The 84,934-nt window shown below is 65.9% G+C and carries 86 protein-coding genes, 3 tRNA genes and 1 pseudogene; 39 read left to right on the top strand and 51 right to left on the bottom strand.

Annotated elements, in window-relative coordinates:
- The 5 genes from BFF94_RS32415 to hemN all read right to left on the bottom strand — a co-directional run.
- The coding region (locus tag BFF94_RS32415; protein ID WP_219140256.1) for a transporter substrate-binding protein at positions 1 to 581 on the bottom strand (581 nt) is incomplete at its 3' end.
- 369 nt (positions 582 to 950) lie between these two features.
- Entirely contained in the window at positions 951 to 1,274 is a 324-nt protein-coding gene (locus BFF94_RS32410) for a rhodanese-like domain-containing protein (RefSeq protein ID WP_128849057.1), read from the bottom strand.
- A gap of 14 nt (positions 1,275 to 1,288) precedes the next feature.
- A complete protein-coding gene (locus BFF94_RS32405) occupies positions 1,289 to 1,945 on the bottom strand; it encodes a protein-L-isoaspartate O-methyltransferase family protein (RefSeq protein ID WP_128849060.1) in 657 nt (218 codons plus the stop codon).
- Positions 1,946 to 2,053: 108 nt separating this feature from the next.
- Entirely contained in the window at positions 2,054 to 2,311 is a 258-nt protein-coding gene (locus tag BFF94_RS32400; RefSeq protein ID WP_128849062.1) for a hypothetical protein, read from the bottom strand.
- 81 nt (positions 2,312 to 2,392) lie between these two features.
- The gene (gene hemN, locus BFF94_RS32395; RefSeq protein ID WP_128849065.1) at positions 2,393 to 3,784 is read right to left on the bottom strand and encodes an oxygen-independent coproporphyrinogen III oxidase; all 1,392 of its coding nucleotides are present in this window, start codon (positions 3,782 to 3,784) and stop codon (positions 2,393 to 2,395) included.
- 173 nt (positions 3,785 to 3,957) lie between these two features.
- Between hemN and BFF94_RS32390 the strand changes: the two genes are divergently transcribed.
- The 3 genes from BFF94_RS32390 to BFF94_RS32380 all read left to right on the top strand — a co-directional run bounded on the left by BFF94_RS32390 (position 3,958) and on the right by BFF94_RS32380 (position 5,765).
- Positions 3,958 to 4,275, top strand: coding sequence for a YkgJ family cysteine cluster protein (locus BFF94_RS32390; protein WP_128849126.1), 318 nt, complete (start codon positions 3,958 to 3,960; stop codon positions 4,273 to 4,275).
- Positions 4,272 to 4,853, top strand: coding sequence for a DUF1439 domain-containing protein (locus BFF94_RS32385; RefSeq protein WP_128849068.1), 582 nt, complete (start codon positions 4,272 to 4,274; stop codon positions 4,851 to 4,853). Before BFF94_RS32390 ends, BFF94_RS32385 begins: the two co-directional genes overlap by 4 nt.
- Positions 4,854 to 4,934: 81 nt before the next feature.
- Positions 4,935 to 5,765, top strand: a complete 831-nt coding sequence (locus tag BFF94_RS32380) for an undecaprenyl-diphosphate phosphatase (protein WP_128849070.1) — start codon at positions 4,935 to 4,937, stop codon at positions 5,763 to 5,765.
- A 115-nt stretch (positions 5,766 to 5,880) separates the two neighbouring features.
- On the opposite strand, the gene trmB is transcribed toward BFF94_RS32380, so the two are convergent.
- From trmB to BFF94_RS32355, 5 genes are all read right to left on the bottom strand, one after another.
- Positions 5,881 to 6,648 (bottom strand): tRNA (guanosine(46)-N7)-methyltransferase TrmB, encoded by a 768-nt coding sequence (gene trmB / locus BFF94_RS32375; RefSeq protein ID WP_128849072.1) that lies wholly within the window; start codon positions 6,646 to 6,648, stop codon positions 5,881 to 5,883.
- Between the two features lie 131 nt (positions 6,649 to 6,779).
- Positions 6,780 to 6,854: transfer RNA gene (locus BFF94_RS32370), tRNA-Gly, on the bottom strand.
- A gap of 152 nt (positions 6,855 to 7,006) precedes the next feature.
- Positions 7,007 to 8,869, bottom strand: a complete 1,863-nt coding sequence (locus BFF94_RS32365; protein ID WP_201260452.1) for a P-loop ATPase, Sll1717 family — start codon at positions 8,867 to 8,869, stop codon at positions 7,007 to 7,009.
- A gap of 628 nt (positions 8,870 to 9,497) precedes the next feature.
- Positions 9,498 to 11,159: an ATP-binding protein gene (locus BFF94_RS32360; protein ID WP_128849075.1), complete on the bottom strand. Its 1,662-nt coding sequence runs from the start codon at positions 11,157 to 11,159 to the stop codon at positions 9,498 to 9,500.
- 8 nt (positions 11,160 to 11,167) lie between these two features.
- Positions 11,168 to 11,680, bottom strand: a complete 513-nt coding sequence (locus BFF94_RS32355; protein ID WP_128849077.1) for a HEPN domain-containing protein — start codon at positions 11,678 to 11,680, stop codon at positions 11,168 to 11,170.
- Between the two features lie 713 nt (positions 11,681 to 12,393).
- On the opposite strand from BFF94_RS32355, the gene BFF94_RS32350 reads away from it, so the two are divergent.
- The gene (locus tag BFF94_RS32350; RefSeq protein WP_128849080.1) at positions 12,394 to 12,738 is read left to right on the top strand and encodes a cupin domain-containing protein; all 345 of its coding nucleotides are present in this window, start codon (positions 12,394 to 12,396) and stop codon (positions 12,736 to 12,738) included.
- 88 nt (positions 12,739 to 12,826) lie between these two features.
- On the opposite strand, the gene BFF94_RS32345 is transcribed toward BFF94_RS32350, so the two are convergent.
- On the bottom strand, positions 12,827 to 13,111 hold the full coding sequence (locus BFF94_RS32345; RefSeq protein WP_219140255.1) for a hypothetical protein: 285 nt from the start codon (positions 13,109 to 13,111) through the stop codon (positions 12,827 to 12,829).
- Positions 13,112 to 13,581: 470 nt separating this feature from the next.
- Here BFF94_RS32345 and BFF94_RS32340 point away from each other — a divergent pair, with 470 nt between their 5' ends.
- The 3 genes from BFF94_RS32340 to BFF94_RS32330 all read left to right on the top strand — a co-directional run bounded on the left by BFF94_RS32340 (position 13,582) and on the right by BFF94_RS32330 (position 16,570).
- Positions 13,582 to 14,655, top strand: coding sequence for an Imm71 family immunity protein (locus BFF94_RS32340; protein ID WP_246637464.1), 1,074 nt, complete (start codon positions 13,582 to 13,584; stop codon positions 14,653 to 14,655).
- A 169-nt stretch (positions 14,656 to 14,824) separates the two neighbouring features.
- A complete protein-coding gene (locus tag BFF94_RS32335) occupies positions 14,825 to 15,289 on the top strand; it encodes a two pore domain potassium channel family protein (protein WP_128849088.1) in 465 nt (154 codons plus the stop codon).
- A gap of 114 nt (positions 15,290 to 15,403) precedes the next feature.
- Positions 15,404 to 16,570, top strand: a complete 1,167-nt coding sequence (locus BFF94_RS32330; protein ID WP_128849091.1) for an enolase C-terminal domain-like protein — start codon at positions 15,404 to 15,406, stop codon at positions 16,568 to 16,570.
- Between the two features lie 247 nt (positions 16,571 to 16,817).
- On the opposite strand, the pseudogene BFF94_RS38240 reads toward BFF94_RS32330, so the two are convergent.
- From BFF94_RS38240 to BFF94_RS32315, 3 genes and pseudogenes are all read right to left on the bottom strand, one after another.
- Positions 16,818 to 17,189: pseudogene (locus BFF94_RS38240) on the bottom strand (LysE/ArgO family amino acid transporter); the annotation flags it as partial.
- Between the two features lie 107 nt (positions 17,190 to 17,296).
- Positions 17,297 to 17,638: a DMT family transporter gene (locus BFF94_RS32320; protein ID WP_128849093.1), complete on the bottom strand. Its 342-nt coding sequence runs from the start codon at positions 17,636 to 17,638 to the stop codon at positions 17,297 to 17,299.
- A gap of 123 nt (positions 17,639 to 17,761) precedes the next feature.
- Positions 17,762 to 18,691: a LysR substrate-binding domain-containing protein gene (locus BFF94_RS32315; RefSeq protein WP_128849096.1), complete on the bottom strand. Its 930-nt coding sequence runs from the start codon at positions 18,689 to 18,691 to the stop codon at positions 17,762 to 17,764.
- 170 nt (positions 18,692 to 18,861) lie between these two features.
- On the opposite strand from BFF94_RS32315, the gene BFF94_RS32310 reads away from it, so the two are divergent.
- The 3 genes from BFF94_RS32310 (at position 18,862) to scpB (ending at position 22,275) form a co-directional block, all read left to right on the top strand.
- Entirely contained in the window at positions 18,862 to 20,184 is a 1,323-nt protein-coding gene (locus tag BFF94_RS32310; RefSeq protein WP_219140254.1) for an MFS transporter, read from the top strand.
- 61 nt (positions 20,185 to 20,245) lie between these two features.
- Positions 20,246 to 21,469, top strand: coding sequence for a CaiB/BaiF CoA transferase family protein (locus tag BFF94_RS32305; protein ID WP_219140253.1), 1,224 nt, complete (start codon positions 20,246 to 20,248; stop codon positions 21,467 to 21,469).
- The gene (gene scpB / locus BFF94_RS32300; RefSeq protein WP_128849102.1) at positions 21,466 to 22,275 is read left to right on the top strand and encodes a methylmalonyl-CoA decarboxylase; all 810 of its coding nucleotides are present in this window, start codon (positions 21,466 to 21,468) and stop codon (positions 22,273 to 22,275) included. Before BFF94_RS32305 ends, scpB begins: the two co-directional genes overlap by 4 nt.
- Positions 22,276 to 22,300: 25 nt before the next feature.
- Here the strand turns inward: scpB and BFF94_RS32295 are convergent, their stop codons facing one another.
- From BFF94_RS32295 to BFF94_RS32285, 3 genes are all read right to left on the bottom strand, one after another.
- Positions 22,301 to 22,843, bottom strand: a complete 543-nt coding sequence (locus BFF94_RS32295; protein ID WP_128849105.1) for a chromate transporter — start codon at positions 22,841 to 22,843, stop codon at positions 22,301 to 22,303.
- Positions 22,840 to 23,445, bottom strand: coding sequence for a chromate transporter (locus tag BFF94_RS32290; RefSeq protein ID WP_128849107.1), 606 nt, complete (start codon positions 23,443 to 23,445; stop codon positions 22,840 to 22,842). Before BFF94_RS32290 ends, BFF94_RS32295 begins: the two co-directional genes overlap by 4 nt.
- A gap of 130 nt (positions 23,446 to 23,575) precedes the next feature.
- Positions 23,576 to 24,331, bottom strand: coding sequence for a DeoR/GlpR family DNA-binding transcription regulator (locus BFF94_RS32285; protein ID WP_219140252.1), 756 nt, complete (start codon positions 24,329 to 24,331; stop codon positions 23,576 to 23,578).
- Between the two features lie 81 nt (positions 24,332 to 24,412).
- On the opposite strand from BFF94_RS32285, the gene BFF94_RS32280 reads away from it, so the two are divergent.
- The 5 genes from BFF94_RS32280 to BFF94_RS32260 all read left to right on the top strand — a co-directional run bounded on the left by BFF94_RS32280 (position 24,413) and on the right by BFF94_RS32260 (position 27,388).
- Positions 24,413 to 25,012, top strand: a complete 600-nt coding sequence (locus BFF94_RS32280; protein WP_128849110.1) for an NUDIX domain-containing protein — start codon at positions 24,413 to 24,415, stop codon at positions 25,010 to 25,012.
- Positions 25,009 to 25,389 carry a TIR domain-containing protein gene (locus BFF94_RS32275; RefSeq protein WP_128849113.1) on the top strand — a complete coding sequence of 127 codons (381 nt, stop codon included), beginning with the start codon at positions 25,009 to 25,011 and terminating at the stop codon, positions 25,387 to 25,389. The genes BFF94_RS32280 and BFF94_RS32275 overlap by 4 nt, the downstream gene beginning before the upstream one ends.
- A gap of 180 nt (positions 25,390 to 25,569) precedes the next feature.
- Positions 25,570 to 26,436 carry an SIR2 family NAD-dependent protein deacylase gene (locus BFF94_RS32270; RefSeq protein WP_128849115.1) on the top strand — a complete coding sequence of 289 codons (867 nt, stop codon included), beginning with the start codon at positions 25,570 to 25,572 and terminating at the stop codon, positions 26,434 to 26,436.
- A 191-nt stretch (positions 26,437 to 26,627) separates the two neighbouring features.
- The gene (gene crcB, locus BFF94_RS32265) at positions 26,628 to 27,014 is read left to right on the top strand and encodes a fluoride efflux transporter CrcB (protein WP_128849118.1); all 387 of its coding nucleotides are present in this window, start codon (positions 26,628 to 26,630) and stop codon (positions 27,012 to 27,014) included.
- A 23-nt stretch (positions 27,015 to 27,037) separates the two neighbouring features.
- Positions 27,038 to 27,388, top strand: coding sequence for a DUF190 domain-containing protein (locus BFF94_RS32260; RefSeq protein ID WP_128849121.1), 351 nt, complete (start codon positions 27,038 to 27,040; stop codon positions 27,386 to 27,388).
- Between the two features lie 9 nt (positions 27,389 to 27,397).
- Here the strand turns inward: BFF94_RS32260 and BFF94_RS32255 are convergent, their stop codons facing one another.
- The gene (locus BFF94_RS32255; protein WP_128849124.1) at positions 27,398 to 27,961 is read right to left on the bottom strand and encodes a YggT family protein; all 564 of its coding nucleotides are present in this window, start codon (positions 27,959 to 27,961) and stop codon (positions 27,398 to 27,400) included.
- A 75-nt stretch (positions 27,962 to 28,036) separates the two neighbouring features.
- A complete protein-coding gene (locus tag BFF94_RS32250) occupies positions 28,037 to 28,966 on the bottom strand; it encodes a Rossmann-like and DUF2520 domain-containing protein (protein WP_219140251.1) in 930 nt (309 codons plus the stop codon).
- A gap of 513 nt (positions 28,967 to 29,479) precedes the next feature.
- Here BFF94_RS32250 and BFF94_RS32245 point away from each other — a divergent pair.
- Positions 29,480 to 29,791 (top strand): hypothetical protein, encoded by a 312-nt coding sequence (locus BFF94_RS32245; protein WP_128843741.1) that lies wholly within the window; start codon positions 29,480 to 29,482, stop codon positions 29,789 to 29,791.
- Between the two features lie 117 nt (positions 29,792 to 29,908).
- Here BFF94_RS32245 and BFF94_RS32240 read toward each other — a convergent pair whose 3' ends face one another.
- Positions 29,909 to 30,577, bottom strand: coding sequence for a LysE family translocator (locus tag BFF94_RS32240; RefSeq protein ID WP_128843742.1), 669 nt, complete (start codon positions 30,575 to 30,577; stop codon positions 29,909 to 29,911).
- 58 nt (positions 30,578 to 30,635) lie between these two features.
- Complete coding sequence (locus BFF94_RS32235) at positions 30,636 to 32,192, bottom strand: UbiD family decarboxylase (RefSeq protein ID WP_128843743.1); 1,557 nt, start codon at positions 32,190 to 32,192, stop codon at positions 30,636 to 30,638.
- A 596-nt stretch (positions 32,193 to 32,788) separates the two neighbouring features.
- Here BFF94_RS32235 and BFF94_RS32230 point away from each other — a divergent pair.
- Complete coding sequence (locus BFF94_RS32230) at positions 32,789 to 33,898, top strand: transglycosylase SLT domain-containing protein (RefSeq protein ID WP_128843744.1); 1,110 nt, start codon at positions 32,789 to 32,791, stop codon at positions 33,896 to 33,898.
- A 109-nt stretch (positions 33,899 to 34,007) separates the two neighbouring features.
- Here the strand turns inward: BFF94_RS32230 and BFF94_RS32225 are convergent, their stop codons facing one another.
- The 7 genes from BFF94_RS32225 to BFF94_RS32195 form a co-directional block, all read right to left on the bottom strand.
- Entirely contained in the window at positions 34,008 to 35,204 is a 1,197-nt protein-coding gene (locus BFF94_RS32225; protein ID WP_128843745.1) for a pyridoxal phosphate-dependent aminotransferase, read from the bottom strand.
- A 63-nt stretch (positions 35,205 to 35,267) separates the two neighbouring features.
- A complete protein-coding gene (nusB, locus tag BFF94_RS32220; RefSeq protein ID WP_128843746.1) occupies positions 35,268 to 35,705 on the bottom strand; it encodes a transcription antitermination factor NusB in 438 nt (145 codons plus the stop codon).
- The gene (gene ribH / locus BFF94_RS32215) at positions 35,702 to 36,217 is read right to left on the bottom strand and encodes a 6,7-dimethyl-8-ribityllumazine synthase (protein ID WP_128843747.1); all 516 of its coding nucleotides are present in this window, start codon (positions 36,215 to 36,217) and stop codon (positions 35,702 to 35,704) included. Before ribH ends, nusB begins: the two co-directional genes overlap by 4 nt.
- Positions 36,218 to 36,270: 53 nt before the next feature.
- Complete coding sequence (gene ribBA / locus BFF94_RS32210; protein WP_128843748.1) at positions 36,271 to 37,413, bottom strand: bifunctional 3,4-dihydroxy-2-butanone-4-phosphate synthase/GTP cyclohydrolase II; 1,143 nt, start codon at positions 37,411 to 37,413, stop codon at positions 36,271 to 36,273.
- Between the two features lie 193 nt (positions 37,414 to 37,606).
- Positions 37,607 to 38,125: a DUF1993 domain-containing protein gene (locus BFF94_RS32205; protein WP_128843524.1), complete on the bottom strand. Its 519-nt coding sequence runs from the start codon at positions 38,123 to 38,125 to the stop codon at positions 37,607 to 37,609.
- 353 nt (positions 38,126 to 38,478) lie between these two features.
- Positions 38,479 to 38,793: a helix-turn-helix domain-containing protein gene (locus BFF94_RS32200; RefSeq protein ID WP_128843525.1), complete on the bottom strand. Its 315-nt coding sequence runs from the start codon at positions 38,791 to 38,793 to the stop codon at positions 38,479 to 38,481.
- The gene (locus BFF94_RS32195; RefSeq protein WP_128843526.1) at positions 38,790 to 39,134 is read right to left on the bottom strand and encodes a type II toxin-antitoxin system RelE/ParE family toxin; all 345 of its coding nucleotides are present in this window, start codon (positions 39,132 to 39,134) and stop codon (positions 38,790 to 38,792) included. Before BFF94_RS32195 ends, BFF94_RS32200 begins: the two co-directional genes overlap by 4 nt.
- A 122-nt stretch (positions 39,135 to 39,256) precedes the next feature.
- On the opposite strand from BFF94_RS32195, the gene BFF94_RS32190 reads away from it, so the two are divergent.
- Positions 39,257 to 39,757 (top strand): DUF6933 domain-containing protein, encoded by a 501-nt coding sequence (locus tag BFF94_RS32190; protein ID WP_128843527.1) that lies wholly within the window; start codon positions 39,257 to 39,259, stop codon positions 39,755 to 39,757.
- A 151-nt stretch (positions 39,758 to 39,908) separates the two neighbouring features.
- Here BFF94_RS32190 and BFF94_RS32185 read toward each other — a convergent pair whose 3' ends face one another.
- The 4 genes from BFF94_RS32185 to BFF94_RS32170 form a co-directional block, all read right to left on the bottom strand.
- Complete coding sequence (locus tag BFF94_RS32185) at positions 39,909 to 40,538, bottom strand: riboflavin synthase (RefSeq protein ID WP_128843528.1); 630 nt, start codon at positions 40,536 to 40,538, stop codon at positions 39,909 to 39,911.
- A gap of 14 nt (positions 40,539 to 40,552) precedes the next feature.
- Positions 40,553 to 41,674, bottom strand: a complete 1,122-nt coding sequence (gene ribD, locus BFF94_RS32180; protein ID WP_128843529.1) for a bifunctional diaminohydroxyphosphoribosylaminopyrimidine deaminase/5-amino-6-(5-phosphoribosylamino)uracil reductase RibD — start codon at positions 41,672 to 41,674, stop codon at positions 40,553 to 40,555.
- A gap of 15 nt (positions 41,675 to 41,689) precedes the next feature.
- Complete coding sequence (gene hemL, locus BFF94_RS32175; RefSeq protein ID WP_059590261.1) at positions 41,690 to 42,973, bottom strand: glutamate-1-semialdehyde 2,1-aminomutase; 1,284 nt, start codon at positions 42,971 to 42,973, stop codon at positions 41,690 to 41,692.
- Positions 42,974 to 43,159: 186 nt separating this feature from the next.
- Entirely contained in the window at positions 43,160 to 43,612 is a 453-nt protein-coding gene (locus tag BFF94_RS32170; protein ID WP_128843530.1) for a hypothetical protein, read from the bottom strand.
- 224 nt (positions 43,613 to 43,836) lie between these two features.
- Between BFF94_RS32170 and BFF94_RS32165 the strand changes: the two genes are divergently transcribed.
- Entirely contained in the window at positions 43,837 to 45,054 is a 1,218-nt protein-coding gene (locus BFF94_RS32165) for a Bcr/CflA family multidrug efflux MFS transporter (protein ID WP_128843531.1), read from the top strand.
- Positions 45,055 to 45,153: 99 nt separating this feature from the next.
- On the opposite strand, the gene BFF94_RS32160 is transcribed toward BFF94_RS32165, so the two are convergent.
- The 3 genes from BFF94_RS32160 to zwf all read right to left on the bottom strand — a co-directional run bounded on the left by BFF94_RS32160 (position 45,154) and on the right by zwf (position 49,298).
- Complete coding sequence (locus tag BFF94_RS32160; RefSeq protein ID WP_128843532.1) at positions 45,154 to 47,082, bottom strand: bifunctional transcriptional regulator/glucokinase; 1,929 nt, start codon at positions 47,080 to 47,082, stop codon at positions 45,154 to 45,156.
- A complete protein-coding gene (pgl, locus tag BFF94_RS32155; RefSeq protein WP_219140250.1) occupies positions 47,060 to 47,740 on the bottom strand; it encodes a 6-phosphogluconolactonase in 681 nt (226 codons plus the stop codon). Before pgl ends, BFF94_RS32160 begins: the two co-directional genes overlap by 23 nt.
- Positions 47,741 to 47,828: 88 nt before the next feature.
- Positions 47,829 to 49,298, bottom strand: a complete 1,470-nt coding sequence (gene zwf, locus BFF94_RS32150) for a glucose-6-phosphate dehydrogenase (protein WP_128843820.1) — start codon at positions 49,296 to 49,298, stop codon at positions 47,829 to 47,831.
- 430 nt (positions 49,299 to 49,728) lie between these two features.
- Here zwf and BFF94_RS32145 point away from each other — a divergent pair, with 430 nt between their 5' ends.
- The 4 genes from BFF94_RS32145 to BFF94_RS32130 all read left to right on the top strand — a co-directional run bounded on the left by BFF94_RS32145 (position 49,729) and on the right by BFF94_RS32130 (position 54,131).
- On the top strand, positions 49,729 to 50,976 hold the full coding sequence (locus tag BFF94_RS32145) for an ABC transporter substrate-binding protein (protein ID WP_128843819.1): 1,248 nt from the start codon (positions 49,729 to 49,731) through the stop codon (positions 50,974 to 50,976).
- A gap of 138 nt (positions 50,977 to 51,114) precedes the next feature.
- A complete protein-coding gene (locus BFF94_RS32140) occupies positions 51,115 to 52,053 on the top strand; it encodes a carbohydrate ABC transporter permease (protein ID WP_128843818.1) in 939 nt (312 codons plus the stop codon).
- Positions 52,043 to 52,900 (top strand): carbohydrate ABC transporter permease, encoded by an 858-nt coding sequence (locus BFF94_RS32135; RefSeq protein WP_006476648.1) that lies wholly within the window; start codon positions 52,043 to 52,045, stop codon positions 52,898 to 52,900. The genes BFF94_RS32140 and BFF94_RS32135 overlap by 11 nt, the downstream gene beginning before the upstream one ends.
- A gap of 112 nt (positions 52,901 to 53,012) precedes the next feature.
- The gene (locus tag BFF94_RS32130; RefSeq protein WP_128843817.1) at positions 53,013 to 54,131 is read left to right on the top strand and encodes an ABC transporter ATP-binding protein; all 1,119 of its coding nucleotides are present in this window, start codon (positions 53,013 to 53,015) and stop codon (positions 54,129 to 54,131) included.
- 98 nt (positions 54,132 to 54,229) lie between these two features.
- Here BFF94_RS32130 and BFF94_RS32125 read toward each other — a convergent pair whose 3' ends face one another.
- The 3 genes from BFF94_RS32125 to trxB form a co-directional block, all read right to left on the bottom strand.
- Positions 54,230 to 54,853: a trimeric intracellular cation channel family protein gene (locus BFF94_RS32125; protein WP_128843816.1), complete on the bottom strand. Its 624-nt coding sequence runs from the start codon at positions 54,851 to 54,853 to the stop codon at positions 54,230 to 54,232.
- A complete protein-coding gene (locus tag BFF94_RS32120; RefSeq protein WP_128843815.1) occupies positions 54,840 to 55,619 on the bottom strand; it encodes a Smr/MutS family protein in 780 nt (259 codons plus the stop codon). Before BFF94_RS32120 ends, BFF94_RS32125 begins: the two co-directional genes overlap by 14 nt.
- A 135-nt stretch (positions 55,620 to 55,754) precedes the next feature.
- Positions 55,755 to 56,717 (bottom strand): thioredoxin-disulfide reductase, encoded by a 963-nt coding sequence (trxB, locus tag BFF94_RS32115; protein ID WP_128843814.1) that lies wholly within the window; start codon positions 56,715 to 56,717, stop codon positions 55,755 to 55,757.
- 395 nt (positions 56,718 to 57,112) lie between these two features.
- Between trxB and BFF94_RS32110 the strand changes: the two genes are divergently transcribed.
- The 3 genes from BFF94_RS32110 (at position 57,113) to BFF94_RS32100 (ending at position 61,648) form a co-directional block, all read left to right on the top strand.
- Complete coding sequence (locus tag BFF94_RS32110; RefSeq protein WP_128844200.1) at positions 57,113 to 59,422, top strand: DNA translocase FtsK; 2,310 nt, start codon at positions 57,113 to 57,115, stop codon at positions 59,420 to 59,422.
- Positions 59,423 to 59,468: 46 nt separating this feature from the next.
- Positions 59,469 to 60,158 (top strand): outer membrane lipoprotein chaperone LolA, encoded by a 690-nt coding sequence (gene lolA, locus BFF94_RS32105; protein WP_128844203.1) that lies wholly within the window; start codon positions 59,469 to 59,471, stop codon positions 60,156 to 60,158.
- A 179-nt stretch (positions 60,159 to 60,337) separates the two neighbouring features.
- Positions 60,338 to 61,648, top strand: coding sequence for a replication-associated recombination protein A (locus tag BFF94_RS32100; protein WP_128844206.1), 1,311 nt, complete (start codon positions 60,338 to 60,340; stop codon positions 61,646 to 61,648).
- 33 nt (positions 61,649 to 61,681) lie between these two features.
- Here BFF94_RS32100 and BFF94_RS32095 read toward each other — a convergent pair whose 3' ends face one another.
- Entirely contained in the window at positions 61,682 to 61,951 is a 270-nt protein-coding gene (locus tag BFF94_RS32095; RefSeq protein ID WP_128844208.1) for a DUF2164 domain-containing protein, read from the bottom strand.
- A 263-nt stretch (positions 61,952 to 62,214) separates the two neighbouring features.
- On the opposite strand from BFF94_RS32095, the gene serS reads away from it, so the two are divergent.
- From serS to BFF94_RS32080, 3 genes are all read left to right on the top strand, one after another.
- A complete protein-coding gene (gene serS, locus BFF94_RS32090; protein ID WP_128844211.1) occupies positions 62,215 to 63,516 on the top strand; it encodes a serine--tRNA ligase in 1,302 nt (433 codons plus the stop codon).
- A gap of 114 nt (positions 63,517 to 63,630) precedes the next feature.
- A tRNA-Ser gene (locus tag BFF94_RS32085) sits at positions 63,631 to 63,721 on the top strand.
- A gap of 381 nt (positions 63,722 to 64,102) precedes the next feature.
- On the top strand, positions 64,103 to 65,638 hold the full coding sequence (locus BFF94_RS32080) for a methyl-accepting chemotaxis protein (RefSeq protein WP_219140249.1): 1,536 nt from the start codon (positions 64,103 to 64,105) through the stop codon (positions 65,636 to 65,638).
- A gap of 115 nt (positions 65,639 to 65,753) precedes the next feature.
- Here the strand turns inward: BFF94_RS32080 and BFF94_RS32075 are convergent, their stop codons facing one another.
- The gene (locus tag BFF94_RS32075; protein WP_128846438.1) at positions 65,754 to 66,914 is read right to left on the bottom strand and encodes an alkane 1-monooxygenase; all 1,161 of its coding nucleotides are present in this window, start codon (positions 66,912 to 66,914) and stop codon (positions 65,754 to 65,756) included.
- Between the two features lie 669 nt (positions 66,915 to 67,583).
- On the opposite strand from BFF94_RS32075, the gene BFF94_RS32070 reads away from it, so the two are divergent.
- The 5 genes from BFF94_RS32070 to BFF94_RS32050 all read left to right on the top strand — a co-directional run bounded on the left by BFF94_RS32070 (position 67,584) and on the right by BFF94_RS32050 (position 70,751).
- Positions 67,584 to 68,096, top strand: coding sequence for a GNAT family N-acetyltransferase (locus tag BFF94_RS32070; protein ID WP_162285569.1), 513 nt, complete (start codon positions 67,584 to 67,586; stop codon positions 68,094 to 68,096).
- Between the two features lie 168 nt (positions 68,097 to 68,264).
- The gene (gene minC / locus BFF94_RS32065; RefSeq protein WP_219140257.1) at positions 68,265 to 69,047 is read left to right on the top strand and encodes a septum site-determining protein MinC; all 783 of its coding nucleotides are present in this window, start codon (positions 68,265 to 68,267) and stop codon (positions 69,045 to 69,047) included.
- 59 nt (positions 69,048 to 69,106) lie between these two features.
- On the top strand, positions 69,107 to 69,922 hold the full coding sequence (gene minD, locus BFF94_RS32060) for a septum site-determining protein MinD (RefSeq protein WP_128846443.1): 816 nt from the start codon (positions 69,107 to 69,109) through the stop codon (positions 69,920 to 69,922).
- 12 nt (positions 69,923 to 69,934) lie between these two features.
- A complete protein-coding gene (minE, locus tag BFF94_RS32055) occupies positions 69,935 to 70,189 on the top strand; it encodes a cell division topological specificity factor MinE (RefSeq protein ID WP_006750836.1) in 255 nt (84 codons plus the stop codon).
- A 160-nt stretch (positions 70,190 to 70,349) separates the two neighbouring features.
- Entirely contained in the window at positions 70,350 to 70,751 is a 402-nt protein-coding gene (locus BFF94_RS32050) for a YXWGXW repeat-containing protein (RefSeq protein WP_128846445.1), read from the top strand.
- 116 nt (positions 70,752 to 70,867) lie between these two features.
- On the opposite strand, the gene BFF94_RS32045 is transcribed toward BFF94_RS32050, so the two are convergent.
- On the bottom strand, positions 70,868 to 72,415 hold the full coding sequence (locus BFF94_RS32045) for a chloride channel protein (RefSeq protein ID WP_219140248.1): 1,548 nt from the start codon (positions 72,413 to 72,415) through the stop codon (positions 70,868 to 70,870).
- Between the two features lie 156 nt (positions 72,416 to 72,571).
- Between BFF94_RS32045 and waaC the strand changes: the two genes are divergently transcribed.
- Positions 72,572 to 73,570 carry a lipopolysaccharide heptosyltransferase I gene (gene waaC / locus BFF94_RS32040; protein WP_219140247.1) on the top strand — a complete coding sequence of 333 codons (999 nt, stop codon included), beginning with the start codon at positions 72,572 to 72,574 and terminating at the stop codon, positions 73,568 to 73,570.
- A gap of 19 nt (positions 73,571 to 73,589) precedes the next feature.
- On the opposite strand, the gene BFF94_RS32035 is transcribed toward waaC, so the two are convergent.
- The 9 genes from BFF94_RS32035 to rph all read right to left on the bottom strand — a co-directional run bounded on the left by BFF94_RS32035 (position 73,590) and on the right by rph (position 79,974).
- A complete protein-coding gene (locus BFF94_RS32035; RefSeq protein ID WP_034182977.1) occupies positions 73,590 to 73,769 on the bottom strand; it encodes a hypothetical protein in 180 nt (59 codons plus the stop codon).
- Between the two features lie 104 nt (positions 73,770 to 73,873).
- On the bottom strand, positions 73,874 to 75,184 hold the full coding sequence (locus BFF94_RS32030) for an MFS transporter (protein WP_128842575.1): 1,311 nt from the start codon (positions 75,182 to 75,184) through the stop codon (positions 73,874 to 73,876).
- 293 nt (positions 75,185 to 75,477) lie between these two features.
- Positions 75,478 to 75,969 carry an energy transducer TonB family protein gene (locus tag BFF94_RS32025; RefSeq protein ID WP_128842574.1) on the bottom strand — a complete coding sequence of 164 codons (492 nt, stop codon included), beginning with the start codon at positions 75,967 to 75,969 and terminating at the stop codon, positions 75,478 to 75,480.
- A gap of 263 nt (positions 75,970 to 76,232) precedes the next feature.
- Entirely contained in the window at positions 76,233 to 76,526 is a 294-nt protein-coding gene (locus BFF94_RS32020) for a hypothetical protein (protein ID WP_128842573.1), read from the bottom strand.
- A gap of 173 nt (positions 76,527 to 76,699) precedes the next feature.
- Positions 76,700 to 77,095: a hypothetical protein gene (locus BFF94_RS32015; RefSeq protein ID WP_128842572.1), complete on the bottom strand. Its 396-nt coding sequence runs from the start codon at positions 77,093 to 77,095 to the stop codon at positions 76,700 to 76,702.
- Between the two features lie 138 nt (positions 77,096 to 77,233).
- Positions 77,234 to 77,321, bottom strand: a tRNA-Ser gene (locus BFF94_RS32010).
- Between the two features lie 44 nt (positions 77,322 to 77,365).
- Positions 77,366 to 78,580, bottom strand: coding sequence for a radical SAM family heme chaperone HemW (gene hemW / locus BFF94_RS32005; RefSeq protein ID WP_128842571.1), 1,215 nt, complete (start codon positions 78,578 to 78,580; stop codon positions 77,366 to 77,368).
- Between the two features lie 34 nt (positions 78,581 to 78,614).
- Positions 78,615 to 79,241: an RdgB/HAM1 family non-canonical purine NTP pyrophosphatase gene (gene rdgB / locus BFF94_RS32000; RefSeq protein WP_128842570.1), complete on the bottom strand. Its 627-nt coding sequence runs from the start codon at positions 79,239 to 79,241 to the stop codon at positions 78,615 to 78,617.
- On the bottom strand, positions 79,234 to 79,974 hold the full coding sequence (rph, locus tag BFF94_RS31995; protein WP_128842569.1) for a ribonuclease PH: 741 nt from the start codon (positions 79,972 to 79,974) through the stop codon (positions 79,234 to 79,236). The genes rdgB and rph overlap by 8 nt, the downstream gene beginning before the upstream one ends.
- A gap of 173 nt (positions 79,975 to 80,147) precedes the next feature.
- Here rph and BFF94_RS31990 point away from each other — a divergent pair, with 173 nt between their 5' ends.
- From BFF94_RS31990 to BFF94_RS31975, 4 genes are all read left to right on the top strand, one after another.
- Positions 80,148 to 81,071, top strand: coding sequence for a YicC/YloC family endoribonuclease (locus BFF94_RS31990; protein ID WP_128842568.1), 924 nt, complete (start codon positions 80,148 to 80,150; stop codon positions 81,069 to 81,071).
- A gap of 88 nt (positions 81,072 to 81,159) precedes the next feature.
- Positions 81,160 to 81,843 carry a guanylate kinase gene (gmk, locus tag BFF94_RS31985; protein WP_128842567.1) on the top strand — a complete coding sequence of 228 codons (684 nt, stop codon included), beginning with the start codon at positions 81,160 to 81,162 and terminating at the stop codon, positions 81,841 to 81,843.
- Between the two features lie 58 nt (positions 81,844 to 81,901).
- A complete protein-coding gene (gene rpoZ, locus BFF94_RS31980; protein WP_006750851.1) occupies positions 81,902 to 82,105 on the top strand; it encodes a DNA-directed RNA polymerase subunit omega in 204 nt (67 codons plus the stop codon).
- Between the two features lie 63 nt (positions 82,106 to 82,168).
- Entirely contained in the window at positions 82,169 to 84,535 is a 2,367-nt protein-coding gene (locus BFF94_RS31975; protein ID WP_128842566.1) for a RelA/SpoT family protein, read from the top strand.
- Positions 84,536 to 84,721: 186 nt separating this feature from the next.
- On the opposite strand, the gene BFF94_RS31970 is transcribed toward BFF94_RS31975, so the two are convergent.
- Positions 84,722 to 84,934: integrase core domain-containing protein (locus tag BFF94_RS31970; RefSeq protein WP_219139647.1), on the bottom strand; the 213-nt coding region annotated here is incomplete at its 5' end.

The following is an 84,934-nucleotide window of genomic DNA, read 5'->3' as shown; positions in this document are numbered from 1 at the left end:
AGGAACGCGCGCAGGATCTTGTTGGTCGTGCGCGGATACACGTAGTCGGTGCCGAGCAGGAAGAAGCGCTTCGCGCCGCCGCCTTCCGCGCCCATCAGGTACTCGACGGCCGGAATCGCCTGCTGGTTTGGCGCCGCGCCCGTGTAGAACACGTTGCGCGACATTTCCTCGCCTTCATACTGCACCGGGTAGTAGAGCAGCCCGTTCAGTTCCTCGAACACCGGCAGCACGGACTTGCGCGACACCGACGTCCAGCAGCCGAACACGCACGCGACCTTGTCCTGCGTGAGCAGCTGGCGCGCCTTCTCCGCGAACAGCGGCCAGTTCGACGCGGGATCGACCACGACGGGCTCGAGCTTGCGACCCATCACGCCGCCGCTCTTGTTGATGTCGGCGATCGTCATCAGCGCCGTGTCCTTCAGCGACGTCTCGGAGATCGCCATCGTGCCCGACAGCGAATGCAGGATGCCGACCTTGATCGGGCCGGTGCCCGCATCGGCCGCTTTCGCGAACGGGCTCTTGCCCGCCAGCGCAAGCGCGCCGGCCATCGAACCGAACTTCAACAGACTGCGACGTTTCATCGGGATCCCCTTGTCGTGTTGGATGTGCGTGCGCCGTGGAGGCGCCGGCCATCGGGTAACGCAAGGCATGTGCCAGTCGCGCGGATGCACGCCCGGCGTGCCTGCGCGGGGCTGAGCCGGGCGCCGGGACGGTGCGCATGATGCGTCGTGCAGCATGCCCGGTCCGTTGCGGTGCAGGTTCGCGGGCGCAAATGGTGCACGCGATCGTTATCGATACGCAGGCGGAAACGGAGGAGGGCGGAACGGAGGGGGCGGGAAACAGAAACAGAAACAGAAACGGGCGCGCCATGCGCGCCCGTTCGGCGAATCAGCGGGGCCGGCGGCACTTTGCCGGTCGGCGCGGCGGCGCGCGATGCGCCGCCGGAATGGTCAGTAACGCGGCACCGACGGATCGACGTCGCGCGACCACGCGTCGATCCCGCCTTGCAGGTTGTACAGCTTCGTGAAGCCGCGCGATTCGAGGAACATCGCGACCTGCGCGCTGCGCATCCCGTGATGGCACACGCAGACGATTTCCGCTTCGTCGTCGAGCTCTTCGCTGCGCGCGGGGATCTGCTGCATCGGAATCGACACGCTGCCGGCGATCTGCGCGGTCGCGATTTCCCACGGCTCGCGCACGTCGAGCACGATCGGCGCGGGGCGCGCCGTATCGCCGAGCCATTCCGCGAGCAGGGCGGGTGTCAGGATCTGCATGGAGGCTCCGCCGCTCAGAACTTGAAGCGCGACGGCTCGATCGCGTTGACCAGGTGGTCGATGTAGGTTTCGAACACGTCGGCGACGCGGTACTGCTTGTCGTCGATGCGCGTGATGATCTGCGCCTTCATCACCGGACGGCCGCCGACGAACGCTGACAGGCGGCCGCCGATCTTCAGCTGTTCGAGCATTTCCTGCGGCACGACGGGCAGGCCGCCCGCGACGCAGATCACGTCGTACGGCGCCTTGCCGGCCCAGCCGCGCGAACCGTCGCCGAGCACGACTTCCGCGTTGGTCACGCCGTCGTTGCGAAGGTTGTCTTCCGCGAACTTCGCGATCGCCGGATCGATCTCGACGGCCGTCACGTGCTGCGCGCGATGGGCGAACAGTGCGGCCAGGTAGCCCGAGCCCGCGCCGATCACGAGCACGTTCTCGTGCTTCTTGACCGTCAGTTCCTGCAGCACGCGCGCTTCGACGCGCGGGAACAGCATCTTGCTGCGGCCGCCGGGCAGCGGCAGTTCGAGATCGGCGAACGCGAGGTCGCGGTATTCGGCCGGAACGTACTGTTCACGCTTGACGATCGACAGCAGGCCCAGGATGTCCAGATCCAGCACGTCCCACGGCCGGATCTGCTGTTCGATCATGTTGAAACGCGCGTTTTCGATATTCATGGTGTGGTCACGCAGCCTGGTCGGCCATCAGCGGGGATAGATAGAGAAACTTCGCGATTGTACCAAATGGGGCGGCCGCGAAGCCTTCAGGCGGCCTGCAACAGACCTTTACCCTTTGCTCTTCTTGATCTGCGCCTCGAATGCGAGGTCGAGCTTGCTCGCCTTGCGCGGCTTTTGGGGGCCGAATGCGTCGACGAACTTGACGAACTCGTCGAGCGGCAGCGGTTCGCAGCGTTTCTCGGCGGTGCCGCCCGAGCGGTCGACGAGATAGAACAGGCCGCCCGCCATCGCGACGGCCGCGAATTGCGGGTTGCCGGAGCGGGTCTTCAGGCGTTCGACCGCGTAGGTCGCTTTGGTGGTGCGCATCGTGCGGATTCTGCCGGAACGTAAACCCCACACTGTATCAAACCGGCCGCTTGCGCGCGGCCGGCCCGGGCCCGCCGTGCCCTAGACCGTGCGCGAGTAGCGCTGCCGCGGCGTCTGCCCGAGATATGCGTCGAACGCCATCGCGATGTTGCGTACGACCATTCGGCCGGCCGGATGAATCGTCAGACGATCGCCCGCGATCGTCAGCAGCCCGTCGCGCTCGAACGGGCGCAGCGCGTCGAGCTCGCGCGCGAAATGATCGGCGAAGCGGATGCCGTGCGCGGCCTCGACATGCGAGAACGGCAGTTCGAGGTTGCACATCAGTTGCGTGATCACGTCGCGGCGCAGCCGGTCGTCGGGCGTGAGCCGCACGCCGCGCGCGATCGGCAGCCTGCCCGCCTCGAGCGCGGCGCCGTACGCGGGCAGGTCCTTCGCGTTTTGCGCGTAGACGTCGCCGACCTTGCCGATCGACGACACGCCGAAACCGACGAGGTCGGTATCCGCGCGCGTGCTGTAGCCCTGGAAATTGCGCTGCAGCGTGCCGTTGCGTTGCGCGCGCACGAGCTCGTCGGACGGCCGCGCGAAGTGGTCCATTCCGATGTACACGTAGCCGGCCGACGTCAGCATGTCGATCGCGAGGCCGAGCAGCGCGATCCGCGTCGCGGGCGGCGGCAGCGTCGCATCGTCGATCTGCCGCTGCATCTTGAACAGGTGCGGCATGTGCGCATAGCCGAACACCGACAGCCGGTCGGGCGCGAGTTCGATGATCGTCTCGAGCGTGCGCGCGAAGACGGAAACCGTCTGGTGCGGCAGCCCGTAGATCAGGTCGACGCTCACCGAGTGAAAGCCCGTCGCGCGCGCGGCGCCGAGCAGGTCGGCCGTCATCGCGAGCGGCTGGATGCGGTTGATCGCCTGCTGCACGACCGGATCGAAATCCTGCACGCCGAGGCTCAGCCGGTTGAAGCCGATCGTGCGCAGGTGCACGAGCGACGCCGGCGTGACCGTGCGCGGGTCGATCTCGATCGAGAACTCGGCGTCGGCGTCCGGTGCGAGCGCGAAGTGCTCGCGGGTGGCCGCCATCAGCTCGGCCGTTTCGTCGTCGGACAGGAAGGTCGGCGTGCCGCCGCCCCAGTGCAGTTGCGTGACGGGGCGCGCCGGATCGAACAGCGCGGCCTGCAACGCCATCTCGCGCTTGAGCTGGTCGAGATACGGACGCGCGCGGCGGCGGTTGTTGGTCGCGATTTTGTTGCAGCCGCAGTAGAAGCACGCGGTGTTGCAGAACGGGATGTGGAAGTACAGCGACAACTCGCTCGACGAAGCGCCGGCGTCGCTTGCCGCGCGCACGTAGTCGGCCGGGTCGAAATCGTCGCGGAACTGCAGCGCGGTGGGGTATGACGTATAGCGCGGCCCGTTCGCGCCGTATTTCGCGAGCAAATCGGGACGGAACATTGTGTCGGCAGAACCGGAACTCATGACGTTCTCGCGCTTTTTAGATGCTTTGGAGTATATAAACGCGCGATTCGGCTGCATTGTGTAATAACGTCGCAGCCGGCGATGGCACAATGCGGGGTGGGCTGCCGCACGCTGCGTCCGGTTGCCGCACCGTTTTTTTGTTGTTCGTTCGAGAGAGCCGCGTGTCCGTCGAAATGCCTGTCCGCCCGGCGCCCGCCGATGTTCCGCCGCCGCATGCGTGCCGCGAAGGCTGCGGCGCGTGTTGCATCGCGCCGTCGATTTCCAGCCCGATTCCGGGCATGCCCGACGGCAAGCCGGCCGGCGTGCGCTGCGTGCAGCTCGGCGACGACCTGTGCTGCCGGATCTTCGGCCGGCCCGAACGTCCCGCATGTTGTTCCGGGTTGCAGCCGTCCGCCGACATGTGCGGCGCGTCGCGCGACGACGCGCTCGCGTGGCTCACGCGCCTCGAGGCCGCGACGCAGCCGTCGCATACAGGAGATTGTTCCGCATGACCGCCCCTTGCGCGCCTGGCCGGCGCCGTTTTCTCGCCGCATCCGTCGGCGCCGTCGGTGTGATGCTCTCGCTCGCCGCCTGCGCATCGACGTTCCCGTTCATCCCCGATCACTACACGTTTTCGCGCGGCGATGTGCAGAAAGCCGTCGCGCGCAAGTTCCCGTATGAGAAGACGGTCGCGCAGGTCGTCGACGTGTCGCTCGTGAATCCGGCCGTCAACCTGCTGCCCGACCAGAACCGCGTCGCCGTGCAGCTCGACGCGCATTTCGCGAGCCCGTTCCTGCGCGCGCCCGTCAGTGGCAAGTTCACGGTGTCGGGCCAGCTCGCGTACGACGCGCCGAGCCGCTCGGTCGTACTGAGAGCGCCCGCCGTCGACAGCCTCGTGCTCGACGGCGACGCGCAGATGTACGCGCAGCAGGTCGGCGCGGCCGCCGGCCTGCTCGCGACGCAGGTGCTGACCAACTATCCGATCTACACGTTCAAGCCCGAACAACTGCAATTTGCCGGCGTGAACTACGAACCCGGTACAATTACGATTCTTACAAACGGCATACGCGTGGCGATCGTCGAAAAATGACGACGTACCGCGCACGGCCGGAGGGGGGCCGCGCGTGGAAGAGTGGCCCATTCATTCGACCATTTCGGAGTTGGGCCACGGATGGACTGGATCCTGATCTGCAAGGCATTGATCCTCGGCGTCGTCGAGGGGCTGACGGAATTCCTGCCGGTGTCGAGCACCGGTCACCTGATCGTCGCGGGCAGCTTCCTGAATTTCAACGATTCGCACGCGAAGACTTTCGACGTCGTGATCCAGTTCGGCGCGATCCTCGCGGTCTGCTGGGAATACCGGCAGCGGATCGCGTCCATCGTGTCCGGGCTGCCAAGCCGGCCCGACGCGCGGCGCTTCACACTGAACGTCGTGATCGCGACGATTCCCGCGATCGCGCTCGGCCTCCTGTTCGAGAAGAAGATCAAGGCGGTGCTGTTCTCGCCGGTACCGGTTGCCTTCGCGCTCGTCGTGGGCGGCGCGATCATCCTGTGGGCCGAGGCGCGACAGCGCGAGCGCAGCGAGCCGCCGCGCGTGATGTCGGTCGATGAGCTGACGCCGCTCGACGCGCTCAAGGTCGGTATCGCGCAGTGCTTCGCGCTGATTCCCGGCATGTCGCGCTCGGGTTCCACGATCATCGGCGGGATGCTGTTCGGCCTCGACCGGCGCGTCGCCACCGAATTCTCGTTCTTCCTCGCGATTCCGATCATCTTCGGCGCGACGCTCTATGAAACCGTCAAGGACTGGCAGGCGTTCACCGTCGATTCGCTCGGCCTGTTCGTGCTGGGGGCCGTTGCGGCATTCGTCAGCGCGTTCGTGTGCGTGCGCTGGCTGCTGCGCTACGTTGCCACGCACGATTTCACGGTGTTCGCGTGGTACCGGATCGCGTTCGGGCTGTTCGTGCTGCTGGTCGGTTACAGCGGCTGGCTGAACTGGGCGTGATGCCGGCACGGAGGCGGGCGCGCCTGCGATAAAAAAACGGCCCGATCGGCAAATGCCGGTCGGGCCGTTTTGTCATCCGGGGGCAACGCGGCGTACGCCGCCGCGGCGGAACGGGTCAGCCTGCGCGCTTGCGGAACACCAGGTCCCACACGCCGTGGCCGAGCCGCAGCCCGCGCCGTTCGAACTTCGTCACCGGGCGGTAGTCGGGGCGCGGCGCGTAGTCGGCGGCCGTGTTTTCGAGCGACGGTTCCGCGCCGAGCACTTCCAGCATCTGCTCGGCGTAGTTCTGCCAGTCGGTCGCGCAGTGCAGGTACGCACCGGGCTTCAGCCGCGACGCGAGATGCGCGACGAGCGGCGGCTGGATCAGCCGGCGCTTGTGGTGGCGCGCCTTGTGCCACGGATCGGGGAAGAAGATGTGCACGCCGTCGAGGCTTTCCGGCGCGAGCATGTGCTCGAGCACCTCGACCGCGTCGTGCTGAATGATGCGGATGTTCGGCAGATCCTGCTCGCCGATCAGCTTCAGCAGCGCGCCGACGCCCGGTTCGTGCACCTCGACGCCGAGGAAGTCGTCGCCCGGGCGGTGCGCGGCGATTTCCGCGGTCGACGCGCCCATCCCGAAACCGATCTCGAGGATGCGCGGCGCGCTGCGGCCGAACACCGCATTCCAGTCGAGCAGCTCCGGCGCATACGGGACGACGAAGCGCGGGCCGAGTTCGTCCATCGCGCGGCGCTGGCCGGTCGACACACGGCCGGCACGCGTCACGAAGCTGCGGATGCGGCGGTGGTGCAGCGGATTGACTTCGTCGGCGCCTTCGGCGGGTTCGTCGGGATTGGCGTCGTCGTGCGGCGGCAGGCCGGCTTCGTTCGGATCGTCGTGCATCATTGGTGACAGAGAAAGGCTCGTTGCGGGCGAGGGCCCGTTGCGCAGCAGTGCGCCGGGTGAACCGGCACATGGTACAAAAAAGCCGCCTTCGACGAGGCGGCTCATGCGCAGGCTGTCATGCAGCCGGAAAGTGGAGCGGGCGATGGGAATCGAACCCACGTCATCAGCTTGGGAAGCTGAGGTAATGGCCATTATACGACGCCCGCAGAACGAGTGATTGTACAGGGGGTTGGGTGGGGATGGCAACCGGGTCGTTTCGGGCGGTGGCAGCGAAACTGGCATTGCTCGGTGGTGGAGCGGTGGCCTCGCGCTGGGGGCAGCAATTCACCGCTCCTGTTGCTGAAGAATCTACTTGCGGTTAAACATTCGGCTTGGTCGATGCTCGCTTCGACGAGCGGCCTTTCCACGCCCGACGACGTTGAGACGGAGCTTCGCCGGCAACTTTACTTGCGCTGGTGAAATTTTCCCCTGCTTTCACATTTGCGTTCCCTGGCGCGCCATTGAGGCGTTCTCCTCTGATCTGAGGCTGCTTTATGCCAAGTGCTGCTTTGGCGTTGCTGGTATTTGTATTATGAGTTCGTCCCTTCCGTTTCCTGTTGTATTTCTGTCGCTTCTCCGAATCAGTAGGGTTGTGTGATCGCGTTCTTTTTCCAATGTCCAGTGCTTTCGCTACACCTGGATTGATTATTAGTGTGCCAGTTGTTTTTATTTTTGGAGAGAGGTTGTTGAGGGATCTTTCTCGATATGACCAATGGAAGAAGCGATCCGAGTCTTGTAGGGAATTTTCTTTGTAGCCAATTAAATTTACATCGTAAAAAAATTGGAGAAGTGCTTCGGGATCTCGCAGATAATCTCGATTTCCAATGCTCTCGCCTTCCGCCCATGCGGAGAAGTGCTTGAATGCTGTTGAAAATGTGTTTAGATCGAAATTTGATCGTCCATTGAGGTATTGAAAGAATTTTATATAAATGGAAAAATCATTTTGATGCATGTAAAAGGCTGCATAATTTCTTATCTCCCCCAATAGATAATCGGAGTATTCTCGAGTAAAGTTGGGGTCTTGCATAATATCGACGGGAATGTGAAATAGCCCGCCTCCCGCTCTCTTCGATATCGTTATTTTTCTCGATATTCTCACGAAAGTTAATATGTCTCGTGGTTTTTGAAATGAATTCTTGAGAAGTTTTTTGAATGTCGAATCTTCTTTTCCGGCGACAAAATATTGATCGGCTGCGGTCACGGAGTCGATCTGGAAATTCTGTTGGCTGGAGAAAAATTTCCCAGATGCTTCGTAGAGGCGCGAAGTACGAAGCTCTTGCTCTGTGGTTGACCAATCAAGAAATACGGAATTGTCTTGTAATCTTGAGTTTGAATTGTAAAGATTTAATGCGTGGAATACATCGGGCCGTACCAGTAAGACAATTTTAATTCGACCCTTTGAATCGCGAATCGATCCAAAAAATTCATTGTTGAGTTGCCATGTGGCTTCTCCGAGGCCTTTAATGCAGGCAATGTAATCAGCGTATGGTACCGATTCCGGGCGGTAGTCGATTCCGTCGACGAATACGACGTGATGATGCTTGAGGGAGAGATCTGCAAGCGCAGATTTAAGTCTGCCCTCTACATCAAGTAAATGATGTTTTATTCTCTCGGTGGTGTCAGTCGATTTGTTCTTGTGTTCCCCCGAGAGTTTTGCAACCTTCTCTTTCCCAATTTCTGCGGAATAATTTCGCTCCTGAATCATTTCGAACGCAACTTCGACCTCTGGATTTAGCGCCTCTTTGTTGAACTTTTGTATTTCACGTTCGATCGTGCTGAATTTTCCAGTGATTCCGGCGAAAAATCCTTTTGATTTTGAGATTATGGCTTGGCAGGTCATGTTTAGGAGCAGGGGGCGCCAAATGTTTGCGTAATCGCTGTACGCTAGTTTCCCGCTCCTTTTTAGTTCTATGAAGCGCTTATACTGACTTTCGGTCATCGTGGTGAGTTTGCAGCGATGATGGTCCAGCTCGTTAGCTTCAAGGTACGCAGCATACGCTGTCTTCCCAGATCCTTTCTCTCCGATAAGAAAGTAGACGGATGGTTGAAGGCAATCTTGCAGATCTGTCGTGCGTAGGAAAATTTTATTAAAGAATTCCCGCTGTTTTCGTGTCTTGTAATTTACGGCATCATTGAATGGTTCTTGTAAATCTTGAAGTGGCTTCCATGCGCGCGTATTCATTTGGTCTCTCGTTAGCTACTGTGGTGTTCTGCTTATGGGAGGGAAATCTGCTGTTTTGGTTGGTGGTCAATTCTATCAAAATATCTCTTTTCGCTGCGCCTGATTTTGGGGTGCACTATTTGTGGTCCGATATTAGAGAGTAGAAATTCTGAGTCGAATGTTGGAGCGAAGATCGCAAATTTGCGGAGATTTGCCAGAAACTACAGGAATGCTTCCGTTCTTTCGCCGTCCGCTGTTTATCAGGGAGTGGCTACCGCAGTTTGCGAAGATCATGGACCCGGCCTCTCGCGGGCGGCTTCCACCGAGAAGCTGCTAATGTTTCTCGAAGACATTCCGGGGGGGGCAAGGTGGGCGAGGTGATATGAGACTAATCGAATCCGCTTGGATGGCGTACAGCGGACCGTTAAGGACGTCATGCGGAAGGGCATTATCGAGAGGTTTACCGCTGCGGTGCAGCTGACGAAGGCCGGTTAAACACCTACTACCAGATGATCAAGAACAAGCACGAGCCGATAAAGCGCGAGCGATGCTTGTTTATCCTGAAGTATGGGGAAAATACCCCCATACTAGTATTTGCCAACTTGAATGCTAGACACAATAACGTGTCTCCGTTTATTCGAGCCGCGAGTTAGATATCCGTGCCGGTCACATCGAGTTCGCCGATCGTTTCCAGCGGAAACATCGGCCCTTGCCGTAATAGGGCAACCAACCGGAGGACGGTATTTCCTAATTTCGGTGGTTCTGTGCTCCGAGTTTTTTTTAATACCATGTGCCCATGTTCGAAATCCAGAACGCGCAATCTTTGCTTTAGTCGTGATCCTGAGTATTGACTTAAATCTAATAAGTAAACTTCTGATCGTTGCCCCGCCTGATTGGGGTCGGATAGGCTTGCGTTGATCAGATGTAACATTCTAAGATCGGCCAGTGCCTGGAGAACGCGATATTCCGCGCCATGCATTTCTTTGTCGCGAAAATCCACTCGGAAAAATGTGATTTGCTTTTCTGTAAGCAAAAAAGTTCTTATCTTGTTTAGAGCATCTATTAGAACCGCGGACCTGCCTTCGACGGCAGCGGCGTCGTCTTCGAGTTCCTGTGATTTGGTTTGACCTGCGATCCCTGCCGCGTTATTCACGTCTTGGACGCCCACAGCGGACGCGTTGGTTCGTTGACGAGCGGTTTGAATAGATGCGGCGCATAAAGTCAGAAAATCTCGAGGAACACCGCCGGAGGCAAGCACTAAGCGCTCAAGCGCAGACGAACTCAAGACGTGACTTAGAGGAAGTGCGCTGCATTCCTCTACGTAACCGCGTAGTACATCAAGTAGGAACTTGCTGGCCCGCTCGGGGTGTTCTAGCGTGACGTCGAGATTGATAATTGTAGCGTCATGCCCGGTTTGTAAGCCGGTGGGTGGGTTCGGAATAAACCAGCGCGTTTGATGTTGAATGCCAGCAATCTTCAACCATACTGGATTATCTCTTGTTATTCCGTGAAGTAAGTCCAGTAATAATGGAACTTGAGGGACGGATAGATAATGGATGTCGTCAAGAAAAATATATGTTTGTAGATTGGTCTCTACGCTGAAGCGAGAAATCGCCTGTTGGATAAGCGGAACGAGACTCGATGCTTCATCAATGCTCAAGCTGTTGGAGTATAGTCGCTCCTCTATTTTGGCACGTACAGCCGTGATAAGTTGAATGCTTGCGGCTGTGCTTGTGCCGGCTTGGTATGCACCAATCGCGAGATCGCATAGCCGGGAAACTACGGTTAGAAAGGCCTTTCCTGCATCAAGACTTCTGAATGGATGCATGTTCACCCAAAGGGCGAGTGCGCCATTTTTTTCAAGTAGTCTTTTGGCCTCTAGCAAAAGGGAAGTCTTTCCCACTCCTCGTCTGCCGAAGATAAGCTGATGTCGCGAGGAAAGTGCGAGATTCAGACGTTCATCGACATCCTTAATAAATCGAAGACTCGGCTGTGTTTCGGATGTACGGGAACGAGCACTCAGTAGCTCCAAGAGGTCATTGACTCTAGCATCGTGAACGTTTTTGACGGAACCGCCAGTTGTCTTTTTTTGTGTCGTCTGAGAGGGAACTTGACGGATTGTGACGAAACCATTTTCTATGACGCCATCAAGCTTCTGAGCGAGAGTAAGGGCCCGCTCGTATTGCGATTCCACCTCGACAATAACAATCGTTTCCCCGGGAAAGCTACGAATGTGGATGGCAGCCGGTGCTATTCCGGCCGACGAAAATTCTCGCTCCACCAATTGTCGGACCGTCGTTTCAGTTTTCATGAATATCCTTACGACTTTGAGCGTATGTACGCGCGTGTAAGTGTGATCAGATTAGTAGCATCGGCAATCAAGCTTCGAGCCACGTCATCGAATTGATCATCTTTTTTAGGGTATGGGTCATAATCAGCGCGATTTCGCTCAAGTCGGGCGTTTTTTAGTCTGTTTTGCCATATCGCTTGACTCGGAAAATCTGTCGGTAGTTTCGATGGCAGAACCGTATGTTGTTCATGGTCGTCACCGCCGTGTGACAAGAAAGTTGCAGCTCGGAGCGCATGGTACATGGCATAGTAGGCCCGGCTGACAACAGTTCTCTTTAGACTTGAATCGGCTGCGTAAAGCCTTCTCGCGTCTTTAAGGAACAGGCTTGCTAGGCTTAGCCGATCTAGTGAGGCCTTGATGCGAAGGCCCCTCACATCGTACCCGGTGCGAGCAACGATGCTTGCACCAGCGGCTAAGTAATCAAGTCGCTCTTTAGGGGACTTGGATACAAACAGCAGGTCATCTGGACTTGCCTTGCGCATAGTCTATTGGGCGATTGTTATTTCAGAAGGTGGCGTGCCCCTATCGTGGGCTGACCACTGGTCCTTGATAGTATATCTTGGCCGTCCCGAGTCGAGTGTACCGGTCGATGGCCTATCGGCATGGTGGAAGTGTTTGATGGATTTGAGGGAGGGGAGCAGCCTTGTCGAGCCATGTCGATGAATCTTCGAGCAATTGCATGAGGTCTACACCTGGGATTTGGCGGCGGCCGTGAGGGCTGTAGATATTTTTCTATGTCAGCAGTTTTTGCCGAACGGCGTTGGCGAGAGAACTGACATCGTTGCGAAACTCGCATGAACAATAGTTCTTCGTGAGGCCGGGGGAAAACGTGACGTAAGGATGCGCATGAATGGTGGTTTTGATTAACGCGCTGGGGCTCGGAAAGCTGAGGTAACAGCCACTATACGATGCCTTCTTGAGGGTTTAGCCGAGAAGTTGCAAGCGAGGCGTTTTGGCCACGGTCCCCGAAACCGGCATGGCTTGGGGTGGGAGCGATGGCATCGCCGGGAATGGTCGTCAGGGATCGGCCAGAAGCGTTCCGTCGATGCAAGGCCGGACGGAACGCGCTGGCGGCGCGCCAGCAAGCGCGCCAGTGTCGAAAATAGACGAGTCGGCGTCGGAAGCATACAAGCCGCGATAACGCTTTCGAACTAACGTGACAGACCTCTTATCCGATCGTTTGTCTGGAGCTGACATGTCCGATTTCATCACCGTTCTGCGCGAAACCTGCCCGACTCCGGTCCTTGACGCGACCAAGTGGAAGCGCATCGGCGGCGATCCGCACACCGTGAACCTCAACGCTTACCTCTCCCGGGACGGCAGCAAGATCATGGGCACCTGGATCTGCACGCCGGGCAAGTTCGAAGTGAACTACGAGAAATGGGAGTACTGCCACTTCCTCGACGGCTACTGCATCATCACGCCGGAAGGCGAGGAGGCTGTGCACCTGAAAGCCGGCGACGTGTTCGTGATCGAACCGGGCATGAAAGGGACCTGGGAAGTGGTGGAGACGGTGCGCAAGTACTTCGTGTTCGCGTGAGCGGGCCCATCGATTCGACCCGCGCAAAAGCGCCGGTCGTTCCGACGAGTTGAAACGCACCCTTTCCCCATGCCGATGAACCGGTATTTCAGCCGGATGGCAAGCGGGGGACTTCAGCCCGACACCATTCGTTCCGATCCGGAAACTGCTCGCCGGGCGTGGTCGCACGCTCGACCGGTTCCGATATCCCGCCGCGATCCGGCCCGGGCGTCACCGTCCGGGCCGGATCGACACATTCACCGTCGCGCCGGTCCGAATGGCAGGCAGCGGCAACCCGCGCGTCGATCGCCACGATCTCGGCGCTGACGAACGAGAACGTCGTCATCAGCATCCTCGCGAATACCGCGCCGATCACGCCCGCGATCGACAGCATTGTGATATTGCTTCAGGCCTGTCGCGAGGCCCGTACGACTACCACCCATGTCATCCTCGAACATGCATTTGCTTGTGTCCGGACTGCTGCCGAATGGACTGCGCTTTCCAGGGGAGTGGGTGGGAATGGCAAGAGAGGGGATTCCGGGCAGTGGTGGCGAAACTGGCTTGGCTCGATGGTGGGGCGGTGGCGTCGCTGGCGGTGTCCGGTGAGCCACCCACCATTCACGGTATCTACCAATCGCAGCTCGGTGCACATCCTTTCAACGCGCCGTAGCGTTGGTGCCGAATTTCAACACTCCGACGGGCGCTTCAGACGCATTGGACTGACGTTAAGCTACCCAATCATGCAACTGCGCGAGCGCTGATGCTGGCGGAGCGTGAGCGATCGGCCAAGATCAGGCAGGAAGGCTACGCGCGGCGAGCAGTGGCCGATGTTGGCAAACAATCGACGGATGAACAGGACCCGTGATGTTGAATACTTTGACCACGACCCCTGAGCAGGAGCAGAACGCGCGGGCTAAGGCGTTTTATCTCCTAAAAAAATGGACGAGTTTCACGCTCCTGGAGCACGCGGTCGGACTATATCGGGATTTTCTCGGCGCGTATGCAAAGCAATTGGACACGCCGAGTCAAAATCAGGGGGAGCTTGAGGAGGCGTACACCCACGACTTCTTGGAAGCACTGGTGCAGATGGATATCGGTATTGATGCATTGCGCCGAGGTCTTGATAAGCGAGCGGCATACGACGCGCTGGTTATAGGAAGCCAGCAAGGTGGCGACCTTTTGTTCGGCCGAAGTGCACTTGAAATCGGCCGGAAATACGATCCGTTTTTTCATTCGCTGGGGCTGAAGGACACCAACTTCGCGGACCCCGTGTATGCCACTGGGTTCGCAGAGGGAGTGTGGATCGAAAGGTTGATTTGCTATGCGCTCAAGTGCACGGTTGGATTTGGTTTTACCGGGATGCTTGCATACGGAACACGTGCGGATGGAGGAACCCGTGTTTTTGAGCATTGGACCTATGAATCAATGTTTGAAGATGCACCACTTCCGGCGTGGCGGTATTGGCCACCCGGTCGCAGCTATCCCGCAGCGCTTCCTCCCTGTCCACCTAAGAACGAATCTGGGAACGGCGAGGTTTACAGCGATCAGGAGATTCCTGTCGAGGGTATCTGGGAGCCATGGTTTCCGGCCGGCAAGGTCGGCTGTCCGAGCTACTTCCTCAAAGGCAGTATTGCCCACAAGTACCTGTTGGAAGGTACCAACGACGAACATGTGGTGCGCTGGCGGCTGCTGTGGGAGGACAAGCGTTACCGGGATGGCAGCATTCCGGCGGAGGAGGAAACTTACTTCCCCAAGCCTGTCGCGCAACCCAAGCTACGGGTCTTGCCCGGAGAGCCTTGTCCGCGCGCCGGTTATTGGCAAAGCCCTGCTGTGAAAGATTCAGTTTATATCGAGGCCGGGGAACCAATGCCGGGACCTCAGCGCACATCGTGGGGGATGGTTATTTGGAATTATCGCGGTCCGAAGTCGGGCGATTGAATAGCCGTTGGCGTACGGACGAATATGGAGGAACGACGGTTGGGCTTCGCACAAGTGCTGCGGGTATCGCCAGCGCTCAAAGGTACTCGATACGAACATTGAATAACGGCGCTGCCCCGGTGTTAATCTTCCCCCGACCCACTACCGTCCCCGAACGAAAAGGCCCATCATGGAAAGCTGGACGATCGGTATCCTGCTCGGCATGGCCACGATCCTCGTGCACACCGCGGCGATGGTCGGTCTGGCGGTCGTCGCGCGCCGGCTTCGCGAAGCGCTCGATGTGCGCCGCGACGACATCCACGCACAGTTGCGCAAGGTGACGGGCATCATCGCGCTGATCTGCGTCGCGCTCGGGCTGCTGCATACGCTGGAAGCGATCGCCTGGGGCGCGACCTTTGTGCAGGTCGGCGCGATCGGCTCGTTCGGCGACGCGCTGTTCTTCTCGATCGATGCGATGGCGACGCGCGGCGCGTCGGGCATCGTGCCCGCCGCGAACTGGCGAATGCTCGGCGCGATCGAATCGTCGTGCGGCGTGCTGCTGTTCGGAATGTCGACCGCGTTCATCTTCGCCGTGATCCAGGCCGACTTCTCGGCGATCACGCAGAGGCTGCAGCGCGATCGTCCGCAGCGGTAACGCACGCCTGCAACCCGCCGCGCCAGCGCCTATGATGCAGCGGTCCGCCCACCGTTCCGGCCGCATTGCGCAGATCGTCCGCCCGCGCCGGTCGCCACCCTCGGAAATCCGGCCATGCGCATCACCGATATCCGCGAACAAGCGATTCCCGTCTCCCGCTATGCCGACCCGGCCATTCCGTCGGGCGGCCTGACGACGAGCGTCGTCGCGGTCGTCACCGATGTCGTGCGCGACGGCCGCCCCGTGACGGGCTACGGTTACGCATCGGTCGGCCGCTTCGCGCAGGGCGGCCTGATCCGCGAACGGTTCGCGCCGCGCCTGCTGGCCGCCGCCGACACGCTCGCCGACGAAGCCGGCACGAACCTCGATCCGTTGCGCGCATGGCACGCGATGATGGCCGGCGAAAAACCCGGCGGACACGGCGAACGATGCGTGGCGGTCGGCACGCTCGACATGGCGATCTGGGACGCCGCCGCGAAAGTCGCCGGCCTGCCGCTCCATCGTTTTCTCGCCGACCGGCTCGAACGCATTGCCGCACCGCGCGTGCGTGTGTACGCGGGCGGCGGCTACCGCCATCCGCATGACGATCTCGCGCGCCTGTCGGACGAGATGCGCCGCATCGCCGATCTCGGCTACACGCACGCGAAGATCAAGATCGGCGGCGCGGATCCCGACCAGGACAGGCGCCGCATCGAAGCCGCCGCCGCAAGGCTTGCGGACAGTTCGCATCTCGCGGTCGACGCGATGAACACGTACGACGCGACGACCGTCCACGCCGCCGCCGCGATGCTCGCGCCGTTCGATCTCTGGTGGTTCGAGGACGTCTGCGATCCGCTCGACTTGCCGCTTCAAGCGGACCTCGCCGCGCGATACGCGCCGCCGATCGCGGCCGGCGAAGCGCTGTTCTCGCTCGCGGAAGCGAAGCTGCTCGACCGCTACGGCGGCCTGCGCAACGACCGCGACGTGCTCGTGTTCGATCCGGTGCATTGCTACGGGCTGCCGGGCTACCTGCGGATCGTCGAACACTTCGTGTCGCGCGGCTGGCGGCGCGATGCGTTCTGGCCGCACGGCGGCCACCTGTTCTCGCTGCACGTCGTCGCGGCGCTCGGGCTCGGCGGTGCGGAAGTCAATCCGTTCGCATTCCATCCGTTCAGCGGACTCGCCGATGGCGAAAGCGTCGACGCGGGATACGCACGCGTGCCGCAGGCGCCGGGCATCGGTTTCGAGCTGCATGCCGGCGCGCACGATGCGTTTCGCGCGGTATCGGTAGCGGGCCGCTGACGCCTAAAGCGCGTCGATCGCGAAACGAACCGCGAAGCCGAGCATCATCACCGCGACGAAGAAATCGAGCACGCGCCACGCAAGCGTACGAGCGAACCACGCGCGGCATGCGCGTGCGCCATACGCGAGCATCAGGAACCACGCGAGCGAAGCGGTCATCGCACCGATCGCGAACGGTGCGCGTGTGGCTCACGATCACGGTGCCGAGCAGCAGCACGGTGTCGATCCACGCATACGGATTGAGCAGCGAGACGGCGGCGGTCGCAAGCACCGTGCGCGACAGCGTGGGTTCGCTGCCGGTGCGCGGACCATCGACGTGCTCGGGTTGTCGCCGCCGGATCGCCGAGCGCAGCGCGAGCAGGCCATAGCCGGTGAGATACGCGATGCCGGCCCACAGCGCGGCCGACACCACGCCGGGATGCCGCGACAGCAACGACGACAGCCCATGCGCGCCGAGCACGATCAGCAGCGCGTCGCTGCCTGCGCAGACAAGGGCGATGGAGAGCAGATGGGGGCTCGAGATCGAGCGCTTGATGACGAACGCGTCCTTGGGGCCAACCGACGTGAACAGGCCGGCGCCAAGCAGCAGGCCTTCGATGAAGGCAGAGGTGTCGAGCACGAGCGGGCCGACAACCTCTTAAGCTGAACCGGTGATGGTTACGTTGGAAGCAACGTTAAGGGGCGCCGGGGGCGCTGTCAATGCCCCGCCAGGCGCCTGCGCACCGGTCATCGCGCCGCCGCATCGCCGAGGTTGAGCGCGACGAGCGCGCAGATGGTCAGCGCGATGCCGGCAAGCTTCAGCGACGACACCGATTCGTCGAAGCAGACAATGCCGATCATGGCCGTGGCCGCCGTGCTGGCGGCGGCCCAACTCGCATACGCGAGGCCCATTTCGAGCCGCTTCGTGGCGAGCGCCATCAGCCAGACGGCGCATGCGTAGCAGACGACGGTGATCGCGGACGGCAGCGGGCGGGAAAAGCCGGCCGAGAACTTCAGGCCGACGGAGCCGAGCACTTCGGCGAGGACACTGATACCCAGCAGAAGCCAGGCAGACTGGAGCGGGGACACGAACGGCCTCCTTCCCCCGACGCTTATACCGAGCGGCGAGGAGAAGGGCAGGTGTCAGCGGTACCCGGTACGAAAGGAGCTTAGTACGTGAGGCGGCGCGGCACAAGGTACGCGCTGCGCAAGTCACGCGAGGCCGGCATTCCCGGCCGCCCATTCGGGCCGCCGTCCGAGCGTGTCGAACAGCAGGGCGATCTCGGCCTTCACCTTCTGCACCGCGTTGCTGACGAGCGCCGTATCGTGCCAGCACAGCGACAGGTCGCGCGCGAACAGCCGGTGCGCGACCGTCGACAGCTTGAGCTTGCGTTCCTCGATTTCGACATGGGCGGCCGTCCACGGCAGGATCGTCACGCCGAGCTGCGCCATCACGGCCGCGAACAGCAGCCCCGTCGAGCTCGCCTCGAAGCTGATCTCGTACGACAGCCCGGCCTCGCGCATCGCCCAGTCGACGCGGTTGCGGATCGTGTTCGGCGCGCTCGGCAGCACGAGCGGCATCCGTGCGATCGCGTCGAGCGGCACGGGGCCGTCGGGCACCGGAAACCCGGGCCATGTGATCAGGTACAGCGTTTCCGTCAGCAGCCGGTGAATCGCGATGCCGCGCGTGTCGACCGCGTCGACGACGATCGCGAGATCGAGCCGCGCGCGTTCGAGCAGCGTGTCGAGATCGGCGCTCGGCGCCTCGATCAGCTCCAGCATGATGCCCGGATAGCGGTCGCGCACCGCGCGGGCGAGTGGAATGGCCAGCACGCGCGCGGTGCTCGACGGCATGCCGACCGTCACGCGGCCCTGTGGCGTATCGGCGTCGCGGCGCAGCAGTTCGCGCGTGCCGTCGGCCTGGCGCAGCAGTTCGAGCGCATGCCGGTACAGCGTGCGGCCGGCGGCGGTCGGCGCGACGCCGCGCACGCTCCGTTCGAGCAGTTGCATCCCGAGATCCTGCTCGAGATTGCGCATCTGCTGGCTGACCGCCGGCTGCGCGACATGCAGCGCCTCGCTCGCATGCGTGACGTTGCCGCATTCGACGACCTTCACGAAATAGCGCAACTGTCTCAAGTCCATCGCCGCCGTCCCCCGATTCAAGCCATAAGCCAATCCGATCGAACAAGATGAATATCATATTTTTCTCCGATTGATGGGGTTTCTATACTCGTCTCACAAAAGAGCCAGCCTGCCGGCCATTCCGGACCGGACGCGGCAAAAGCGCCGGCACTGCCGGCAAGGAGACGAAGATGTTCAAGGCGATCGACGCGCCGGCGGCCGGCGCGAAGCCGCGGCGCACACCGCTCACGCGCGAGCAGGTCAAGGGCTTCTGGGCCGTGTACGCGGGCTGGGTGCTCGACGGCGTGGACTCGGTGATCTACGCGCTCGTGCTGATTCCCGCACTGACCGAGTTGCTGCCGGCGTCCGGCATCGCGGCGACGCCCGCGAATCTCGGGATGTACGGCTCGATCCTGTTCGCGCTGTTCCTGATCGGCTGGGGGCTGTCGTTCATCTGGGGGCCGCTCGCCGACCGCTTCGGCCGCGTGCGCACGCTCGCCGCGAGCATTCTGATCTATTCGGTGTTCACGGGCGCGGCCGCGTTCGTGCACGACGTATGGGCGCTGGCCGCGTGCCGGCTGATCGCCGGGATCGGCGTCGGCGGCGAGTGGGCGCTCGCGGGCACCTACGTCGCCGAGAGCTGGCCGGAAGACCGCCGCAAGATGGGGGCCGGCTACCTGCAGACGGGCTACTACTTCGGCTTCTTCATCGCGGCCTGCCTGAACTACACGATCGGCGCGACCTACGGGTGGCGCGCGATGTTCCTGTGCGGGCTCGCTCCCGCGCTGCTCGCGGTGTTCACCGTGATGCGCGTGAAGGAACCGGGGCAGTGGCGCCGGCACGACGCGCGCGACGGCGACGTGGCCGACGCGCGGCGTGCACATCCGCTGCGCGAGATCTTCGCGCCGGCGTTCCTGCGCCGCACGCTGACAAGCGCGAGCCTCGTCGGCGTCGCGATCGTCGGGCTGTGGGCCGGCTCCGTCTACGAGGCGAGCGCGGTCAGCACGCTGGCGGCACGCGCGGGCATCGATCACATCGGCGCATTGCGGCTCGCATCGGTCGGTGCGGCGATCCTGTCGTGCGCGACGATCGCCGGCTGCCTGGTCGCGCCGTGGCTCGCGGAACGGCTCGGCCGGCGTACCGCGCTCGGCGTGTATTTCGCGGGCATGGCCGGTGCGATCGTGTTCGCGTTCGGCTGGGCGTTCTACCAGCCGAACGGGCTCACGGCGTTCATGGTGTCGCTCGCGTTCCTCGGCTTCTTCGGCGGCAACTTCGCGATCTTCTCGCTGTGGCTGCCCGAGCAGTACCCGACGCGCGTGCGGGCGACCGCGTTCGCGTTCAATGCGTCGGTCGGCCGCTTCATCGGCGCGGGCGTGAACTTCCTGCTCGGCGCCGCGATTCACGGCTACGGTTCGCTCGGCGTGCCGGTCGCGTGGACCGCGGCCGTGTTCGTGCTCGGCATCCTGATCCTGCCGTTCGCGGTCGAAACGCGCCACCAGACGCTGCCCGAATGAGCGGCGCGCCGCGATTGTTCGGAAACACGCCACACCCAGTCATCAATATCAGGAGTCCGGAATGCAGGCATTAAAAGGAATCAGGGTCGTCGATCTGAGTCGCGCGCTGTCGGGGCCGTTCTGCTCGATGGTGCTCGCCGATCTCGGCGCCGACGTGATCAAGGTCGAGTCGGGGCCGAACGGCGACATGAGCCGTGCATGGGGGCCGTTCGATCGCGGCGTGAGCACGTACTACCTGTCCTGCAACCGCAACAAGCGCGGCATTTGCGTGGATTTCCGGCAGCCGGCCGGCCTCGACGTCGTGCACCGGCTGATCGGGCAGGCCGACGTCGTGATCGAGAATTTCAAGGCCGGCACGATGGACGCGATGGGGCTCGGCTACGCCGCGCTGAGCGCGCGCGATCCGCGGCTCGTGATGGGCAGCGTCACCGCGTTCGGCCCGCGCGGCCCGCTGCGCGACTGGCCGGGTTTCGACCAGATCGCGCAGGGCTATGCGGGGCTGATGAGCCTCACCGGCTTCCCGGACGGCGAACCGACCCGCACGGGCACCGCGATCGGCGATCTCAGCTCGGGGATGTGGGTCGCGACCGGCGTGATGGCCGCGCTGTTCGAGCGCGAGCGCACGGGGCGCGGCCAGCATGTCGGCACGTCGCTGCTCGAAAGCCTCGTCGCGCTGCTGAGCGTGCACGGGCAACGCTACCTGAGCCTTGGCGACGTGCCGCGCCGCACCGGCAATGCGCATGCGGTGATCGCGCCGTACGGCGTGTTCGAGACGGCCGACGGGCCGCTCAACCTCGCGCCGATCACGACCGACATGTGGCTGCGGCTGTGCCGGTTGCTGGACCTGCCCGAGCTGCCGAACGATCCGCGCTTCGCGACCAACGATGCGCGCGTCGAGCACCGCGACGCGCTGAAGGCGCTGCTCGAAAGCCGGCTGCGCACGCGCGGCAAGCGCGAATGGACGCAGCGGTTCGTCGAGGCCGGGCTGCCGGCCGGGCCGATCAATACGCTCGACGAAGTATTCGACGATCCGCAGCTCGCACACTGCGGGCTGGTCGAACCGGTTGCGCATCCGACGCTCGGCATGCTGCGTCAGGTCGTCACGCCGCTCGGCGGGATGGGTGACGACGTGCCGGCGCCGCGCACGCGCCATGCGCCGCCGCTGCTCGGCGAACATACGGTCGACGTGCTGCGCGAAGCGGGCTATGGCGAAGCCGCGATCGATGCGCTGCTGGCCGGGCGTGCGATTTTCCAGGCGGAAGCGATGGCGGAGGCCGTGCAATGACCGGCATGACGAAACCCGAAGGTGTGTCGAACGTGACGGTCGACATGATCGGCGAGCGGATCGCGCGCGTGCGGTTCGCGAATCCGGCGCGGCGGCATGCGCTCGACGCGCCGTTGCTCGAGGCACTCGTCGCGCGCCTCGATGCGTTGGCCGAACACCGTCCGCCGCCCGTCGTGATCCTGTCGAACGACGGCAGCGGCGATGTGTGGAGCGCGGGGCACGACCTGCGCGAACTGGCCGACGATCGCGATCCGCTCGCATACGGCAAGCCGCTCGAACGGGCGCTGCGGCGCGTGCGGACCTATCCGGGCGCGGTGATCGCGGCGGTGGCCGGGTCGGCGTGGGGCGGGGCGGTCGATCTCGTGATGAGCTGCGACCTCGTCGTCGCGGCGCGCGACGCGCGGTTCGCGATGACGCCGGCGAATATCGGCCTGCCGTATTCGACGAGCGGCCTGCTGCGCTTCTACGACAACCTGCCGATCCACGTGCTGAAGGAGATGTTCTTCTGCGCGCAGCCGCTCGACGCGGAGCGCGCCGCGCATCACGGGCTCGTGAACCGGCTGGCCGAAGCGGGCGGTGTCGACGATGCGGCGCTCGACGTCGCGCGCACGATTGCCGCGAAGGCACCGCTCGCGGTGCACGCCGTGAAGGAGCAGTTGCGCGTGCTGCAGGACGCGCGGCCGTTGCCGGCCGACGCGTTCGAACGGATTGCCGAGTTGCGCCGGCATGCGTGCGAAGGCGCGGATTTCGACGAAGGGCTGCATGCGTTTGCGGAGCGGCGCGCGCCGGTGTTTCGCGGCGTTTAGGCGTTTGGACTTATTGGCAACGTCGCTACGCGCCGCCGAGCGCGTGCACGCCGACGAGCAGCAGCGCGCCGATCGCGATCAACAGCAACGCATGAACGCGCGTGTAGATCACGCACAGCGTTGACGCAACCGCGGTCGCGCGCGCGGCCCAGCCGCCGTCGAGCGCCTGCAGCAGTACCCACACCGACGCGAGGATCATGCCGGCCGCGACCGGGCGCAGGCCGGCTTCGAGCGCGATCTGCCAGCGCGCGCCCTGGTGCCGCCGCCACAGATGCGCGACGCCATAGATCAGGAACGCGGTCGGGCCGAACAGCGCGAGCGTCGCGATCACCGCGCCCCAGAAGCCGGCCACCTGCCAGCCGATCAGCGTCGCCAGCAGCGAGCCGGGGCCCGGCGCCATCCGCGCGATCGCGAAGTCGTTCAAGAATTGCGTGGCGGTCATCCAGTGATGGACGTCGACGACCTGCCGCTGGATGTCCGCGATGATCGCCTGTCCGCCGCCGATCGTCGCGATCGACAGCGGTGCGAACACGCCGAACAGCGCGGCGTAGCGCGACGACGCGGTCATCGTGCGTCGCGCCCGGCCGCAGCCGCGCGGCGGTATTCGAGCCCGACGCTCAGCGCGCCGCCGATCAGCACGGTCCACACGAGCGGCCAGTGCAGCACCGCAACCGACACGAAGGTGAGCGTCATCACCGCGAACGGCAGCGCGCGGCGCGGCAGCCGGCGCACGGCGGTGATCGCCATCGAGATCGACAACCCGATCGCCGCGGCTGCCGCGCCGGCGAGCGCGACATGCGTGAGCGGAAAGCGCGTGAGGGCCGAGAACGCGACGCCGAACAGCACGATCAGCACGGCCGGCGGCGCGATGATGCCGGTGAAGCCGGCCACTGCGCCGCGCCATCCGGCAAGCCGGTAGCCGATCCAGATCGCGAGGTTCTTCACGTTGACGCCCGGCAACGCCTGCGACAGCGCGAGACCGTTGAGGAACGCCTCTTCGTCGAGCCAGCGCCGCTCGTGCACGAAGTCGCGCATCATCCGCCCGCTCAGCCCGCCGCCGAAGCTGGTCAGGCCGATCTGTGCGAACGCGACAAAGAGCGCGAGGATGTCGGGCGGCGGCGCATCGCTTGCCGGCGGTGCATGTGGAGTCGTGGCGGAGGGCGGGGGCATCGGGGGAGCGGCGCGTAGCGATCGGGCGGTTGCCCATGTTAGCAAGCGGCACCTGTCAGCACGCTGACATCGGGGCAGCGTCGTCGTGATGACAACCTGCAACCGATTCGACGAGCACGAACCGGCGCGGCTACGCGCGCACGACCGTCACGCCCGCCGCCTCGATCGGCTTCGTCAGTGCGGCGTCGGTTTCCTTCTCGACGACGACCGTATGCGCCAGCGTGATGTCGCCGATCACGAACTGCGATGCCGCGCGCAGCTTCGACTGCGATGCGAGCACGACCGTCTCGGCCGCGCGTTCGGCCAGCGCGCGCTTGATCGCCGCTTCCTCGAAATCGCCGGTGCTCAGCCCCGCGACCGGATGGACGCCCGTGACGCCCATGAAGTACAGGTCCGCATGGATGCGCGCGATGCCTTCCATCGCCGCCGCGCCGACCGCGACGATCGAATGCTTGTAGAGCCGCCCGCCGATCAGGATCACGTCGATCGACGGATGCGCGGCCAGCGCGACGGCGACACTCGGGCTGTGCGTGACGATCGTCGCGCGCAGGTCGGCCGGCAACTGGCTGACGAGCAGCGCCGACGTTGTGCCGCCGTCGACGATCGCCACTTGCCCGGGCGCGATCATCTGCGCGGCCCGCCGCGCGATGCGCCGTTTTTCCGCGGTTTCGAGGGTTTCGCGCTGCGCGAACGGCGCGACGGCCGGCGATGCCGGCAGCGCGCCGCCATGCACGCGCTGCAGCAGGCCTTCGGCCGCGAGTTCGCGCAGGTCGCGGCGCACCGTATCTTCGGATACGCCGAATTGCGCGCTCAGCTCGACGGCCAGCACCTGGCCGTCGCGCGCGAGTGCGTCGAGGATCGCTTTCTTGCGTTGTGTCGTCAGCATCGTGATTGCACGAAAATTCTTGAAATTGCACGAATATGCACGTTACCATGGGCGTCGTCTTTTGTCGAACGGGAGGCTGCAATGGCTGCAACGCGGGACCGTGTCCGCATCGTCGATACGACGGTGCTGTCCGATGACTGGTATGTGCTGAAGAAGGTGACGTTCGATTTCCTGCGCCGCGACGGAACGTGGCAACGCCTGAGCCGCGAGACCTACGATCGCGGCAACGGCGCGACGATCCTGTTGCGTCATGCCGGCACGGGCGATGTGCTGCTGACGCGGCAGTTCCGGATGCCGGCGTTCGTCAGCGGGCACGACGGCATGCTGCTCGAGGCGGCCGCCGGCCTGCTCGACGACGCGACGCCCGAAGCGCGCATCCGCGCGGAGGCCGAGGAGGAGACCGGCTATCGCGTGCGTGGCGTGCGCAAGGTGTTCGAGGCGTTCATGAGCCCGGGCTCGGTGACGGAGAAGCTGCATTTCTTCGTCGGCGAATACGATGCGTCGCTGCGCACCGGCGACGGCGGCGGCGTCGCGCAAGAGGGCGAGGATCTCGAAGTCGTCGAGATGCCGCTGCAGGCGGCGCTGGATGCGGTCGAGCGCGGCGAGATCGTCGATGCGAAGACGATCATGCTGCTGCAGTACGTCGCGCTGCGGGAAACCGCGGGCGCGCGCGCCGCATGACGCCGCTGCTCGTGCTGGTCGCCGGCCCCTATCGCAGCGGCACGGACGGCGACCCCGCGCGCATCGCCGCGAACCTGCACCGGCTGGAAGCGGCGGCGCTCGCCGTGTATCGCCGCGGGCATGTGCCGATGATCGGCGAGTGGGTGTCGCTGCCGCTCGCCGCCACGGCCGGGTCGCGGCAGGTCGGCGACGACATCAGCGAAGCGTTCCTGTACCCGGCCGCGCACCGGCTGCTGCGCCGCTGCGATGCGGTATGTCGGATCGACGGCGCGTCGCGCGGGGCCGATGCGGACGTCAGCCTCGCGCGGCGCCTCGGCAAGCCGGTCTATTTCGCGGTCGACGAGATTCCGGTCGCGCAGGACGATCCGGATAGCTGAGCAGACCGGGCGGTGTCGGGCCGCGGCATCGCCGGCGGTCCCCGCATCGGCCGGCGCTGCACCGCCGGCGGCCGGACGAGTGCGGCGTCGTGCCGTTGCATTGCACCTGCGGCGGGAGCCCGAACCGGCGTATGATCGCGACGCCACTTGCGTACCGCTCGACGCCACCGCCGCCCCATCATGCCGTTCTCCGATTCCGCCGATTCCTCCACCCCCGCTGTACAACTGCCCGCCGATCTCGTCGCTTCCGCCGTTGACGCGCTCGCGCGCGCCGACGCGTTGCTCGTGACGGCCGGCGCGGGCATCGGCGTCGATTCCGGGCTGCCCGATTTTCGCGGCACGGACGGCTTCTGGCGCGCGTATCCGGCGCTGCGCCACGAGCGTTTCGAATTCCACGAGATCGCGTCGCCGCACGCGTTCCGTGCGCGCGCGCAGCTCGCGTGGGGCTTCTACGGACACCGCCTCGCGCTCTACCGCGCGACGGTGCCGCATGCGGGCTTCGCGATCCTGCGCCGCTGGATCGACGCGATGCCGAACGGCGGCTTCGTGCTGACGAGCAACGTCGACGGCCAGTTCCAGAAAGCCGGCTTCGATCCGGCGCGGATCGTCGAGATCCACGGGTCGATTCATGCGATGCAGTGCCTGCGCCCCTGTTCGGACGACACGTGGGATGCGGCGCCGTTCGTGCCCGACGTCGACGAGGCCACGTGCCGGCTCATCGGCGAAATGCCGCGCTGCCCGCGCTGCGGCGGCCTCGCGCGGCCGAACATCCTGATGTTCGGCGACACCGGCTGGCTCGGTGCGCGCTACGACGCGCAGGAGCGCGCGCTGGAAGACTGGATCGCGCGGGCCGGGCGCGTCGCCGTGGTCGAGATCGGCGCGGGCACCGCGATTCCGACCGTGCGCCTGCTGAGCGAACGGCTCGGCGCCGACGTGATCCGCATCAATGCGCGCGAAGCGCATGCGCGCCGTGCGGACGCGATCGGGTTGAAGGGCGGTGCGCTGGCGACGCTGAGCGTGCTCGACGCAGCCTGGCGACGCGCGTGAACCTGCGGGCGGGCGCCACCCGAACGGGCGGACCTCATGCGGGCTGTCGCCGTTGCAGGTGCGTGGCGAATCCGCATACAGTTCAGCCTGTGCCGCCCGTGCACGCGCCGCGCGCGTTCGGGAACGGGCATTGTCCCGGGCAACCGGGGGCCGGCGGCTGAGTCCAGCCGCATCATCGACCGGGAGTGCCCTTGTTCTATTCGATCGTCGCGATCTTCGTCGGCGCCGGGCTCGGCGCGTTGCTGCGCTGGTTCCTGAGTCTCGCGCTCAACGCATTCTTTCCCGCGGTGCCGCTCGGCACGCTCGCCGCGAACCTGATCGGCGGCTACGTGATCGGCGTGGCCGCCGTCGTGTTCACGGCCCGCGTCGGGCTGCCGCCCGAGTGGCGGCTGTTCGTGATCACGGGCTTTCTTGGTGGCCTCACGACGTTCTCGACCTATTCGGTCGAAGTGATGACGCATGCGTTCGAGGGCGAATTCGGATGGGCGTTTGCGGTGGCTGCCCTACACTTGATTGGATCGTTCGCGCTGACGGCGCTCGGCATGTGGACCGCGCGCGCGTGGCTCGCGGCGGCCTGAGCATGCCGCCATCGGAGGGAGCGATGGACAGGATCTTCTTGCGCTTCTATGTGCACGAGCAGCACCGGCTGCACTGGAAGCCGCTATGGGAATGGCTGCTGGAGGAGGCGAACCGGATGGGCGTCGCGGGCGGTTCCGCGTTTCGCGCGATGGCCGGCTTCGGCCAGCATCGCGTGCTGCACGAGGACCGCTTCTTCGAACTGCAGGGTACGCTCGCGATCGAGGTCGAATTCATCGTCACCGAGGAAGAAGCGCAGCAACTGCTCGAGCGGCTGTCGCACGAGAAGGTGCGCGTGTGCTACGCGATGCTGCCGGCGCGCTTCGGCGTGATCGACACGCTCGGCGCACCGCCGGCGCAGGGGCCGGCGGCGTAGGGTACGGCGTCAGATGCCGAACATTGTCATCGACACGGCGGCGCGCGTGACGATCATCAGCAGCACCTGCACGATCACGAACAGCAGGATCGGCGACAGGTCGATGCCGCCGAGGTTCGGGATGATGCGGCGCAGCGGGTTCAGGAACGGCGCGGTGAGCTGGTAGAGGATCGGCATCGCCGCCGAGCGCGGGTTGAGCCACGACAGCAGCGCCATCAGGATCGTCATCCAGATCACGAGGTTGAGCGCCCACTTCACGACGGTGAGCAGCGCGACCACGACGAGCGTCGCGATCACCGAGGTCGGATCGAAGCCGGCCATCACGACCATCAGCACGACATAGACGAGCGCGGTGAGCAGCGCGGCGACGACGCTGGCCCAGTCGATGCCGCGCACGCCCGCGATCACGCGGCGCAGCGGCAGCACGAGCCAGTTGGTCGCCTGCAGCACGGCCTGCGTGACGGGGTTGTACGGCGGCACGCGGACGGCCTGCATCCAGACGCGCAGGATCAGCGCGGCGCCGAACAGCGTGAAGATGGTATTGAGCAGAAAACGGGCGATCTCGCCGAACATCGTTGGCATCCTTTTTATACAGTCGGTAGCGTGCGGCCGCCAACGCCGGATGGCGGCGCATCGGCCGACACCTTATCACGCCTCGTCGTGCGACGGGGAGGGGGGCGCGGGCGCGCGTGCGAGCGACGTTTCGACGGCTTCGGCGAGCGCCGGCAGCGACGCCGGCGGTGCGGTGCGCTGCGCCGCGAGCGCGACCGCGCGGCGCGTCATCAGCGCGTACAGCGTCGCGTGATCGCCGCCGCGCGCTTCGAGCAGCGCGAGCTGGCGTTCGACGATACCCGTATCGCCGCGCGACACGGGGCCGGCGAGCGCGTTCGCGAGCCCCTTGTCGCGTGCGGTCTCGATCGTGCCGGCCAGCATCGGCAGCAGTGCGCGCAGCGCGGCTTCCTCGTCGAAACCGAGGCCGCGCCACAGCTCGACCGCTTCCGACAGCCCGCACAGTGCGAAGCTCGCCGCGTAGTGCGCGGCCGCGTGATAGAGCATCCGTCCGCCGGCCGGAATCGACAACGGATGGCAGCCGAGTGCGGCAGCAAGTCGCATCAGCGTCGCATGCAATGCGCCGTCGGCTTCGATCGTGACCGAACAGCCGTCGATGCGGGCGAGGTCGGCATCGGTGCCGCCGAACAGGTAGAGCGGATGGAAGCCGCCGGTGGCCGCGCCTTGCCGTTTCGCCGGGTCGAGCAGCGCGACCGCCGAAGCGCCGCTGCAGTGGACGACGCCCTGCCGCGCGGCGCGCGATGCGTCGAAGCGCAGCGCCGCGGCGGCCGACGCGAGATGGTCGTCGGGCACCGTCAGGAAGATCAGGTCGGCGGCGTCGGCGACCTGCTGCGGCGTGTCGACCGCCTGGCAGCCGTCGATGCGCGCGGCGAGGATCGCGGCCGATTCAGGCGTGCGGCTCGCGATCGCGACGACGGGAAAGCCGGCCTGTGCGAAGCGCTGCGCGACACAGCGCGCGAGACGGCCGGCGCCGATGAAGCCGAGGCGGGGTATGTCGGGGAGAGACATGGCGGCGGACTAAGCGAAAACGGAGCAGCCGTCAGTATCGCAGGAATGACGGCGGAGTCGAGGAGGGTCGATTTCCGCGCAGACGCATGGACTGCTTACCGTTATATGGCGCAATCCATGCGCAGGGTGGCGCCCGGCGTCATGGTCGATTCAGGACCATGGAATCAGACCCTTGAATCCATCGCGCGCATGTCCGCTGGAAATGTCGGCATCTTGTTTCAAATTTGTAATCGTTCATTACGTCCGCGTGCCCGCTGCGCGTGCCGTATCCGGTAAGACTGACCGGCCATTGTGTTAGGACCCGACTCGTCGGACGGAATCGCGCGACCCGCAAGGGTCGCCGCCGACTCCGGAAGCCATGCTGCACGGCGGCTCCGGCCGCGTGCAATTGCAATTTGCAACAAATGCACGATACGTGAGGGGCGGGTTTTCGCTACATTGCTTCCATGCGACGTGCATGTCCGCCGTTGCCGACAGGAGCGCATAAAATACCGCTCCAGCAGGAGAATCGAAGTGAAAAAGCTCATTCCGTTCATCGCCGCCGCCGCGCTGGGCCTGGGTGCTGCAAGCGCCGCGCAGGCCCACGTGTCGATCGGGGTCGGCATCGGTATCCCGGTCGCACCCGCATACCCCGTCTATGCACCGCCGCCGCCCGTGTACTACGCGCCGCCGCCTCCGCCCGTCTATTACGCACCGGCGCCGGCCTACTATGCGCCGCCGCCCGCCGTGGTCGTCGGCGGCTACGGTGGCTATGGCGGCTACTACGGTCGTCCGTACTGGCGTCATGGCTACGGCGGCTGGGGTCATCACGGCTGGCGTCGCTGATTCGTCCCGCGCGGCCTGACCGCGCGTGGCAAAACGGCGCAACGTCCCGCGAGGGGCGCTGCGCCGTTTTTCATTGGGGCCGCTGCTTGACGCACGGCCGGTGCAGGTCGGCTGCGATTACACCGCGTGCACGATCAGGTCGCGGTAGCCGCCGACGATCACGCTGTACGAGAAATACGCGAACAGCAGCGCCGACGCGACGTGGCACGCGCGCATCAGCCCGGCGCCCGCACGCTTGCGGCCCTGGCTCGCGAGTGTGCACATGAAGAGCGTCCACGCGAGGCCGCCGAGGAAAAAGCCCGACAGGAACACCGATGCGGTGACCGGCGTGGTTGCGCCGGCTTTCGCGATCAGTGCGCCGCCGACCGCCGCGAACCACAGGATCGCGCTCGGCGACGACATCGCGAGCAGCATCCCGCGCAGGAAACTGCGTCGCGCGCTCGCACGCGGCGGCGGCGCATCGTCCGCGTCGTCGTCGGCCGACTTGGCCGGCACCAGCGCTTCGCGCGCCATCTTCCACGTGAGGAACAGCAGCACGGCGCCGCCCCCGATCCACACGATCCAGCGCACGGCCTCGAACTGCAGCAGCACGGCCATCCCCGCGAGCGCGAGTGCCGCGTAGACGAGATCGCCGACGCACGAGCCGACGCCGAGCCAGAAGCCCGGCCGGAAGCCGTGCGACAGCGTCAGCGACAGCATCGCGACGTTCACGAGGCCGATGTCGAGACACAGCGACAACGACAGAAAGAAACCGTCGGACAGCATCGAGGCGGGCGGAAAGCTCATCTTCTTTGTTCTTGCGGTGATTGCGATGCACGGGCCGGCGCGTGCCGGCCTGACAGCCTCAGAGCCCGATCTCCTGCCAGAGCCGGTCGACGCGCGCCTTCACGGCCGCATCCATCTCGATCGGGCGGCCCCATTCGCGGTTCGTCTCGCCGGGCCACTTGTTGGTCGCGTCGAGCCCCATCTTCGAACCGAGACCGGCGACCGGCGATGCGAAATCGAGATAGTCGATCGGCGTGCTGTCGACCATCACCGTGTCGCGCACGGGGTCGACGCGGGTCGTGATCGCCCAGATCACTTCCTTCCAGTCGCGGATGTTCACGTCCTCGTCGACGACCACGATGAACTTCGTATACATGAACTGCCGCAGGAAGCTCCACACGCCGAACATCACGCGCTTCGCGTGGCCCGCGTAGCTCTTCTTCATCTGGACGATGGCCATCCGGTAGCTGCAGCCTTCGGGCGGCAGGTAGAAGTCGGTGATCTCCGCGAACTGCTTCTGCAGCAGCGGCACGAACACCTCGTTGAGCGCGACGCCGAGCACCGCGGGCTCGTCGGGCGGTTTGCCCGTGTAGGTCGAGTGGTAGATCGCGTCGCGGCGCATCGTGATGCGCTCGACGGTGAACACCGGGAACCACTCCTGCTCGTTGTAATAGCCGGTGTGGTCGCCGTACGGGCCTTCGAGCGCATGCTCGTACGCGGCGGACGCGTTGCCGGCCGGGCGCGGCGGTGCGCCGGCCGGAGCGGGGGCAGGGGTGCCTTCCTGCGGATGGATGAAGCCTTCGAGCACGATCTCCGCGCGCGCGGGCACCTGCAGCGTGTCGACGCCGGGCGTCAGGCACTTCGCGAGCTCCGTGCGGCTGCCGCGCAGCAGGCCGGCGAACTGGTACTCGGACAGCGAATCGGGCACGGGCGTCACCGCGCCGAGCGTCGTGGCCGGATCGGCGCCGAGCACGACCGCGACCGGATACGGCTTGCCGGGGTTCTGCAGCGCGAATTCGCGGAAGTCGAGCGCGCCACCGCGATGCGCGAGCCAGCGCATGATCAGCTTGTTGCGGCCGATCAACTGCTGGCGGTAGATGCCGAGGTTCTGGCGCGACTTGTTCGGCCCGCGCGTGACCGTCAGGCCCCACGTGACCAGCGGCCCCGCATCGCCGGGCCAGCAGGTCTGGATCGGCAGCTTGTTCAGGTCGACGTCGGCGCCTTCCCAGACGATCTCCTGGCACGGCGGCGACGACACCGCCTTCGGCGCCATGTCCCACACGGCCTTCGCGAGCGACAGCAGCTTGCCGGCATCCTTCAGGCTCTTCGGCGGGTCGGGTTCCTTCAGCGCGGACAGCAGGCGCCCGAGATCGCGCAGCGAATCGAGCGCGGCGTCGTCGCCCGCATCGACGCCCATTCCGAGCGCGACGCGGCGCGGCGTGCCGAACAGGTTGCCGAGCACCGGGAAAGCATGGCCGGGCGGCGCGTTGAACAGCAGCGCGGGGCCGCCGGCGCGCAGCACGCGGTCGCACAGCTCGGTCATTTCGAGTACGGGCGACACGGGTTGCGTGACGCGCCGCAGTTCGCCGAGCGCCTCGAGGCGCTGGATGAAATCGCGTAAGTCTCTGTATTTCATGAAGAAGGTCCGGGCCACCCGCAGGGCGGGCAGCGGTGGGCGGGCGCAGCGGCCGGCTGCGGCCCCGAATCGACCGACGATTTTACCCGGGCCGCCGCCCGCCCGCCCGGCAGAGAAAAAAGTCGACCGCGCGCAAACGCCCTACGGCAGGGGGCTTCCGATCTGAAGGGTGCCGCTAAATTACTTTTTGTTATGATTTTAATGTTTTATAGTGTTGACGATCTATAAAACCCTGCTAGAATCCGCTCACATTGGTTGCAGGGTAAAAGGCTTCGAGCCGCCAATCACCGATCTTTGACGCAGCGCGTCACCGTCCGCCGAATCCTGCACGGCGTATTCGACGGCTTTAGTCGTAGTCCCAGCCAGCGCTACCAGACGCTGGTTTTTTGCGTGGGTGCCACCGCGTATGCCCGCCTCGCCCATTGTGCGAAGGTGCCGGCCCTCTTACACCGTGGCCTCGAACGGTACTTATACCGTTTCTCCGATGCTTGCACGTCCCAACCAAGGCGTGCGGCGTCTTGATTCCGCGGCACGTATTCTGTCTCGCCATCGAGCTGAGCGAGCCGCACGAGTCATGTTCATGGGAGATGATCTGAATGAACGCTTGGTTATCGTGGCGTCCCAATGAGCAGCATGCGCAAATCGTGCGCAACATGCTGCGTCGCGGGACGCGTGTCAGTCACCATCTATTCAGCGTTGTCGGCTGTTTGGCTGTCGCGGTTGCGCTTGCACTGTGGCTGCTGCCAACCGTACGCGGCACGCTTGCCGCGAAGCTGATGCCGGTCGTTTCCGCGGCCGTGCAGGCCGGTCCGGCTCGTCTGCTGTCCGGCCATCCGCTGCCGAACTTCGCGCCTGCCGGCGTGCAGCCGCAGCAGGAAGACAGTCCCGAAACGGATACGCTTGCGGTCGGCCTCGACGTCGCACCGGAAGCCGCCGCGCAGGGCGATGCGTCCGATCCGGCCCGCAACGGCCCGTCGCCCGTCGCGCTTGCAAAACTGATTCCGACCCAGCGGGTGCCGGCCGATGCGCGCGACGATCGTGCGCTTGCGTCGAACCGCGAACAGGCGCTCGTCGCGACCTATCTGTCGCGCCGTTACCGCATCGCACAAGAGCCGCTCGGCCAGCTCGTCAAGGCCGCGTTCCAGACCGGCCGTGATGTCGGCCTCGACCCGCTGCTGCTGCTGTCCGTGATGGCGATCGAGTCAGGCTTCAACCCGTATGCCGAAAGCGGCGTCGGCGCGAAGGGCCTGATGCAGGTCATGTCGAAGGTTCATTCCGACAAGTTCGAGTATTTCGGCGGCACCGATACCGCACTGCAGCCGATCGCGAATCTCCAGGTCGGCGCGCTCGTGCTGAAGGACTGCATCGCGCGCGGCGGCTCGCTCGCGAACGGCCTGCGCCTGTACAACGGCTCGACGAATCCCGACGACACCGCATACGGTTCGAAGGTGATGGCCGAACGCGGCCGGCTGCGCGACGTGTCGCATGGCCGCAGCGTGCCGGTCAACGCGCCGCAGGCGCCGGCGAAGCCGATCGTCACGGCTGCAGCCGTGACGGCATCGACAGGCGGCGCGAAGCGCGTGCATGCAACGCTCGATGGCGCGACGTCGGTGAAGGCGGCAGCGCCGAAGGATGCGTCGCCGCAGGACGCGAGCGTCGATACCGCGAAGCAAGCGCACGCCGATCACTCGGAACTCGGCGCGTAACGGTTACGCGTACCGCGCGGCGCTGTCCGCAGGAAATGAAAAAGGCACCCGGTCCGGGTGCCTTTTCTTCTTTGCGGTGCGCGAAACGGCCAGTGTGCCGGCCGTGGCGTCAGTGCTGCCCGAACAGCGTCGCGAGCCGTTCGACCGCCTCTTCGAGCCGCGAGTAGGCCGTCGCATAGGACAGGCGGATATAGTCGCGCGGCGCATGGACACCGAAGTCCATGCCGGGCACCAGCACGACGCCCGCGTCGTGCAGCATCGCCTGCGTGAGCGCGGCGCTGTCTCCGGCCGCCGGGTGGGCGACGCCGCCGCAACGCGCATACACATAGAATGCGCCGTCCGGCATCACGGGGACGGTGAAGCCGAGCCGTTCGAGCGCCGGCGCGATGAAATCGCGGCGGCGCTTGAATTCGAGCCGGCGCGCTTCGTAGATGTCGAGCGAGGCCGGCTCGAAGCACGCGAGTGCCGCGTGCTGCGCGAGTGCGGACGGGCAGATGAACAGGTTCTGCGAGAGCTTCTCGAACGTGTCGACCAGCGTGGGCGGCACGACCAGCCAGCCGAGCCGCCAGCCCGTCATGCTGAAATACTTCGAGAAGCTGTTCACGGTGATGACATCGTCGCCGAACGACAGCGCCGACACGGGCGCCGCGTCGTAGCTGAGCCCCTGGTAGATCTCGTCGACGATCGTGAAGCCGCCGCGTGCACGCACGGCCTCGACGATCCGCTTCAGCTCGTCCGGTTCGAGCGACGTGCCGGTCGGGTTCGACGGCGACGCGAGCAGCACGCCGCGCGTGCTGTTGCCCCAGCGCGTGCGGACGTCGTCCTCGGTGAGCTGAAAGCGTGCATCCGGGCCGCTCGGCACGAGCACCGGGCGGCCTTCGGCAGCGGCGACGAAGTGCCGGTTGCACGGGTACGACGGGTCGGGCATCAGCACCTCGTCGTCGCGGCCCACGAGCGCGAGGCACGCGAGCAGCAGCGCGGCCGACGCGCCGGCCGTCACGACGATCCGCTCCGGGCTGATCGTGAGGCCGTAGGCACGCGCGTAGTGCGCGGCGATCGCCTCGCGCAGCGGCGCAATGCCGAGCGCGCTCGTGTACTGCGTGACGCCGCGGCGCAGCGCGGCCGCGGCCGCGTCGACGACAGGCTCCGGCGCGGTGAAATCCGGCTCGCCGATGCCCATGTGGATAACATCGCGCCCGGAGGACTCGAGCCGCTGTGCCTCCTTCATCAATTCCATCACGTAAAAGGGCTGGATCGCGTCGACGCGTGCTGCGAGCGTGACGAGCGAAGCGGCGGTGGTATTCATCGGCGGGCGGGACGGGGAGGGAGAATGAAAAACGGGCGCTTGCGCGCCCGTGGACAAACGGTATCAGCCGTTGCGGCGCGCCTGCGTTTCGGCGGGGCGCAGCTTCGCGGCGAGCTTGTCGAGCACGCCGTTCACGTACTTGTAGCCGTCGGAGCCGCCGAACGTCTTCGCGAGTTCGACCGCTTCGTTGATGATCACGCGGTACGGCGTTTCGACGTGGTGCGTGAGCTCGAACGTCGCGATCAGCAGCACGGCGCGTTCGACCGGCGACAGCTGCTCGATCGGACGGTCCAGCGACGGCGTCAGCGCTTCGACGAGCGTGGCATGCTCGCGGATCACGCCGTGCAGGATGGCCTCGAGCAGCGCCTTGTCAGCCTTGTCGTAACCGAGCGCGCCGCGCAGTTGCGCGTCGATCTCGCCAGCGGGCGCGTTCGACAGCAGCCACTGGTACAGGCCCTGCGTCGCCAGCTCGCGCGATTGTCGGCGGGCGCTCTTCTTCATGCGCGCTCCTCTTCGTCGTCTTCGTCTTCTTCTTCGTCCTCGTCGTCGCCGAGTTGGTCGAGCGCCATCGTCAGGTTGGCCATCTCGACGGCGACGCGCGCGGCGTCACGACCCTTTTCGGTCATGCGCGCGACGGCCTGCTCGTCGCTTTCGGTCGTCAGGACCGCATTCGCGATCGGCAGGTTGAAGTCGAGGCCGATACGGGTGATGCCCGCGCCGCTCTCGTTCGACACGAGTTCGAAGTGGTAGGTCTCGCCGCGGATCACCGCGCCGAGCGCGATCAGCGCGTCGAACTGGCCGCTTTCCGCGAGCTTCTGCAGTGCGAGCGGGATTTCCAGTGCGCCGGGCACCGACACGAGCAGCACGTCTTCACCGGTGACGCCGAGGCGCTCCAGTTCTTCGACGCACGCGTCGGCGAGGCCGTTGCACACGGGCTCGTTGAAGCGCGATTGCACGATGCCGATACGCAGGCCGTCGCCTTCGAGATTCGGTTGGTATTGTCCGATTTCCATGATCTTGTCCGTGGTGTGGATGAACGGTTATAGGGCGAAAGCGCCGTGGCGGGTTACGCGTTGGACGCCGGGCAGGACTTGGCTTCGCCGCCGGGCATCGGAATGAAGCCCGTGACTTCGAGGCCGTAGCCGGACATGCTGCCCAGCTTGCGCGGATTCGACAGCACCTGCATCTTGCCGACGCCGACATCGCGCAGGATCTGCGCGCCGATGCCGAACGTCTTGAAATCGACCGGCCGGCGCTTGAGCGCAGCGGCCTTTTCTTCCTCGTCGAACGCCTTGAAGACGTCGATCAGGTGTTCCTTCGTGTCGCCGCAGTTGAGCAGCACGATCACGCCGAGGTCGCGCTCCGCGATCTCGCGCATCGCGGCGTCGAGCGTCCACGAGTGCGTCGACACGCCCGTCTCGAGCAGGTCGAGCACCGACAGCGGCTCGTGCACGCGCACGGGCGTATCGACGTCGGGCGACGGCGTGCCGCGCACCAGCGCGATATGCGGCGAGCCGCTCGGCTGGTCGCGGTACAGCACCGTGCGGAACGTGCCGTGCGCGGTCTGCATCGTGCGCTCGGCGATCCGCTCGATGATCGATTCGGTGCGGCTGCGGTACTGGATCAGGTCGGCAATCGTGCCGATCTTCAGGTTGTGTTCCTTCGCGAATTCGATCAGGTCGGGCAGGCGCGCCATCGTGCCGTCGTCCTTGATGATCTCGCAGATCACCGCGGCCGGCGTGAGGCCGGCGAGCGCGGTGAAGTCGCAACCGGCCTCGGTGTGGCCCGCGCGCACGAGCACGCCGCCCGGTTGCGCCATGATCGGGAACACGTGGCCCGGCTGCACGATGTGCTCGGGGCGCACGTCGTGCGCGACCGCCGTGGCGATCGTGTGCGCACGGTCGGCGGCCGAGATGCCGGTCGTCACGCCTTCGGCCGCTTCGATGCTGACCGTGAACGCGGTGCCGTACTGCGTGCCGTTGCGGTAGGTCATCAGCGGCAGGTGCAGCTGCTTGCAGCGTTCCTGCGTCAACGTCAGACAAACCAGGCCGCGGCCGTACCTGGCCATGAAGTTGATCGCTTCCGGCGTGACGAATTCGGCGGCGATCACGAGGTCGCCTTCGTTTTCGCGGTCTTCTTCGTCGACCAGGATCACCATCCGGCCGGCTTTCAGCTCGGCGATGATGTCGAGCGTGGAGGCGAGCGTCATAAAGGGGCGAGAAAGAGGAAAGTGCGTATTTTACGCCAGCCGGACGGCGTTTCGGCTGGCATGGACCGCGCGCGGCCGGCAAGCGCTCCGGAAAGCGTCGCGGCCGGCCCGCGCGGCAGGCCTGGCCGGGCCGCCGCGCGTTGCCTGCACGCGGGTGCGGACGGTTGCGGGCCGGGCTTTGCCCGGCCGCGCGTCATGCGTGCTGGTCGAGCCCGCCGAGGTAGTCGAGCTTGCCGAGCTCGACGCCGCTGTGGCGCAGGATGTCGTACGTGGTCGTCACGTGGAAGAAGAAATTGGGCAGCGCGAAGTGCAGCAGGTACGACTGGCCGGTGAGCTCGATCGGGCCGACGCGCATCTTCAGCACGATCTGGCGCGCCTCGCTGCCGTCGATCTGCGCGGCGTCGAAGCTTTTCAGGTAGTCGATCGTCTTCTGGATGCGCGCGTGCAGTTCGTCGAAGGTCTGCTCGACGTCCGGGTAGCTCGGAATCTCGGCGCCGGCGAGTCGCGCGGCGCAGCCCTTGGCCGTGTCGGTCGCGATGTAGACCTGGCGGACGAGCGGCAGCATGTCCGGGTAGAGCCGTGCGCCGAGGAATACCGACGGATCGATCTGCTTCTCGGCCGCGTGTGCTTGCGCCTTGCCGAGGATGTGCTGCAGGTTGGTCAGGCCGCGAATCAGTACGGGCAGCGAAGCCTGATACATCGAGATGGACATGGGGACGACTCCTGTGGGAAGAGGGGCGGGCGGTACGCGGCGCGTCGTGCGTTGCGGCGCCGGAACCGCTGCCGTCGCATCTTAGCGCGACGGGATGACCCGTGCGCGTCGTTGGCCGTTCGGTCAGGTGTCGGGGCGGGCCGGCGAGTGTCGAGCGAAGGCGAGGAACGGCGGGAAGTGGGGCGGGAGCAACGCACGTCGTTATGACGCGATGGGTATCGTGGAAAGCTACGCCCCCCATAGGCAGGATTGAGAAAAGTCGCTCGTATACCGTCGCAAATACCGTCGTGTCACGGTGTTTGTAACGAGACGACGATACGCGATGCCGGACGGTGCCCGCAATGGAGCGTCGTTCAGAGCGTTTCCAGCATCCGAAGTGTTTCCGGATGCTTGGCGACTAGTCGGATCAGAGTGGCGGCCTGTGCGTTCGGCTTGGCCTTGCCTTGTTCCCAATTCTGATACGTGCGCACGTTGATGCGCAGGCTTCGGGCCATGACGGCTTGAGACGCGTGAGAGGCTTCGCGCACGGCCTTGATTTCGGCCGGCGAGACTTCGAGCGCATCGGGCACATCGGCCGTGATCTTGCGCAGCGTGATTTTCCCTTCGCGCTCGGCTGCAAGAGCGTCGAGACCCTCAGTCAATTCAGCAAACAGATTTCGCTTTTTCATTGCTTGCTCCGTATCGTGACCTCTCTTTCCAGCAGCTTCGCGAAGGCTTTGCGCTCGTCACCGGATAGGTCTGCCATTTCATCCTTGTCGTACAGTGTGAACAACCAGAATTGATAACCGCTGACCCAGTAGTAATAGATCACTCGTAGGCCACCGCGTTTGCCTTTCTGGCGGCGTTTGTCAGCGAACCTCAACTTCCGCAGACCGCCGGTTCCCTTGATCAAGTCACCGGCCTCGGGATTAGCCAGCAGCTCTTTCTGCAGAACGGCGTACTCGTCATCCGCGAGATAGTTCTCGCGTTCACGGGAAAACGGCGGCAGTTCGATGAAGGTCGCTTGCATGGCCGAATTATACGCTACCTGCGTATAATTTCAAGCATGTGCATCGGCGATGCGGGCCGGGCCGAACCACGCTTGTTGGCTCGTCGGACATCTTCTCTTGGTACAAGGGGGCTCTCTTTTCCATGCTGTACCTTTACTGCACTCAAAAGCTGCTCAAACGCCTGAATCCCGACGTGATCGAGGTCGGAAGCAGCACCGCGAAGCTTGGCAACTGGTACGCAACTGTTTTGGCATGGAAGCCGCAGGTTGCGATGCTTGTGAATGCGCAGACGCTATTGCCTGTGCTGATGCCGTTGGCTCCGGCCGCTAACCTAGCGATCAGGTTTCCGGAGGCTCTGGTGGATATACTGACGGCCCACGGAGTACAGCGTCCGTTTATCGACTCGGAAGTGCGCGAGATGCATGTCGTCAAATATGCGAAGACGCAAAATCGCAGCGTTGTCGGCATCATGACGGAGTTCGCGCATCTCGCCGAAGCCTACCGCGCCCAGGACAAATCGAACGAACTCATCGAGCTGTCGCTAAAGCTGGCGCGCACGCCATGTAGCCCGCTTTACAAGGGCCCGGTGTTTCCGGAGCGGGCGTTGAAAGAGTTGGCGAGCGATGGAGGAGCGGGCGCCTGATTGCGAGTTGCCGCAGGGTAGTCCGGTTCGAGTGGGCAGGGGGCTGATACCCGACGCGCCGGGTGCAAAGCGCCCAAGAGTTGCAGAGTCGCCCGATGGGCGACTAGTCGAGGAGCGAGAAATAGTCGCGCAGCGAGGCTCCCCGCAGCGGTCAGCTACCCTGTATGGGAGATGCCGCCGACAGCATCCGCTCCACATACCGCGCGATCATGTCGACTTCGAGGTTGACCTGGTCGCCGGTCTTCACGTGGCGCAGCGTCGTGACCTCGACCGTATGCGGAATCAGGTTGATCGAGAATTCGCAGCCGTCCGCGCGGTCGTCGACCGTGTTGACGGTCAGGCTCACGCCGTTGACCGTGATCGACCCCTTGTACGCGAGATAGCGGCCGAGCTCGCGCGGCGCGACGATGCGCAGTTCGTGCGACTCGCCGACCGGCGCGAAGCGCGACACGGTGCCGAGGCCGTCGACATGGCCCGACACGATGTGGCCGCCGAGGCGGTCGTGCGCGCGCAGCGCCTTCTCGAGGTTCACGTCGCCGGGTTCCGCGAGGCCGACCGTGCGGTTCAGGCTTTCGCGCGACACCTCGACGTCGAACGCGGCGTCGGTCTTTTCGATCACCGTCATGCATGCGCCCTGGATCGCGATGCTATCGCCGAGCGCGACATCGGCGAGATCGAGCCCGCCGGCCAGCACGGTCAGCCGCACGCCCGCATCGGCCGACGTGCCGAGCGACTGGATCGATTCGATACGGCCGACGGCCGCGACAATTCCGGTAAACATCGTGACGATTCCGTTCAGTGAGAGGCGTCGGGCGGCGCGAAACGGGCCAGGATCCGCAGATCGTCGCCGATCCGCTCGATACCGTGAAACGACAGTCGCGTGCGTGCTTCAAGACTCGCCGGCGCGGCGAGGTCGAACATGCCGGCCGCGTCGGCGCCGAGCAGGCTCGGCGCGAGATAGACGAGCAATTCGTCGACACATCGTTCGCGCAGCAGCGAACCGTTCAGCTTGTGGCCGGCCTCGACGTGCAACTCGTTGACGCCGCGCGCGCCGAGCGCCGACAGCATCGCGGGCAGGTCGACCTTGCCGTGCGCATTCGCGAGCGGCACGATTTCCGCGCCGCGCGCCTTCAGCACGTTCGCGCGCATTTCGCCGCTGGCGTCGAGCCGGCCGCAGAAGATCAGCAGAGGCGCGCCTTCGAGCAGCCGCGCGTCGAGCGGCAGGTCGAGGCGGCTGTCGACCAGCACGCGCTGCGGCTGGCGCGGCGTGTCGATGTCGCGCACGGTCAGCAAGGGATTGTCTTCGCGCACGGTGCCGATGCCGGTGAGGATCGCGCATGCGCGTGCGCGCCACGCATGCCCGTCGAGGCGCGCGGCCTCGCCGGTGATCCACTGGCTTTCGCCGGACGGCAGCGCGGTGCGGCCGTCGAGCGACGCGGCGGTCTTCATCCGCACCCACGGGCGGCCGCGCGTCATCCGCGACACGAAGCCGATGTTCAGTTCGCCGGCTTCATGCGCGAGCAGCCCGCAGCGCACGTCGATGCCCGCGTCGCGCAGCATCCCGAGGCCGCGCCCGGACACCTGCGGGTTCGGGTCTTCCATCGCGGCGACGACCTTCGCGACGCGCGCGTCGATCAGCGCGTTCGCGCACGGCGGCGTGCGGCCGAAATGGCTGCACGGTTCGAGCGTCACGTAGACGGTCGAACCCGCGACGTCGCAGCCGCGCGAGCGCGCGTCCTTCAGCGCCTGCACTTCCGCGTGGTCATGGCCGGCCGGCTGCGTGAAGCCTTCGCCGATCACGTCGCCGTCCTTGACGATCACGCAGCCGACGCGCGGGTTCGGCGCCGTCGTGTACATGCCGCGCGCGGCGAGCGCGAGCGCACGCTGCATGTGGGCGAAATCGGTATCCGAGAACATGCGCGCGGCCCCGGGTCAGGCGGCGAGTGCCGCGAACGCGCGGCGCGCGGCCGCGAGCGTCGCATCGATCACCGCGTCGTCGTGCGTGCTCGACACGAAACCGGCCTCGTATGCCGACGGCGCGAAGTACACGCCCTCGTCGAGCATCAGGTGGAAGAAGCGGTTGAAGCGCTCGATGTCGCTCTTCGTGACTTCCGCGAAGCTGGTCGGCACGCGCTCGGCGAAGTACAGGCCGAACATCGCGCCGATCGAGTCGGCCGCGAACGGTACGCCGGCCGCGCGTGCTTCCGCTGCGAGGCCGTCGGCGAGACGCTTGGTCTGCGCGGTGAGCGCGTCGTAGAAGCCGGGCGCCTGGATCAGCTGCAGCGTCTTCAGGCCGGCGGCGACCGCGATCGGGTTGCCCGACAGCGTGCCCGCCTGGTAGACGCCGCCGAGCGGCGCGAGGTGGGCCATGATGTCGCGGCGGCCGCCGAACGCGGCGGCCGGCATCCCGCCGCCGATCACCTTGCCGAGGCAGGTGAGGTCGGCCGTGATCCCGTAGTACGCCTGCGCGCCGCCGAGCGCGACGCGGAACCCGCACATCACCTCGTCGAAGATCAGCACGGCGCCGTGCTTCGTGCACAGCGCGCGCAGCGCGTTCAGGAATTCGGGCGTGCCGCGCACGAGGTTCATGTTGCCCGCGACCGGCTCGACGATCACCGCGGCGATCTCGTCGCCGAACGCGCCGAACGCTTCCTCGAGCGCGGCGACGTTGTTGTATTCGAGGACGGTCGTGTGCTTCGCGATGTCGGCGGGTACGCCGGCCGACGTCGGGTTGCCGAACGTCAGCAGGCCCGAGCCGGCCTTCACGAGCAGGCTGTCCGCGTGGCCGTGGTAGCAGCCCTCGAACTTGACGATGCGGCTGCGGCCCGTGAAGCCGCGCGCGAGACGCAGCGCGCTCATCGTGGCCTCGGTGCCGCTCGACACCATCCGCACCTGCTCGATCGACGGCACGAGCTTGCAGATTTCCTCGGCGATCTCGATCTCGGCTTCGGTCGGCGCGCCGAACGAGAAGCCGTCGGCGAGCACGTTCTGCACGGCCGACAGCACTTCCGGATGGACGTGGCCGACGATCATCGGGCCCCAGGAGCCGATGTAGTCGATGTACTGCTTGCCGTCGGCATCCCAGAAATACGGGCCTTGCGCGCGCGCGACGAAACGCGGCGTGCCGCCGACCGAACGGAATGCGCGCACCGGCGAGTTGACGCCGCCGGGAATGGTCTTCTGGGCGCGTTCGAAGAGGATCTGATTGTTGGACATGGGCGAAACCTGCGAGAGAACGGCGCGGGGGCCTGTGCACGGGCCGCGGCGCCTGGGCGGAACGATCGTCCGATTGTACCGGAGACGCGCGCGACAGGCCCGCGGGCAGGTCCGCGGCCTTTCGGCGCGCGGGGGATCGCGCGGGCCGGAAAGGCGTGCCCGATTCGACCCGGCTATCGAGGGCGGCTATCGGGGCGGCTTGCGCTTGCCGGTCAGCTCGGCCCAGCGCTTCTCGAGCGGGCCTTCGACCATCGGCTTGATCGACGTGCCGGATGTCTGCGCATCCCAGGTCTGTACCGAGTACGGGTGGACGCGCAGTGCGTCGCGCGCGATCACGACGTCCTGGTGCGCGTCGACCAGCCAGTCGTACACGAAGTCGATGCACAGCCGGTAGCCGCGCTTCATCGCCGGATCGGGCACCTCGTACGGCGCGCGCGTCACGTAGCCGGAGCCGAACACGCCCTTGGGCTCCTTCGCGACGCGGTGCAGGAACACGCGGTCGCCCGGCAGGATGCCGCGCGCGAAGCCGCAGCCCCATACGTCATGCACGGCCTCGCCGGCCTTCACGCGCGCGGCGACGTCGGGCAACTCGGGCCACGGCCATTTCTTGGGGCTCCAGATCAGCAGGAAAGCGGTCATCGGTTCGGTGGGACATCGAATTGGTCAGACAAGAGCGGCAAGCTTAATCGAATCCGCGCGCGATCCCGCGCGCCGGTGTTTCCGGGCCCGCCATCGTACGCGGCCGGCGGCGCGTGAAAAAGTTGCGCGTACAATCATGGGCCTGAGCGCGCCGTTTGCGGCGCGGCCTCCCGTCTTCACCGCCACGCGCGCCCCGATGCGCGCGGGCTCCATTCCGGATACCCATGTCTCACGTCGTCCGGCGCCGGCCCGATGTCCGGCTGATCCTGTTGCTCGGCGCGCTCGCCGCCTGCGGGCCGATCGCCACCGACATGTACCTGCCGAGCCTGCCGTCGATCGCCAGCGGGTTCTCCGTCAGCCCCGGCGCCGCGCAGCGCACGCTGACGAGTTTCATGGCCGGCTTCTCGGTCGGCATGCTGCTGTACGGCCCGCTGTCCGACACGTGGGGCCGCCGGCCCGTCCTGCTCGGCGGCATCGCGCTGTTCACGCTCGCGAGCATCGGCTGCTTCGTGGCGGGCTCGATCGACATGCTGATCGTCGTGCGCTTCCTGCAGGCGCTCGGCGCCGGCGCCGCGTCGGTGCTGGCTCGCGCGATCGCGCGCGACGCGCACGAGCCGAGCGACGCGGCGAAGGTGCTGTCGATGGTCGCGATCGTCACCGCGGTCGGGCCGCTGCTCGCGCCGCTGATCGGCGGCCAGATCCTGCGCTTCTCGGGCTGGCGCGGCGTGTTCGTCGTGCTGGCCGTGTTCGGTGCGGTATGCGCGGCGACCGCGTACCTGCGCGTGCCCGAAACCTGGCCGAAGGAGCGGCGCAAGAGCGCGGCCGTGCTCGCGTCGTTCGCGTCGTACGGGCGCATCCTGTCCGACCCCGTTGCGTGGGGACACATGCTGTGCGGCGGGATGGCGTTCGCGTCGATGTTCTCGTACATCACCGCGACGCCGTTCGTGTACATCGAGTATTTCCACGTGTCGCCGCAGCACTACGGGCTGCTGTTCGGCCTGAACATCATCGGGATCATGATCGGCAACTTCGCGAACACGCGGCTCGTCGGCCGCATCGGCTCGCTGCGCATCATCTCGGCCGCGGCGCTCGTGAGCTGCATCGCGTCGCTCGCGGTCGCGCTCGTCGCGCTGACGGGGTGGGGCGGGCTGTGGTCGATCGTCGTGTGCCTGTTCTTCGTCGTCGGCGTGGTCGGAATCCTGTCCGCGAACTGCACGACCGACCTCATGCATCGCTATCCGCACAACGCGGGCGCGTCGGCGGCCGTGTTCGGCGCGATGCAGCTCGCGCTCGGCGCGCTGGCGAGCGTCGCGATCGGCGCACTCGCCGACGGCACGCCGTTCGCGATGGGCGTGACGATCGGCGTCTCGGGCGTGCTGTGTTTCGCCGGACGCTACCTCGTGCTGCGCTGGCACGGGCGGCCCGTCGAGGCGGGTGCCTGAACCGCCGGCCGGGCGGCGGAATGAAAAACGCCACCGTGCGCGATGCGCCGGTGGCGTTTTTCTTTTGAGCGCGTGAAGCGGCGGTTGCCGCGCCGCGCGTCAATCCCGCGCGACGTCCTTCGCCGCCGGCGACGCGCCGTGGCTCAGCCAGTCGAGCACGTCGGCCGTTTCGTCGTCGCTCGCGCGCGCCTTCGCCTGCGCGACGGCCTCGGGCAATTCGCCGTTCGTCGACGCGCGGCGGATCGCGACGCCGACCGCGAGGATGTCGATCATCAGCAGATGCAGGATCCGCGAGATCATCGACAGTTGCGACTCGCGCATCTCGATGTGGTCGGTCTCGAGCGCGACGGTCGCGCGCTTCGCGAGCGGCGTGTTGCTCGACGTGATCGCGATCACCTTCGCGCCGGCCTGCATCGCGACGTCGAGCACGCGCAGCAGTTCGGGCGCGCGCCCCGACTTCGACACCGCGACGATCACGTCGCCCTTGCCGAGCAGCGCGGCCGACGCGGCCTGCATGTACAGGTCGCCGTACGCGATCGTCGGAATCCCGAAGCGGAAGAACTTGTAGTGCGCGTCCTGCGCGACGATGTTCGAGTTGCCGAGCCCGTAGAACTCGATGCGCCGCGCGCTGTTCAGGATCTCGATCGCGTTCTCGACGTGTTCGAAATTCAGGTGCTCGCGCAACTGCAGGATCGCCGACACCGTGTTGTCGAGCACCTTCGCGCCGAAGTCGGTGGCCGTATCGCCGAGATGCACCTGGCTGTGGCTCATCGGGATCGTGCCGGTGAGGCCGGTGGCGAGCTTCAGCTTGAAGTCCGACAGTCCCTGGCAGCCGAGCGAGCGGCAGAAGCGGATCACGGTCGGCTGGCTCACGTCGGCCTTGCGCGCGATGTCGACGATTGGATCGTTGATGATCGAGCGCGGATGGTTCAGCGCGAGATCGGCAACGCGGCGCTCGGCCGGCGTCAGCGCGTCGCGCATCTGGCGGATCCGCTCGAACACGGCCGACGACGCACCGCCCGAGCGGTTCGACAGTTGCTCGGCGAGGATCGCCGACACGCCGAGGAACGCCGGGTATTCGGCGGTGATCAGGTAGGTCGGGATGTTCTCGAGATAGTGCGTGAAGCGGCCCTTCGCCTCGAAGCGCGCGCGGAACGACGAGCGCGTGAACAGTTCGCCTAGCTTCAGTGCGACGCCGCCGCCGATGTACACGCCGCCGAGTGCGCCGAGCGTCAGCGCGACGCTGCCCGCGAACGCGCCGAGAATTCCGCAGAAGCAATCGACCGTCTCGAGCGCGAGCGCGTCGCCCGCCTGCGCGCGCTCGACGATCTCGACCGTGTCGACGGTCGCGGCCACGCGCTTCTTGTCGCGCGCGGCGAGCGCGCGATAGATGATCTCCATGCCGGGGCCCGCGCACACGCGCTCGAACGACACGTGCGGGAATTTCTTGCGCGCGTACTGCAGCACGAGATCCTCGCGCTCGTCCTGCGGCGCGAACGACGCGTGGCCGCCTTCGCTGCCGAGCGCGATCCAGCGGTCGTCGGCCGGAATCAGCCCCGACACGCCGAGCCCGGTGCCGGGCCCGAGCAGCCCGATCACGCTGTTCTGGCGGCGCGCGCCGCCGCCGACCTGCACGCGCTGCGCGTCGGTCAGGCCCGGCAGCGCCATCGCGAGCGCGGTGAAATCGTTGACGACGAGCAGCGTGTCGAAGCCGAGCGCACGGCGCGTCGCCTCGATCGAGAAGCTCCAGTCGTGGTTGGTCATCGTGACCTGGTCGCCGTCGACCGGATTGGCGATCGCGATCGCCGCGTGGTTCACGCGGGTGATCTTCACGTCCTTCAGGTACTTGCGAATCGCGTCGGTGATCGTCGGATAGTCGGCGCCGGGATAGACGCGGATCTGCGCGATCTCGCCCGGACCGTTTTCCAGCGCGAAGCGCGCGTTGGTGCCGCCGACGTCCGCGAGCAGGCGCGGGCCGTCGGCATGCTGGCCCGCGACGGCCGCCTTACTTTGCGCACCAGTAGACATCGAGCTGGGTCCCCTTGTCGTTGGCCAGTTGGGAAATCGCGTTCTTCTGCAGCGACGCGGCCGCGGCGTCGAGCACGTCGCGCTTGGCGGGGCCCGCGATCAGCAGGAACAGCCGGTCGACGCGCTTGAGCGCATCGAGCGAAAAGCTCACGCGCGCATGCGGCGCGGCGCCGGGATGCACGGCGACGAAACGCTCGGGCGTCGTAATCGCGTGCTCCCATTCGGGCGCGTCGGCGAAGATCGATGCGGTGTGGCCGTCCTCGCCCATGCCGAGCACCGCGACGTTCGGCACGCGGTAGTCGGCGTTCGCGTTCAGCGCGGCGACGTGCGCGTCGAGCGCGGCGCGCGTGTCGACGAGCGGCAGGAAGCGGGCGGGGGCCGCGGCGTGCTGCAGCAGCGTGTCGCGCACGAGGTGCGCGTTGCTTGCGGCGTCATCCTCCGGCACCCAGCGGTCGTCGACCAGCGTGACGTCGATGCCGGCCCAGTCGAGCGCCGCGTGCGACAGCGCGTGCAGGAACGGGCGCGGGCTCGTGCCGCCGGACACCGCGAGCGTCGGACGCGCGGGGCCCGCGAGCGCGGCGCGCAGCGCATCGCCGACGGCGCGCGCGAGCGCTTCGCTTTGCGCTTCCTGGGTGTCGAAAGCGTGGATCTCGATCACATCTCCTCCGGACTGCTTTGTCTGTTCAAATCGTACGAATCGTGGGGCACGTTGCCGTACGCGGTCACGCGCACGGCAACGGTTTGCATCAGTTTTCTTCTTCGAGCCAGCAGGTGTCGTGCTGCGCGAGCATCGCGCTCGCCGCGGCCGGCCCCCACGTGCCCGCCGCGTACGGCTTCGGCGGCTTCAGCGAGCGCGCCCATTCGTTCAGGATCGGCTCGACCCAGCGCCACGCGGCTTCCTGCTCGTCGCGGCGCACGAACAGCGCGAGCCGGCCGTTGATCACGTCGAGCAGCAGGCGCTGGTACGCCTCCATCTGCCCTTCCTTGAAGAACCGGTCGAATGCGAGGTCGAGGTGCACGCTCGCGAGGTTCATCCCTTCGCCAGGCTGCTTCGCGAGGCAGTACAGGCGGATCGTCTCGTTCGGCTGCAGCCGGATCACGAGGCGGTTCGAACCGGGGCGCAGCGCGGTCGGTCCGAGCGCCGAGTGCGGCACCGGGCGGAAGTTGACGACGATCTCCGCGACGCGGTCGGCGAGACGCTTGCCGGTGCGCAGGAAGAACGGCACGCCGGCCCAGCGCCAGTTCTCGATCTCGACCTTCAGCGCGACGAAGGTTTCGGTCGGGCTGTCGGGCTTCACGCCCGGCTCGGTCGCATAGGCCGGCACCTGCGCGCCCTTGATCACGCCCGCATGATACTGGCCGCGCACGGCAACCTTGCCGATGTCGCGCGGATCGACCGGCTTCAGCGCCCGCAGCACGCGCAGCTTCTCGTCGCGCACCGAGTCGGAATCCATCGAGTGCGGCGGCTCCATCGCGACGATCGACAGCAGTTGCAGCAGGTGGTTCTGCACCATGTCGCGCAGCGCGCCCGTATTGTCGTAGAAATCGCCGCGCGCCTCGACGCCGAGCTCCTCGGCGATCGTGATCTGGATGCTCTCGACCCATTCACGGCGCCACAGCGGCTCGAACAGCGCATTGCCGAAGCGCAGCGCGAGCAGGTTCTGCACCGGCTCCTTGCCGAGGTAGTGGTCGATCCGGTAGATCTGGCCTTCCGCGAAGATCTCGCCGACCGCGTCGTTGATCGCGTTCGACGAGCGCAGGTCATAGCCGAGCGGCTTCTCGAGCACGATGCGCGAGTTTTCGCTCAGGCCGACCGACGCGAGCGCCTTGCAGATCGGAACGAACAGCGACGGGCCCGTCGCGAGATAGAACACGCGGATGCCGGGCAGCGATGCGATCGCGTCGCGCAGCACGACGTAGTCTTCCGCGCGGCCGAGGTCGAGCTTCACGTATTCGATGCGTTCGAGGAAGGACTTCCACGCGGCTTCGTCGAAGGCCTTGCCGGCCGCCTTGGCCGCATGCGGCTTCACATGCGTGTCGACCCATTCGAGATAACCCGCCCGATCCGATTCGTGCCGCGCCACGGCGACGATCCGGCCACTCTCCGCCAGCATGTTCGCACGGTGCGCTTCGAACAGCGCTGGCAGGATCTTGCGCATCGACAGATCGCCGGTGCCGCCGAAAAGTACGAAGGTAAAGCTGGAATCGGTATGCATGTGTCTCCGCCGGGTTGGGGTGCTGGGAAGCGATCCGTAGTGCGATAAAAATATTTTTGACACTGAATTGTAGTTTAACTACAATCCGCCGCAAGGGGTAGCACCTGGGCGAAGAAAAAAAGAAGCGCGGTCGATGAGCTGCGCGAGCTTCGTCTTCGGGAATGCCTTGTGCCGAATGTTATCGGACATTGACGGCGTGCATCGTCCGCACGCCGTCGGCCCCGGGCTCGTGCCGCATCGACGCGGCGGGCCAGAAACACAAAGAGGAGACACGCCGTTGAATCTCGATTCACGCTTTCTGTAAGAGCCCGGCCGGTCATCGGCCCCGTACGCTGCATGCGTCCCGCGGCTCGATTTCCCCGTCGTTATCAAGAAGCCGGTTCCCGGTCAGGGAACTTAACGAGTTGATTCAGTCTGGAGGAGATAAGTAATGAAAGTTCGCTCGATCATGGGCGCGCTCTGCGCCGCGGGTCTGATGGCTGGCGCCGTGGCGGCGCAGGCGGCCGAGAACGTCACGGTGCTGCACTGGTGGACCTCGGGCGGCGAGTCGAAGGCCGTCGGCGTGCTGAAGGACGACGTGCAGAAGCAGGGCTACGTGTGGAAGGACTTCGCGGTCGCGGGCGGCGCGGGCGCAGCGGCGATGACCGCGCTGAAGACCAAGGTGATCAGCGGCGACTCACCGTCGGCCGCGCAGATCAAGGGTCCGCTGATCCAGGACTGGGCCGACCAGGGCGTGCTCGTCAACATCGATTCCGTCGCCGGCGACTGGAAGCAGAACCTGCCGCCGGAAATCGACAAGATCATCAAGTACAAGGGCCACACCGTCGCCGCGCCGTTCTCGGTGCACCGCGTGAATTGGCTGTACATCAACAAGGCCGCGCTCGACAAGGTCGGCGCGAAGGTGCCGGCCACCTGGCCCGAATTCTTCGCGGTGGCCGACAAGCTGAAGGCAGCGGGTATCCAGCCGGTCGCGATGGGCGGCCAGCCGTGGCAGGACCTGACGCTGTGGGAAGACGTCGTGCTGTCGCAGGGCCCGGCGTTCTACAAGAAGGCGCTCGTCGACCTCGACCAGGCGACGCTGACGTCGCCGCAGATGCTGTCCGTGTTCGACACGGTGCGCAAGATCCAGGGCTACTTCGATACGGGCCGCAACGGCCGCGACTGGAACCTCGCGACCGCGATGGTGATCAACGGCAAGGCCGGCATGCAGTTCATGGGCGACTGGGCGAAGGGCGAGTTCGAGAACGCGGGCAAGAAGGCGGGCAAGGACTACATCTGCGCAGCGGTGCCGGGTACGGCGAATTCGTACACGTTCAACGTCGATTCGTTCGTGTTCTTCCAGCAGAAGGGCGAGAAGGCCGCGACGCCGGGCCAGCTCGCGCTCGCGAAGACGATCATGACGCCGGACTTCCAGGAGCAGTTCAGCCTGCTGAAGGGCTCGGTGCCGGTACGCCTCGGCGTGAAGATGGACAAGTTCGACGACTGCGCGAAGAAGTCGTATGCCGACGAGCAGACCGCGATCAAGTCGGGCGGCTTCGTGCCGTCGCTCGCGCACGGGATGGCGCAGAGCGACGCGACGGCCGGCGCGATCACGGACGTCGTGACGAAGTTCATGAACTCGCAGCAGGATTCGAAGAGCGCGGTCGCCGCGCTCGCGAAGGCCGCGAAGGTCAAGTAACGCGCGACAGGCGCCCGGCCGGAAGCGCTTCATCGGCCGGGCGTTTTTGCATGTGCAGCAAACGGGCTCGCCCGCGGGCCCGAGCCGTACCCGGCGCCGGCCCGGCCTGCGCCGCCCTCGTTCCAGGAGTCGAATCAAGTGGCTGCCCCTCTTAGCGGAAACGGATCCGGCGCTGCCGCCGCACGGCGTACGTCGCCGATGTCGGCCTTCGCCGATCGCTGGATTCCGAAGCTCGTGCTTGCGCCGAGCGTCGCGATCGCCGTGGTGTTCATCTACGGCTTCATCCTGATTACCGGCTATCTGTCGCTGACCAATTCGCGGCTGTTGCCGAACTACGAATTCGACGGCTTCGGCCGTTACTCGGACCTGTTCCAGAACGACGTGTGGTGGACCTCCGCCGCGAACCTCGGCTGGTTCGGGATTCCGTTCATCGCGGTCTGCGTCGCGCTCGGGCTGTTCCTCGCGATCCTGCTCGACCAGCGGATCCGCAACGAAGGCGCGCTGCGCGCGATCTTCCTGTACCCGATGGCGCTGTCGTTCATCGTCACCGGCACCGCGTGGCAGTGGATCCTGAACCCGGGCCTCGGGCTCGAGAAGGTGATGCACGACTGGGGCTGGACGAGCTTCTCGTTCGACTGGCTCGGCGATCCGGACAAGGCGATCTTCTGCGTGGTGATCGCGGCCGTCTGGCAGTCGACCGGCTTCGTGATGGCGCTGTTCCTCGCGGGGCTGCGCGGCGTCGACGCCGAGATCTTCAAGGCTGCGCAGGTCGACGGCGCGTCGCTGCCGACCATCTACCGCAAGATCGTGATCCCGAGCATGCGCCCGGTGTTCTTCTCGGTGCTGCTGATCCTCTGCCACATCACGATCAAGACCTTCGACCTCGTCGTCGCGCTGACGGCGGGCGGTCCGGGCACGTCGTCGTCGCTGCCGGCCATGTTCATGTACACGTTTTCGTTCAATCGCGGCCAGCTCGGGCTCGGCGCGGCGTCCTCGGTGATGATGCTCGCGACCGTGGTCGCGGTGCTGGTGCCGCTGATGTATATGGAATCGAGGAGCACCCGCAATGCAGCCTAAGATGACGATCAGCCGGGCAGTGATCTACGCCGCACTGATCCTGTTCGCGCTGTATTTCCTGTTCCCGATCTACGTGATGCTGTCGACGTCGTTCAAGGATCTCGACCAGTTGCGCACCGGCAACCTGCTGACGCCGCCCACGAGCTGGACCGTCGACCCGTGGGTGAAGGCGTGGAGCGGCGCCTGTACCGGCGTGCGCTGCGACGGGATGAAGCCGTTCTTCCTGAACTCGCTGCAGATGGTGATCCCGGCCGTGCTGATCTCGTCGCTGATCGGTGCGTTCAACGGCTACGTGCTCACGCACTGGCGCTTTCGCGGCGCGGACGCGCTGTTCACGATGATGCTGGTCGGCTGCTTCATCCCGTTCCAGGTGATCCTGTTGCCGATGGCGCGCCTGCAGGGGATGCTCGGCCTCGCCAACACGATTCCGGGCCTCGTGTTCGTGCACGTCGTGTACGGGATCGCGTTCACGACGATGTTCTTCCGCAACTTCTACGTGAGCGTGCCGGCCGAGCTCGTGAAGGCCGCGCGCATCGACGGCGCGGGCTTCTTCACGATCTTCACGAAGATCCTGCTGCCCGTGTCGCTGCCGATCTTCATGGTGTGCCTGATCTGGCAATTCACGCAGATCTGGAACGACTTCCTGTTCGGGATCGTGTTCTCCGGCGTCGATTCGATGCCGATCACGGTTGCGCTGAACAACCTCGTCAACACGTCGACGGGCGTGAAGGAATACAACGTCGACATGGCCGGTGCGATCATCGCCGCGCTGCCGACGCTGCTCGTCTACATCGTCGCCGGCCGCTACTTCGTGCGCGGGCTGACGGCGGGCGCGGTGAAGGGGTAAGCGCGGTTTCATCCGATACGACGAACCGGCCGCGCATGTCGCGCGGCGCATCGAAACGAACCCGACGCGGCGCCCGAGCGCGCCGCGCGAGACGAGACAGAGGATTCACAGCATGGCAAGCCTTTCCATCCGTGACGTGTACAAGACCTACCCGAACGGGGTGCCGGTCCTGAAGGGTGTCGACATCGAGATCGAGGACGGACAGTTCCTGATCCTGGTCGGCGGGTCGGGCTGCGGGAAATCGACGCTGCTCAACATGATCGCCGGGCTCGAGACCGTGACGAGCGGCGAGATCTGCATCGACGGCAAGGTCGTCAACGACCTGTCGCCGAAGGATCGCGACATCGCGATGGTGTTCCAGTCGTATGCGCTGTATCCGTCGATGACGGTGCGCGAGAACATCTCGTTCGGCCTGAACATCCGCAAGGTGCCGAAGAACGAGCAGCAGCAGATCGTCGACCGCGTGTCGCAGATGCTGCAGATCCAGCACCTGCTCGACCGCAAGCCGGGCCAGCTGTCGGGCGGCCAGCGCCAGCGCGTCGCGATGGGCCGCGCGCTCGCACGCGATCCGTCGCTGTTCCTGTTCGACGAGCCGCTGTCGAACCTCGACGCGAAGCTGCGCATCGAGATGCGCGCGGAAATCAAGCTGCTGCACCAGCGCCTCGGCACGACGATCGTCTACGTGACGCACGACCAGATCGAGGCGATGACGCTCGGCGACCGGATCGCGGTGATGAAGGACGGCGTGGTCCAGCAGTTCGGCGCGCCGCAGGATATCTACGATTCGCCGTCGAACCTGTTCGTCGCGGGCTTCATCGGCGCGCCGCCGATGAACTTCATCAACGGCACGCTGGTCGAGCAGGGCAGCGGGATCGCGCTCGAGGTCGACACGGGCGTCAAGCGCGGCGCGCTGAACCTGCCGTTCGACGCGGCGAAGCTGAAGTCGCACGTCGGTCGCGAGGTGATCCTCGGCCTGCGTCCGGAGCGCATCACCGACGTGCGCCACGCGCACAACGGCGACGCATCGCACCTGCAGCCGTTCGACGTGCGCGTCGACGTGACCGAGCCGACCGGCCCCGACACGCACGTGTTCGCGCAGGTGAACGGCAAGCGGATCGTGAGCCGCGTGCATCCGGCCGCGAACCCGCAGCCCGACCAGACGCTGTCGCTGCTGTTCGACGTGTCGAAGGCCGTGCTGTTCGATCCGGCGTCGGAAGAGCGAATCGCTTGATGCGGCGCTCGCGCTGAATGAAAGACAAGGGGCCGTCTCGAACGGCCCCTTTTGTTTGGGTGATGCGGTTGACGCTGTCGTCGGTGCCCAAGTGCCGCTCAGTGCGGCAGCCGCACGTCGAACTTGAACGTCGCGAGCCGCGCGACGAGGATGAAGCCGGTCGCGAGCAGCACGCTGTACACCGAGTCGAACTGCAGCCACACGAGCAGCAGGTAGAACCAGCAGCCGACGAACGCACAGGTCGCGTACGGCCGCGAATCGCGCAGGATCAGCGGGATGTCGTTGCACAGCACGTCGCGGACGATCCCGCCCACCACGCCCGTGATCACGCCCATCATCACCGCGATGAAGCGCGGCATCTCGGCGTCGAGCGCGATCGCCGTGCCCGAGATGCTGAAGATGCCGAGCCCGATCGCGTCGGCGATCAGCAGCAGCCGTTCGGCCGACAGCCGCGACAGCATCCGCAGCACGAACGGCGCGAACAGCGCGAGCACGAAGATCGCGATCACGTAGTCGTCGTGCACGACCCAGTAGAACGGCCGGCGCTCGAGCAGGATGTCGCGCAGCGTGCCGCCGCCGAACGCGGTCGCGAGCGCGACGACGAACGTGCCGACCGAGTCGAGGCGGTTCTTGCGTGCCTCGATGAAGCCCGAAATCGCAAAGGCCAGCGTCGCGATCGCCTCCAGGATTGCGATCGCGAGCGTCAGCCTAGGATGCGGCACGCGGCCCCCGGTCGGCGGGCACCGCAAGCGGCTGCAGCAGCACGAGCACCGCGCCCGCGCCGCCGTCGTTGCCGCGCGCCTCGCAGAACGCGATCACTTCTTCCTTCTGCACGAGCCACGCGCGTACCTTGCCTTTCAGCACCGGCTCCTTGCCGATCGAACCGAGCCCCTTGCCGTGGATCACGCGCAGGCAGCGCAGTCCTTTCTTGCCGGCCTCGCGGATGAAGTCGGCCAGCGCGTCGCGCGCCTCGTCGCGGCGCATGCCGTGCAGGTCGATCTGCGCCTGCACGATCCACGCGCCGCTGCGCAGCTTGCGCACGACGTCGCGGCTGATGCCGGGGCGGTGGTAATACAGCGATTCGTCGCTGTCGAGCAGCGTCTCGGGATCGAATTCGTCGGACAGCGTCGCGTTCAGCACGTCTTCCTCGTCGCGCTGCGTCTGCTTCGGCACCGGGTCCGGCGGCGTGCGGCCGGACGCCGCGCGCGGCGGCGCGTTCAGCGGCTGGATCGTGCCGATTTCGTTGCGGAACAGGTTCGCGTCGGCTTCCGCCTTGCGCTCGGCCTTCGCGGTTTCGATGCGCGTGCGCTCGCGGCGCTCGGCTTCGCCTTGCAGCGACTTGCGCAATGCGCCGAGGCCGGCGAGACCCTGGCCGCGCAACGCGGCCGGATCGGGCGCGGGCGGCGGGGCAGCCGGCGCCGGGTTCGCGGGACGGGCGGCGATCTTCCGCTTTGCGGGATCGCTCGGATGGGGCTGGTTCTTCGCCATGATTCGGTAGCAGGGCAGGCGCGTTCGGGCGCGCGGGCAAAAAAAAGCCGCTGCGCGGCGGCAGCGGCTTTCCGGTCGAGCCCGCTTCGCGGCAGCGGACGCCATTGTAGCGCCCGGCGCGGCAAGGCTTGCGGCTTACTTCTTGTCGTGCAGGCTTTCGAGGTAGCGCTGCGCATCGAGCGCGGCCATGCAGCCCGTGCCCGCACTCGTGATCGCCTGGCGGTACACGTTGTCCTGCACGTCGCCCGCGGCGAACACGCCCGCGACGCTCGTCGACGTCGCATTGCCGTGCAGGCCGCTCTTCGTCAGGATGTAGCCGTCCTTCATCTCGAGCTGGCCCTGGAACAGGTCGGTGTTCGGCTTGTGGCCGATTGCGACGAACACGCCCTGCACGTTGAGGTCTTCCGTCGCGCCGGTCTTCACGTTCTTGATGCGCAAGCCCGTGACGCCCGAACTCTCGCCGGTCACTTCGTCGAGCACGTGATCCCACTTGATCTCGACGGCGCCTTCCTTTTCCTTCTCCAGCAGGCGGTCGATCAGGATCGGCTCCGCGCGGAACTTGTCGCGGCGGTGGATCACCGTGACCTTCTTCGCGATGCCCGTCAGGTAGAGCGCTTCCTCGACGGCCGTGTTGCCGCCGCCGATCACCGCGACTTCCTGGCCGCGATAGAAGAAGCCGTCGCAGGTCGCGCAGGCCGACACGCCCTTGCCCATGAACGCTTCCTCGGACGGCAGGCCGAGATACTGCGCGGACGCGCCGGTCGCGATGATCAGCGAGTCGCACGTGTATTCGCCCGAGTCGCCGATCAGGCGGATCGGCTGCTCGTGCAGTTTCGCGGTGTGGATATGGTCGAACACGATTTCGGTGTTGAAGCGCTCGGCGTGCTCGAGGAAGCGCGCCATCAGCTCCGGACCCTGCACGCCTTTCGCGTCTGCCGGCCAGTTTTCGACATCGGTCGTGGTCATCAGCTGGCCGCCCTGCGCGATGCCGGTGACCAGCACCGGGGACAGGTTGGCGCGTGCCGCGTAGACGGCGGCCGTGTAGCCGGCGGGGCCGGAACCGAGAATCAGGACTTTGGCGTGTTTGGGCGTGGACATGTGCGAATCCGTAAAAGGCGGCCGCGGCGGGCGGGTAGGCTCGCCGTACGATCCGGGTTGACCGGGGGATGCCGTCATAGATGGGTATCAGACGCGCATTATAAAGGTCCCGTTGCTGCGTTGCCGAACGAGAGTTTCAATCGCGGCGATAGCGTTTCGCGGTGGGCTTCCCGCGCCGGCGCGGCGGGCCGGGCGGCCGGCCGGCATGCGGCGGCGCGTCGTCGCACGCCCTCCGCAACGGCGCAGCCGGCCGGTTTTGAGCGCCTGCGACGCCGGCTCGGCACCCAGGCCCTGTTATGTAACCGTCATTTACACTTGGCGGCCCGGTGCAGCGTTTACAATAAGCGGGATCGAACGACAGGCGGGCGTACAGCCCGTCCTCTTTATACGGATTCATGGCAAAAGCTCCTTATTCCGCCCCGGCACAGGCGTTGCCGCACCGGATGTCGAAGCTCCTCACGGAGATCCGCTGGATTCTCCAGGTCGCGCTCGGCGCATTTCTGGTGATGGCCCTGCTGAGCTACAGCCGGCGCGATCCGAGCTGGACGCACGCCGCCCAGGTGGATCACATCTCGAACTGGGCCGGTCGCGTCGGCGCGTGGACGGCCGACATCATCCTGCTGCTGTTCGGCCTGTCGGCCTACTGGCTGATCGTGCCGCTCGGGCGGCGCATCGCGGTCAACTACCGCCGCATCACGCGCCACGAGGCGGTCGCGGACGAACCCGAGCGGCCGATCGGCTGGCTCACCGAAATCTTCTCGTTCGTGCTCGTCGTGCTCGCGTGCGACGGCATCGAGGCGCTGCGCATGTGGTCGCTGAAGGTGCAGTTGCCGCGCGCGCCGGGCGGCGTCGTCGGCGAGGCCGTCGCCGGTGCGATGTCGCACGCGTTCGGCTTCACCGGAGGTACGCTGCTGCTGCTGATCGCGCTGGCGATCGGCCTGTCGCTGTATTTCCGCTTTTCGTGGCTGTCGGTCTCCGAGCGCGTCGGCGGCGCGATCCTGTCCGCCGTCAACGTCGCGAAGCTGCGCCGGGAGGCCGAGCGCGACCGCAAGCTCGGCGAGGCCGCGGCCGTGCGCCGCGAAGGCAAGGTCGAAGAGGAGCGCGTGCGCATCGAGGATCACGAGCCCGTGACGATCGTGCCGCCGGTCGTCACGCCGGCGAAGTCCGAGCGCGTCGAGCGGGAGCGCCAGGTGCCGCTCTTCACCGACCTGCCGGGCGATTCGACGCTGCCGCCGGTGTCGCTGCTCGATTCCGCGCCGAAGACGCAGGAGGCGATTTCCGCCGATACGCTCGAATTCACGTCGCGCCTGATCGAGAAGAAGCTGAAGGACTTCGGCGTCGAGGCGAGCGTCGTCGCCGCGTATCCGGGCCCGGTCGTCACGCGCTACGAGATCGAGCCGGCCACCGGCGTGAAGGGCAGCCAGATCGTCAACCTTGCGAAGGATATCGCCCGCTCGCTGTCGCTCGTGTCGATCCGCGTCGTCGAGACGATCCCCGGCAAGAACTACATGGCGCTCGAGCTGCCGAACCAGCGCCGCCAGACGGTGCACCTGTCCGAGATCATCGGTTCCGAGGTGTATGCGGCCGCGTCGTCGGCGCTGACGCTGAGCCTCGGCAAGGACATCGGCGGCAAGCCCGTGTGCGCGGATCTCGCGAAGATGCCGCACCTGCTCGTCGCCGGCACGACCGGTTCGGGCAAGTCGGTCGGGATCAACGCGATGATCCTGTCGTTGCTGTACAAGGCGACCGCCGAGCAGGTGCGCCTGATCCTGATCGATCCGAAGATGCTCGAAATGAGCGTCTATGAAGGCATTCCGCACCTGCTGTGCCCGGTCGTCACCGACATGCGCCAGGCCGGCCATGCGCTGAACTGGACGGTCGCGGAAATGGAGCGCCGCTACAAGCTGATGAGCAAGCTCGGCGTGCGCAATCTCGCGGGCTACAACAACAAGATCGACGAAGCGGCGAAGCGCGAGGAGAAGCTGCCGAATCCGTTCAGCCTGACGCCGGAAGATCCTGAGCCGCTCGGCCGCCTGCCGAACATCGTCGTCGTGATCGACGAGCTGGCCGACTTGATGATGGTCGTCGGCAAGAAGGTCGAGGAGCTGATCGCACGGATCGCGCAGAAGGCGCGCGCGGCCGGCATCCACCTGATCCTGGCCACGCAGCGTCCGTCCGTCGACGTGATCACCGGCCTGATCAAGGCGAACGTGCCGACGCGGATCGCGTTCCAGGTGTCGTCGAAGATCGATTCGCGCACGATTCTCGACCAGATGGGCGCCGAGTCGCTGCTCGGGATGGGCGACATGCTGTACCTGCCGCCCGGCTCGGGGCTGCCCGTGCGCGTGCACGGCGCGTTCGTCGCCGACGACGAAGTGCATCGCGTCGTCGAGAAACTCAAGGAGCACGGCGAGCCGAACTACGTCGAGGGCCTGCTCGAAGGCGGCACCGCCGACGGCGACGAGGGCTCGGCCGGCGCGGGAACCGGCGAAGCCGGCGGCGAGTCTGATCCGCTGTACGACCAGGCGGTCGAGATCGTCGTCAAGAACCGCCGCGCGTCGATCTCGCTCGTGCAGCGACATCTGCGGATCGGCTATAACCGCGCGGCGCGGCTGCTCGAGCAGATGGAGCAGTCGGGGCTCGTGTCGGCGATGTCGTCGAGCGGCAACCGCGAAATTCTTGTGCCGGCGCGCGACGCGGAATGAGTCCGCGGCGCCCGCAGCGCCGGCCACCCAGGGAGAAAACCGCAATATGCAGCAACATTCGTTCGCATTGTCCCTTCGTTCGACGCGGCGCTGGCTCGGCGCGGCGCTCGCCGGCGCATCGCTGATGCTCGCGGCGACGCACGCGTTCGCGGGCGGCACCGAGCAATTGAAGGCATTCGTGTCGCAGGTGCGTTCGGCGAAGGGCGACTTCACGCAGCAGATCGTCAAGGCGCCGAGCAAGGGCGCGAGCGCCGTGCAGGCCGCGCCGAAGCCCACCGACAATTCGAGCGGCACGTTCGTGTTCGCGCGTCCGGGCAAGTTTATCTGGACGTACCAGAAGCCGTACCAGCAGGTGCTGCAGGCCGACGGCGACAAGCTCTACGTGTACGACCGCGACCTGAACCAGGTCACCGAGCGCAAGCTGAACGGCGCGCTGGGGGCGAGCCCGGCCGCGATCCTGTTCGGCAGCAACGATCTCGACAAGAACTACACGCTGCGCGACGCCGGAGAGAAGGGCGGCATCGAGTGGCTCGAGATGCTGCCGAAGGCGCAGGACACGCAGTTCCAGCGGATCGGCATCGGCTTCCGGAACGGCACGCTCGCCGCGATGGAGCTGCACGACGTGTTCGGCAATGTCACGCTGCTGACGTTTACGAACATCCAGACGAATCCGCCGCTGAAGGGCGATACGTTCAAGTTCGTCGTGCCGAAGGGCGCCGACGTGATTACCGGCTGACCGGGCGCCGCGCGCCGCGCTCTCGCGGAACGGGCCTGCCGGCGACGGCAGGCCCGTTTTGTTTACGGGCGCGGGCTTCAGGCGTGGGCACCGGGCACGGCGGCGCCATCGCACGGCTGTCATAATGTCGGGTCCGGCGGCCGGTTCGGCCGCTACCGTTTGATGTGGAGCGAGGGTTCATGTCCGACCTGTTTCAAGTCGAGCCGCGCCGGCCGCTCGCCGAGGCGCTGCGGCCGAAGACGCTCGCCGAGGTGATCGGCCAGACGCATTTGCTGGGCGAAGGCAAGCCGCTGCGGCTCGCGTTCGAATCGGGCAAGCCGCATTCGATGATCCTGTGGGGGCCGCCCGGCGTCGGCAAGACGACGCTCGCGCGGCTCACCGCGCTCGCGTTCGACTGCGAGTTCATTGCGCTGTCCGCGGTGCTCGGCGGCGTGAAGGACATCCGCGAGTCGATGGAGCAGGCGAAGGACACGCTGAACCGCTCCGGCCGCCACACGATCCTGTTCGTCGACGAGATCCACCGCTTCAACAAGGGGCAGCAGGATGCATTGCTGCCGTTCGTCGAGTCGGGGCTCGTGACCTTTATCGGCGCGACGACCGAGAACCCGAGCTTCGAGGTCAACTCGGCATTGCTGTCGCGTGCGCAGGTGTACGTGCTGAAGTCGCTGGACGACGACGAGATGCGCCAGTTGCTGAAGCGCGCGCAGGGAATCGCGCTCGACGGCCTCGCGTTCGACGACAAGGCGATCGATACGCTGGTCGGCTACGCGGACGGCGATGCGCGGCGCTTCCTGAACCTGCTCGAGCAGGCGCAAACAGCGGCGACGTCGGCCGGTGTCGCGACGATCGATGCCGAATTCGTCAGCAGCGCGATGACGCTGAACGCACGCCGCTTCGACAAGGGCGGCGACAATTTCTACGACCAGATCTCGGCGCTGCACAAGTCGGTGCGCGGTTCGAGCCCGGACGGCGCGCTGTACTGGTTCTGCCGGATGATCGACGGCGGCGCGGATCCGAAGTATCTCGCACGGCGGATCGTGCGGATGGCGTGGGAAGACATCGGCCTCGCCGATCCGCGCGCGCTGCAGATGGCGAACGACGCGGCCGAAACCTACGAGCGGCTCGGCTCGCCGGAGGGCGAACTCGCGCTAGGGCAGGCGGTGATCTATCTCGCGTGCGCGGCGAAGAGCAATGCGGGCTACAACGCGTTCAACCAGGCAATGGCGTTCGTGAAGCAGGACAAGTCGCGCGAGGTGCCCGTGCATCTGCGCAATGCGCCGACCAAGCTGATGAAGGAACTCGGCTACGGTCACGCATACCGTTACGCGCACGACGAGCCGAATGCGTATGCGGCCGGCGAGACGTACCTGCCGGACGGGATCCGCGAGCCGCGCTGGTACCAGCCGGTGCCGCGCGGGCTCGAATCGAAGATCGCCGACAAGCTTGCCTGGCTGCGCGAACTCGATCGCGAGGCCGGCAAGAAGGACTGACGGGCAGGCGCGGCCTGCGCCGCCGCGGATGCGTCAGCGCTTGCGACCCGGCTGTTGTTTCTTCCAGTAGTCGAACGGCTCCTCGTGGCATTCGATGTCGAGCTCGGCGACCCGCGCATGCAGGCGTTCCTGCGCATCGGCGATCGCGAGGTTGTAGATCGCCGGCGCGATTTCCTCGACGAAGAAGTGCAGCAGCGCGCCGGCCTGGATGTTGCCGATCGGCTCGTCCATGTTTTCCGTGAAATAGCGTTGCAGCGACGCGATTGCGCGGTCGCGCACATCCTTGTCCAGTTCGATGGCCATCTGATTCCTTGAGTTGCGGTACGGGCGGCAGGTGCTTCGTTCGATGCGTTGCCGCGGGCGGGCGCGGGCGTTTCGCGGTTCCGCAGCGGTCTGATGCCGTGCGACTCGCCGGCTGCCGAGCGGCGGAACGGCAATGCGATACTGCCATGGCCATCGCACCACGGTCATCGCCCGTTTGAGGCATTGTCCGTTCGCCCGGTGCCGTGGCAGCCGCGCGGTGCGTTAGAATTCCCGCCTTACACAACGATTTTCCAAGTCCTCCCATGCTCGACATCCAGTTGCTGCGCAAAGACCTCGACGGCGTCGCCAAGCGCCTCGCCGATCGCGGCTACACCCTCGACGTTGCCGCATTCTCCGCACTCGAAGCGGAACGCCGCGCGATCCAGACCCATACCGAAGAGCTCCAGGCGCGCCGCAACAGCCTGTCGAAGCAGATCGGCGCGATGAAGGGGAAGGGCGAGGACACGTCGGCCGTGATGGCTGAGGTCGGCGGGATCGGCGACGAAATGAAGGCGTCGGAAGCCAAGCTCGGCGACATCCAGGCGCGCCTGTCCGACCTGATGCTGGGCATGCCGAACGTCGCGCACGAAAGCGTGCCGGTCGGCAGGGACGAAGCCGACAACGTCGAGGCACGCCGCTGGGGCACGCCGCGCCAGTTCGATTTCGCGGTGAAGGATCACGTCGATGTCGGCACGCCGCTCGGCCTCGATTTCGAGACGGGCGCGAAGCTTGCCGGCGCGCGCTTCACGATGCTGCGCGGCCCGATCGCGCGCCTGCACCGTGCACTCGCGCAGTTCATGATCGATACGCACACGCAGCAGCACGGCTACACCGAGACGTACACGCCGTACATCGTGAACCCGGAGATCCTCTACGGCACGGGCCAGTTGCCGAAGTTCGCGGACGACATGTTCCGGGTCGAGAAGGGCGGCGCCGAGAACACGGTCACGCAATACCTGATCTCCACGTCCGAGATCTCGCTGACGAACACCGTGCGCGAGTCGATCGTCGACGCGTCCGCGCTGCCGATCAAGCTGACCGCGCATTCCCCGTGCTTCCGCTCGGAAGCCGGTTCGTACGGCCGGGATACGCGCGGGATGATCCGCCAGCACCAGTTCGACAAGGTCGAGATGGTGCAGGTCGTCGCGCCGGAAGCATCGTACGCGGCGCTCGACGAGATGGTCGGCCATGCGGAAGCGATCCTGCAGAAGCTCGGCCTGCCGTACCGCGTGATCACGCTGTGCACGGGCGACATGGGCTTCTCGGCCGCGAAGACGTTCGACCTCGAGGTGTGGCTGCCCGCGCAGAAGACTTATCGCGAGATCTCGAGCTGCTCGAACACCGAGTCGTTTCAGGCGCGCCGGATGCAGGCGCGTTTCCGCAACGCGCAGGGCAAGCCCGAACTCGTGCATACGCTGAACGGTTCGGGTCTCGCGGTCGGCCGCACGCTCGTCGCGGTGCTGGAGAACTACCAGAACGCGGACGGCTCGGTCACGGTGCCGGACGTGCTGCGTCCGTACATGGGCGGCATGGAGCGGATCGACGCGCCTACACAGGCGTCGTGAGGCAGGCTTCCAGGTCCTCGCAAAAAATTTGCTGAAAGGGCTTGTCAGCTCAGAAGAGATGATCTTATAATCTTTCTTTCTCGGAAACGACCAGCCGGGAAATGCAGCAAGGAAGGAGAGGTGGCAGAGTGGTCGAATGTACCTGACTCGAAATCAGGCGTACGGTTTCCCCGTACCGTGGGTTCGAATCCCACCCTCTCCGCCAAAATACGAAGCCCCTTGATCCGGAAGGATCAAGGGGTTTTTCGTTTTGGGTCCGCGGCGTGTGTGTCGATTGCCGCTTGTAGCCAGGCGGTCGTGGTGCTCGACTACCGGTGCGTCACGCTCGCACCACTGTCGATCGAGGCCGATCTCATCCGGTTCGATGCGTTGCTCGGCTTCCGCTGACCCGCCATGTATCGCTGGGTGGCGGGCCCGCGCACTGCCGCGACATCCCGGCCACGTGCGACGCATCCGACCTGACCCAGCCCGCACTGCGCCCCCGCCGCTTTCCTCAGCTTTAAGCCTTCGCTTCCCGCGCCGTTAACACGGTGCGGTGGCCGGCGCTCGTGCCGGGCCGCATCGTTCCCCGTCGATTCAAGGTTCCATGAAGCTGAGCTACAAGATTCCCCTCGCATTCGCCGTCGCGCTGCTGCTGATGTTCGGAGGTGCGCTGTACGGTATCCACATTCTCAATCGGTCGATCGATACGTTCGCCGAAGACGTGCAGACGAACGTCGGCGACGAGCGGCTCGCGTCGGCCACGCTCGTGCAGTTCAAGCTGCAGGTGCAGGAATGGAAGGACACGCTGTTGCGCGGCAAGCAGCCCGACAAGCTCGACCGGTACTGGCAGGCGTTCCAGACGCGCGAGCGGACGGTCGATTCGCTCGCCGCGCAGCTCGTCCGTCAGTTGCCGCCCGGCGAGAGCCGCTCGCTCGTCGAGCAGTTCATGCGCGCACACACGGCGATGGGCGACGGGTACCGGCGCGGTTTCGACGCGTTCAAGGCCGCCGGCTTCGAGCCGTCGGCCGGCGACGCCGCCGTGGCTGGCGTCGACCGTGAGCCCGCGGCGCTGCTGGAGCGGGCAGCGAAGTCGATCGCCGACGAGAGCGCCGCCGTGTCGGCGCAGGCGAGCCGCGACGCGCAGCGTGCGACTACCGCGAGCCTCGCGCTGATGCTGGTCGTGCTCGGCGTCGCGATGGTCGGCGCATTCCTGTTCAGCCGCGCGATCCTGCGTCCGCTCGACCGTGCGGTGGCGTGCGCGCAGGCCGTCGCCGAAGGCGACCTGACGCGCGATGTCGATGCAACCGGCCGCGACGAGATCGCCGACCTGCTGCGCGCGCTGCAGGCGATGCAGGCAAGCCTGTCGGGTGTCGTGCTTGAAGTGCGTACGCATGCCGAAGCCGTTGCGACGGCAAGCGCGCAGATCGCGTCGGGCAATCACGACCTGTCGTCGCGCACCGAGGCGCAGGCTGCGTCGCTCGAGGAGACGGCCGCCAGCATGACCGAACTCACGGACAGCGTGCGTCAGTCGGCCGAGCACGCGCAGCACGCGGCGCAGCTTGCACGCGACGCGTCGAATATCGCGTCAGCGGGCGGCGGCGTGATGACGGACGCCGTCGACACGATGAACGGCATCGCCGACAGCGCGGCGAAAGTCGGCGAGATCATCGCGGTGATCGACGGTATCGCGTTCCAGACCAACATCCTCGCGCTGAATGCGGCAGTCGAGGCGGCCCGCGCGGGCGAACAGGGGCGCGGCTTCGCGGTCGTCGCGGCGGAGGTGCGCACGCTCGCGCAGCGCAGCGCCGCCGCCGCGAAGGAGATCAAGGGGTTGATCGAGCAATCGACGCAGCGGGTCGACGAGGGCGCCGTGCTGATCGGCCGCGCGGGCGAATCGATTCACGAGATCGTGGGCGCGGTGCAGCGGGTCACGACGATCGTCGGCGAGATATCGTCCGCGTCGCAGGAGCAGAGCGGCGGCATCCAGCAGGTGAACGTCGCGGTGACGCAGATGGATGAAGCGACGCAGCGCAACGCGGCGCTCGTCGAGCAGGCATCGGCTGCGACGCAGGCGCTGGCCGAGCAGGCGAGCGCACTGCGGCACGCGGTGGCCGTGTTCAGGCTGCCGGAAATGGCGTGACGGCGTCGCCGTCGCGCCGGACTTCGACGGAACCGGGAGGCTGGTGCGGCGACGGCTTTCAGCGGCGCGCGACGTCGCGCACAGGCGTCAACTTCCACCGGCCCGTCACCCGCGATCACGCCGCGGCCGGATACTGCGCGAGCACCCTGGCGCGGATCGACGGCTTGATGTTCGATTGCGCCATGTCGCCGCCGTAGTGCGCGACGACGCGCGGATTCATCACGCGATACCAGAGCGGCGGCACATACGCGAACAGGATCATCGTCGCGTAGCCGGCCGGCAGTTGCGGCGCATCATCGAAGTGGCGCAGCGCCTGGTACGAGCGCGTCGGATTCGCGTGATGATCGGCGTGCCGTTGCAACTGGTACAGGAACAGGTTGGTAACGACGTGGTTGCTGTTCCACGAATGCTGCGGCGTGCAGCGTTCGTAGCGGCCGCTCGGCAGCTTGCGGCGGCCGAGCCCGTAGTGCTCGACGTAGTTCACGACTTCGAGCAGCGACGCGCCGTAGACGGCCTGGATCACGAGGAACGGGATCGCCGCGTTGCCGGCCATCGCGATCGCGATGCCCCACACGACGACGGTCATCGCCCATGCGTGCAGCACCTCGTTGCGCCAGGTCCACGGCGAATGCCCGAGCCGTTCGAGGCGTGCCTTTTCGAGCCGCCACGCCGAGCGGATGCTGCCGGTCACGGTGCGCGGCAGGAACGCCCAGAACGACTCGCCGTAGCGCGCGCTCGCCGGATCCTCGGCCGTCGCGACGCGCACGTGGTGACCGCGGTTGTGCTCGACGTAGAAGTGGCCGTACGCGACCGGCGCGAGCGTGATCTTCGCGAGCCAGCGCTCGAAGCGGTTGGTCTTGTGCCCGAGCTCGTGCGCGGTATTGATCGAGATGCCGGTCGCGGTGCCGAGCGACAGCGCGAAGCCGACGTAGTCGTACCACGCGAGCGCATGCGTGCCGACGATCCACACGCACGTGAAGAACGCGACGTATTCGACGAAGGTCGCGAGATAGACGATGAACCGGTAATAGCGCTCCCGTTCGAGGTGCGGCACGACGGCCTCGGGCGGATTGTCGCGATCGTCGCCGATCAGCGTGTCGAGGATCGGGATCACGCCGAACGCGAACAGCGGGCCGAACCACCAGAACACGTGAAGGCCCGTCGACAGCGCGAGCTGGGCGGCGAGGATCGGCAGCGTGATCGTCAGCGCGCCGAGCAGCCACAGGTAACGCTTGCCATCCGACCAGCTCGAAGCCGATCCGTCGGTCATTGCCATTGTCTCCCTCCTGTCGGCCGGCCCGGGGGCGGCCGCATGCACGGTTGTTCGAATCCTCGTCGGTCCGCGACGCGCGCGCGGCGGCACCGGATCGTTGCCCGGTTCTGCCTGTTATACGACCCATGCGCACGCTTGCCAAACTCCGGCGCTAGGCTCGAGGCTCCAAACGGAGGGGCGCGTGCGGCGCATGCCAGGAAGGGCCGGCACGCGCTGATTGAAACATGCGGGGGGAGGCCGGGTCGGCCCGTGCGATCCGCATGTTTGTCAGATGAATGGTGCGACGTGACGCGCGTGGGCGTCGCCCCGCGGGTTCACAACAAATGGTGCGTCGCAATAAGCAGAGCGGGGAGAGTGTCGGCAGGAGGCGCTTTTTGGTTGTATATATTACGGATCGTTACGATCTCCCGGGCGAAACGCGAAGCGATTCGAAACGCGCCTGCCGCGCATCGCAAGGCGAACGGGACGTGGCATTGAACGAAGCGGTCCTGGTCGTCGTCCGACGGCACGCATCGAGCTGACGATGCTGCACCTGCACATCGGCGGCCGGCCCCGCCGCTGCAGGCGCCTGCTGCCTTTCGATTCGCGCCGCCGTTTGAAAATAACGATTTGACTCGTGCCCTGCTTTCGGTTGAAGCTAATAGCTTGCTGTCCGAAGGGGGCTGTACCTGCATGAGTTCGACCTTGACCGTTCGTCGTATCGCTGCCGAACAGGGCGGCGTGTATCGCGAACTCCGCGCCGCATCGCTGCGTGAGCCCTATGCGCCCGGCGAAGCGCCGGAGGCCGAATTGCTGAACGTCGAAACGGACGCAGCGTCGGCGATCGCCGCGCAGCGCGCCGTGTCCGACGAGTCGACGACTTTCCTGCTGTACACCGAAGGCCATCCGGCCGGCATGATCGGCGCGTACTTCGACAACACGCCCGAGCGGCGTGCATTCGTCAGCGAGCTGTGGGTCGCGCACGCGGTGCGCCATCTGCGCGGCGGCGTGTTGCTGCTGGAAACGGCCACCGCGTGGCTCGCCGAGCGCGGCGCCAACGACGTCTACGCATGGATTGCCGATGCGAACCGCAACGCGATCCGTTTCTACGAGCGTGCGGGTTTCGGCAACACCGGCGAACATGCACCGATCGCGCGGATGCCCGGCGCGATGAAATCGCTGTTCGTGTCGCAGGTGAAACCCTGACGCGACGTCAAAACACGGGCCGCGCGGCGCGATGAGGGCCCGGCCGCCCCTTTGCCCGCCAGCCTGCCGGGTGCGCGCCCGCCCGGGCCGTGGCAACCCCGAGTCCCAAAAATAATGGCCGCGCGCGTGGACGCCTGTAAAATACGCAAAAATTTTTGCAGAGTGTCCATGTCGCTTAAAAAATCGCCATTCTTCGAGCTGCGCAGCGGATCGGTCGATACGTTGCTGTTCACCGTGAAGACGACCGATCTCGATGCGTTGCGTACCGAACTGGTCAAGCGCTTCGAAGCGACCCCCGAATTTTTCGCCGACGATGTCGTCGCGATCGACGTGCGCCGCCTGGCTGACGGCGAACGCGTCGCGCTCGCGGACATCCGCCAGATGCTGAACGACGTGCGGATGCGCCCGGTGGGCGTCGTCGCATTGGCGACGCAGGGCTGGGCGGGGGAAGCCGGCCTGCCGTTGCTCGAGGCGCGCGATCGCCGCGCGCCGACCGCGAAGCATGCCGACGAAGCGGAACCGATGCCGGCACCCGTCGTCGAGGCCGCCGCTGCGGCAGCCGCAGCGGCGCCCGAACCGTCGTCCGAGCCGGCGCCGACGCTGTTGCAGTCGGGCGGCCAGACGCTCGTGATCGACCGGCCGTTGCGTTCCGGGCAGCAGATTTACGCGAAAGGAGACCTCGTGGTGCTCGCGCCGGTCAGTCACGGCGCGGAGATCATCGCGGAAGGCAATATCCACATCTACGCGCCGTTGCGCGGCCGCGCACTCGCGGGCGTGCACGGCAATCACGACGCGCGCATTTTCTGCACGTGTCTCGAACCGGAACTGATTTCGATCGCGGGTATCTATCGAACAACCGAGAACCCGCTGCCCACCGACGTACTGGGCAAGTCGGTGCAGATCCGGCTCGAAGAGGAAAAACTGATGATTGAACCGCTGCGCCTGACGTAATTCACGCGGTGCGCTCCGGATCGATCGGCTCTCATTGACGAACACAGGGTATTGGGTAAATGGCAAAAATCATCGTGGTGACCTCGGGCAAGGGCGGCGTTGGCAAGACGACGACGAGCGCGAGCTTCGCGTCCGGTATCGCGCTGCGTGGCCACAAGACGGCCGTGATCGACTTTGACGTCGGCCTGCGCAACCTCGACCTCATCATGGGCTGCGAGCGGCGCGTGGTGTACGACCTCGTGAACGTGATCCAGGGCGAAGCGAACCTGAACCAGGCGCTGATCAAGGACAAGAAGTGCGAGAACCTGTTCATCCTGCCGGCGTCGCAGACGCGCGACAAGGATGCGCTGACGCGCGACGGCGTCGAGAAGGTACTGAACGACCTCGTCGCGATGGACTTCGAATACATCGTCTGCGATTCGCCGGCCGGTATCGAAGCCGGCGCGCTGCACGCGATGTACTTCGCGGATGAAGCGCTGATCGTCACGAACCCGGAAGTGTCGTCGGTGCGCGACTCGGACCGCATTCTCGGCATCCTGTCGTCGAAGACGAAGCGCGGGAGCGAAGGCAAGGAGCCCATCAAGGAGCACCTGCTGATCACGCGTTACAGCCCGAAGCGCGTGAGCGAAGGCGAGATGCTGTCGCTCGAGGACATCAGCGAGATCCTGCGCATCAAGCTGATCGGCGTGGTGCCCGAGTCGGAAGCCGTGCTGCACGCTTCGAACCAGGGTTTGCCGGCCGTGCATATCGACGGCACCGACGTTGCGGAAGCGTACAAGGACGTCGTCGCTCGCTTCCTCGGCGAGGACAAGCCGCTGCGCTTCACCGATTACCAGAAGCCGGGCCTGCTGCAGCGCCTCTTCGGCAGCAAGTAACGGAGGCCGCCCATGTCCATCCTTTCGTTTCTCCTCGGCGAGAAGAAGAAGTCCGCATCGGTCGCGAAGGAGCGCCTGCAGCTCATCATCGCGCACGAGCGGGTTGGCGGCCGGCCGCCGGCCGATTACCTGCCGGCGCTGCAGAAGGAGCTGGTCGCGGTCATCTCGAAGTACGTCCGTATTTCGAACGATGACATCCGCGTGAGCCTCGAGCGCCAGGACGACCTCGAAGTCCTCGAAGTGAAGATCGAGATCCCGCAAGCCTGACCCTTGCCGGTGTCCCTCCGCACGGCGGCTGCTGCCGCCGTGCGCGTCTTACGCCCTGTTGCACTTTCGGGCACGCCGTAACACGGCGTCTGTCGGCCGTAATCGACCCTCCCGCATTGAACGAATACGCTCGCGTTACTTGTTCAACCAGGAGGTTGTGATGGCTGTCTCTACCGTTCAACGTCGTATCGTTTCGCTCGCGCTGTTTGCCGCGGGCCTGTCAGCCGTCGTCGCGCCGTTTGCCGCGCATGCGGACGAGATTCTCGTCGGCACGCCCGTGATCGCGCAGCAGGGGCGCGTGGTCATCGCCGAGCCGGTCGCCGTCCGCACCGAGGAAATCGTCGTCGTCGCGCCGAACGCGCCGCCGCCGGTGCGCTACGAGGTCGTGCCGACCGCACGGGTGGGATATGTGTGGGAGCGCGGGCACTGGCACTGGGATCATGGCCGCTACGCGTGGATCGGCGGTCACTGGGAAGCCGAGCGCGTCGGCATGCAATGGGTGCCGGGCCACTGGAACCAGCGCGGTCCGAACTGGTTCTGGACCCGTGGCCACTGGGCATGACGGAGGCGCGTGATGAAAAGAACCGCCATCGCCATTGCGCTCGTCGCGATCACGCTGGCCGGGTGCATCGTCGTGCCGGCGCGGCCCGTCTACTACCGGCCGGCGCCCGTCGTGATCTACTGAGCGTCGCGCGGGCCGGGTCGTGCCGGGTCGTGTGCGCCGGCCGCAGCCGGCCCGCCGTCGTGCGGCGCCGGCGCGGCCGCTGCGTCGGCGCCCGGCGTCGCGGCGGCCGGCTCGTCGCTGCCTTCGTCGCGCAGCGTATCGAGCGGATCGGCGGGCGCGGCGGTCGCGTCCTGCGGCTCGGTGACGCCTGTCGCCGCCGCGCCCGTCGCGGTTGCCGCGACGTGCTCGGTGGCCGTGACGGGCGGCGCGAGATAGCGCTGCGCGAGCGTTTCGTAGAGCGGCGGTGCGAAAAAGCGCGACACGCGGCTCGACACCAACGCGGTGGCCATCAGCGAAATCACGAGCGCGTGACCGTTGATCATCTCCATCACGATCACGAACGACGTGATCGGCGACTGCGTGACGGCCGCGAGATAGCCGACCATCGCGAGCGCGATCAGCATCGGCAGGTTCATGTTGCTGAACACGATGTGCAGCAGGTTGCCGAACCCGGCGCCGATCGACAGCGACGGCGCGAAGATCCCGCCCGGGATGCCCGGCAGGTACGACGCGACCATCGATACCATCTTCAGGAACGGGTAGAACACCGACAGGTGCTGGCTGCCGTCGAGCAGGCCGCGCGCCTCGGCATAGCCGCTGCCGAAGGTCGTGCCGCCGGATACGAGGCCGACGACGGCGATCGTGAAGCCGCACAGCGCGGCGAACTTGATCGGCCGTTCGCGATACAGGCCCAGCAGTTGCGCGGGTAGCCAGCGTCCGGTGTTGAGCAGCAGCCAGCAGAACAGGCCGCCCGCGATGCCCGTCACGATCGCGGTGACCAGCACCGCGAGTGCCAGCAGCTTCGGGAAGTGAGGGCCGGCGTCGATCGTGCCGAAATACGTGTAGTTGCCGTTCAGGCCGAGCGCGACCACGCCGGCGAGGATGATGGCGGTGATCAGCACGCCGCTGGCGCGCGCGGAGAAGCTGCGCGTCAGCTCCTCGATCGCGAACACGATCCCGGCGAGCGGCGTATTGAACGCGGCCGACAGCCCGGCCGCCGCGCCGGCAAGCACCAGCTGGCGTTCGATCTGCGCGTTCGAGCGAGGGTAGAAGCGCCGCAGGTTGAACATCAGCGCCGCGCCGACCTGCACGGTCGGCCCCTCGCGCCCGATCGTGAAGCCGCCCAGGATGCCGAGGAACGAGATCAGCACCTTGCCGAACAGGATGCGCAGCGTCAGCAGCCGGGCGCCGAACGCGCTCGGGCGCGCATGCAGCGTCGCGATCACCTGCGGGATGCCGCTGCCCTCCGCGCCGCGGAAGAACCGGCGTGTGATCCACGCCGACGCGGCGGCAATGGCCGGCGTCAGCAGCAGCGGCAGCCACACGGCATGATCGCGCATCGCGCGGAAGGTCTCGTAGCCCCAGTCGATCAGCCGCGCGTAGAGCACGGCTGCGAGGCCGACGACGATCGCGCCGAGCCAGAATACGCCGTACTGGCGCCAGATGCGAAGCGAGCGACGGGTGAGAGCGGGAAACAGGGCGGGAAGGGCGGGGCGTGGCATCGATGGGGCCCGGGGGCAAAGTGGCGATTATAAAAAGACCGGAGCCGCGCTATGCTACGCACCTGAAGTATTTTGTTGCAAATGTAATTCACGCGTAATGTTCGCGGCGCGAATCCGTCGCTAGCATGCGCAAATGGCTGGCTCTTCCCCACAAACGTGAAACGTATCCTAATCGTGAAAGTGACGTCGCTCGGCGACGTCGTCCAGACGCTGCCGGTTGTCGCGGATCTGCATCGCGCCTTTCCCGGCGTGACGGTCGACTGGGCCGTGGACGAATCGTGTGCAGAGGTCGTGCGCTGGCATCCGGGTGTCAGCGCCGTCCTTTGCGCGCCGCTGCGCCGCTTCAAGAAGCTCCGGAATACCAGCGACCTGAAGGCGATCTCGGCGTCGATCGGCGCGTTGCGTGCGCACCGCTACGATGCGGTCATCGACCTGCACGGCGTCTACAAGAGCGCGATCATTTCGGTGCTGGCGCGTGCTGCGCGCCGCGTCGGCTACCAGACGCAGGATCTCGGCGAAACGGGCGCACGCTTCGCGTATTCGCATCGTTTCGGCCCGCGGCCGGACTGCGATGCATGGCACGGGATGCGCGTGAGCGCGGGCGAAGCGCTCGGCTATGTACCCGAAGGCGTCGCCACGTACGGCATCGTCCCGCCGCAGGACGCGAACCTGCCGGCGGCCGTCACCGACGGCGCACCGTTCATGCTGCTGTTCCATGCGACGTCCAACCCCGACAAGAAATGGCCGGCCGACCACTGGGCCGCGCTCGCCACGCAGATGATGGCGCGTGGCGTGCGCGTGCTGTTGCCGTGGGGATCCGCTGCCGAGCATGACGACGCGCAGGACATCGCCGCGCGGGCGCCGGGGGCGGTCGTGCTGCCCGCGATGACGGTGCGCGAACTCGGCGCGGCGCTCGGCCGGGCCGCGCTCGTGGTGGGGGTCGATACGGGGTTCGTGCACATGGCGCACGCGTTGCAGCGGCCGACCGTGATGATTTTCGTCGCGACGTCGCGCCACCATTGCGGCATCGGCGGCGCGCCGAATGCACTGTCGATCGGCGAGCCGGGCGCGATGCCGTCCGTCGAGCAGGCGCTGCACGCGATCGATGCGGTCGGCCCCGCCTACGGCGCGCTGCGCGCGCGGCTGACCGCCTGACGAAGCGGGCGGGGGCGGTTCAGGCGAGCAGCGCCTCGACCGTGATGACGGCGGCGATGGCCGCCAGATTCGCCAGCAGCGCTTCGAACACGAGGCCGCGCCACGTCTTCGGCCGGAAGCGCAGCGCGAGCAGCAGCGCGCCACCCAGCGCGAGCGCGAGGATCAGGACGAGATCGGCATTGCCGAGGCGGATGTTCATGGCGGCGGCTCCTTCGGGGCGGGGTCCCGGGGGCGCGCAGCGGCGCGTCCAGGATCGAGTATAGGCAGGGCCGGCCGCCGCACAACCCGGGTCGCCCCGGAGTCTCAGACGAGCGACGCGTCGCGCGTTTCGCGCATCAGCAGTACGCCGACCAGGCTGATCGCCGCCGCGACCGATACGTAGCCTCCGACCCACGACAGCCCGCCGCGCGCAGCCAGCAGTTGCGCGATATACGGCGCGATCGACGCGCCCAGGATCCCGCCGAGGTTGTACGCGACGCCCGCGCCCGTATAGCGGACGTTGGTCGGGAACAGCTCCGGCAGCAGCGCGCCCATCGGCGCGAACGTCACGCCCATCAGGAACAGCTCGATCGTCAGGAACAGCGCGACGAGCGGCATCGAGCCGCTGCCGAGCAGCGGCTCCATCGCGAAACCGGACAGCAGCGCGGCGATCGCGCCCACGACGAGCACCGGCTTGCGGCCGAAGCGGTCCGACGCCCACGCGGAAAGCGGCGTCGCGAGTCCCATGAACACGACCGCGAAACACAGCAGGCCGAGGAAGCTCTGGCGCGGAATATGCAGCGCCGACACGCCGTACGACAGCGAGAACACGGTCGAGATATAGAACAGCGTGTAGCAGACGACCATCGCGAGCGCGCCGAGCAGCGTCGGCCGCCAGTGTTGCGTGACGAGCGTCGCGACCGGGACGCGCACGCGCTCGTTGCGGTCGAGCGCGGCCTGGAACGCAGGCGTTTCGGTGATCTTGAGCCGCACGTACAGGCCGAGCGCGACGAGCACCGCGCTGACCAGGAACGGGATGCGCCAGCCCCAGCTGCGGAACTGCTCGTCGGACAGCGACAGCGCGAGCGCGAAGAACAGGCCGTTCGACATCAGGAAGCCGACCGAGGGCCCAAGCTGCGGGAACATCCCGAACCAGCCGCGCTTGCCCTGCGGCGCGTGCTCGGTCGCGAGCAGCGCCGCGCCGCCCCATTCGCCGCCGAGGCCGATCCCCTGGCCGAAGCGCAGTACGCACAGCAGCACCGGCGCGAGCGCGCCGATCGCGTCGTAGCCGGGCACGAAGCCGATCGCGGTGGTGGACACGCCCATCACGAGCAGCGACGCGACGAGCGTCGACTTGCGGCCGATGCGGTCGCCGAAGTGCCCGAACAGGAACGAGCCGATCGGGCGTGCAATGAACGCGATGCCGAACGTGACGAACGCGGACAGCGCCTGTGCGGTCGCGGAGCCGTGCGGGAAGAATACGGGGCCGATGACGAGCGCGGCGGCCGTTGCGTACACGTAGAAATCGTAGAACTCGATCGCGGTGCCGATGAAGCTTGCGAACACGATGCGCCGGTGGCTGACGGCGCCGGCCGAACCGGTTGCGTGTGCAACGGCCGGGGGGGATGCGGACATGAATGTCTCCGTTTTGTCGTTGGGGCGCTCGGCTGAGCGTGCGCTCGGGCAGGCGGATGTCTGCCGGGGGCAGCCGAGCGGATGATGCGGTGGCGGCGTGGGCGTGCGCCGTGGCGCGGACGTCACCTGCCGGTCGACGATGGAGACGGGTACGTCGCCGCCGCCCGGTGCCGGCATGGTCGGCTCGCATGCCGGGTGGGGCGCGCGAACGCGCGCGTGGCGTGATGGCCGCGCGATTGCGGGAAATTATAGCCAGCGCCGCCGCGCACCGGCAATCGCGTGGCGGCGGCGAGTCAGTCGATCGATTGCGCCTGTGCGGAGGCCGTGCTTTGCAACTGGAAGTGGCCGTCGTCGTTGAAGAGCCAGCCTTCCATCAATTCGAGCCGGCCGTTGCCGTCGAGCAGTCGCGACGGTGGCGCCGGCAGCGGTGCCGAGCGGCGCAGCGACGCGAGCGCGAGCGCTTCCGCCTCGCTGTCGCCGTTGCTGCGATAGACGGACGCGTTGACGAGGCGGCCGCTGCCGTCGACGGTGAAGGCCACGACGACGAGCGAACGGAGCATCGCTTGCGGCGTGCCGTGCAGCATGCCGGACGGATTGCGTTCGGCGACACGCCGCGCGACCTCGACGCGATACTGGTCGAGGTTCCCGCTGCGTATGACCGACGGAATCGTCAGGACCGAGCGTAGCGACGAAGGCGGCGTGATCGTGCACGCGGCAAGCAGGGCGACGACGGCCAGCGCAGCTACACGCAGCCGGTCGACGCGCGGACGGAAAAGGGGGCGCATGGGATGATAGCCAGAAGTGACTATAAAAAAAATGATAGGCGTACTGACGCGAGTCGCTATCGGGAGAAACGTATAACGTGCGATGTCGTGCGTTGCGATTGCTGATGACGAGGGGGCGGTGCACCTCGCGTCGCGAAGTGACGTGACATGTGACAGCCTGCTCGCGCGGGCTCGCATGGCTGCACGGCAGGCACGGGCCGGTGCGCGTGTTGCAAGGTTGAAAGGCGCGGCCTGCGCGGGCACGCGGCGATCGCCCGCCTGTTTCAGAAGCCGTGCGTGACGAGCGACAGCACCGACAGGTCGGGGTGCGTGCCGTCGATGATGCTCTTGCCGATGTGCACGGCTTCGCGAGCCGCTTCGTCGATGCTCGCGAAGCTTTCCTCTCCGTCCGCGTGGAACGGCACCGCGTGGCCGGGCAGCGCGGGGTTCACGCCGGGATGGCACACGTAACCGGTGTAGGTGTAGCGCGCGTCGCTGCCGGGAACGGCAGCCGGCACGACATGGATCTCGAAGCCTTCGTAATCGACGTGTTCCGTCGGTGTCGACTGTTCGGTCATGGCGATCTCCGTGTGCCGCGCGCAGGGATGGCGCGTGCGGCATCGAGTACGCGGCGGCGGTCGTGTCGCCGTGTTGAACGAATTCTAGGTGATGGAGAGACCGGCCGGGAAGCCTCCGGCGCGGCGCAGCCGCACATTCCGTCCGGACCGACGGGTTTGCGCGCGTGGCTGCGTCATTGCTTGCAGCGCGCGTCCTTGCGCTGCACGACGATGATCACGGGGTATTTCTGGCCGTGGTCGAGCTCGACGCGCGCCACGACGGCCAGCGTCGCTGGATCGGAATCGTCGTACACGCTGACCTGTTCGTTACGGAGGTAGGTCACGCCGGTGCAGTTCGACGTGCGGCCGTCGTCCGACACCTTGCACTGGAGATCGTTGTCCTTCAGGTAATTGTAGGGTGACGGGCTCGCGAGGTATTCGCTCAGGCCGCGCGGCGAGCCACCGACGCCGGTCACATACGCGATCGCGCACGACGCGGGCGCGTTGTTGCCGGAGGCGGTGTCGGCCGTCGCATGCGCGCTGACGGCGGCCAGCATGGCGACGAGCGACGAGACGATGAAGGGCTTCATGACTTGGGTTTCCCGTTTCGCGAATCGGAGCGCGGGATTGTAACGGCATCCGGCGCGACGCGTCGGAACGTGGGGGAGAGGGCGCGGACAAACAAAAACCCCGTCATTCGGCGAATGGACGGGGTTTGGCGAAGTTCCTGGCGGAAGCGGTGAGATTCGAACTCACGGACAGTTTCCCGTCGCTGGTTTTCAAGACCAGTGCCTTAAACCGCTCGGCCACGCTTCCACACGAGGCGGCATTGTAACCGAAATGCCGCTTCATTCATTTCTTCACTCGTCGCGCAGGAACAATTCCTGCAGGTCGTTGAGGAAGCGCTGGCCGAGCGGCGTCGGCGCGATCTGCGCGAAATCGCGCGCGATCAGCCCGCGCCGTTCCGCTTCCTTCAGCGCCGGCTCGATCGTGCTCATCGGCAGGCCCGTGCGCTCGGCGAAGCTGTGCACGGGGAAACCCTCGACGAGCCGCAGCGTGTTCAGCATGAACTCGAACGGCAGATCGCGCGCGCCGACTTCACGCTCTTCCTGCACGGCCGTGCCGGCCATCGCCTGCTCGATGAAGGTCGCCGGATGCTTGTAGCGTGCCTGCCGCAGGATCCGGTTCGGGAACGACAGCTTCGTGTGTGCGCCCGCACCGATCCCGAGATAGTCGCCGAAGCGCCAGTAGTTCAGGTTGTGCTTGCACTGATGATTCGGCTTTGCATAAGCGGAAACTTCGTAGCGCCCGTAACCGGCCTCGGCCGTGCGCGCGTGGATCCATTCCTGCATGTCGGCCGACGCGTCGTCGTCGGGGACGACGGGCGGAAACTTCGCGAACAGCGTGTTCGGCTCGAGTGTCAGGTGATACAGCGACAGATGCGGCGGCGCGAACGACAGCGCGGTCTCGATGTCGGTGCGGCATTCGTCGAGCGTCTGGTTCGGCAGCGCGAACATCAGGTCGAGGTTGAAGTTGTCGAAATTCTTCGCGGCGATCTCGACGGCCGCGCGCGCCTGTGCGGTGTCGTGAATCCGGCCGAGCGCCTTCAGGTGCGCTTCGTTGAAGCTCTGGATGCCGACCGACAGGCGATTCACGCCGCTCGCGCGGAACTGCGCGAACTTCGCGGCTTCGAACGTGCCCGGATTCGCCTCGAGCGTGATCTCGGCATCGGCGTCGAGCGGCAGCAGCGCGCGCACGTCGGACAGCATCCGGTCGAGGCCGGCCGCCGACAGCAGGCTCGGCGTGCCGCCGCCGATGAACACGGTATGCACCTGCCGTCCCCACACGAGCGGCAGCGCCTGTTCGAGATCGGCACGCAACGCGTCGAGATACTCGGTTTCCGGAAACCGTTCGCCTTTCCACTCATGCGAGTTGAAATCGCAGTACGGGCACTTGCGCACGCACCACGGGAAATGCACGTACAGCGCGAGCGGCGGCAGCGACGTGAGCCGCACCTGCCCGGGCGACGTAAACGTCGCGACGACGCGCGCGCCGGTTTCCGCGGCCTGGCTCATGCAACCTCCCGCAGCGAATGGGTATCGGGCGCAATCATGCTTCCTCCGCGAGTCGCGCAAGCAGCGCCTTCAGCGCCAGTGCGCGATGGCTGTGCGTGTTCTTCACGGCCGGTTCGAGTTCGGCGGCCGTCGCGCCGAGCGACGGCAGGTAGAAATACGGGTCGTAGCCGAATCCGTGCTCGCCGCGCGGCGTGTCGACCATTTCGCCCGTCCAGCGCCCTTCGGCGAACAGCGGCTCCGGATCGTCCGCATGGCGCACGAGCGCGAGCACGCAGCAATAGTATGCGCGCCGGTCTTCGACGCCGCGCAACTGCTCGACGAGATACGCGTTGTTCGCCGCGTCGCCCTCGTCACGGCCCGCACGCTGCGCATAGCGCGCCGAATAGACGCCCGGCGCGCCGCGCAGCACGCGCACGCACAGGCCCGAATCGTCGGCGATCGCCGGCAGCCCGGTGAGCCGCGACGCGTGACGCGCCTTCGTCAGCGCGTTCTCGATGAACGTGCCGAACGGCTCTTCCGCCTCGGGCACCGCAAGGTCGCCCTGCGGGACGATCTCGATGCCGACCGTCGAGAACAGCGCGGTGAATTCGCGCAGCTTGCCGGGGTTGTTCGACGCGAGAACGATGCGCGACAGCGGCGCGATGGTGCGATCGTCAGGCATGGCCGGCGCCCAGGACGTCCTTCTGCAACTGCACGAGCTCGCCGATCCCGCCCTGCGCGAGGTCGAGCAGCGCGTTCATCTCGGCACGCGAGAACGGCACGCCTTCGGCCGTGCCCTGGACTTCGACGAAGCCGCCGGCGCCCGTCATCACGACGTTCATGTCGGTGTCGCAGCGCGAATCTTCCGCGTAGTCGAGATCGAGCACCGGCGCGCCTTCGTACACGCCGACCGAGATCGCGGCGACGTGGTCGGTGATCGGCGAGCGCGCGAGCTTGCCGGCTGCGATCAGCTTCGACACGGCGTCGTGCGCGGCGACGAATGCGCCGGTGATGCTCGCCGTGCGCGTGCCGCCGTCGGCCTGGATCACGTCGCAGTCGATGTGGATCGTGCGCGGGCCGAGCGCTTCGAGATCGAACACCGCGCGCAGCGCGCGGCCGATCAGGCGCTGAATTTCCTGCGTGCGGCCCGTCTGCTTGCCGCGCGCGGCTTCGCGGTCGCTGCGTGTATGCGTCGCGCGCGGCAGCATCCCGTATTCGGCAGTCAGCCAGCCTTGCCCGCGGTCGCGCAGGAAGTCGGGCACGCGTTCGGCGACGCTCGCGGTGCAGAGCACCTTGGTGTCGCCGAATTCGACCAGCACCGAGCCTTCGGCATGTTTCGTGTAGTGGCGCGTGAGGGCGACCTTGCGCAGTTCGTCGGCGCGGCGGCCGCTCGGGCGGGAAAGGGAGGACGTCATGTGGGAATCGCGGAAGAAGAGGAAACCCCGATTTTAGCGCCGAACGGCGGGCTTGCCCGGCGGGGTGGTCTGCAAAAATGGGATAATGCGCGCTTCCCGCCCCGCGCTTTCCGATGCGCCGGGCGCCTCGACATATCCCCGCCCGCGAGGGCACCCAGACGGCGAGACGAACCATGATCTACAGCATGACGGGCTACGCGAGCGCGACGCGCGAACTCGCGACGGCCACCGGCAACGGCGGCACCAGCGTGTCGGTCGAACTGCGCACCGTGAACTCGCGCTTCCTCGACCTGAATTTCCGGATGCCGGACGACGTGCGCGCGTGCGAACCCGCGCTGCGCGAAATGCTGATGAACAAGCTGTCGCGCGGCAAGGTCGACGTGCGCATCAACCTGCAGCGCGGCGAACAGAGCATCGGCGCGGGCGCGCTGAACCAGTCTGCGCTCGGCCAGCTCGCCGATCTCGAGCGCGCGGTGCTCGACACGTTCCCGGGCGTCGGCCGTCTGCGCGCGGGCGAGATCCTGCGCTGGCCCGGCGTGCTGGCCGAGAGCGGCGTGTCGGCGGAAGCGATCCGCGACGCGGTGCTCGCATGCGGCAAGGAAGCGATCGGCGAGCTCGTCGTCGTGCGTTCGCGCGAAGGCGCGCAACTGGCGACGATGCTGCTGTCGAACGTCGCCGAGATGGAAGCGATCGTCGCGCGCATCACGCCGCTCGTTCCGGAGCTGATCGCGAAGCATCAGCAGAAGATCGTCGAGCGGCTGCAGGAAGCGCTCGGCGTCGCGGCGCCCGAAGGCAGCGCACCGATCGTGACGCGCGAGGAAGCCGCGGAGCGCATCCGTCAGGAAGTGACGATGTACGGGATCCGGATCGACATCGCGGAAGAGCTGTCGCGGCTCACCGCGCACCTGAACGAAACGCGCCATGTGATCGAGAAGGGCGGCCGCGTCGGCAAGCGTCTCGACTTCATGATGCAGGAACTGAATCGCGAAGCGAACACGCTCGGCTCGAAGGCGGCGGCGAAGGAACTGGCCGACGCGTCGATGGCGCTCAAGTTGCTGATCGAGCAACTGCGCGAGCAAGTGCAAAACCTGGAGTAAACGAGATGAAACGACCCCCACGCTCACTACGTTCGCTGTCCTCCGAGGGGGCGGTCAGCCTTCTCGGGGCGGCCCGGCGGAGGCTGTCATGACCGAATCCACCCGCGACGGCCACGCGTCGCATTCGCTGCACGGCGGCGTCTATCCCGGCAACCTGTTCATGGTCGTCGCGCCGTCGGGCGCCGGCAAGTCGACGCTCGTGAATGCGCTGCTGTCGAAGGACAGCGACATCTGCCTGTCGATCTCGTACACGACGCGCAAGCCGCGCCCGGGCGAACAGGACGGCCAGCACTATCACTTCACGACGGTCGAGGATTTCCGCACGCGTCACGCGGCGCACGAATTCCTCGAGAGCGCGGAAGTGCACGGCAACTACTACGGCACGTCGCGCGTCTGGATCGAAGAGCAGATGAAGAACGGCCACGACGTGCTGCTCGAGATCGACTGGCAGGGCGCACTGCAGGTGAAGAAGCAGTTCCGCAACGCGGTCGGCATCTTCATCCTGCCGCCGTCGCTTGACGCGCTCGAGGAGCGCCTGAAGAAGCGCGGCCAGGACGAACCGAACGTGATCACGCGGCGCCTGCTTGCCGCCGGCAGCGAGATCGCGCACGCGTCGGAAGCGGAGTACGTGGTGATCAACGAGAATTTCGAGCGTGCGCTCGCGGAGCTCGAATGCATCGTCGCGGCGACGCGCCTGCGCTTTGCTTCGCAGTACGCGCGACACACGGAGCTGTTCATCGAGCTCGGCATCCATCTGCCCCACGCGGAATGACGCGGGGGACGAGGGACATAAGGTAGAATAAGGACTATATTCAGAAGGAATTACCACCATGGCTCGCATTACCGTCGAAGACTGCCTGAAGCAAATCCCGAATCGCTTCGAACTGGCGCTCGCCGCCACCTATCGCGCGCGGCAGCTCGCGCAAGGCCATACGCCGAAGATCGAAAGCCGCGACAAGCCGACCGTCGTCGCGCTGCGCGAAATCGCCTCCGGCCTGGTCGGCGTCGAGATGCTGAAGAAGGTGCCGGTTTAACGCGCATCCGGCCCGTTCCAGCCATGTAATCCACGCGCGCAACGACTCGACCTGGAGGCGAATATGAGCACCACCCCATCGTCCGCCTCCGCGGATTCGACCACCGAAGCCACGGCCCAGTCGCCTGCGCGCCAGTACATCGATGCGGTCCTCGAACAGTCCTTTCGGCATCTGTTCGGGCCGACCGCCACGCCGGAGCAGCCGCGCAAGCACGGTGTCGTTTCGATCGCGAAACTGACAACCGCGCTTGCCGAGTATCTCCCTCCGGAAGAGATCAAAGAGGTCAAGGCGGCGTTCCACTTCGGCGACGAAGCCCACCTCGGTCAATATCGCCAGAGTGGCGAGCCCTACATTACCCATCCCGTCGCCGTCGCGGAAATCTGCGCCGGCTGGAAGCTCGACGCGCAGGCCGTGATGGCCGCGCTGCTGCACGATGTGATGGAAGATCAGGGCGTGACCAAGAGCGAGCTTGCCGAGCGGTTCGGTCCGAAGGTCGCCGAATTGGTCGACGGCCTGTCGAAGCTCGACAAGATGGAATTTCGCAGCCGCGAGGAAGCGCAGGCGGAAAACTTCCGCAAGATGCTGCTCGCGATGGCACGCGACGTGCGCGTCATTCTCGTCAAGCTCGCCGACCGCCTGCACAACATGCGCACGCTCGGCGCGGTGCCGATGGAAAAGCGCCGCCGCGTCGCGCGGGAAACGCTCGACATCTACGCGCCGATCGCGCACCGGCTCGGGTTGAACAACACGTATCGCGAGCTGCAGGAGATGAGCTTCGCGAACTTCAACCCGCATCGCTACGCGACGCTCGAGAAGGCCGTGAAGGCCGCGCGCGGCAATCGCCGCGAAGTGATCAGCAAGATCCTCGAGGCCGCGCAGCGCGCGATGGCCGATGCGAAGATCGACGCCGAGATCACCGGCCGCGAAAAGACCATCTACAGCGTCTACCGGAAAATGCGCGACAAGCAGCTGTCGTTCTCGCAGGTGCTCGACGTGTACGGCTTTCGCGTCGTCGTCGAGAGCGCGCTCGACTGCTACACGTGCATCGGCGCGCTGCACGCGCTGTACAAGCCCGTGCCCGGCAAGTTCAAGGACTACATCGCGATCCCGAAGATCAACGGCTATCAGTCGCTGCATACGACGCTCGTCGGCCCGTTCGGCGCGCCGATCGAGTTTCAGGTGCGCACGCGCAAGATGCACGAGATTGCCGAGGCGGGGGTCGCCGCGCACTGGCTGTACAAGAACGGCAGTGCGGATCTCAGCGACGTGCAGAAGCGCGCGCACCAGTGGCTGAAGTCGTTGCTCGATATTCAGAGCGAGGCCGGCGATTCGAGCGAGTTCCTCGAGCACGTGAAGATCGACCTGTTCCCCGACGCGGTCTACGTATTTACGCCGAAGTCGAAGATCATGGCGCTGCCGCGCGGCGCGACGGCGCTCGATTTCGCGTATTCGATCCACAGCGATCTCGGCAACCAGTGCGTGGCGGTAAAGATCAACAACGAGCTGCTGCCGCTGCGCACCGAGCTGAAGAGTGGCGACATCGTCGAGGTGATCACCGCGCCGTATTCGAAGCCGAACCCCGCGTGGCTCGGCTTCGTGCGCACCGGCAAGGCGCGCTCGGCGATCCGTCACTACCTGAAGACGATGCGCCTGAACGAGTCCGTGCAGCTTGGCGAGCGGCTCGTCGACCAGAGCCTGAAGGGCTACGGCCTCGCGCTGGCCGATGTCGAGCCGGAAGTGTGGGAGCGGCTCGTGCAGTGGACGGGCAACAAGAGCCGTCAGGAAATCTTCGCGGACATCGGCCTCGGCCGTCGCGTTGCCGCGGTGATGGCCAAGCGCATCGAGGTGCTGATGAGCGGCCGCGACGCGGACGACGACCTGCCGAAATCCGAGCGGCACCCGGCGCATCATGCACCGCCGGTCGTGATTACCGGCACCGAAGGGATGTCCGTGCAGTTGTCGGCATGCTGCCGGCCGATTCCGGGCGACGCGATCATGGGCTACATCGGCATCGGTCTGGGCATGGCGATTCATACGACCGATTGTCGCGTGGCACAGCGTATTCATCGTCGCGATCCGGGCCGCTGGATCGACGTCGAGTGGGCGCCGCAGCCGGGCCGCCTGTTCGATGTCGCGGTGAAGGCGCTCGTGAAGAACACGAAGGGCATTTTTGCGCGCGTAGCAGCGGACATCACGTCGGCCGACGCGAACATCGTTCATATCGCGATGGACGAGGATCTGACTCACGAATCGACGGTGCTGCGCTTCGTGATCCAGGTCAGCGACCGCGTGCATCTCGCGAACGTGATGCGGCGCGTGCGAACCAACCCGGACGTGATGCGGATCATGCGCGAGCGGTCGACCGACGACGGCGCGCATGCGCGCCATGACGGCGGCATGCGCATCGAGCGCGAACGGCAGGATTATTGACGCGTGCCCATGCGGGCAATCGATCGTTCAACGGCGGCCAATGGCCGCCGTTTCCATTTGTGCTGCGGAGCGGAAATGCGGCGTTGCCGGCGTCCGTCCGAAGTCTGTCGGGCGCAACCGTGTCGTGCAGCGAGTGAGGGGAGAGGGGGTTGTCAAGTCCTGGAATAGGTTGACAGTATCCAGCCCCTAGAGCGCCCGATGCACCGCATCGGGCGTTTTGTATTTCAGAGCGGCATGTGGCCGCTCGTGGTTATAGATGCGAACCGACTGTTCGACCATCTTGGCGGCCTGCTCAAGGTCAGCGGGACGTTGCAACAGGAACTCGCCCTTGAGGATGCCGTTGACCCGCTCGGCCAGAGCATTCTGATAGCAGTCGTAGCCGTCCGTCATCGAACAGCG

The sequence above is a fragment of the Burkholderia catarinensis genome, assembly GCF_001883705.2.
In the GTDB taxonomy this organism is placed as follows: domain Bacteria; phylum Pseudomonadota; class Gammaproteobacteria; order Burkholderiales; family Burkholderiaceae; genus Burkholderia; species Burkholderia catarinensis.
Note: the sequence above shows the minus strand (reverse complement) of the source record. Positions and strands in the feature narration are given on the sequence as shown.

Bases quoted from the DNA above. Each gene is read 5' to 3' on its own strand.
- hemN (WP_128849065.1), bottom strand. From the start codon at position 3,784: ATGAGTTCCGGTTCTGCCGACACAATGTTCCGTCCCGATTTGCTCGCG.
- BFF94_RS32205 (WP_128843524.1), bottom strand. From the start codon at position 38,125: ATGTCCATCTCGATGTATCAGGCTTCGCTGCCCGTACTGATTCGCGGC.
- gmk (WP_128842567.1), top strand. From the start codon at position 81,160: ATGACCGAATCCACCCGCGACGGCCACGCGTCGCATTCGCTGCACGGC.
- BFF94_RS32015 (WP_128842572.1), bottom strand. From the start codon at position 77,095: ATGAAGCCCTTCATCGTCTCGTCGCTCGTCGCCATGCTGGCCGCCGTC.
- ribBA (WP_128843748.1), bottom strand. From the start codon at position 37,413: ATGACGCTCGCCTCCACGCTCGACATCATCGCCGAGCTGAAAGCCGGC.
- BFF94_RS32075 (WP_128846438.1), bottom strand. From the start codon at position 66,914: ATGGCAATGACCGACGGATCGGCTTCGAGCTGGTCGGATGGCAAGCGT.
- minE (WP_006750836.1), top strand. From the start codon at position 69,935: ATGTCCATCCTTTCGTTTCTCCTCGGCGAGAAGAAGAAGTCCGCATCG.
- BFF94_RS32160 (WP_128843532.1), bottom strand. From the start codon at position 47,082: ATGTCTACTGGTGCGCAAAGTAAGGCGGCCGTCGCGGGCCAGCATGCC.
- BFF94_RS32195 (WP_128843526.1), bottom strand. From the start codon at position 39,134: ATGCAAGCGACCTTCATCGAACTGCCGCCGTTTTCCCGTGAACGCGAG.
- BFF94_RS32100 (WP_128844206.1), top strand. From the start codon at position 60,338: ATGTCCGACCTGTTTCAAGTCGAGCCGCGCCGGCCGCTCGCCGAGGCG.
- ribH (WP_128843747.1), bottom strand. From the start codon at position 36,217: ATGGAAATCGGACAATACCAACCGAATCTCGAAGGCGACGGCCTGCGT.
- BFF94_RS32230 (WP_128843744.1), top strand. From the start codon at position 32,789: ATGAACGCTTGGTTATCGTGGCGTCCCAATGAGCAGCATGCGCAAATC.
- minC (WP_219140257.1), top strand. From the start codon at position 68,265: ATGTCGCTTAAAAAATCGCCATTCTTCGAGCTGCGCAGCGGATCGGTC.
- BFF94_RS32310 (WP_219140254.1), top strand. From the start codon at position 18,862: ATGTTCAAGGCGATCGACGCGCCGGCGGCCGGCGCGAAGCCGCGGCGC.
- rdgB (WP_128842570.1), bottom strand. From the start codon at position 79,241: ATGCCTGACGATCGCACCATCGCGCCGCTGTCGCGCATCGTTCTCGCG.
- BFF94_RS32345 (WP_219140255.1), bottom strand. From the start codon at position 13,111: ATGCTGTCGATCGCGGGCGTGATCGGCGCGGTATTCGCGAGGATGCTG.
- BFF94_RS32295 (WP_128849105.1), bottom strand. From the start codon at position 22,843: ATGACCGCGTCGTCGCGCTACGCCGCGCTGTTCGGCGTGTTCGCACCG.
- BFF94_RS32335 (WP_128849088.1), top strand. From the start codon at position 14,825: ATGGAAAGCTGGACGATCGGTATCCTGCTCGGCATGGCCACGATCCTC.
- BFF94_RS32410 (WP_128849057.1), bottom strand. From the start codon at position 1,274: ATGCAGATCCTGACACCCGCCCTGCTCGCGGAATGGCTCGGCGATACG.
- BFF94_RS32330 (WP_128849091.1), top strand. From the start codon at position 15,404: ATGCGCATCACCGATATCCGCGAACAAGCGATTCCCGTCTCCCGCTAT.
- BFF94_RS32120 (WP_128843815.1), bottom strand. From the start codon at position 55,619: ATGGCGAAGAACCAGCCCCATCCGAGCGATCCCGCAAAGCGGAAGATC.
- BFF94_RS32280 (WP_128849110.1), top strand. From the start codon at position 24,413: ATGGCTGCAACGCGGGACCGTGTCCGCATCGTCGATACGACGGTGCTG.
- trxB (WP_128843814.1), bottom strand. From the start codon at position 56,717: ATGTCCACGCCCAAACACGCCAAAGTCCTGATTCTCGGTTCCGGCCCC.
- BFF94_RS32030 (WP_128842575.1), bottom strand. From the start codon at position 75,184: ATGTCCGCATCCCCCCCGGCCGTTGCACACGCAACCGGTTCGGCCGGC.
- BFF94_RS32255 (WP_128849124.1), bottom strand. From the start codon at position 27,961: ATGTTCGGCGAGATCGCCCGTTTTCTGCTCAATACCATCTTCACGCTG.
- BFF94_RS32365 (WP_201260452.1), bottom strand. From the start codon at position 8,869: ATGAATACGCGCGCATGGAAGCCACTTCAAGATTTACAAGAACCATTC.
- BFF94_RS32080 (WP_219140249.1), top strand. From the start codon at position 64,103: ATGAAGCTGAGCTACAAGATTCCCCTCGCATTCGCCGTCGCGCTGCTG.
- BFF94_RS32360 (WP_128849075.1), bottom strand. From the start codon at position 11,159: ATGAAAACTGAAACGACGGTCCGACAATTGGTGGAGCGAGAATTTTCG.
- BFF94_RS32225 (WP_128843745.1), bottom strand. From the start codon at position 35,204: ATGAATACCACCGCCGCTTCGCTCGTCACGCTCGCAGCACGCGTCGAC.
- minD (WP_128846443.1), top strand. From the start codon at position 69,107: ATGGCAAAAATCATCGTGGTGACCTCGGGCAAGGGCGGCGTTGGCAAG.
- BFF94_RS32355 (WP_128849077.1), bottom strand. From the start codon at position 11,680: ATGCGCAAGGCAAGTCCAGATGACCTGCTGTTTGTATCCAAGTCCCCT.
- BFF94_RS32170 (WP_128843530.1), bottom strand. From the start codon at position 43,612: ATGACCGCTTTCCTGCTGATCTGGAGCCCCAAGAAATGGCCGTGGCCC.
- ribD (WP_128843529.1), bottom strand. From the start codon at position 41,674: ATGTTCTCGGATACCGATTTCGCCCACATGCAGCGTGCGCTCGCGCTC.
- BFF94_RS32200 (WP_128843525.1), bottom strand. From the start codon at position 38,793: ATGAAAAAGCGAAATCTGTTTGCTGAATTGACTGAGGGTCTCGACGCT.
- lolA (WP_128844203.1), top strand. From the start codon at position 59,469: ATGCAGCAACATTCGTTCGCATTGTCCCTTCGTTCGACGCGGCGCTGG.
- rph (WP_128842569.1), bottom strand. From the start codon at position 79,974: ATGACGTCCTCCCTTTCCCGCCCGAGCGGCCGCCGCGCCGACGAACTG.
- BFF94_RS32135 (WP_006476648.1), top strand. From the start codon at position 52,043: ATGCAGCCTAAGATGACGATCAGCCGGGCAGTGATCTACGCCGCACTG.
- BFF94_RS32290 (WP_128849107.1), bottom strand. From the start codon at position 23,445: ATGCCCCCGCCCTCCGCCACGACTCCACATGCACCGCCGGCAAGCGAT.
- BFF94_RS32020 (WP_128842573.1), bottom strand. From the start codon at position 76,526: ATGACCGAACAGTCGACACCGACGGAACACGTCGATTACGAAGGCTTC.
- scpB (WP_128849102.1), top strand. From the start codon at position 21,466: ATGACCGGCATGACGAAACCCGAAGGTGTGTCGAACGTGACGGTCGAC.
- BFF94_RS32045 (WP_219140248.1), bottom strand. From the start codon at position 72,415: ATGCCACGCCCCGCCCTTCCCGCCCTGTTTCCCGCTCTCACCCGTCGC.
- BFF94_RS32350 (WP_128849080.1), top strand. From the start codon at position 12,394: ATGTCCGATTTCATCACCGTTCTGCGCGAAACCTGCCCGACTCCGGTC.
- trmB (WP_128849072.1), bottom strand. From the start codon at position 6,648: ATGATGCACGACGATCCGAACGAAGCCGGCCTGCCGCCGCACGACGAC.
- BFF94_RS32285 (WP_219140252.1), bottom strand. From the start codon at position 24,331: ATGCTGACGACACAACGCAAGAAAGCGATCCTCGACGCACTCGCGCGC.
- BFF94_RS32185 (WP_128843528.1), bottom strand. From the start codon at position 40,538: ATGTTTACCGGAATTGTCGCGGCCGTCGGCCGTATCGAATCGATCCAG.
- hemW (WP_128842571.1), bottom strand. From the start codon at position 78,580: ATGAGCCAGGCCGCGGAAACCGGCGCGCGCGTCGTCGCGACGTTTACG.
- BFF94_RS32235 (WP_128843743.1), bottom strand. From the start codon at position 32,192: ATGAAATACAGAGACTTACGCGATTTCATCCAGCGCCTCGAGGCGCTC.
- BFF94_RS32190 (WP_128843527.1), top strand. From the start codon at position 39,257: ATGCTGTACCTTTACTGCACTCAAAAGCTGCTCAAACGCCTGAATCCC.
- BFF94_RS32270 (WP_128849115.1), top strand. From the start codon at position 25,570: ATGCCGTTCTCCGATTCCGCCGATTCCTCCACCCCCGCTGTACAACTG.
- BFF94_RS32025 (WP_128842574.1), bottom strand. From the start codon at position 75,969: ATGCGCCCCCTTTTCCGTCCGCGCGTCGACCGGCTGCGTGTAGCTGCG.
- BFF94_RS32070 (WP_162285569.1), top strand. From the start codon at position 67,584: ATGAGTTCGACCTTGACCGTTCGTCGTATCGCTGCCGAACAGGGCGGC.
- BFF94_RS32240 (WP_128843742.1), bottom strand. From the start codon at position 30,577: ATGAGCTTTCCGCCCGCCTCGATGCTGTCCGACGGTTTCTTTCTGTCG.
- BFF94_RS32145 (WP_128843819.1), top strand. From the start codon at position 49,729: ATGAAAGTTCGCTCGATCATGGGCGCGCTCTGCGCCGCGGGTCTGATG.
- BFF94_RS32130 (WP_128843817.1), top strand. From the start codon at position 53,013: ATGGCAAGCCTTTCCATCCGTGACGTGTACAAGACCTACCCGAACGGG.
- rpoZ (WP_006750851.1), top strand. From the start codon at position 81,902: ATGGCTCGCATTACCGTCGAAGACTGCCTGAAGCAAATCCCGAATCGC.
- hemL (WP_059590261.1), bottom strand. From the start codon at position 42,973: ATGTCCAACAATCAGATCCTCTTCGAACGCGCCCAGAAGACCATTCCC.
- BFF94_RS32165 (WP_128843531.1), top strand. From the start codon at position 43,837: ATGTCTCACGTCGTCCGGCGCCGGCCCGATGTCCGGCTGATCCTGTTG.
- BFF94_RS31990 (WP_128842568.1), top strand. From the start codon at position 80,148: ATGATCTACAGCATGACGGGCTACGCGAGCGCGACGCGCGAACTCGCG.
- BFF94_RS32250 (WP_219140251.1), bottom strand. From the start codon at position 28,966: ATGTCTCTCCCCGACATACCCCGCCTCGGCTTCATCGGCGCCGGCCGT.
- zwf (WP_128843820.1), bottom strand. From the start codon at position 49,298: ATGCATACCGATTCCAGCTTTACCTTCGTACTTTTCGGCGGCACCGGC.
- BFF94_RS32315 (WP_128849096.1), bottom strand. From the start codon at position 18,691: ATGGACTTGAGACAGTTGCGCTATTTCGTGAAGGTCGTCGAATGCGGC.
- BFF94_RS31975 (WP_128842566.1), top strand. From the start codon at position 82,169: ATGAGCACCACCCCATCGTCCGCCTCCGCGGATTCGACCACCGAAGCC.
- BFF94_RS32385 (WP_128849068.1), top strand. From the start codon at position 4,272: ATGACCGCCCCTTGCGCGCCTGGCCGGCGCCGTTTTCTCGCCGCATCC.
- serS (WP_128844211.1), top strand. From the start codon at position 62,215: ATGCTCGACATCCAGTTGCTGCGCAAAGACCTCGACGGCGTCGCCAAG.
- BFF94_RS32380 (WP_128849070.1), top strand. From the start codon at position 4,935: ATGGACTGGATCCTGATCTGCAAGGCATTGATCCTCGGCGTCGTCGAG.
- BFF94_RS32110 (WP_128844200.1), top strand. From the start codon at position 57,113: ATGGCAAAAGCTCCTTATTCCGCCCCGGCACAGGCGTTGCCGCACCGG.
- BFF94_RS32340 (WP_246637464.1), top strand. From the start codon at position 13,582: ATGTTGAATACTTTGACCACGACCCCTGAGCAGGAGCAGAACGCGCGG.
- BFF94_RS32405 (WP_128849060.1), bottom strand. From the start codon at position 1,945: ATGAATATCGAAAACGCGCGTTTCAACATGATCGAACAGCAGATCCGG.
- BFF94_RS32260 (WP_128849121.1), top strand. From the start codon at position 27,038: ATGGACAGGATCTTCTTGCGCTTCTATGTGCACGAGCAGCACCGGCTG.
- BFF94_RS32275 (WP_128849113.1), top strand. From the start codon at position 25,009: ATGACGCCGCTGCTCGTGCTGGTCGCCGGCCCCTATCGCAGCGGCACG.
- BFF94_RS32400 (WP_128849062.1), bottom strand. From the start codon at position 2,311: ATGCGCACCACCAAAGCGACCTACGCGGTCGAACGCCTGAAGACCCGC.
- nusB (WP_128843746.1), bottom strand. From the start codon at position 35,705: ATGAAGAAGAGCGCCCGCCGACAATCGCGCGAGCTGGCGACGCAGGGC.
- BFF94_RS32305 (WP_219140253.1), top strand. From the start codon at position 20,246: ATGCAGGCATTAAAAGGAATCAGGGTCGTCGATCTGAGTCGCGCGCTG.
- BFF94_RS32050 (WP_128846445.1), top strand. From the start codon at position 70,350: ATGGCTGTCTCTACCGTTCAACGTCGTATCGTTTCGCTCGCGCTGTTT.
- BFF94_RS32390 (WP_128849126.1), top strand. From the start codon at position 3,958: ATGCCTGTCCGCCCGGCGCCCGCCGATGTTCCGCCGCCGCATGCGTGC.
- BFF94_RS32095 (WP_128844208.1), bottom strand. From the start codon at position 61,951: ATGGCCATCGAACTGGACAAGGATGTGCGCGACCGCGCAATCGCGTCG.
- BFF94_RS32035 (WP_034182977.1), bottom strand. From the start codon at position 73,769: ATGAACATCCGCCTCGGCAATGCCGATCTCGTCCTGATCCTCGCGCTC.